A 113,837-nucleotide genomic window follows, 5' to 3' on the forward strand; every position below is an offset into this window, starting at 1 on the left:
CTGTTCGTCCAGCACCCGGGGAGACGGGTCGAGGACCGCCGGATAGGTCAAGCCTCGGTGCGCAACCACGCGCTCGGTGATCGCCGGGTCGGCCAGCGCGTAATCCAGCGGGTCGTCGCTGCCCATCTTTTCGATAAATGTCTCGATACGCTGATGGATGCCAAAGCGCATCAGGCTGTCGCTCAACAGGGCGGGCGGCGGTTGCAGGTCTACATGCAGTTGGCGCAGTTGATCGGTGCGAATGCCACTGGCCAGGCGTGCCTGTTCCAGTTGTGCGTCGCTCAAGCCCCGTGTGCGATAACCCAGGCGGCGCGCCAGCGCCGGGCCGTCCCAGGTCAGTGGCTCTTCACCTTCATGCAGCCAGGCGCCCGCGCCGTTATGCGCCACCTGCGGGGCATAAGCGTCGGCGCGTGTGGGGTGTTGTATGCGATAGGTGTCGCCGTCGGGCTCGGGTTTGAGGGCATACAGTTGATCGTCGAGGGGCAGCAGCGGCTGCTGGTCGTGGCTGTGCAAGCCGAGGTCATCAAACGTGGCGTCCTCGGGCAATACGACGGGGCTGCGATAAGGCGTAAGGTCCGGCTTCCACAGCCGCTGCTCGCCACCTGGCAAACGAACCGGCTTGAGCCCCTGTACCAACGCGGGTGTAGGCGGTGCAGCGAGTTTTTGCAGGCCTTTCCCCGCGCCGGCCAGCAGCGCCATGGCGGCCAGGTTTTGGGCGACGTCGAACCAGTGCGCCTTGGCCGTATCACGGTCGCCTTCGCCCCAGTCGATCACGCCTTCGAAGGTTTCGTAGAGCAATTGGCCCGCCATGGCGGCCAACATGATTTCGCCGAGCACCGGGACGAACGCCAGTCCCAGGCCGAGCACGGTAGCGCCGGCCTCCAGCCAACGGGCGATTTTTTGCCCGCGCACCCGGGCGTCGACATCGGCGGTGGGCACTGCCTGGTCGCGCGCATCGCCGAGGGCCTTGTCGCGGCCATGCTCAAACAGGTTGGTCCAGAGGTCGACGTTGTCAGCCCACAGGCCGTGTCTTGAGACCACCATCAGGTACAGGTCGGGAGCGTCCGTCTTCACAACCCTGCAGCCGGCTTTCGGGGGTGGAAGCGACTGGGGCATGACCGTCGTAGTCAATACCGGGAAGGCCAGTTGCAGCATCGTCTGGGTCACCGGTGAACGCGCTACGGCGTCGACGGCGGCGGTGGAGTCCGCAGCGGGTTCGGTGAACCGGTTGAAGAACGCCGGCTTGTCGTGTTCATTGAGAAACTGGCTGAAAAAATGCTGATAGCTCGTGGGCGTCGGGCGGCGGTTATTGCCGGGTTCGCTTGGCGCTTTGTCGCGCGCCATCCACTGGCGGTTCAGTTCGGTTTTCAGCGCATCAAGGCTGTTGTAGCGCTTGAGCGGATGCTCCGGATCGTGGGGCAGATAGACGATGAAGTCGGTGGCATAGCGATATTTTTCCACCGGTGTAAACACCACACTCCCCATGAGCGCGCGGTCTATCACGCTCAGGCAACTGAACCACACCGGCTTGCCGCCCAGCGTCGGGTTGCGTTCGCCGTCGACAACCTTGAGCACCATGGTGAAGTCATCCGGGAGAATGTCCTGCTTGAGCAGCGCCAGGTACGCCGCAGCCCTGAGGGCATCCTTCTGGCTGGTGATCACCGCGTCGCGCAACCGGGTGGCGGCAGTCTCGTCGGTGGGCAGTAATGTTTCCTTGAGGTGAGCCTGGTAGCGGGCACCCACGTCCAGCGTGCGGCACAGCCTGATAAAGGCGGGTACGGTCAGCGCCGGGCCGATTCTGGGAGAGATGCCTTCCCGGTCCGGGTATTGGGTAAACCCGGAGGCGGGATCGAATGCGTCATCTTCACCTTCACTGGCTTCAAAGTTATGCAGGGCAGCCTGTACCAGCGAGAGCTCGAGCACTTTGTATTGACCGGCCTTGATCCCCAGCGTGCCGAGCCTCAGCGGCTCATACAAACGAAGAGAGGTGCCTTCGACATCCACGGTGAGGTTGAATTGTTCTTTCAGCGCGCTGTTGAGCAGGCCTGTGGCGAAGGGTTTGAGTGCCTGGACATTGCCTAGGTGTTGATCCACCGCGTGTTGAGATTTGAAACTGGTTTCATTGAACGCTTTCAATGTTCTTCGTTGCAGCGGCGACAAGCTGTCCATCCACTGCGCCTGTTCGAGCCTGGCCTGTTTCAACGCTTCTATGCGGTGGGCCGGCGCCTGTACCAGCCAGTCCGGAATGGCCTGGCGAATGAACGCACTGTTGTCGTCGGAAGATGAAGCGCGAGTCACGGAGGGAGCATCCTGCATGGGGGCATTCCTTTGGATAAGCAAAGGAAAAAGGCTACTGAAAACCGCTGTGGATTAATAAGTCGAAAAGCCGCTGGATAGCCCGTAATAGTTAACGCATCAGCCGCGGATTACCTATGGATTGACGACTTAATTACCCCATGGAAATCCCCCCGTGTGCATCCAGCGCTGTCAGCGCTTTTTGAGTGCTTGCCCATGGGCAAATCCATTCAAATAGCTACCGCCGAGTGCCGGGGGCGACTGATTAAGGTCATTGCCTTAATTTCCCTATCGGTACTCGTATATGCCAGCACCTCAAGCTTCCGCCTCGCTCCTGCCGGGTGGCGAAGGGCGTCACTATGCACAGATCAAAGCCGCCATCCCCGAGAGCCTGATCAGCGCGTCTCCTGCCCTGCGTGCAGCCATCACGCAGGCCAAGCCAGAGATCCCCGCCTGGTATGCGGCCACCACCCCGGCGCAGAAAGCCGCACTGCAAAACCTCTTAGAGGCGAGCATCAAGTCCCACACCGCACTGGAGCAAGCGACCGGCAAGGTGCAAGAGGTCAACGCCTTTGCCCGGCCATTGCTTGAAGCCGCGTTGAAGAACGCCGGGTTTGAGCTGGACGTCAACCAGGTGCATCTGCGTCTCTATGTACCGGTCGAAGGACTGGCGACAGGCTACCGGACCAAGACCTTGTCCCTGTTGCAAGCGGCCTTGAACAATTTCGAAGCGCGCGAGACCCGCGCCGGGTTCTTCGACAGTGCTTCAGGCTTTATCACCGCCCCCGGCGCGGATGGCCGTTTCGAGCGCCATACCACGACCCTGACGATCGAGGCCTTCGCCCGGTTATGCCGCGACCTGGACCTGGGCAGGCTGTACCAGGAACACCTCACCACCTACCTGCTGCCCGTGCAAACCGTGTCCAGGAACCTGCTGCGTGAACGCTTTATCACCCGGCAAAAGGACGCCTTCAGAGCCGCCGCCTACGTGGCGTTGCTCAAAGGTGATATTCGCAGCGACGACTACGCGTTACTGCTGCGCATCGCCAATGGCGAGCGACGCATCAAGCACGAAGGCAAGCAGGTCTGGCACCGCTGGCCCAGTATCATGGAACTGCAAATGCACGGCTGCCTCATGATCGACCCGAGCGTGGAGCATGGGTATGGCACCTGGCTTATCGTCTACATCCCCGACCACCCCGAGCACCCCATCAAGCGCTACGAAACCTTTGCCGACTATGCGGAGGAAACGACCCGTGAGCTGACCGCTTACAGGCCAGAGGACTATTGGGACAGCAGGGGGGTTCAGGTCACGGCCCATCAACAGTTTTTCTCGCGGTTCATCGGGAAAAAATACCTGGCTTACTACTACGGGCGGTTCACCGAGAAACGCGTCGATGAACCGCAAAGGCGCGTGGCCCTTGGCCCTGATCCAGCGTGGCGACAGTACTACGCAAGAAAATCACTCACCGAACTCCAGGCGATCAACGCCGTCATAAAGTCCCCGCGACATATCAGCCGCACGCCGCAGGATCAGCCAAACCTGAACCTTAACGCCCACCCGATCAGGGGGCTGTGGATCGACGTCGACCTGTGGGAGGAGCTGTACGCCGACATGCGCAAGCGCGCCCTCGACGATGCGTTGAGCATGGCGATACCCACCGCTCACACCGACACGGCTGGCCACGACCGGCGGATGGCGCATCTGATGAACATCGGCCTGTTCACCTTGAACCTGGTGTCGATGTTCATTCCGCCCTTGGGTGCACTGATGGCGGTGGTCACGGCCGGGCAACTGCTGTACGAGGTGCTGGAGGGCGTGGTTGAACTCGGCCAGGGTGACCGCGAGGCCGGCTGGGCGCATATCGGTGACGTGCTGGACAATCTCGCGCAATTGGCGGTGGGCGGCGCTGCGTTGCATATCAGCGTGTCGCCGTTTATCGAAGGGCTCAAGGCGGTCAGGCTGCCGTCGGGCAAGGCCCGCTTGTGGAAGCCCGACCTCGCGCCCTATGTGCAGGACATCCGACTGCCGGCAGGCTCGGTTCCCGACCAGGCGGGACTACATACCGTCAATGGGCGCCAGGTGGTGTCGGTGGACGGCAATCGCTACGCCGTGACCGCGCAAGACGAACCGGGCGTGTACCGGGTCCAGCACCCCCGCAGGCCCGAGGCATATGAGCCTCAGATCGTCAACAACGGTTCTGGCGCCTGGACCCATGAGGCCGATGAGCCCCTGACGTGGCAAGGTGCTCCGCTGATGCGGCGACTGAGCCCTGTGATGGAAGGCCTGAGCGATACGCAGTTGGAGCAGGTGCGCAAGATCAGTGACACCGATGAAAGCGTGCTGCGCCGGCTGTACGTGGAAAGCGAGCCCACTCCGGCAATCACACTCGACACGGCGGTGCGCATACGGGCTTACGGGCGTGCCGAAAGCTTGAGCGGGCAGATCCTTGCGGGGTCGATGTCGATGGACCTGGGCAGCTACGCCGCGTCGTTGATGGTGGAAATGACCGGCTGGCCGCCTGGCAGGACCATCGAAGTATTTGACGGCCATGGCGCCAGCAGGACGGCTGCCCTGTATGGCCAACCTCATGCACCCGGGACGGAACTGATCAGCATCAGCCGCATCGACCTGTTCGGCGGCAAGCTGCCCGCGTTGATCGTCGAGAGTCTGCCCGAGGAGCAGCTTAAAAACCTGCTCGGCCAACACATGCCTTACGGAGCCGGGCTGCGTAGCCAGGCGTTGCAGGAACGGCTGGGGCTCCATGCAAAACAGTCCCTGCGGCGGGTGTTCGACAGCCTTTACCTCGGGCGGTCATCGCCTGGCAGCGCTGAACTGCAACTGTTCGCGCGCGACTTCAAAAGCCTGCCCGCGGTCATGGTCGAGGAACTGCTGGAAGGTGCCAGCCCCTCGCAGCGGGCGAGCCTGGTCAACAATCGCAAGATTCCCCTGGAGCTGGCGCAACAAGCGCGCCAGAAACTCGGGGAATTGCGCCTGGCCCGGGCGTATGAAGGGCTGTACCTGGATGCGTTGGCCAATGCTGACACTGAAGCCCTGGTGCTCAATACCCTTGAGCACCTTCCCGGTTGGCGGGACAGCCTGCGCATTGAAGTGCACGAAGGCTCGGTGAGCGGGCGCCTGCGTGCCAGCTATGGCCTGCCTGGGTCCAGCAACCTCAAACTGCTGGTGCGAGTGGGCGATGGTCAGTATCAGGTGTTTGACACCCAGGGCAACGAGTTACATGGGGTCGATAGCTTGTACGATTCCTTGCAGCACGCACTGCCGGAGGCCCATCGCCAGTCCGTGGGGTTGCCAGAGGTCGGTCAGGGGCCGCAACTTGGAAGGTTGATTCAACAGCACGCCCTGTCCCGTTCCGGCCTGCGCAAGGTGCTGGGGATGCAACCGTTGGTCTCACCCTTTTTCATTTCGCCGCAACGCTCTTCTCGCGGGCGGATCGGTTATGCCTGGAGTGGTCGTGGTGCGGGCTCCTGGGAGCACAACGTTCGCCAGCGTATCAAAGCCCTCTACCCCACTTTTGACGAAGTGCAGATTGCCCAACTGCGTGCACCTTACACGCCGGCCGACGACACCTGGCTCATCTCTCTGGAGCAGGAGTACGAAACGCTCCGTTCCACCTTGGAGACCTGGGAAGCATCACCGATCCAGGGCTTTGGTGAGGCCAATAGCGCTGAATACCGAGAGCAGCGTGCCATCCGTAAAGAACTGCGAAAGGTGTTGATTCGCGCCTGGAGGCGTAACGGTGAGGTTGATGTGGACAGTTCCGGCAATCCTCTGGGCCAGAGGATCGAAGTAAGCGAAATTGACATACAACCTCAGTTGGCGTCGCTTCCGGCGCTGAGCGCCAACTTTGATCATGTCACTTACCTGGAAATATCCAGTGCGGAACTGACCAATGCCGTCGAGCCTTTCCTGGCTCCCTTTCGCGGCTTGCGCACCCTCAACCTGGAAGATAACCAGCTCACTCGCCTGCCCCTGTTGCTTGAGCATCTGCCCAGGCTTGAGACGTTGATACTGGCGGATAACGAGATTGTGCTGGACGTCGCGGCCGTCAACCGATTGAAGAACCTCACCCGGCTCCAGACACTCGAGTTGGAGTCCAACCCGCTGGGCATGGCGCCGGACATCAGCCGGATGCGCCGGCTGTATCACGTTTCATTGGGCGATACCGGGCAGCGTGGTTGGCCCATTGGGATCTTCGCCAGGCCCCGGCCTCGCGAGTTCAACCTGGACCTGGAAGGTAATGCGCTCGAGGTGCCGATAGTCGAGCCAGGTTCAGCTCAGGCTGCGATTCTTGCGCGCACCCGTGTCACCCAGAGCCGGCTGACGCCCGAGGGCCTTCGCCAGCTCAAGCAGTACATTGCATCTGTAGGTATGGACCCGGAGCGGCAATTTCCACCCCGAGGGATGCAGGACAGCGTCCAATGGAAGTCCGGCCTCACTGACATGCAGTGGAGGGACTTGCAGCCCCTATGGAATGCCTTGGAAGAGGCCAGGGGCGCCGAACCGTTTTTTAACGAAATCCGCAAGTTGAGCGAGTCTGCCGATGCCATGTCGGAAGACTTCGCGGAAGACCTTACGGCCAAGGTCTGGCGAATGTTGCGCGCCATGTACGACGACACCCGGCTGCGTGAGAAGCTTTTCGACATGGCGAGGGCGCCTACCAGCTGCGTTGATGCGGGTGCCCAATTGTTCAATGCCATGGGGATCGAAGTGATGGTGTATGAGGCTTGGGCCAACCCTCACCCCGACGTGGTCGAGCAACTGATGCTGAAGGTGGCCAAAGGCAGGACTCGGCTCAACACGCTGGGAGAAATTGCTCGCGCCCGGGTGGCGGCATTGAGTGAGCAAGGCCGCAAGTTCCCCAATGATCGGGACCGGGGAACCGACTCTGCTGGAAATCCCGAACGAGCTATCGACGAAGTGGGGGTCCATCTGGCGTTTTCCACCGGGTTGGCCCAACGGCTTGAGCTGCCCTGGCAATCAGCGGATGTGATGTACCCGGAACCCGACGTCACCCCGCAGATGCTGGACGATGCTTTTGATCGGGTCATGGCATTGGAGGAGGGCGACCTGCTCAGGGATGCGCTCGTCGAGCTGGACTTCTGGGATGAGTACCTTGAGCGTTCGACGCCCGCGGCCTTTATCTGGCTGACGCGCAAAAGGGCGGCGCTGGAAGACTTGACGAGTGCCATGAATGATCTGGCGGCCAATGGTCGACTGCTTGAGTCGCAGAAGATGGCCCTGCGCAATACCCTGCGCAATTCGGCCCTGATGCTGGACAAGTCGGTTGAGGATTTCCCTCCCGGCACGCCCATGCACCAGGACGTCTATGATGCGCTTGCGGTGAAACTGCACGAGGAGCGCAAGGCGATTCTCCAGAGGCTCACTGACGAGGCTCTGGAAATCGTGCTTCAGAACAGAAAGTAACGCTGCGCCATCGGCAGTACATCCGCCGGCTCACACCACAGCAACACACCGTCGGCCTTGACCTGATAGGTCTGCGGGTCGACCTCGATATCCGGCAGGTAATCGTTGTGGATCAAGTCGGTTTTCTGCACCGCGCGGCAACCCTTGACCACGGCGATCTGCTTCTTCAGGCCCAATTGCTCGGGCAAGCCTGCCGCCAACGCCGCCTGGCTGATAAAGGTCAGGCTGGTGGCGTGCAGCGAGCTGCCGAAGCTGGCGAACATCGGGCGGTAGTGCACCGGTTGCGGTGTCGGGATCGAGGCATTGGCGTCGCCCATCAGGCTTGAGGCAATCGCGCCGCCCTTGAGAATCAGGGTTGGCTTGATCCCGAAAAACGCCGGGCGCCACAGCACCAGGTCGGCCCACTTGCCCACTTCAATCGAGCCCACTTCGTGGCTGATGCCATGGGTGATCGCCGGGTTGATGGTGTACTTGGCGATGTAGCGTTTGGCGCGGAAGTTGTCGTTGCCTTCGCCGTCACCCGGCAACGGGCCGCGCTGTTTTTTCATCTTGTCGGCGGTCTGCCAGGTACGCGTGATCACTTCGCCGACCCGGCCCATGGCCTGGCTGTCGGAGCTGATCATCGAGAACGCGCCGAGGTCATGAAGGATGTCTTCGGCGGCAATCGTCTCGCGGCGAATGCGGCTTTCGGCAAAGGCCACGTCTTCGGCAATGCTCGGGTCCAGGTGATGGCAGACCATCAACATGTCCAGGTGTTCGTCGATGGTGTTGCGGGTGAACGGCCGGGTCGGGTTGGTGGAGCTGGGCAGCACGTTGGGGAAACCGCAGGCCTTGATGATGTCGGGCGCGTGACCGCCACCGGCACCTTCGGTGTGATAGGTGTGGATGGTGCGGCCCTTGAAGGCGGCGAGGGTGGTTTCGACAAAGCCGGATTCGTTGAGGGTGTCGCTGTGGATCGCGACCTGCACGTCGTACTCGTCGGCGACGCTCAGGCAGTTGTCGATACTCGCGGGCGTGGTGCCCCAGTCTTCATGGAGCTTCAAGCCAATGGCGCCGGCCTTCACTTGTTCGATCAACGGCTCCGGCAGGCTGGCGTTGCCCTTGCCGGTGAAGCCGATGTTCATCGGGAACGAGTCGGAGGCCTGGAGCATGCGCGCCAAGTGCCATGGGCCGGAGGTGCAGGTGGTGGCGTTGGTGCCGGTAGCCGGGCCCGTGCCGCCGCCGATCATGGTGGTGACGCCGCTGGTCAGCGCCTCTTCGATTTGCTGTGGGCAGATGAAGTGGATGTGGGTGTCGATGCCGCCGGCGGTGAGGATCATGCCCTCACCGGCAATCACTTCGGTGCTGGCGCCGACGCTGATGGTTACGCCGGGCTGGATGTCCGGGTTGCCGGCTTTGCCGATGGCGGCGATGCGGCCGTTTTTCAGGCCGACGTCAGCCTTGACGATGCCCCAGTGGTCGATGATCAGCGCGTTGGTGATCAGGGTGTCGACCACCTCATGGGCGAGCAGTTGGCTCTGGCCCTGGCCATCACGGATCACCTTGCCGCCGCCGAATTTCACTTCTTCGCCGTAGACGGTGAAATCCTGTTCGACTTCGACGAACAGCTCGGTGTCGGCCAGGCGGACCTTGTCACCGACGGTGGGGCCGTACATGTCGGCGTAGGCTTGTCTGGAAATCTTCATGTGTTTAGTTCCTGATCGTTCCCACGCTCTGCGTGGGAATGTCGCCCTGGACGCTCTGCGTCCGCTCTTGAAGGTCGTGACGCGGAGCGTCACAGGATGCATGCCCACGCAGAGCGTGGGAACGATCATTAATCCAGGTCGCCCATGATGCGTCCGGCAAACCCAAACACCCGGCGCTTGCCACTCAGCTCAACCAGTTCCACTTCACGACTTTGCCCCGGCTCAAAGCGCACGGCGGTGCCGGCCGGAATGTTCAGGCGCATGCCACGGCTGGCGGCACGGTCGAACGTCAGCGCGTCGTTGGTCTCGAAAAAGTGATAGTGGGAGCCGACCTGGATCGGCCGGTCGCCGCTGTTGGCCACGCTCAAGGTGGCGGTGCGTCGGCCCACATTGAGTTCGATGTCGCCAGGCTGGATCTGAAATTCGCCAGGAATCATGCCGGTTGTCCCAGGGTCTTGAAGTAGATGGCGGTCGGGGTGTAGCGCCCGTCCGGGCTTTGGCAGTAGTCGGGCAATTCACCGATCTTGGTGTAGCGCAGCGACTGGTAGAACGCTTCGGCACCGGAGCCGGCTTCGGTGTCCAGGTACAGCAACCCGCGTTTGTACTGGCGGGCACTCAGTTCCAGGGCGCTCATCAGTTGCTGGCCGAGGCCGCGGCGCCGGGCTTCGCTGTGCACCAGCAGCTTCTGCACTTCGGCACGGTTCAAGCCGTTGGCTTTCATGCACAGCGCCAATTGCACGCTGGCGATGACCTGCTCATCGCGCACCACCACCCACAGCAGCAGGCTGCCGTCGGTGAGGCTGGCCTGCACACCGCTGAGGTAAGCGCTGGCCTGGGCTTCATCGAAGTCGGCCATGAAGCCCACCGAGGCGCCGTGCTTCACGGCGTCCAGCAACAGCTCAATCAAACCCGGGCGGTAATGGGCAAAACTTTCGGCATTGACTCGACGCAGTTGGGCGTTCATCGGTGTCACTCCTTGGGCGGCGTAGCGCCTGGGTTGAGCGTCAGTTGCATGAAGGTCAGGTCCAGCCAGCGGCCGAACTTGGTGCCGACCTGGGGCATCTGCCCGGTGGTGATGAAACCCAGGCGCTCATGCAGGCGGATCGAGGCCTGGTTGCCGCTTTCGATGGCGGCGACCATCACGTGTTTGTCGCAGGTTTTCGCCCGCTCGATCAGCGCCTGCATCAGCTGTGGGCCGAGGCCTTTGCCGCGCTGGTCGTTGCGCACGTACACCGAGTGTTCGACGGTGTGGCGAAAGCCCTCAAAGGGCCGCCAGTCGCCGAACGAGGCATAGCCGATGACCTGCTCGTCTTCGACGGCCACCAGGATCGGGTAAAACTGGGATTGGCGGGCACTGAACCAGGCCTGGCGGTTGCCCAGGTCTACCGGTTGTTCGTTCCAGATCGCCGTGGTGTTGAGCACCGCGTCGTTGTAGATATCGCGAATCCCTGGCAAATCGGCGTGCACCGCATCACGAATCAAAAAGGACATGGCCGGACCTCAGGCGATGGGTTGGTGGACGGTGACCAGCTTGGTGCCGTCGGGGAAGGTGGCTTCCACCTGGATGTCCGGGATCATTTCCGGAATGCCTTCCATCACCTGTTCGCGGGTGAGCAGGGTGGTGCCGAAGTGCATCAGCTCGGCGACGGTGCGGCCATCGCGGGCGCCTTCCATCAGGGCGGCGGAGATGTAGGCGATGGTCTCCGGGTAGTTGAGCTTCACACCGCGCGCCAACCGCCGCTCGGCCACCAGGCCGGCGGTGAAGATCAGCAGTTTGTCTTTTTCCCGTGGGGTCAGGTCCATCGTTCAAGGTCCACTATGAAATACATTCGTAAAAACACCGGAGATCCAATGTGGGAGCGGGCTTGCTCGCGAATGCGGTGTGTCAGTGAATGCATCTTTGCCTGACCCACTGCATTCGCGAGCAAGCCCGCTCCCACATTTTTAATCTTCATGTGCTCCAGATTCTCGGTGATACAGCCTCGCGACCCAGCACGGCCGGGCGCAGCAGGCGCCACAGTGCGATCAGCCAGGCTCGCGCCAGCAGCGCTTCACTGGCCAGGCAGCGGGCCACCAGCAGGCCGGGCAATTGGGTCAGGTCGCCGCGTACCGGGTGGGGCAGGGAGCGGCATTGTTCGAGCAGTTCAGGGTCGATTTCGCCGGTCACCAGCAAGGTGGCGAACACCGGTTGCCCGTCCAGCCCGATGGGTGAGTCGAGCAAACCGTCGGCGCCCACAATGCGCTGGCGTTCATGCCAAATCAACTGGCCGTCACGGCGGATATCCAGGTGTGACTGGAAGTGCCCGAGGTCGAAACGCTCGCCACTGGCGGGGCGCCCGAGGGCGACCACGTCCCAGTAAAACAGCCGGGCATCGCCTTGCAGGTCGATGCGGGTGGTGAGTTCGGCCTGGGCGGCGCTGAACACGATGGTCTCCTGGGGCAGCCATTCCAGCGTCGCGCCCGCCTCCACCGTCAGCTCCAGTTTCTGATAGGCCGGCCCGCCGGCGCGGTACCACTTGGCCGCGCCGGGGCTGGTCAATTGCGCCCAGGCGCCTTCGGCGACATGGGCGCTGATATCGAGGCGATCACCGCCGGCAATCCCGCCCGGCGGGTGCACGATGATGTGCTGGCACACCTCGGGGCCTTCGGCGTACAGGTGCTTTTGCACCCGCAGCGGGCCGAGGTGGCGGCGCATCACCGGGCGCGTGGTGTCGCCGAAACGCGCGTAGCCGAGTTCCAGCTCGGCGTGCCAGCTGGGGGTGAACAGCGCGGTGGGGGCAGGTAGGGTCATGGTCAGTGCTTATCGTTAGGACGCTACAGATTAGATCGTAACGAGTCCGCGCACACCCTCGCTTTCCATATTTTCTCCACGCCCCTGCTGGACGATTTCGCCCCGGGACATCACCAGGTACTGGTCGGCCAGTTCCGCGGCAAAATCATAGAACTGTTCCACCAGCAGAATCGCCATGTCGCCGCGCGCCGCGAGTTTCTTGATCACCGCGCCGATCTCCTTGATCACCGACGGCTGGATGCCTTCGGTGGGTTCGTCGAGGATCAACAGACGCGGGCGGCTGGCCAGGGCCCGGCCGATAGCCAGCTGCTGTTGCTGGCCGCCGGACAGGTCACCGCCCCGGCGTTGCTTCATTTGCAGCAGCACCGGGAACAGCTCGTAGATGAAGGCGGGCACTTCCTTGGCTTCGGAGCCGGGGAAGCGTGACAGGCCCATCAGCAGGTTTTCTTCCACTGTCAGGCGGCCAAAAATCTCCCGACCCTGGGGCACGTAGGCGATACCGGCGTGCACCCGCTGGTGCGGCTTGAAGCCGGTAATGGCCTTGCCTTCCCAGTTCACCGCGCCTTCCTTGGCCGGCAGCAAACCCATCAGGCACTTGAGCAAGGTGGTCTTGCCCACGCCATTGCGGCCCAGCAGGCAGGTGACTTCGCCGACTTTTACCTCAAAGGAAAGCCCGCGCAGGATGTGACTACCGCCGTAGTACTGGTGCAGCTTGTCGACTTGCAGCATGTTCAGTTCCCCTTAATGATCGTTCCCACGCTCTGCGTGGGAATGCCGCAATGGACGCTCCGCGTCCGCCGTGTGACGCAGAGCGTCAGCGGATGCATTCCCACGCGGAGCGTGGGAACGATCAGGTTCAGCGACCGAGGTAAACCTCGATCACCCGCTCATTTTCCTGCACCTGCTCCAGGGACCCTTCGGCCAGCACGCTGCCCTGGTGCAACACCGTCACGTGGTCGGCAATCGAGCCGACAAAGCCCATGTCGTGTTCCACCACCATCAGCGAGTGCTTGCCCGCCAGGCGCTTGAACAGTTCGGCGGTGAACTCGGTTTCGGCGTCGGTCATGCCCGCCACCGGTTCGTCCAGCAGCAACAGTTGCGGGTCCTGCATCAGCAGCATGCCGATTTCCAGGAATTGCTTTTGGCCGTGGGACAGCAAGCCGGCGGGGCGGTTGACCGAGGCGGTCAGGCGGATGGTGTCGAGGACTTCGCTGATGCGGTCTTTCTGCTCGCCACTCAAGCGCGCCCTCAAACTGGCCCACACCGACTTGTCGGTCTTCTGCGCCAGCTCGAGGTTTTCGAACACACTCAGGGCTTCGAATACCGTGGGCTTCTGGAACTTGCGACCGATGCCGGCCTGGGCGATCTGCACTTCGCTCATGCTGGTCAGGTCGAGGGTTTCGCCGAACCAGGCCTTGCCGTGGCTGGGCCGGGTCTTGCCGGTGATCACGTCCATCAGCGTGGTCTTGCCCGCGCCGTTGGGGCCGATGATGCAGCGCAATTCGCCGACGCCGATGTACAGGTTCAAGTCGTTCAATGCCTTGAAACCGTCGAAGCTGACGCTAATGTCTTCCAGGGTCAGGATCGTGCCGTGGCGGGTGTTCAGGCCTTTGCCCGCCGCCTGGCCGAGGCCGATGGCATCGCGGGCGCTGCCTTGGTCTTTGTTCGGTTCAAGAATGGGCTCGAGCATGAGTTCCGCCGTCGCTGTAATTCTCATTGGTCGCCCCTTTTCTTCAGCAGGCCAATCACACCCTTGGGCAAATACAGGGTGACGATAATGAACAGCGCACCGAGGAAGAACAGCCAATACTCGGGGAACGCCACGGTGAACCAGCTCTTCATACCATTGACCACACCGGCGCCCAGCAGCGGGCCGATCAAGGTTCCACGCCCGCCGAGGGCCACCCACACAGCGGCCTCGATGGAGTTGGTCGGCGACATCTCGCTGGGGTTGATGATGCCCACTTGCGGCACATACAACGCGCCCGCCAAACCACACAGCACCGCGCTCAACACCCACACGAACAGCTTGAAGCCACGTGGGTCGTAGCCGCAGAACATCAGGCGATTTTCCGCATCCCGCAGTGCCGTCAGCACCCGGCCAAACTTGCTCTGGGCCAGGCGCCAGCCGATGTACAGGCTCGCCACCAGCAACGCCACGGTGGCCACAAACAGCACCGCCCGCGTGCCCGGTTCGGTGATGCCAAACCCGAGGATGCTGCGGAAATTGGTAAAGCCGTTATTGCCGCCAAACCCGGTCTCGTTGCGGAAGAACAGCAGCATCCCGGCGAAGGTCAGGGCCTGGGTCATGATCGAGAAATACACGCCCTTGATCCGCGAGCGGAAGGCGAAGAACCCGAACACCAGCGCCAGCAAGCCCGGCGCCAACACCACCAGGCACATCGCCCAAAGGAAGTGGCTGGTGCCGGTCCAGTACCACGGCAACTCGGTCCACGACAAAAAGGTCATGAACGCCGGCAGCTCATCGCCGGACGCCTGGCGCATCAGGTACATGCCCATGGCATAACCGCCCAGCGCAAAAAACAGGCCGTGGCCGAGGGACAACATCCCGGCATAACCCCACACCAAATCCAGGGCCAGGGCGACAATGGCGTAGCACAGAATCTTGCCCACCAACGTCAACGTATAGGCGGAAACGTGCAGCGGGTTTTCCGGTGACAACAGCGAGAACAACGGCAGCGCCAGCAGCAGAATCAGTACCACTGCACCGACCGCGACGGTCACCTTGGGGCCGGCCTTTTGCGCGGCCGTGAGCATCAATGGCTGGTTCATCAGTCGATCACCCGTCCTTTCAGTGCGAAGAGTCCTTGCGGGCGTTTCTGGATGAACAGAATGATCAGCGCGAGGATCAGGATCTTGCCGAGTACGGCACCGATCTGCGGTTCGAGAATCTTGTTGGCTATCCCTAAGCCGAAGGCGGCCATGACGCTACCGGCCAACTGGCCGACGCCGCCGAGCACCACCACCAGGAACGAGTCGATGATGTAGCTCTGGCCGAGGTCCGGGCCGACGTTGCCGATCTGGCTCAGGGCCACGCCACCAAGGCCCGCGATGCCGGAGCCGAGGCCAAAGGCGAGCATGTCCACGCGCCCGGTGGGCACGCCGCAGCAGGCGGCCATGTTGCGGTTCTGGGTCACGGCCCGCACGTTGAGGCCCAGGCGCGTCTTGTTCAGCAGCAGCCAGGTCAGCACCACCACAAACAGCGCGAAAGCGATGATCACGATGCGGTTGTACGGCAGCACCAGGTTGGGCAGCACCTGGATCCCGCCGGACAGCCACTCCGGGTTGGCCACTTCTACGTTCTGCGCACCGAATACCAGGCGCACCAGTTGGATCAGCATCAGGCTGATGCCCCAGGTGGCGAGCAGGGTTTCCAATGGGCGGCCGTAGAGGTGACGAATCACCGTGCGTTCCAGGGCCATGCCGATGGCGGCGGTGACGAAAAACGCCACCGGCAGCGCGATCAGCGGGTAGAACTCGATGGCCTGCGGCACGTAGCGCTGCATCAGCAACTGCACCACATAGGTGGAGTAGGCGCCGAGCATCAGCATCTCGCCGTGAGCCATGTTGATCACCCCGAGCAAGCCGAAGGTGATCGCCAGGCCGAGCGCTGCCAGCAGCAGGATCGAACCCAGGGACATGCCGCTGAAAGCCTGGCCGAGAATCTCGCCCACCATCAGTTTGCGTTTGACCTGGGCCAGGCTGGTCTCGGCGGCGGTGTGCACCGTGGCGTCGGCTTCGACGCCGGGAGCGAGCAAGGCTTCCAGGCGAGTGCGGGCCAGCGGGTCGCCGGTGCCGCCGAGCAAACGCACGGCCGCCAGGCGCACGGCCGGGTCGGGGTCTACCAGTTGCAGGTTGGCCAGGGCGAGGCTGAGGGCGACGTGTACGTCATCATTGGTTTCGCCGGCGAGCTGCTGGTCGAGGAATTTCAGCTGCGCAGGTTGTGCACTTTTTTGCAGGGTTTGCGCGGCGGCAAGGCGCACCTTGGGATCGGCAGCGAGCAATTCCTGGCTGGCTTGCACGTTGTCGATCAGGCCGCGCAGGCGGTTGTTCAGGCGTACGGTTTTGGTTTCACCGTTGACGCTGACCTGGCCTTGTTGCAGGGCATTCACCAGCTCGATGCGCGCCGGGTCGGGCTGGGCGGCCCAGTCCTGGAGCAGCTTGGCTTGTTGCATCGGGTTGGCGTTGATGAAGTCTTCGGCGTCGCTGGCGTGTGCGGCGAGGGGCAGCAACAGCAGGGCGGCGAGGATGAAGCGGTATAGGGCAGTGGGCATGGCAGTTTCCTATAGATCGTTCCCACGCTCTGCGTGGGAATGCCGCCTTGGACGCTCTGCGTCCGCTGTGTGACGCAGAGCGCCACGGGATGCATTCCCACGCGGAGCGTGGGAACGATCAGTGCGGCGGTCTTAGTTGCTCTTGACGGCGTAATCCGGCTTCTTGTCATTCCCCGGAATGTACGGGCTCCACGGCTGCGCCCGAATCGGCTCCTGGGTCTGCCACACCACCGAGAACTGCCCGTCAGACTGGATCTCACCGATCATCACCGGCTTGTGCAGGTGGTGGTTGGTCTTGTCCATGGTCAGGGTGAAACCGGACGGCGCGGCAAAGGTCTGCCCGGCCATGGCTTCACGCACTTTGTCGACGTCGGTGGACTTGGCTTTCTCCACCGCCTGCGCCCACATATGGATGCCCACGTAAGTGGCTTCCATCGGGTCGTTGGTCACGGCTTTGTCCGCGCCCGGCAGGTTGTGGGCCTTGGCGTAGGCTTTCCAGTCGGCGACGAATTTCTTGTTGACCGGGTTCTCCACCGACTGGAAGTAGTTCCAGGCGGCGAGGTTGCCCACCAGCGGCTTGGTGTCGATGCCGCGCAGTTCTTCTTCACCCACGGAGAACGCGACGACCGGCACGTCGGTGGCCTTCAGGCCCTGGTTCGCCAGCTCTTTGTAGAACGGCACGTTGGAGTCGCCGTTCACGGTGGAGACCACCGCAGTCTTGCCGCCGGCCGAGAACTTTTTGATGTTGGCCACGATGGTCTGGTAATCGCTGTGGCCGAACGGGGTGTAGACCTCTTCGATGTCTTTATCCGCTACGCCTTTGGAGTGCAGGAACGAACGCAGGATCTTGTTGGTGGTGCGCGGGTACACGTAGTCGGTGCCCAGCAGGAAGAAGCGCTTGGCGCCGCCGCCTTCTTCGCTCATCAGGTATTCCACCGCCGGGATCGCCTGCTGATTCGGCGCCGCACCGGTATAGAACACGTTCGGCGACATCTCTTCGCCTTCGTATTGCACCGGGTAGAACAGCAGGCCGTTGAGTTCTTCGAATACCGGCAATACCGATTTGCGCGACACCGAGGTCCAGCAACCGAACACCACGGCGACCTTGTCCTGGGTCAGCAACTGGCGGCCCTTTTCAGCGAACAGCGGCCAGTTGGAAGCCGGGTCTACCACTACCGGTTCGAGCATCTTGCCGTTCACGCCGCCCTTGGCGTTGATCTCGTCGATGGTCATCAGCGCCATGTCTTTCAGCGAGGTCTCGGAGATCGCCATGGTCCCGGACAGCGAGTGCAGGATGCCGACCTTGATGGTCTCGGCGGCCTGTACCGTCCAGGTCATGCCCATCGCGGCGATGGATGCCGACAGTGTGAAAGCCTTGATCAAGCTGCGACGCTTCATTGTGCAATCTCCATGACTCAATGATGTGATGAGGGAGTGATTGCAAAGGCTGTGCCGGGGCGCGCAATCGTGGTGCGCGGGCGCTGTGATCGGGCTATGGGGCTGGATGGTGCACCAATGCGGCGCCAATCGCGGTGGCGTGTGCGCGCAGGCGCACCCTGATGGTGCCTGGCGCCCCGAGTCTTAACTATCTAATGCCTGCGTCCAGCCAAACCCTTGAAAGTGAAGCCTGCCTGGTGCCCCCGGCAACCCAGGGGCAGCGCCAGTTTTCTTAACTTCATTCAAGTGACGATGGACATGGACAGTACTCACATTCAAGACGATCAAGCGGCGAGCACGCGCAGGCCGGTTCCCCATCTGGGGCCGGCATTCGTCACCGACCACGATGCCGCCCATTGGGCGCATCAACAGATCGGCAACCGGCGCGAGACGGTATTTGGCGGGCTGGTTTTCAAGCGTGATGACGGGATGTACCTGCCAACCGTACCGGTGGCCGGGACCGCCACTGCGTTCGACTTTCAGAGCGACCTGCTCACGGTTGATGCCAACAGGAACTTCCTGGCGTACGAGGGCCACAGCGTTCACGCCCTGTACAGTTCACGCGCCGCGGATGGCACCCGGCGCGCCACGCAGATACAGCACTGGACAGACGCGCAGCGCCGCCTGGATCGCAGCTTTTTTCCCATCAATATCCTGCGCATCATCATCCAGGTGCGCATGCTGTGCACCCGTTACTACTTGTCCGGGTTCTATGGCTCGCTCATCCAGTATGAAAGCAGCGGCTCTGCGACTGAGGCCAGCTTCTTGAACAAGTTGATGGCGGCCAAGCCTGCGGCCGATTTCGACGACTACATCGCCTTTATCAATGAGACGGCCAGAGCCGGTTACCTGCGGGTCATCGTTGCCAACGCCGAGTTGGGTGGAAAGCCTGGCCAACTGCTGGCGCCGTGGACCCTCAATCAAACCCTGTCGCAAATCGGGCAGGACGCACTGGCGCCTCTCGCCAGCCCAGTCAGCCGCCGGTGGCAGGACGCGGTGCGAGCGGTCTTGCCGCCGCTGGGGTTCGCACGGCAGGAGAATCACTTTGGCTACCTGTACAAAAGCGCGTCGAACCAGTACGTGGCCGAATTTCCGTCGGATGAACTCAAGGCGGCGTTTGCGCTGACCAGTGGCAAGTTGTCACTGCCCAAAGTGCACAAAGCGGACAGTGACTTTTTGACCTTCGGTATTTACTGCTCCCTATCGCCGCAGGCGAAACCCACCGTGGCGAAGGAGTCGTGGCTGGCCGAAAATTTCTTTTCGGCTTCTGCGTTGGCTGCCGTGGCGATGATGGCGGGGACCGACGACCTGGGCTTGCACTTTTACTTGCGCGCCAACGACGGCGCGCTGCTGATGTACCACTGCACAGGCTCGCAGGCGCAGTCTCAGTTGTTCGCCAATCGCGGTGCGGATCTCGACAGGCGCCTGAAGGACGGTACCTTGAGCCCTTCCGAGTTTGTTCGGCACGTGGCCGCCGTGGGCACGCTGACGGTGGTTGAGGCCGGACGGATATGGGACTCAGCCGGGGTGGTGGGACCGCAATGGCGGGCCTTCGCGAAAGTCCATGCGTCGCTCAGCCCTGCCTTCGTCACTGTCGATGATGTCGCACGCTACCTGCATTACAAGGTGGGTTCACCCCACGGCTCCTTTCTCCAGGCTTACATCTTCAAGCGCAGCGATGGGCTGTTTGTGGCCTCCAGGCTGTCAGACCCTGACAGGTGGCTGTCGTTGTGGGGTGGGGCATTGCCCACCGACAACGCTCTGACGCGGGTCGAGCTTGAAGGGCACCAAATGGTTGGCGAGTTCAATCGACCTGTCTACGACCTGGCCGAGGTGCGTGCCAACTATCCTCAAAAAACCTCGCGACAGCTGGCGTTCCTGATCAGTACACCGTCGACTCAAGCGATCGACATGACGCTGGTTTTTTCCGATCAGATCAAGGCGCTTTACACCAGCGGAACGAACGGTACGTTGATCAAATACGCTGTCAGCGGCTCTCGGGCCGAGCGTGAATTCGGCGAGTACCTGGCGCGAGTTGAGCGCGATGGCCAAGGTGTGGCCCGCGTACAAGGTTTTGACGGCACTCGTGAAGGGCTGATCAAAGAGCTGGTAAAACTCGGTGAGTTGACGGTGCTGCTGGCGGATGAGACCTGGTTCAACGTCCAGGGCCGAGTCCCGGCCACCTGGGAACCCGAAACCCCTTTCGCCGCAGCAGCCCCCATTGATACGCCCCTGAGCTGGGTTTTCACTGACCTGGCAACTGCCGCCCGTTATGCCCATGACCGTATGCAGGCAGCGGAGGGTGGCCGGCGAGTCGGCTGTATCCTCAAACACTCGAGTGCAGAGCAGTATGTGGTCAGCGAACCTTGCGCACCGATACCCGCCGGCGAAGCCCTTTTCGTGTTGGCGAATGTTTTTGGCAATGCCGGCCTGCCGCCAGGCTTCGCCCTGCGTGGCTGGTACTGCCGCAGCGAACCGGACGCCATCGGCATCGCCGCCGAACCCTGGCTGTACGAGGCGTTTATCGACACCACGGATTTTGCCCAGGGGATTGCCGCGCTGCGCCTCCACCCCGAGAGCAATCTGGCCTTCTACCTCAGCACGGCGGACGGCGCTCAGCTGGCCTATGACGCTTCCGGCTCGGCCGAGGAAAGCCAGCTCTACCAGGTGCTGCCCGATGGCCGGGTAACGGACAACGGGCTGGGAGATGAACTGCGGGCCGCCGCCGTAACGCCCCACGAGATGATCCAAAAGGTCGCCGCCGCCGGGGCGCTGTCGGTGTTGCAACCGGGTACGTTGTGGGATGTGGCGGGGCTGGTCGCCGACACCTGGCGACCTTACGCCCTGGCACCCCGCCCGCAACTGAGCCGCGGTTTTCTCCAAATAGAGGACGCGGCACGCCACGCTCATGGGCAAATCGGCAGCTGGCGTGAGGGCGAATACTGCGGCTATATCCTGCAGCGTCCGGACGGCCTTTATGTGGCCACCGAGCCATTGCCGGCCAGTGACGCCGGGCGCTTTGCCCTGGGCGTTGTCTACCCCCAGGACGTCAAGGGCCGTTCACTGCTCCCGCCTCGTCACGTGCTGAAGGCCGTGTATGGTTCCAGCCGAGGGGTTTCGTTGCTGGAACCCGAGCGCCTGCAGCGCCCGGGCTGGTCGCGGGACGATGCCTGTCTGGAGGCGCAGATGTTCAGCGCCCTGGACGTGCACACGCTGATCCGCAATCGCCAGCGGGTGTCCGTGGCCTACCTGTCGGGCGCCGAAGATTGTTTGCTGGCGTATGACTTGGTCGACTCACCCGCCCAAGTGAGCCTGTTCAAGGCGCTCGACCCCTTGCCCCAACGCAGCCCGGCGGCCCTCAACTTGGCCAGCGGCACACTGACGGCGCAGGAATGGATCAGCCAGGTGGCGGCGGCCGGCAGCGTGCGGGTGGTGCTGGCCAACCCGTTGTGGGGCGCGCCGGGGCTGATCGCCGAACACTGGCGGCCACGCCTGCCGATACCCCGGCGCGAGCGGCCGGAGCAGATTGCCTATGGCCCGGTCTGCGCCAGTGCCGCCGACTCGGCTCGCGCACTGCACACGCGCCTGGACCATGAAGCACCGACGCAAACCGGTTTCGGTTTCATGCTCAAGCATCGCGATCAGGACGCTTTTGTCTGCTCCGAGCTTGTACCCGCCTGGGATAAGGCCGGGCTGTTCGCCTTGAACGCCGTGTTTGCCGTGGATGACGACGGCGAATTCATTTACCCGGCGGGTTATCAACTGCATGCCTTGGTTTACCGGCGCAACTGGATGCCACAGGGGCTGACCACCGCCGAACACTGGCTGGCACAGCATTTTATTTCGGCGGCGGATCTGGCCAGTGCCACCGTCGAGGCCAAGCGCCAACGGGAGACAGGCGCACTGACGGGCTTGCCGGTGTTTATCTCGACACTGGACCAGGCGCTGCTGCAGGTACAAACGCCGGTGTCATCGACGCTGTTCAACCCGGTGCGTCAGCCGTCGGGGGTCTTTGAAGACGTGCAGACCTTGATGACCAGCGGGCAGCTCTCGGCAGTCGGGTTTGTCAACGAAGTGGCGAAGTTGAGCTGGTTGAGCGTTTTGGTGCCGAGCGAATGCTGGGCGTTGGCGGGTAAGCTGGATGTCAGCCAAGCCCCATGGACCGCCTTCGCCAACTTTATGCGTCGCCCATTGAGCCCGCTGTTCAGTCATCAGGCCGATGCGGTGCGTTACGCCCACCAACAGCTGGGCACACAGCGCGACACGCTGCATGGCGGGCTGGTGTTGCAGCGCAACGGCAAGTTTGTCGCGACCCTGGCGGTGCCGGTGTTGAGTGAAGACTTCGACCCGAACGTCATCCTGCCGGGCCTGGACGTCAGCCAGGCGCTGCTGGCCCCCGGCTGGAAAATGGTTGCGCGCTACCGGTCACGTCCCGCCCGGGTGCTGGGGTTCTGGTTACCTTCCGAAGAAAACGCGGTGTATCAAAACCTGTTCTCGACCAAAGTCCTGGAGACCGCCCTGAAGTCGTGCCATCTGTGGACCCACGAATACCTGCTGACGCCCGACGGCTCACTCATCGGCTTCAGTACCCAGGATGCCGAGCGGAGCTTGCTGGACCCAGGCCAGCGCAACGAAACGACGCAGTTGCTCAGCCACCTGGAAACCTCCCTGGCCCCCAACAGCCTGGCGCTGCACGACCCTTACAGCAATGCCGTCGAGCAGCAGATGCGCAGCGGCCGCAAGACCCCCACCGAGCTGGTCAATCAGCTGGCGCGGGTGGGGACTTTGCAAGTACTGGAGGGCGGCCCGTTGTGGGGCACTGCCCAGCGTGTGCTGCCGGGCTGGATGCCCGGGCTGGCCTACGTTGCACCGCAGGCGGCGGTCCATGCCGTGGCGGATCGGCAGCTGGGCCCGGTATTCAAGCATGCCGACGACGCGGCACGCCATGGTCATCAATACGCCCATGCGCGCACTGAACTGAGCTTCGGGGTGATTCTCAAGTCCTCCGACAATGGGCATTTTGTCGCCTGTGCGCCGGTCAAGGGAGATGACCTGGGCTTTGCCCTCGACCGGGCGTTCCTGCGCGGCCAGTTGCCAATCGGGTACAGCCTGCAAGGCCTGTATCTGAGGCTCCCGCAGCGCGCAGCGCCCGAGTTGCCCCAGGCCGAAGGCTACGCGCAACTGATGGCTCCGGCCGTGGTGCTGGCGGCGCTGAGCTTTTTGCGAGTGGCACAGAGCGAGCGTTTCCTGGCGTTGTATGTGTCGTGCCCCGATGGCTCGCTGTTTCGGTATCAGGCGGTAAAGATCGATCCGGACTGGACTTCCAGCCGCCGGCAGGCGGCGTACCTGAAACACCTCAACAGTCGAGGCAGCATCGACAGCCATGTGTTGAAACTGGTGGAGTCCGGTGAGCTGCGGGTACTCGACAGCAGCCCGTTCTGGGACGCTTTATTCCCCCGGATAACGCGCCTGGCCACGACACTGGCAGTGCTCGATACCCGCCTGGCCCTGGGCCCGTTGTGCGCGCACCCGGACGATGCGGCGCGCCTGGTGTGGCAACAGGTTGTGCCGCTGGCGCACCAGCCGCGACTGGGAGCGCTGCTGGGCAATGGCGACAGCGACACCTTCATTGCCGTGCAACCGGTGGCAGACCCGGGCCCCTCGGTGGCCGTGGGGCTGCGGCCGGACACACCGGCCTACAAGGCATTGTTCGAGGGCATCATGAACCTCGGCTACCCCAGCACATCGACCCGCTACCCGGCGGGCTACAAGGTGATGGGCGTCCAGCAGTTGTTCAAACTCGACACCGAGCGCCAGCATCTGGCGGATCGCTACGAAGAAGGCCTGGCCCACAACTTCATTGCCCAGAAGGAAATCCGCGGGTTCATCGAGATGCTGCGCCAGGACAAGATCGCGGGGGCGCGTTACTACTTCACCCCGGTGCACGGCGCGTTGATTGTGTATGAGCCCAGCTATCACGCGGACGAAAGCCAGTTGCTGCGCGATGACTGGATTGACGAAAGCACGGGTGTGATGAAGGTCAAGCCCAGCGAGGTGATCCGCCGGTTGGCGACCTCGGGCAAGCTGACCATCCTGGAAACCGACCGCTTCTGGCAACCCCGCAGCCAGGTGGCGCGGCGCTTGTTGCATGCTTTCAAGCAGGCCGACCAGGGTGTTTAACGCCGCCGCATCAGCCCGATAAAAAACAGCCCGCCAATGGCCGCCGTGGCCACGCCGATGGGCAGGTCTTCGGGGGCAATCATCGTGCGGGCCGCCACATCCACCCACACCAGGAACACACTGCCCAACAGCACGCACACCGGCAGCAAACGCCGGTGTTCGGCACCCACAAGACGCCGGGCAATGTGCGGCACCATCAGCCCGACAAAGCCGATGGAGCCGCTGATGGACACCAGCACGCCGGTCATCAGCGAGGCGATCAGGAACACCTTGAGCCGCACATTGCGCGCATTCAGGCCCAGGGTCACGGCGGTCTGTTCGCCGGCCATCAGCGCATTCAACGGGCGAGCCATCCCCAGCAGCAACACCAGCCCCAGCAACACCGTGGCGAAGGGAATCGCCAGCAGTTCCCAGCGCGCCAACCCGAGGCCGCCGAGCATCCAGAACATCACCGCCGAGGCCGCGCGGTGGTCGCCCATGAACAGCAGCAAATTCGCCACCGCCATCATCACGAACGACACTGCCACCCCGCACAACAGCAGGCGGTCGCTCTCCAGGCGACCGTTGCGACTGGCCACCGCCAGCACCACGATCATGCTCAGCAACGCGCCGATGAATGCCGCGATGGGCAGGGTCAGCAGGCCGATCACTTCACCCACATGCAGTACTACGATCACCGCGCCGAGGGTGGCGCCGGAGGTCACGCCCAGCAGGTGCGGATCCGCCAGCGGGTTGCGTGTCACCGCCTGCAACACCGCACCGATCAACGCCAGCCCGGCGCCTACCAACGCGCCGAGCAGCATGCGCGGCACGCGGATCAGCCACACGATATGTTCCTGCCCCGCGCTCCAGTCCACCTCGCCAACGCCGAAGGCTTTATGCAGCAGGATCCGCCATACCACGTCCACCGGCACCCGCGCCGAGCCGAACCCCAGCGAGACCACGCATGAGATCAGCAACAACGCGCCAAGGGCACTCAGCAGCAGGGCGTAGCGACGGGTAATCATTCGCCGTGGAACCCCTTGGCCAGGGTTTCAACCGCCAGCACGTTGTCGATGCCCGGCGTGGCTTGCACGTAGGGGATCACGATAAAACGCTGGTTCTTGATCGCGTCCACCGATTGCAGCGCCGGGTTGTTCAGCAGGAACTGCTCTTTTTGATCAGCGGTGATTTCGCTGTAGTCGACGATCACGATGACTTGCGGATTGCGCTCCACCACGGTTTCCCAGTTGACCCGGGTCCAGCTGGCGTCCACGTCATCCAGAATGTTGCGCCCGCCGGCGGCATCGATCAGTGCCTGGGGCATGCCCAGGCGGCCGGAAGTCATGGCGCGGTCTTCGCCGCTGTCGTAAAGGAACACGCGGGGCTTGTCGGCCGGCAGGTTTTTCTGCACTTCGGCCACCTGTGCCTGCATCTGTGCGATCAAGGCATTCGCGCGGTCCTGCACGTCGAAGATCTTGCCCAGGTTGCGCAGGTCGTTGTAGGTGTCTTCCAGGGTGGCCGCCGGGCGCTTCATCACGAAGGCGCAGGACTCGGTCAGCTCATACACGTTGATGCCCAACGGTTGCAGGGTTTGCGGGGTGAGGTCGCCACCGACGCGCATGCCGTAGTCCCAGCCGGCGAAGAAGAAGTCGACGTTGGCATTGAGCAGGGTTTCCACCGACGGGTATTTGCTCGCCAGTTCCGGCAGGCCGTCAAGGATCTGCGCCATTTCCGGCGTCACGGACTTCCAGCCGGTGACGCCGCTGTAGCCGGCCATGTGCGACTTGAGGCCCAGGGCGAGCATCATCTGGGTCATGTTGATGTCGTGGCTGACCGCGTGTTTCGGCGCCTCGGCGAAGGTCACTTCGCGGTTGCAGCTCTTGATTTTCAGCGGGTAATGGGTCGCTTCGGCGAACGCTTGAGCAGTGCCGAGCAGCAACGCGAGAGACAGCAGGGAGCGCAGGATCATGGTTGGGTTATCCAGGTAATTCGGGGGTAGCCGGACAAGGGGTGAGTGTCGATCAATGCTTCAACGCCGAACACTTCGCGCAGTAATTCGACGGTCAGCACCTCGTGAGGTGTGCCGCTGGCGACGATGCGCCCGTGGTTGATCACGTACAGCCGATCACAGAACGCGGCGGCCAGGTTCAGGTCGTGAATGCTGGCGAGGGTGCCGATGTTCAGGCGCTTGACCCGTTGCAGCAACTGCAACTGATAGCGCGGGTCGAGGTGGTTGGTGGGTTCATCGAGGATCAGCAGTTGCGGTTGCTGGGCCAGGGCGCGGGCCAGGATCACCCGCTGTTTTTCACCGCCCGAAAGAGTAGCGAAGGCGTGGTCTTCAAAGCCCAGCAGGCCGACGGATTCGAGGGCCTGGCGGATCAGGTTGCGGTCTTCAAGGGTGTCGCTGTCGAACAGGCCCTTGTGAGGTGTGCGGCCCATGGCGACCACTTCATCCACCCGCAGGCCGAACGCATCGGGAAACTCCTGGAGCACCACGGCGATACGTTGTGCGCACCATTTCGAGGATTGCTTCCAGACGTTCTGGTGTTCCAGCAGCACCTCACCCGCAGCCGGTTTGCTGAACCGGTAGGCGCAGCGCAGCAGGCTGGTCTTGCCGCTGCCGTTGGGACCGATCAGTCCGACAAACTCACCGGCACCCACCCGCAGTCTGGCATCACGCAGTTGGAACTGGTGATGGCAGTGCTCGTGGCCGGGAGGGGCCCAGGCGAGGTCGGTGAGGTTGAGTGAGGTCATCTTTACTCTCAGGTCCAGCACAGGACAAATGTGGGAGCGGGCTTGCTCGCGAAAGCGGTGGATCAGTAACAGATACAGTGCCTGACACACCGCATTCGCGAGCCAGCCCGCTCCCACATTTGGACAGTGTTGCGTTCAGTTAGAAGGTGTAGTCCGCCGTCACGAAGAACGAGCGCGGCTCGCCCAGGATCCACTGCTGGCCGTCATTGTATTGGCTGACGGCGTAGGTGCGGTCAAACAGGTTATTCAATTGCAGGCCCAATGTCGTGTTGCGCATGGCTTTCCACGACACGCTGGCGTCGACCACGGTGTAGCTCGGCACTTCGCTGGTGTTGGCCGCGTTGGCGAAACGCGAGTCTACATAACGCACGCCGGCACCGGCGCGAACGTCGTCAGTGATGGCCTTGCTCAGCCACAGGTTGGCGGTGCGGCGCGGTACGTCGGTGGGGCGGTTGCCGTTGCGGGACACGGCCTGGCCGTTGACCACTTCAGAGAAGTCGTCGTACTGCGCACGTACGATGGCTGCGTTGGCTTGCAACTGCCAGGCGTTCGGCAGTTGCAGGTCGAGGCTGGCTTCCAGGCCGTTGGAGGATTGCTGGCCGACTTGTTCCTTGAGGGTGGTGCCTGGGATGCTCACCAACAGCTTCTTTTTGACGATGTGGTAGGCCGCCAGCGTCCATTCACCCCGCGAGTCCCAGAACGCCTGCTTGAGGCCGATCTCGGTTTGCTTGGCGGTGGACAGGCCGAACTGCTGCTGGCTCGGGCTCAGGGTAATCAGGCTGCCGACGCCGTCGGTGCTGGTGGCGTACTGGCCGTATACCGAGGTGTCCGGGGTGATCGCGTAGACCAGGCCGGCTTTCCAGTTGTTGCCGGTAAAGGTCTTGTTGGCGTCGCTGCCATCCACCAGGGAGTCACTGTCGATGTGCACGTAATCGCGGCGCACGCCGGTGATCAGTGACAGTTGATCAGTCAGTTGCAGGCGGTTTTCGGCGAACGCAGCCAGCTGTTTGGTGGTGCTGACGGACTGCGGGACGAAGGGGCTGGCGCTTTCAAACGGTTGCGGTACCGGGTGGTGGATGTCCACCGGTTGGCCGGCGTTCGTCAGGTCATCGAACGGCGAGTTGCTGGCCAGGCGAAAGCGAATGCGGTTGTACTCGACGCCCGTCACGGTCTGGCTGTCGAGGCCGAACAGGGTGTGTTTGAAGGTAAAGGTCTGGCGGTCGCCGACCTGTTCCTGGTTGTGCTTGATGCCCAGGTAGCTCTGGCGCACCAGCCCGCCGTCGACGTAGTTGTAGCTCTCGGCGTTCTGCCAGCGGCGCTGGTTTTTCAGGTAGGACAGTTCGTTGGTGGCGGTAACGTTGTCGTTGATCTGCCACTCGCTGGTCAGGCGTGTCCACTGGTCGTTGTAGTGCTGAATATCGTTGCTGACGTTGTAGTTCTTGTCCCGCAGGCCCTTGTGCAACTGGCCGTTGATCAGCGGTGTGCCGTAGTCGTTTTGCGGGGTCTGGTCGCCGTAGTCGGAGGCCAGGGTGAAGCTCAGGTTGTCCGCCGCCTGCCAGCGCAGGGCGCCGCTGACGAAGTCGCTGCCGGAGTCGCCACGGTCGATGAAGCCGTTGCTGCGCAGGCGGTTGATGTTCAGGCGATAGCTCAGGGTGTCGGTCAATGAGCCGCCGCTGTCGAGAGCTTGCTGCTGGCGGTCATAGGAGCCGTAGCCCAGGCGGATATGGTTTTCGATCTCGCCTTCGAAGGGTTTCTTCGGGAGGGTGTTGATCACCGCGCCGGTGGCGCCCTGGCCGTACATCACCGAGGCCGGGCCGCGCAGTACGTCCACCCGCTCCACGGACCAGGTGTCCACCGGAAAGGTGGACGTGCCCGCGCCATCGAACATGCGGGCGCCGTCGTACAGTTGCAGCACCGAACTCTGGCCAGTGAAACCGCGTGCCGACAACGAGGTGCCGCCGTCGCCCGGCGTGCCGGTGCGGCTGATGCCGGTGGCCCGGGAAATGGCGTCCTGCACCGTGGCATCGCCCCGGGCGCGAATCTGCTTGCCGGTCTGGCTTTCAACGCTGCCAGGGGTTTGCAAGGCAGTGAGGTTCAAGCGCGAACCTGCGGTGGTCGGGGTTTGCAGGTCGACACGCTCGTCGTCGACGGCGGGGGCGGAGACGGCACTGGCGGGAAGCGTCAGGGCCTGGGCAGTGTTTTGCAGGGCGAGCAGGCACAGGCCGGACGCAAGGTACTTGTTCATCGGACGATAAATCGCTTCTTCGAGGCGGTACTCGCCGCTGGGTGCGGCGAGTGGGGGAACGCGTTAAGTGTTACAACATAACACTTTGTGCGACGTGGGCGAAAGCCCGCGTAAGACTACATAACGCCTCTAGGTAGGGCATCTCGTCTGTTTCACGCTGAACCTGAAGCAGATTCACGTTGGCCAAACAGACGTGAAAGCACCAGGCGATCCAACGCCCAGACCACGATCAATGAGGCGCCCACCAGCGGAAAGACAATCGCCAGCCCAAGCATGATCGCCATCGCGGTTTTCCATTTCGGCAGGTCATGGCGCAGCGGTGGAACCCCCAGGCTGCCCTGTGGCCGACGCTTCCACCAGATCACCAGGCCGCTGACGGCGCTGAGCAGGATCATCAGGCAAATCAGCAGCACGATGATCTGATTGACCACGCCAAACATCTTGCCTTCGTGCAGCATCACGCCGGATTCGGTAACCCGCGCCACGCTGTTGTAGTGCTCCCAGCGCACATCGGCCAGGACCTTGCCGGAGTATTGGTCCACATGCAGGGTGGCGTCGTTACGCGGGTCGTTGGCGAACACCGCGATGGTGAATACGCCTTCGGCAGTGGTGGGGAAGGTGATGCTGTAGCCGGGCTCGACCTTGCGTGAGTTGGCGAGGTCGACCACCTGCTGCAGGCGGATACTCGGGGCTGCCGGGCCCTGGCTCATGCCGGCGTGCTTCATGTGCTCGGCATGCTCGCCGGACATCGGCATCGGGGTGTTTTCCATGGCCCACGGCACGGTCTGTTGGCTCGCCGTGTTGAGGCTGCGGGCCTGCTGGTCGGACTGCGGTACGTTGTTCCACATCGCCGCCGGGAATTTATTCCACAGTTCGGCGTATTGCTTGCCCCAGAAGCCGGTCCAGGTCATGCCGCTGAGCAGCATCACCAGCAGGAAGGCTGCGCCCCAGAAGCCGGCGACCGTATGTAAGTCCCGCCAGAACAGCCGGCCACGACTGCCCAGCCGTGGCCACAAAATGCCCGCTGCTGACTTGTTTCGCGGCCACCACAAGTACAGGCCCGAGATCACCAGCATCACACCCCAGCCGGCGGCCAGTTCCACCAGGCGATCGCCGACGGTGCCGATCATCAACTCACCATGCAGCGCACGGGCGATGGCTTGCAGGTTGTACTTGGCGTCCTGTTCGCCGAGCACGGTGCCGCGATACGGGTCGACGAATACCGTCACTTCGCGCCCGTCGTTGCGCATCACGAATTGCGCGCTGCTGGTGGCGTCGGCAGGTGGCAGGTATTTGCTGATTTTGCCTTGGGGATAGGCGGCCTGGGCGCGTTGCAGTTGTTCGTCGGCACTCAGTGCGTGTTCTGCGCTTTGCACCGTCAGCAGGTTGCCGTACATCAGGGGGTCGAGCTGGGGTTTGAACAGGTAGATGATGCCGGTCAGGGCCAGCAGCACCATGAATGGCGCGACAAACAGCCCGGCGTAGAAATGCCAACGCCAGGCCAGGTTGTAGAAGGAAATCTTGGGTGTACTCATCAGGGGCTGCTCCGCAAAGGCATCTTGTTTTTTCGTTGATGAACGCAATCCCGTAGGAGCGAGCGTGCTCGCGAAGAGCCTGAGGACGCCGCGGGCATTCATAAGCGTCGCGTTATCGTTGGCGATTTTCGCGAGCAAGCTCGCTCCTACAGAGGGCATTAGAAACTCATGTCCACCTTGGTCCAGAGCGTGCGCCCCGGTTCCTTGATGGCTTGCGGGTCATTGGCCGGGTAGCCGAACCCGGCGTTGCCGGCCAGGTTGAGGTGCTCGGCGTAAGCCTTGCCGAACAGGTTGTCGACGCCCGTGCTGACCTTGAAATTCTTGTTGATGCGATACGCCGCGTTCAGGGAGAACACGCCAAAGCCCGAGCTCTTGTCGAAGTCCTTGCCGACCACGTTGCCCTTGTTCTGGTCGATGCGGTTTTGCGCCGCGACCACCCGCCACAAAGCACCGGCACTCCAGTCGTCCTGGCTGTAGGTCAGTCCGAAGCGCGCATCCAGCGGCGGGATTTGCGGCAGCGGTTTGCCGTCGCTGCTGTTCTTGCCCCAGGCGTAGGCGAAGGTGGCATCGGCTTTCCAGTTGTCGGTCAGCTTGTATGCCGCGCCCAATTCACCGCCCATGATTCGTGCGTCGACATTGCGCGCCTGGGAAGTGGTGCCCATCATGCCCGGCCGGTAGTCGAACAGGATGAAGTCGCGCACCTGGCCGACGTAGCCCGACGCCCAGGCGTCCAGGTCTGCGGATTTGTATTGCAGGCCGAAATCCAGCTGGGTGGTTTTCTCGGGCTTCACGCCATCGAAGGCATTCACTGAACCGACCGCCCCGGTGTTGGGTGAAAACAGCTCCCAGTAATCCGGGAATCGCTCGGAGTGGCCGAGGCCTGCGTACAGGGTGGTCGGGCTGTCGGCCAGGTCGTGCTCGTAGCGCACGAAGCCCGACGGCAGGGTATCGGCGCGGGTGTTGCCGGCGGTGGGGTTGGGCCTGCTCATCATCCCGGAGCTAATGGTTTGCCGGAAATCCTTGGCAGAGGCGCGGTCGACACGGGCGCCAGTGATCAGGCGGTCGCGGTCGGCGGCGTACCAGGTCAGTTCGCCAAATACCCCGTAGTTGTGGAAGTTGGCGTCCTTGGTGCGGGGCAGGTCTTTGTAGGTGTCGACGCCCATGGCGCTGCGTTGGCGGTGCTCGTTGGTTTGCGCATCAAGGCCGCTGATCAACTGCACATCGGCCCAACGCCAGGTGGCCTTGATGCGTGCGCCGAGGGTGCGGCGGTCGACGTTGGACGCCATGGGGCCGGCCATCATCCCGGTGCCCGACGGGACGCGCAGGGTGTAGTTGTCCATCACATGATCGGCGTAGTTGTAGTAGACCTGCGCTTCGACCTTATCCAGCACTTCGCCGATATTCGACTTCTCGAATCGCAACCCGAGGCTCTCGCGCAAAAACTGCGAGCCGTCCATTCCACGTCCGGCGTAACGGGCTTCGCCGTCGCCACGGCCAGCGGTGAGTTCCAGCAGGGTGTCGGCGTCCGGGGTCCAGCCCACGGCCACGTCGCCGTTCCACTTGTCGTAGCGCGAGGCGACGGTGTTGTTGTTGCCGTCCTTGTAGTCATCGGCGTGGGCCTGGTTGCCGATCACCCGCACATACCCCAGCGGCCCGCCGGCTGCTGCGTCGATGACTTTGTCGAAGCGCCCGTTGGAGCCCGCCAGGATGCTGGCGTTGACCCGCGTGCCCAACTCGCCGAACTGCTCGGGCTCGCGTTCGAACAGGATCGTGCCCGCCGAAGCGCCGGGGCCCCAGAGCACGGTTTGCGGGCCCTTGATCACCGTCAGCTTGTCGTAGGTTTCCGGCGAGATGTAGGAGGTGGGCGCGTCCATGCGACCGGGGCAGGCGCCGAGCATCATGCTGCCATTGGTGAGGATGTTCAGGCGTGAGCCGAACATGCCCCGCAGCACCGGGTCGCCATTGGTGCCGCCGTTGCGCACCAGGGCGAAGCCGGGGATGGTCTTGAGGTAGTCGCCGCCATCGCTGGCGGGCACCGGTTGGCGCGGGTCTTTCGGGTTGGTGACGACGGTCAGCGGCGAGCTGGGGGCGATCGCGGTGATCACCGTCGGGCTCAGTTCATTGTGGTCGGCATGTTCGTCGGCGTGGGCCTGTGGAACCAGCAGCGCGCCACACAGAACGGCGAACACGGGAGTACGTCCCAAACGGGTGTCAGCAGAAAACCTGGACATGAAAAATTCCATCAATCATTCGTAAACAACACGGCCAGCAGCCTGCGGCTGTCTGTCTAAAGTCGGCCGGGGTGAAGTAACGGTGTGAAGTGCTTACGCGATGACGGGCGGGGCGCGGCTACGGGCGCCGGGGAAGACGGCTTGCCGGGCATGGCCCAGGCGTGGGGCGGGGGTGAGCGCATTGGCGGGTGGCGGGCTGCCAAGGGTGACAAACGACACACTGCCAGGCAGCGCCGGGCAACTGAAAAGCAGGCTGCAATAGCCGCACTTTTCCCAGAGCACGTGGTGTTCGTCGGGGGCCTTGTTGTGTTCGGCTGGGGGCTTTGCGTCGCTATGGCAACTCGGGCCGTCCATGGGCATTTCCATGGACATGCCGGCGTGATGATCCATCGGCATCGCTTGGGAAATCAGCGGACCGATAAAGATCATCAGCATGGCGAACAGGCTGATCCAGCTGCCGCGCATAAGGCCTACAGGCTTACGGCGGTGCGGGGACAACCTGGCGCGTGGGGCGCCCATCAAGGTTTATCTACTGGGCGTGCATGTGCTCGTGGCCGGCCATGGGCGGTTGCTTCTGCACCGACACTTCCACTTTTACAGGCCCGGCTTTCTCGAAATTCAGGGTCAGCGGGAAATGCTGGCCGTCGCGCAAAACGCTGCGGTCCTTCAGGTCCAGCAGCATCACGTGGTAGGCCATGGGGGCGAATGTGAGGTTACCTTTGGCCGGTACCGTGACGCTGGTCACCTGCTGCATCTTCATCAGGTCGCCTTGCATCACATGCTCATGCAACTCGGCCTTGGCGGCCACGGGCGTGTCGACGCTGAGCAGGCGATCCGCATGTTCGCCCTGGTTATGAATCACGAAATACGCGGCGACGGTCGGCGCGTTGGGCGGCAGTTCCTGGGACCAGGGTTCGCTGACCTCCAGTTCGCCGACCTTGAAGTCTTCGGCATTGGCGGCAGCACACACCGGCAGCAACAACGCAGCCAGAAGCAGGGAAGATTTGAGCATGGCAGTTCTCCAGAACGGTTCTAAACGCAGTTCACTTGCGAAGAAATCAGACCGTTGGAGAGGCGCGGGGGTTGAGGCTCGGCCATTGCTGGCGCGGGGTGGGGGATTGCAACGACGGCGGCGGCAGGTCTTGCACCGCGTCGAATCTTGCGAAATACAGTGTTGGTGAGTGCCCCGGCAACGCCACTAATGGCGCCGAGCCCGAGCAGCACCAGCAATGCTGCATGGTGGAGTGATCGTCCTGCTGCGGCGCCGGTATCTCCAGCTTGCCCAGGGCAATAGCTGTCAGTTTCGTGCCGTTGGAGGAGCAGAAACTGCCCCACAGCAATTGCTTGACCGGGTCATCCGCCTGCTGCATCGCGCTCGCCAGCGGCATGGCAAAGGCGTTGAACAGCACTGCAAGGCAGGCGATCCAGGCAATTGCAAAGCGTTGACGGGCCATGGCGGACAATCCGTAGGGTTAAACGATCAGGTGGGTATTTAGCCTGATCGGGGAGGATAAGTAAAAAGGGGCGGTGTGGTTTGGTGTCGCAGTGCTGGGTTTGAGGATAGACGGGAACTGAGGGATTGTATTCGGCTATTGCCTGGTATTCAGCCTGCGGGTTGCTCGGGCAATGGTCTCTCCCGCTGTGCTGACCAATGAGCCATCGCCTGGGTCTTCTTCGATGCAGGCTTCCAGATAAGCGTCGATCTCTTCTTGTGTGCGTAGATGGTTGGCAGCATCGAAGCGCGTGAACTGTGTCTTTGTGTCAGGCAGGCATTGGGCTTTTTCCAGCCATTGGTTTAATCGTGCTGCGACGTCGGGCTCATCTGATTTCAATGTGTCCGCTTCAAGGCCAAGCGCGTGCGCAAGCTCGGGATTCGCGATTATGTGTTTGATAATCGTATGTTCAGCAGGTCGAGTTAAGCGTCGGGGACGGGATTTTTCAGTCATGCGATGAACCTTATGTTTAACGTCGGTGGACGAAATGTTGAAGATCATCGCCAAGGGAATACTTATTCTGGTAGTCAGCGGGTTCTGGTGTCTGTGTAGGCAGCTTCTCATTGGGCCTCCATGCAACCCGGATACGGGAATGCTCCACAGAAATTTCCGACAGTGATTTGAGGTTGTCCCTAGGAAACTCAATCTCTAGTCTCCGAACACCACTGCAAACTCAGTGGTCGGGCGTCGCGGCCCGGATTTCTTCAGACGCAAAAGCGTCATCGTGTCCTTTCAGTTGGCGCTTTTTTATCGTCTACTGTGCGGCGCTATGGTGGCTGTGCGCGGGATACCTTCGGGTATGCCGGTGTTCTGGAGAGCCGGTCCGCGAACCCGCGTTCAGCTACCACCCCCATCGCATCGCGGCGATCAGTGGTAGCTCCTTTGTACTTCTCCGGAGCTTCACAATGATTAAACCTACCCCTAACCCCCCCTTTCGGCTGTTCACCGTAGCCGACGGAATCAGCACCGAAGACCTGTTGGTCAACCTCATTGAAACACTCGCTTCGGCCAACGCGCTGAGTTGCGACTTGGCGTTTAGCCTGGAAGGATCGAAGCGAGAGGAGTTGTTGGGCGTCGCTCAGTTGATCGAGCTGGCGGAGTTACTGGCTGATCGGGTGCACGAAGGTGGCGGAAAACGCATTTAACACTTCGATGATCGATCGTTCCTGCGCTGATGTGTGGGAATGATCCCGTGAGACGCCTTTAAACGTCCCAGCTTGCTTCCCGTATGTGATTGAAGTTCACGACATCTACGCTGTGCTGATGAGCAAATCCAGCGACTCTTAGGTCATCTGTCAAAACTAGATAATTATCTTTGGCTGCACAGATAATACCGACGTCGGTAAGTCCGTAGGGCGACAGCTCATAATCGCAACTTATATCAAGAGCAGGGCAGTGAATCTCAATGACTGTCGATAATGATTTTTTTAATGTTGCGTAGAAGTCGTGTAGCTTGCTCCCATAAAGCCCGTTTGTAAGGTTGCTGACTTCCGCAAGTATATGAGGAGTTGAAATAAGCTTTTCGAATTGATCAATCACGTTAAGCAGAAGTTTGTAATCTTTGGCGGTGTACCCGCTTGTTCTTTTGAAGCCTGCAATACTGGGTGTGCCTCCGATCAGTGCCAAGAGCAGCAGGTTAGTGTCGACTATGATTCCTTTTCTTCGATATTGCCGGATATATGTTTCGATCATACTTCGCGGATCTTCATGGAGCGGAACTCGCCAGTCTCCGAGTCAATGAAGAATGTTTTATATTTTCTTGCGTACATTTGTCCCGCTAAAGATGCGCCTAATCGTTCATATTTATCAGGGGCTGGAACATTGAAGCCAAGTGTTATTGCCCACGTTTTGTCGCCTGGGTTTAACTCGACTTCCTCAAGCATCAAGTCCTGAAGTACTGTTTCCTGGCCGAGAAAGTCATTGGCTGCTGCCTTGGCAACTTGCACGGCTTCTTTGACGTCTATCATGTCAGCTCCTGAATAGAATTGAGTCTGGCTTGAACTGTTTCTGGAGTGTAGCACTTCATGTTGTGGATTCATCGCCGTCCCTTTAGTCACAAATAGAGTTGATAGAGGTGGGCGATGATCCTGATCTATCGAATGAAATCTGCCAATAACTCGATTGTTTCTGCGGGCGACAAAAGCTCCTGATCCACCGCCACCAACACCGGCCGCCTCAACACCAACACCGGCACCCCCCGCTCCCGTGCCACTTCCAGCTTCGGCTCGGTAGCCGTGCTGCCGCTGTTCTTGCTGATCAGCACATCAATCTGCCGTCGCTCAAACAATGCCCGCTCATCCTCGATCAAAAACGGCCCACGGGCGCCGATCACTTCGCAGCGTTCATTGCCGGGGTACACATCCAGTGCGCGCAGCGTCCAGAACTGCTCGGCGGGGATTTCGTCGAGGTGTTGCAACGGTTCACGGCCCAGCGTGAACAGTGGTCGCTTGAAGGGTTTCAGGGCTTCAATCAACTCCGCCCAGTCACTGACTTCGCGCCAGTCATCACCGGGCTGTGGCTGCCACGCCGGGCGGCGCAGGGCCCAGCAGGGAATGCCACACACACACGCGGCACGGGCGGCGTTGGCGCTGATCTGTGCGGCATACGGATGGGTCGCGTCCAGCACCAGCTCGATACCTTCATCGCGAATGAACTGCGCCAAACCTTCCGCGCCGCCATAGCCACCGACGCGCACCTGGCACGTAAGGTCGGTGGGAACGCGGCCAACACCCGCCAGGCTGTAGATATGCTCGGGGCCCAGCGTGCGGGCAATGGCCAGGGCTTCCGTCACGCCGCCCAGCAGCAGAATGCGTTTCATAGCGGCTTGATCACTTCCAGCAGGGTGATCGGCAGCGCCTGGCGCCAGGTGTCAAAGTCCCCCAGCGGTTGGGCCTGGGCCACATGAATGCGGGTCAGCTCGCCGCCGTGTTGTTCGCGCCAGGCCATCAGGGTCATTTCGCTTTGCAGGGTCACGGCGTTGGCCACCAGCCGGCCGCCGGGGCGCAGGTGTTGCCAGCAGGTGTCGAGCACGCCGTCGCGGGTGACGCCGCCGCCGATGAAGATGGCGTCGGGCGCTTCCAGGCCTGCAAGTGCGTGGGGCGCGGTGCCGCGAATCAACTGCAGGCCTGGGACGCCGAGTGCGTCACGGTTGTGTTCGATCAACAGTTGCCGACCTTCGTCGGCTTCGATCGCCAGCGCTCGGCAACTGGGGTGGGCGCGCATCCATTCGATCCCGATGGAGCCACTGCCCGCGCCCACGTCCCACAGCAGTTCACCGGGCATCGGCGCGAGGCGGGCGAGGGTCATGGCGCGCACGTCGCGCTTGGTCAGTTGGCCGTCGTGCCTGAAGGCCGAGTCCGGCAGCCCTGCTAGGCGTGACAGGCGCGCTGTGTTGGCGTCGGCCACGCAGTCGATGGCCACCAGGTTCAAGGCCGCAATCGGTTCACCTGGCCAATCCCGGGCGATGCCGTCGATGCGCCGCTCATCCGGTCCGCCGAGGTGTTCAAACACACTCAGGCGACTTGCGCCAAACCCGCGCTCAGCCAACTGTTCAGCCATCGCCGCCGGGCTCTGGCCATCATTGCTCAACACCAGCAAACGCAGGCCGCTGGCCAGGTGCGCATTCAGCGCTGCCAACGGCCGGGCAACCACCGACAGCGTCACCACGTCCTGCAATGGCCAGCCCAAACGTGCCGCCGCCAATGACACGGAAGAGGGCGCCGGCAGGATCAGCAGCTCATCGGCCGGCACCTGCCGCGCCAGGCTCGCGCCTACGCCATAGAACATCGGGTCGCCGCTGGCCAGCACGCACACCGCTTCACCACGCCTGGCCAGCACCGGTTCCAGGGAAAACGGGCTTGGCCACAGCTGGCGTTCGCCACGGATACACACCGGCAACAAGTCCAGCTGGCGTTGGCCGCCAACAATGCGCGAGGCGCGCAACAAGGCGTGCCGGGCATTTCTGCCCAGGCCCTTGAAGCCGTCTTCACCGATGCCTACTACCGTCAGCCAGGGCGACATATGAATTCCTTGAACGACATCCGACGGGCAGGCTTTTCATGCCGCCGGACAAAGCAGGCATAATACCGCGCCTTTACCCGTGAACCGGTAGCCCTGTGAAACCAACATCACTGTCCAATACCTTGCGCCCCTCGGCCTGTCCGGGGTTGTTGCGTATTGTCCAGGCGTTGGACGGCGGGATTTGCCGGATCAAGCTGGCCGGTGGTTCGATCCGCGCCGAGCAGGCATTTGCCGTGGCTGATGCGGCCCAGGCCCATGCCTGCGGGGTGATCGAGGCAACCAACCGCGCCAACCTGCAAATTCGCGGGATAGGTGCCGAACAGGATGGATTGATCGCTGCCTTGCTGGCCGCCGACCTGGGCCCCAGGAGCGCCGCCGGTGACGATGTGCGCAACCTGATGCTCAGCCCCAGCGCGGGCATCGACCGCGAGATGCTGTTCGACACACGGCCGCTGGCTGACGAAATCCTCGCCACCCTGGAAACCCACCCGCGCTTCCATGAACTGTCGGCCAAGTTCGCCGTGCAACTGGACGGCGGTGAAGCGCTGGCGATGCTCGAGCATCATCACGACCTGTGGCTGTCGGCATTCGACGCCAACGGCGAGACGCTGTTGGCGTTCGGCCTGGCAGGTTGCCCGGCGCAGGACGCGCCATTGGCCGCCGTGCCTCTGGCGCAAGGGCATGCACTGGTGGTGGCGGTTCTGGAGCTATTCCTTGAACTGGCCCGGCCCGATCAAACCCGCATGCGCCACCTGCTGGTTGAAACGGCTGTGGATAACTTTCTCGTGCGGCTAAACCTGCCCTTGCAGCCGGTTGACGGCTTTTCACGCCATTCCAACCCCGCGCCGCTGCACCTGGGAAGTTATCCACAGCGCCAAAAAAACCAGGTCTATGTCGCCGCCGTCGCCCCCTTGGGCCGCCTGGATTCGGCGATGCTCAGGGGCGCCGCGCAACTGGCCGTCGACCATGGCGACGCCACCCTGCGTGTCACGCCATGGCAGGGCCTGCTGCTGCCCAATGTCCGTGACGCGGCGGCGGTCATTGAGCGCCTCGAACGGCTTGGCTTTTTGTGCTCGGTGGACCAGCCCCTGGCGCGCCTGATCGCCTGCACCGGCTCCAGCGGCTGCGCCAAAGGCCTGGCCGACACCAAGACCGACGCCCTGCAATTGGCAACGCTTGCGCCCGGCCACAGCGTGCACCTGTCCGGCTGCCCGCGTTCCTGCGCGGCCGCCCACACCGCGCCGGTCACCCTGCTGGCGGTAAGCCCCGGCCACTACGACCTCTATTTTCGCGACGCAGGCCAGCCCGGTTTCGGCCGCCTGCACGCGCGCACTCTTTCTATTGAAGCGGCGGGCGCCTTGTTGCGCGCCCACCCACGGAGCAACACCGATGATTGATTACATCCGCGACGGTCAGGAGATCTATCGCAACTCCTTCGCGATCATTCGCGCAGAAGCCAAGCTGGATCGCATTCCTGCCGACCTGGAAAAACTCGCAGTGCGGGTGATTCATGCCTGCGGCATGGTCGACGCCATCGACGGCCTGCAATTTTCTGAAGGTGCCGGCAAGGCCGGGCGCGAAGCGTTGGCCGCCGGTGCGCCGATCCTGTGTGATGCGCGGATGGTTTCCGAAGGTGTGACCCGCACCCGCTTGCCGGCCAATAACCAGGTGATCTGCACCCTGCGCGATGACAGCGTGCCGGCGTTGGCCCGCGAGCTGGGCAACACCCGTTCCGCCGCCGCCCTGGAGCTGTGGCGCCCGCACCTGGAAGGCAGTGTGGTGGTGATCGGCAATGCGCCGACTGCCTTGTTCTACCTGCTGGAAATGCTCGACGCCGGCGCGCCTAAACCCGCGCTGATTCTCGGTTTCCCGGTGGGCTTTGTCGGCGCCGCCGAATCCAAGGCGATGCTGGCGGCAGACAGCCGCGGCGTACCGTTCGTGATCATGCAGGGCCGCCTGGGCGGCAGTGCGATGGCCGCCGCCGCAGTCAACGCCTTGGCCACGGAGGTCGAATAATGCCGGCACGCGGACGTTTGATTGGCCTGGGCGTAGGCCCCGGTGACCCGGAACTGATCACCCTGAAAGCCCTGCGCCTGCTGCGCGAATCGCCGGTAGTGGCGTACTTCGTGGCCAAGGGCAAGAAGGGCAACGCCTTCGGCATCATCGAAGACCATTTGGTGCCCCAGCAAACCCTGATGCCGCTGGTGTACCCGGTGACCACTGAAGTGTTGCCGGCGCCGCTGTCCTACGAGCAAGTGATCAGCGATTTCTACGACACCGCCAGTGTCGACGTGGCCGCACACCTGGATGCCGGGCGCGATGTGGCGGTGATCTGCGAAGGTGATCCGTTCTTCTATGGCTCCTACATGTATTTGCACGACCGCCTGGCCGAGCACTACGACGCTCAGGTGATCCCGGGTGTGTGCTCGATGCTCGGCGGCGCGTCCGTGCTGGGCGCGCCGTTGGTGTATCGCAACCAGAGCCTGTCGGTGCTCTCTGGCGTATTGCCCCATGACGAACTCAAGCGTCGCCTGGCGGATGCCGATGCGGCGGTGATCATGAAGCTGGGCCGCAACTTCACCAAGGTGCGTCAGGTATTGGAAGAGTTGGGGCTGGCGAGCCGGGCGTTGTACGTCGAGCGCGCGACCATGGCCAATCAGAAAATCGTCGCCCTGGACCAGGTTGATCCAACGTCCTCGCCGTATTTCTCGCTGATCATCGTTCCCGGTGAAAGGTGGCAAGGCTGATGACGGCTCCCGCGATTGTTATTCTGGGGCAGGGCAGCCTCGCCACTGCCCGGGCTATCCAGCAGGTGTATCCCGATGCGCTGATCCACGGCTTGACCGGGCGGGTCGAGGGCGCAGATCAGGCCTATAACGAATTTGGCGCCACCGTGCGCCAGTTGTATCAACAGGGCACGCCGATCATCGCGTTGTGCGCCGCCGGCATTGTGATCCGCACCCTGGCGCCGCTGCTGCTGGAGAAGGGCGTCGAGCCGGCCGTGCTGGCAGTCGCCGAAGATGGCAGCGCTGTAGTGCCGTTGCTCGGTGGCCTGGGCGGTGTGAACATACTGGCGCGGGAAATCGCCGCTGCCTTGGGGGTTGCTGCTGCAATCACCACCAGTGGCGAACTGCGTTTCGGCACCTGCCTGCTCAACCCGCCCAGCGGTTATCAGCTCGGCGATCTGGAGCTGGGCAAGCGCTTTGTTTCCGACTTGCTGGCGGGTGAATCGGTGCGCATTGAAGGCGCGGCGCCGTGGCTGGATCAGGCCAACTTACCGCAGGATCAGCAGGCCCATCTGGCGATTCACGTCGGCAGTGCCGAGCGCACGCCTGCAACCAATGAGTTGCTGATTTATCCAAAAAACGTGTTGGTCACCTGTCGGCCTGCGCCGCAATTGGCCGCGCGCATTCGTGCGGCGTTGCAGGAGGCAGGGCTCGCCGTGCAGTCCCTGGCGTGTTTGCTGGCGGCTGAAACCGAGATGGCCGATTCGTCGCTGCAAGAGGCTTCAATCGAGTTGGGCGTGCCGTTGCGCTTCGCCGGTCTGCCGACCCAAACGGACATCGCCATCACTGTGGCCGACGCACCGCTGGACCTGTCCCTGGTTGGTCGACCCCGTGGTCGCCTGGCGGTCATCGGTTTGGGCCCCGGCGCTGCCGAGCTGATGGTGCCGGCGGTAAAGGCTGAACTGGCCCGCTGCACCGATGTGCTGGGTTACGAAACCTACGTACGCATGGCCGGGCCGTTCCGCCCGGATCAAATCCAGCACTGCACCGACAACCGCGAAGAGATGCAACGCGCCCGTCACGCCTTTGAGCTGGCGGCGCAGGGGCGTTCGGTGGTGGTGGTGTCCTCGGGTGACCCAGGCGTATTCGCCATGGCAGCTGCGGTGATTGAGGCCCTCCACGAATCCAGCGACCCGGCCTGGCATCAGGTCGACCTGGAAATCCTGCCGGGTGTGTCGGCATCCCTCGCCACGGCGGCACAGGCGGGTGCACCGCTGGGGCACGACTTCTGCGTGATGTCGCTGTCGGACAACCTCAAGCCCTGGTCGATCATCGAGAAGCGTCTGGACCTGGCTTCCCAGGCCGACCTGGCGCTGGCGTTCTACAACCCGATTTCCCGTGCAAGGCCCTGGCAGTTGGGGCGCGCCCTGGAGATCGTCGCGCAGCATCGCACGGCCGAAACGCCGGTGGTGTTGGGCCGTGATATCGGTCGCCCGGGCCAGACCTTGCGTGTCACAACGCTGGGGCAGCTGACGCCAGACCAGGTGGACATGCGCACCATGGTACTGATCGGTTCGTCCACCACCTGCGTATTTCCCCGAGCCGGTGGTGGCGAGTGGGTGTACACGCCACGTTGGTATGGCGAGAAGCCGGCCTCCTGAAAAAGGGTGGCCCCGCAATGGGGCTGCCTTGAAAAAGTCATCAGGTGATGGAAGAAAGGTCTGCTTGCCGAGTGCTTTTTGCTTCGGGTCGAGTCATACCTTTCTCTACTGATTGCAGAAAAGTACGACGCCTTTGCGCACCACCGATTCATCCCCAACGTTTACTCACTTGCGCCGCCTGCAGTGATTTTTCCTGCGTGTCACCGCGCGTTCTTTCGCCAATTTCCAGCAGCTCAAAATCCCCGGCAACTCGACTAGTGTTGGCGTTAAGCCCCATGTTGGGGGTTATGGAGAAATGGATATGGAGCGAAACAACAGACGGATCAACAGCGCAAAAAGGAGGAAGCTGATTGCCGCTTACCGGCTTCCGGGCGCGTCCAGCCAGCCGTCGGGTTTGAGTCCGGCGGAGCAGCCCGAGGGGGATGAAGAGATGAACGCAGCGGTGGTGAACAACAGCGTCATGTCGTTCGTGGAGGGCATGACGAGCCTCAACAAGGAGTACACCCGCAAAAGCTATTTGCTGGCGAGCAGCTACGTCAGCGATGTGTTGCGGATCGCCCGTGGCACGGAGGCTTGGTACAACGAGTTCATCAAAGTGATGAGCAGCCTTGGGTGGATACCGGTCAGGAGCAGTTTCGAGCGGGTCTACACCACTCGCAAGGGCTTGTCGGTGCAGTTGGCGGCGCTGAACCTGGTGGCGGCCACGGTAGCCTCGACGTTCCTGTCGGGGCCATTGATCAGTGCACTACCCAAGCGGGTGGGGGAGGCTATCGAAGCCTTGAAGCAACTCCCGGCTTCATTTGAATTATTCAAACGAAATACCACGACCCATGAGGGCGGTGATTTCGGCTTGGCGTCGTGTTCGGAAACGGCGGGGGAGGTCTCGATGGTGCTGGTGACTTACAGTTCCCACGGCGTCAGCAAGCAGTGGGGCATGCCGTTTCTGGAGTGGGACAGTGCGTCCGTTGAAGCCTTCAGTGGCCGCACCTGCCTGGTGCTGAACAGCTCGGTGGTCAACGAAGCCACGATTCAACTGCTGCGCGACAGCGCAGGGGACAAAGTCCGCCAGGCTATCGCCCAATACAGGATCTGACCTACGGCACCAGGTAGCCGCGTACACCGGTGAAGATGATTTGTGCGGCCAGGGCGCACACAAACAACCCCATCAAGCGGCTGACAATCTGCAAGCCCTGGTCGCCGAGGATGCGTTCGATACGGTTGGACAGGTACAACACCACGCCCACCGTAAGGCTGGCCAGGGCAATGCTGAGGATCGCGGTGATCTTGTCGTCCCAGTGCGGCTGGCTGACGCCCATCACCAGCAGCGCACCGATGGTGCCGGGGCCGACGGTCAGGGGGATGGTCAGCGGGACGATGGTCACGTCCTGCTGCACGTTGTCGGTCTGCACCGCCGACTTGCCTTGGGCCATGCCCAGCGCGGAGATAAACAGCACGCTGCCGGCGCCGATGCGGAAGGCGTCGACGGTGATGCCGAACACACTGAAAATCACCCGGCCGAACAGGTAGAGCAACACGCTCGATACCAGGGTGGCGAGGGCCACTTTCCAGGCCAGCCGCCGCCGCTCCTTGCTGGAGTAACCGCGAGTCAGGCTGATAAAGCAGGAAAGCACGAAGAAGGGGCTGTAGAGCACCAGCATCTTCAGGTAAACGCTGAATAGCACGTGGAGCATGGTGGGAGCTCGCAGCGAAGGAGGGCGAGCGGGAGTTTATCAGGCCTGTGACGAACGGGCTGCACTGATCCCCTGTAGGAGCGAGCTTGCTCGCGAAGGTCGTTAACGATAACGCGGGCTTTCTGGTTTAACGCGGCGCTCTCAGGTTCTTCGCGAGCAAGCTCGCTCCTACAGGTTGGGCGTGTCAGGAAGTCGGGGCGTGCTCGGGGCGTTGTGCCCGCTGTGCGACCCAGTACTCCACCAGCTCGCGCAATTGCGACAACTCCACCGGCTTGGCCATGTGCCCGTCCATCCCGGCCTGGCGCGCACGCTCTTTGTGTTCCGAAAGAATATGCGCCGTCAGCGCCACGATCGGCGTACGAATGCGCTGGTTGCTGACTTCCCACGCCCGCAGCTGCTGGGTGGCGGAGAAGCCGTCGAGGATCGGCATTTCACAGTCCATCAACACCAGGTCGTACCGCTGGGTTTTCATCGCTTGCAGGGCTTCTTCGCCATTGCTCGCGGTGTCCGGCTGCAGGTTGAGCTTGCCGAGCATGCCGCGAATCACCTTGGTGGAGATGCTGTTGTCTTCAGCCACCAGGATCCGGAAATCACTCGGCACCGTCACCGGCGCTGGCGCGCTGATCGCCGGCTGGCGCGGTTGCACGGTGCCTTTGCTGCGTTGGGTCAACTCGTCGGCAAGGGTGGTCTTGAGGGTGTAGCCGGCCACCGGTTTGGCGAGGATGCGTTTGATCCCGCAGTTGCGCGCGATGATCTTGCTCGGCGCATTGCTGATGCCGGTGAGCATGATCAGCAGGATGTCGTGGTTCAGGCTCGGGTCTTCCTTGATCTTCGCCGCCAATTGCATGCCGGTCATGCCGGGCATGTTCTGGTCCAGCAGGACCACGTCGAAATAGTCTCGCAGGTGCGCCTTGGTGCGCAGCAGCGCCAGGGCTTCCTTGCCTGAAGGCACGGCACTCACGTTCAGGCCCCAGGCCGTGCATTGCTGCACCAGCACTTTGCGGCAGGTGTCGTTGTCGTCCACCACCAGTACGCGCGCGCCTTTGAGCGGGCCGTCGAGGTCGGAGGTGGGATGTTCGAGGCGTTCCGGGTCCAGCGGCAAGGTCAGCCACAGGGTGCTGCCCTGTTGGCTGCCACTCTTGATGCCGAACTCGCCGTTCATCAACAGGATCAACTGGCGGGCGATGACCAGGCCCAGATGGCCGCTCAAACGTGTGGCAGACAGGAAGTTCTTGCTGTGCAATTCGCTGTGCAGCAGGGCGTCGCGCTCGGCGGGCTCCATCGGCAGGCCACTGTCTTGCACCGCAATGCGCAAACGCGGTTTGCTGCTGCGCTCATCCAGGGCCACGACGATCAGCACTTCGCCTTCATCGGTTTTTTGCAGGGCGTTTTCCAGCAGGCTCAACAGCGCCTGGCGCAGGCGCGTCGGGTCGCCGCTGATCACTCGCGGCACCTGGGGCTGGATAAAGCTGATCAGCTCGACGTTTTGCTGCTCGGCCTTGGCGCGGAAAATACTCAGGCAGTCTTCGATCAGCGCGTTGAGGTCGAACTGCACGTCGTCCAGTTCGATCTGCCCGGACTCCAGCTTGGAGATGTCGAGAATCTCGTTGATCAACGTGAGCAATTCGTTGCCGGCACTGTGGATGGTTTGCACGTAGTCCCGCTGCTTGACCGACAGCGGCGTGCCCAACAGCAGTTCGGTCATGCCCAGCACGCCGTTCATGGGGGTACGGATTTCGTGGCTGATCTTCGCCAGAAACTCAGCCTTGGCGGCGATCTCGGCATTACTCGCCGCCAGGTCGCGGCTGAGGCTGAAGTTGTCTTCGGTGATGGCGCGCTGGCGTTCGCCCAAGGCCAGGCTCATCAACAGGCCGCTGAGGCAGATAAAACCGAGCAGGGTGACGATCAAGCCTTGGGGCGCCACCAGTGTCAGCCCCAGCAAGGCCGGCAGGATAATCAGCGTGCCAATGTTGAAAATCACCATCGCCACCATGAACAGGCGCGCCGGGCGATAACCTTTTTGCCAGTGATAGGCCGAGACGAACAGCATGCTCAGGCCGGCCAGCGCCACCAGGGCGTAGGTGATGATGTTCAGCGGCAGCGTATTGACGAACAGCAGCAACAGCCCGCTGAGGACGATCAACAGGATGTCGGCCATCAGCAGCTTGTTCAGCGGATGCGGGCCCAGAGGCGCAAAGAAGCGGTAGGCAAACATCAGCCCGCACGGCGCCGTCAGCAGCAGGGCGAGGTACGCACCGGGGGTTTGTACCGCGTGCCAGTTCGGCAGCCACGGCCCGACCAGGTTGAGCAGCAGCGCCAGGCTGAGCAGCAACAACACTTCACAGGCGGCGAGCCACAGGCTGCTGCGGGAGCGATGGTAGGCGTAGCGGGTCAGGTTGTGCAGGATCAGCATCACCAGGCAACCGAACAGCAACCCGTAGATCAGCGTCTGGTTCTGGTTGGCCGCCGCGAGTACGGCAGGTTCCAGGGTGATGTACGGGCGCAGCTCGTGTTCCGAGACCATGCGCAGGTACACGTCCAGCGGCTTCTGGCTTTGGGGCATCGGCAGCATGAAGTCGCTGCTGGGCAGCGGGCGCTCGGCCTGGGGCTGGCGGGTGCCGGTGGCTTGCTGCTCCACCAGGGTGTCGCCGTCGAGTACATACAGGTTCAGGTGTGACAGGTCCGGGGCGAATACCCGCAGCACTTGCTCGTGTTTGCCGGGTTGCAGCCTGAAGCGTACCCACAACGCACCGTCCGGTTGCGCGGCGGTAATCCGGTCCAGTTCGATGGGGCTGAATTGATTGATGTAGCGGGGCGAGCGGATGTCGCTCAGTTGCAGATCGGCCTGTTCATCAAGCAATACCGCCCAGCCACTGCCTTGTGCCGCAGCCTGGGCCGGAAGCAAGCAGAGCAAGGTCAGAAGACTGACAGTGAAACCTATGGCGATCCTGAGCCAGCGCACGGCGAAATCCCTTCGTAGGTTGATGCATGGGTATAACTATGCGCGGGGCCACAAGCGTAGGGCAAGGGCCAGGGGCCCCTGCCTAACCGAACGGATAGCTGTTTACTGACTTTCGCCACGCTCACGGGCAATGGCGCGGTAGCCAATGTCGGTGCGGTAGAAGCAGCCTTTCCAGTCGATCTTCGCCGCCAGCTTGTAAGCCTGTTGCTGGGCGGCATCTACGCTGCTGCCCATGGCGGTTGCGCACAATACGCGGCCACCGGCGGTGACAACCTGGCCATCCTTGAGCGCGGTGCCCGCGTGGAACACCTTGCCTTCCAGCGTAGCAGCCGCCTCCAGACCTTCAATCACATCGCCCTTGGCGTAGTCGGCCGGGTAGCCGCCAGCGGCCAGCACGATGCCAACGCTTGGGCGCGGGTCCCACTGGGCTTCGACCTTGTCGAGGGCCTGGGCCAGCGCCGCTTCCACCAGCAGTACCAGGCTCGATTGCAGGCGCAGCATCACCGGTTGGGTTTCCGGATCGCCGAAGCGGCAGTTGAACTCGATGACTTTCGGGTTACCGGCCTTGTCGATCATCAAGCCGGCGTACAGGAAACCGGTGTACACGTTGCCTTCATCGGCCATGCCGCGCACGGTTGGCCAGATCACCAGGTCCATCACGCGCTTGTGCACTTCGGCAGTCACTACCGGAGCAGGGGAGTAAGCGCCCATGCCGCCGGTGTTCGGGCCGCTGTCGCCGTCGCCCACACGTTTGTGGTCCTGGCTGGTGGCCATCGGCAGTACGTTCTTGCCGTCGACCATCACGATGAAGCTGGCTTCTTCGCCGTCGAGGAACTCTTCGATCACCACGCGGGAACCGGCTTCACCGAAAGCATTGCCGGCGAGCATGTCGCGTACGGCGTCTTCGGCTTCAGCCAGGGTCATCGCGACGATCACGCCTTTACCGGCGGCCAGGCCGTCGGCCTTGATCACGATCGGTGCACCGACCTCACGCAGGTAAGCCAGGGCCGGCTCGATCTCGGTGAAGTTCTGGTAGTCGGCGGTCGGGATCTTGTGGCGCGCCAGGAAGTCCTTGGTGAAGGCTTTCGAACCTTCCAGCTGGGCAGCGCCGGCGGTTGGGCCGAAGCAGTCCAGGCCACGGCTGCGGAACAGGTCCACAACGCCGGCTACCAAGGGCACTTCCGGACCGACGATGGTCAGGGAAACGTTTTTCTCGGCAAAGTCGGCCAACTGCTCAAGGGCCAGCACGTCGAGGGCGACGTTTTCGCACTTGGCTTCAATGGCGGTGCCGGCGTTGCCGGGTGCAACGAAAACTTTCTGGACGCGCGGGTCCTGGGCAACTTTCCAGGCCAGGGCGTGTTCGCGGCCACCGCTGCCAATGATCAAAACATTCATTTCAAAAACCTCGGATGACGCTGAATTCTGATCGTTCCCACGCTCTGCGTGGGAATGCCTCTTGTGACGCTCCGCGCCACGCTTTGGGACGCGGAGCGTCCCGGGCTGCATTCCCACGCAGAGCGTGGGAACGAGCAATCAGTGACGGAAGTGGCGCATGCCGGTAAACACCATGGCGATGCCGGCTTCATCAGCCGCTGCAATCACTTCTGCGTCACGCATCGAGCCCCCTGGCTGAATCACCGCTGTCACGCCGGCCTTGGCCGCATTGTCCAGGCCGTCGCGGAACGGGAAGAATGCGTCGGACGCCATCACCGAACCCTGTACCTGCAAGCCGGCATGCTCAGCCTTGATTGCAGCGATACGTGCCGAGTTCACGCGGCTCATCTGGCCGGCGCCGACACCGATGGTCTGGCGATTCTTGGCGTAGACGATGGCGTTGGATTTAACGTACTTGGCGACTTTCCAGGCGAAGATCAGGTCGTTGATTTCCTGTTCGGTCGGGGCGCGCTTGGTCACCACTTTCAAATCGGCGCTGCCGATCATGCCGATGTCGCGGCTCTGTACCAGCAAGCCGCCGTTGACGCGCTTGTAGTCCCAGGCAGCGGCACGCTCGGCCGACCACTCGCCGCAGGCCAGCAGGCGCACATTGGCCTTGGCAGCAACGATGGCGCGGGCCTCGATACTCACGGATGGGGCAATGATCACTTCCACGAACTGACGCTCAACGATCGCCTTGGCGGTCTCGGCGTCCAGTTCACGGTTGAAGGCGATGATGCCGCCGAAGGCCGACTCGGTGTCGGTGGCGTAGGCCAGTTCGTACGCCTGGCGGATACCGCCTTCAGCGTCCGGGCTCACGGCCACGCCGCACGGGTTGGCGTGCTTGACGATCACGCAGGCTGGCTTGACGAAGCTCTTCACACATTCCAGCGCGGCGTCGGTGTCGGCCACGTTGTTGTAGGACAGCTCTTTGCCTTGCAGTTGGGTCGCGGTGGCGATGCCGACTTCAGCAGGCTTGGCCTCAACGTAGAACGCCGCGCTCTGGTGCGGGTTCTCGCCGTAGCGCATTTCCTGGGCCTTGATGAACTGGCTGTTGAAGGTGCGCGGGAACTGGCTGCGACCTTCAGTGCTCAGGGTTTCAGCCGCCTGGTTCACGGTGCCCATGTAGTTGGCGATCATGCCGTCGTAGGCGGCGGTGTGTTCGAAGGCCTTGAGCATCAGGTCGAAGCGCTGGGCGTAGGTCAGGCCGCCGGCTTTCAGGCTTTCCAGTACGCTAGCGTAGTCGCTGGCGTTCACCACGATGGCCACGTCTTTATGGTTTTTGGCTGCCGAGCGAACCATGGTCGGGCCGCCGATATCGATGTTCTCGATGGCGGTCGGCAGGTCGCAGCCTGGCTTGTTGATGGTGGCTTCGAACGGGTACAGGTTAACGGCCACCAGGTCGATCGGCTTGATGCCGTGCTCGCTCATGATGGCGTCGTCGATACCGCGACGACCGAGGATCCCGCCGTGGATTTTCGGGTGCAGGGTCTTGACCCGACCGTCCATCATTTCTGCGAAACCGGTGTAGTCCGCCACTTCCACTGCGGCCACGCCGTTGTCCTGCAGCAGTTTGAAGGTCCCGCCGGTGGAGAGAATCTCCACGCCCAGGGCTTCCAGCTCCCGGGCAAATTCGAGGATCCCGGTCTTGTCGGAGACACTGATCAAGGCACGGCGGATCGGCAGGCGGGTAGTCTGGTCGGTCATTTCAATTTCCATCAAAAGCAAAGGAGTCAGCAAAAAAGGCGTCCGTTTTTACGCGGGCGCCTTTCTGGTTTGATTGAATGCTTACAGCAAATCGTACTGCTTGAGTTTCTTGCGCAGCGTGCCACGGTTCAGACCGAGCAGCTCACTGGCCTTGGTCTGGTTGCCCTTGACGTAGTTCATTACGCTTTCGAGCAACGGCGCTTCGACTTCGGAGAGCACCAGGTTGTACACGTCCGTGACGGCAGCGCCCTCAAGGTGGGCGAAATAATTGTGCAGCGCCTTCTCGACACTCCCGCGAAGGGTCTGGCCTTCTTCGCTCGGCGTGTTGAGGTGCTGTTTCAAATTGACGTTGTCGCTCACGGGTGTTGTTCCACTCACTAAAGTCTCGGTCATCATCGTCATGCGGCCACCCCTTCTCCGTCCCCTGTCACCAGGCTCTTGTAACGCTCGGTGAAGAACTCACGAACGTTGGCGCACTGTGCTTCCGTATCATCCAAACGATTGAAGTGGGCGCGAAACTCCTTGGCGCCCGGCAAGGTTGCGAGATACCAGCCCACATGCTTGCGAGCAATGCGTACGCCCATCACGTCTCCATAGAAGGCGTGCAGGGCGGCCAGATGCTCTAGCAGAATACGTTCCACCTCGATCAGCTCCGGTGCCGGCAAGGTTTCGCCGGTACGCAGAAAATGCTCGATCTCACGAAAAATCCACGGCCGCCCCTGGGCAGCCCGGCCAATCAACAGGCCATCGGCGCCGGTCGCGTGCAGCACGCGCCGGGCTTTCTCGGCTGAATCGATGTCGCCGTTGGCAAAGACGGGAATCGACACCGCCTGCTTGATCGCGGCAATGGTGTCGTACTCGGCTTCACCGGTGTAAAGATCGGCGCGGGTGCGGCCATGCACCGCCAGCGCTGTAATGCCCGCCTGCTCGGCGATCTTCGCCACCGTCAGGCCATTCTTGTTGTCCCGGTCCCAGCCGGTACGGATCTTCAGGGTGACCGGCACATCCACTGCAGCGACAACGGCATGCAGGATCTCGCTCACCAACTGCTCATCCTTCAACAGGGCGGAACCGGCGGCCTTGTTGCAGACCTTCTTGGCCGGGCAACCCATGTTGATATCAATAATCTGCGCCCCCAACTCCACGTTGGCCCGGGCCGCATCCGCCAGCATTTGCGCATCACCGCCGGCGATCTGTACCGAGCGGGGCTCGGGATCACCTTCGTGGATCATGCGCATCCGCGATTTGCGGGTGTTCCACAAACTCATGTCGCTGGTGACCATTTCCGAGACTACAAGCCCTGCGCCCAACCGCTTGCAAAGCTGACGAAAGGGCTGGTCGGTGACGCCCGCCATCGGGGCGAGGATCAAGCCGTTGTGCAATGTGTATGGGCCGATGCGTACCGCCGACATAGGACTTCCCTGTTGTGGGGCCGGATCATTAGAGTTCGAAAAAGGGTTGGCATGATACCCGCTCTCGATGACTGGATAAAGGCTGAATTGGATAAAATCTGAACAGTTATTTTCTTATCGCCGCTGGTTTGGTCAAGGGCGGAGCAGTCAAGAATCCGCCGTCAAACCTTGCCCCTTGGGCCGGATCACTCGGGAGAGTGGAAGCTCAGGCTGTAATTCACCGCTTTGTTGCCCGGGTCGAGGATGTCCAGGGCAATGTGGATCGGCGTCTGGGAGGGCATCTCGGTGACGCCGGCCAACTCGCCGCTGAGGTATTCGGCGGGTTTGAAGCGACGACTGGCGATCATATTCCCGTTCATGTCGGCAAAGCGTAGCTCCAACAATGGGAACGGTTGGGAGAAAGTCGCGCGGTTATAGATGATCGCGTCCACCACCAGGGCGCCGGCGAACTCCGGGTGGCTGCGCACTACCAGGTTGCTGCTCTTGATGTGGGCGATATCGACCCGTGATGGCACGGTGCAGCCCAGTTTCGGGCACAGCTCCTGGAACCACGGGCGGTAGGCGTCCTGGCGTGCCAGGTCGTCGAATTGGTAGGCGACGTATTGTCCCGCCAGGCCGGCGGCGGCCAGCAACACCAGCAAGCCCCAGAACAGGCGGCGACCCCAGCCGGAGGCGCGCTTCTGGGAATACAGGTGCAGCGGGTCGTCTTCCAGGTCCGAAAGCAGGTCGTCGTGGACGCCGGCCTCGGGGCGAGGGCGCTTGCGTTTTGGCTGCGGGCGTTCCGCTTGTTCGGCTTCTGGCTCGTCTGCTACGGCGGTTACCGGTGGGTCGAGTTCGTCATCGGTGGTGTTGGCGTGCAGCGCTGGTTCTTCGTCGGGCTCGACCGCTTCAAACGACATCGAAGGTTCGGTGCGCTTGGGTTTGGCGAGGCTTGCCTTGGCCGGTTGCGGCTCTTCGTCGGCCGGTTGCGGGGCTTGCGCCCGTTCATCCCGAGGCTCGCTGAACAGGCTGGCGGCCCATTGCTCTTCCTCGGCCTTGGCCGTGTCGCGGCTGGCGCTGAGGGCGTCTTCCTTTTGCCGACGGTCGGCGCCGGGTTGGCGACGATCTGCACCCACGGGCTGGGTGTGCTGAATCTCGCGACGTTCCAGCTTGGCCAGTTCTTCGTCGAGGTCCAGGTTATCCAGGTCAAGCTCTTCGGCGTTCCATTGCTTCTGGCTGATGGCCCGCGGTGCTTCGGGTGGCGGTTCTGCTGCAGGCGCAGGCTCTGCCGCTGCTGGTGCCTCGGGCACGGGCGCACTGGCGCGCTGCTCCAGCAGTTGGCGGGCGGCATTGAACACTTGCAGGCATGAGCCACAGCGCACCACGCCACGGGCCACACTCAATTGAGCGTGGTTGACGCGAAAGCGTGCTTGGCAATGTGGGCACTGGGTGACGAAACTGTCGGTCATGCGGCCATCCGATTCATGCAGGCGCTCATTCTAGCGCCGACGACCACTGATGCGTACCCAGCCGTCGCGGTTGGCGATCGGATCCAGCTCGAAATCCTGGGCGTAGGCAGCGGCAACGTCTTCGCCTTGTTCGGCGAGGATGCCCGACAGCGCCAGGCGGCCGCCCGGCTTGACCAGGCTCGACAGCTGCTGCGCCAGTGCGACCAGCGGCCCGGCGAGGATGTTGGCCACCAGTACGTCGGCTTGCACCTGGGGCAATTGCTCCGGCAGGTACAGCGGGAATTTCTCTTCAGCGATGTTATTGCGCCCGGCGTTATCGCGGGAGGCTTCCAGGGCTTGCACGTCGATATCGGTACCGACGGCTTCCCTGGCGCCCAGCAGCAGGGCGGCGATGGCCAGAATCCCCGAACCGCAGCCGAAGTCCAGCACGTTGCAGTCTTTCAGGTCCTGGCCGTCGAGCCATTCCAGGCACAGGGCGGTGGTGGGGTGAGTGCCGGTGCCAAACGCCAGGCCCGGGTCCAGCAGCAGGTTGACGGCGTCAGGCTCGGGGGCGGCGTGCCAGCTCGGCACGATCCACAGGCGCTGGCCAAAGCGCATCGGCTGGAAGTTGTCCATCCAGCTGCGTTCCCAGTCCTGGTCTTCGATGATTTCGCTGTGGTGTTCCGGCAGTGGGCCGCCGGTGAGCAGTTCCATATGGGCCAGTACGCTGGCGGCATCGGTGCCGTCTTCGAACAGGGCCAGCAGATGGGTGTGGGACCACAGCGGGGTGGTATTGAGCTCGGGCTCGAAGATCGGCTGGTCTTCGGCGTCCATGAAGGTCACCGACACGGCGCCCACTTCGAGGAACGCGTCTTCGTAGGTTTCGGCTTGTTCTGGGCTGATGGCGAGACGGACTTGCAGCCAAGGCATGGCGGGCACCTTTGAAAAATGAGTGTGCAGCGGGGTAGGGCTGCGAAAGACGCGCAAGTTTACGCGAGCGAACAGCAGAAGACGACTGTACTGCTGGTGTACACAGAACAAAAATGTGGGAGCGGGCTTGCTCGCGAATGCGGTGTGTCAGTCATGGATGTGTTGACTGGCACACCGCATTCGCGAGCAAGCCCGCTCCCACAAGAGGAATGTATCCATCCAGGAAAGTCGGGTGGGCACAAACAACAAAGCCGCCCGAAGGCGGCTTTGTTGGGTGGATCACTTCGCTTACTGATTAGCCAGCTTGTGTTCCAGGTAGTGAATGTTCACACCACCTTCGCAGAAGCCTTCATCGCGAACCAGATCCCGATGCAACGGGATGTTGGTCTTGATGCCGTCTACCACGATTTCGTCCAGGGCATTACGCATACGGGCCATGGCCTCGTCGCGGGTGGCGCCCCAGGTGATCAGCTTGCCGATCAGCGAGTCGTAGTTGGACGGAACCTTGTAGCCGCTGTACAGGTGCGAATCCACACGGACGCCGTTGCCGCCGGGCGCGTGGAAATGCTTGACCAGGCCAGGGCTTGGGATAAAGGTTTTCGGGTCTTCGGCGTTGATCCGGCACTCCAGGGAGTGGCCGTGGATCTTCACATCATCCTGGGTAAACGACAGCTTGTTGCCAGCGGCGATGCTCAGCATCTCCTTGACGATGTCGATACCGGTGACCATTTCCGAAACCGGATGCTCTACCTGCACACGAGTGTTCATCTCGATGAAGTAGAAACGGCCGTTCTCGTACAGGAACTCGAAAGTGCCCGCGCCACGGTAGTTGATGTCGATGCACGCCTTGACGCAGCGAGCCAGTACTTCCTGGCGAGCAGTTTCATCCAGGCCCGGTGCCGGCGCTTCTTCCAGTACCTTCTGGTGACGGCGTTGCAGCGAGCAATCGCGGTCGCCCAGGTGGATGGCGTGGCCCTGGCCGTCGGACAGTACCTGCACTTCCACGTGACGTGGGTTGGTCAGGTACTTTTCCAGGTAGACCATCGGGTTGCCGAACCAGGCGCCCGCTTCGGAGCGAGTCTGCTTGGCGGCTTCGATGAGGTCTTCTTCCTTGTGTACCACGCGCATGCCGCGACCACCGCCGCCGCCGGCGGCCTTGATGATCACCGGGTAACCGACTTCGCGACCAATGCGCAGGGCGGTTGCCTCGTCTTCAGGCAGCGGGCCGTCGGAACCAGGAACGGTTGGCACGCCGGCCGCGATCATGGCGTCCTTGGCCGATACCTTGTCGCCCATCAGGCGAATGGTTTCGGCTTTCGGGCCGATGAAGGCAAACCCGGATTTCTCCACCTGTTCGGCGAAATCGGCGTTTTCCGCGAGGAAGCCGTAGCCGGGGTGGATGCCATCAGCGCCGGTCACTTCAGCGGCGGCGATGATGTTCGAGACTTTCAGGTACGAGTTCGTGGCCAGTGGCGGGCCGATGCAGATGCTTTCGTCCGCCAGTTTCACGTGCATCAGTTCGGTATCGGCCGTCGAGTAAACAGCGACGGTCTTGATGCCCTCTTCCTTACAGGCGCGCAGGATACGCAGCGCGATCTCGCCGCGGTTGGCGATCAGGACTTTTTGCAGTTTCTTCGCAGGTTTCAACATCGAAGGCGCTCCGCGGTTCAAACGATGGTGAACAGCGGCTGGTCGTACTCAACCGGCTGACCGTTTTCTACCAGGATGGATTCGATGACGCCGGCTTTTTCAGCCGTGATGTGGTTCATCATCTTCATCGCTTCAACGATGCAGATGGTGTCGCCCACTTTCACGGTTGCGCCGACTTCAACGAAGGCTGGCGAGGTCGGTGCCGGGGTGCGGTAGAACGTACCGACCATTGGCGACTTGACCACGAAACCGTTCAGTTTTGGAGCAGCCGGAGCTTCGGCAGCAGCCGCAACCGGAGCAGCAGCCACTGGCGCAGCGGCCGGAGCCGGCGCTTGCATCTGAGGTGCGTAGAACTGTTGGGCCGGGGTCTTGCTGTGACGGCTGATCCGTACGGATTCTTCGCCTTCCTTGATCTCCAGCTCGTCGATACCGGATTCTTCCAGCAGTTCGATCAGTTTCTTAACTTTACGGATATCCATGAATCATCAACTCCCAAAGGGTCGGTCAGGGGCGCTTGGCCGTGTCTTCAAGCTGTTCCAGGGCGGCCTCCAGGGCCAGTCGGTAACCGCTGGCGCCAAGGCCGCAGATCACTCCTACCGCAACGTCGGAGAAGTAAGAGTGATGGCGGAAAGGTTCGCGTTTGTGCACGTTCGATAAATGCACTTCGATGAATGGGATGCTCACCGCCAGCAGCGCGTCACGTAATGCAACGCTTGTGTGCGTAAAAGCGGCGGGATTGATCAGAATAAAGTCCACGCCTTCGCTGCGCGCGGCATGGATACGATCAATCAGTTCGTACTCGGCATTGCTTTGCAGGTAGAGCAGATGGTGGCCGGCATCACGTGCCCGTCGTTCCAGATCGAGGTTGATCTGTTCGAGGGTCACTGACCCGTAGACGCCCGGTTCGCGGGTGCCGAGCAGGTTCAGGTTGGGTCCGTGAAGAACCAGTAAGGTCGCCATCGGCTGTTCCTTGTTATTGATGTGGGCACGGTAGAACCCGGCGACTATGCCGCAAAGCCTTTGTGACTGTCCAGTTCTATGCAGTAGGCAGCACGATTAGCGAGGATTGCGCAAAATATGTGACCGCAAGGCTGAATCCGGTCAGTGTGGGGGCGGGCTTGCTCGCGAAGGCGGTGGTTCAGCCGCCACATGCGTTGACTGCTGCGCCGCCTTCGCGAGCAAGCCCGCTCCCACATGTTGATCTTCACAAGACGGGGGAGCCGGTCAGACGCGGAATGCCTGCACGGCGGTATTGAGTTGCCCGCCAAGTACCAGCAAGTGCTCTCCCTGGCGGCGTCCCTGGCCAATTCGCAGCAAGTTGTCCTCACCTAATTGGTGAATCCGCTCACTGTTATCGCGGATTTCGCTCACAGCGCCACTTTGCTGGGCGGTGACATCGGCAATTCGCACCGCAGTGTCGGAAATGGTCTGGATCGCCCCGACGATTTCATCCAGCGCGCCGTCAGCCGCCTGGGCTTGTTCGGCAGTGGCCTCGGCGTGCTCGACCTGGGCGCGCATGCCTTCCACCGATTGCCGGGCGGCGGTTTGCAGGCCGGCGATCAGGTGCTGGATCTCGGCGGTGGCGCCGGCGGTGCGTTGGGCCAGGGAGCGCACTTCATCGGCTACCACGGCGAACCCGCGCCCGGCCTCACCGGCCCGGGCGGCTTCGATGGCGGCGTTCAGCGCCAGCAGGTTGGTCTGCTCGGCAATTGAGCGAATCACCGTGAGTACGCCGCCGATGGTTGCGGACTCTTCGGCGAGTTTCTCGATCATCTGCGCATTTATCTGCACTTCGCCGACCAGTGCGTGCAACCCGGTCAAGCTCAGGCCGATCACCCGTTGACCCTGTTCCACGGCTTGGCCTGCACTGCGGCTGGCTTCGGCGGCCTGGCTGGCGTCGCCGGCAACCTGCTGGATCGTGGCTTCCAGTTCGCCCAGGGAATCGCGAATCTGCGCGGTGTCACCGGCCTGGCGCTCGGCACCGTCGTGCATGCCGCTGCTTAATTCCGCCAGGGCGCTGCTGCTGCCGGCCACCTGCTCGGCGTTGCCGCGGATGGTGCCCACCAGGTCCACCAGATAGGCGCGCAGGCGATTCAGGGACTCTTCGATATCGTGCAGTTCGCGGTTGGTCTTGCCCAAGGCAATGGGCTGGCTGAAGTCGCCTTCGGCCCAGGTGGACAAGGCCGGCGCCAGGTTGGTCAGCACCCGCGCCAGGCGTCGCTGCAAGGTATCGATCAACAGCGCGATCAGCAAAATCAGGCCGATCATGATGCCTTGTATCAGCCGCACTTCGCCCTGGATCTGCGCATGCTGGGCCCGCACTACCGGCTCCAGGCTGGCGATGGCTTGCTGCACGGCGTTGATTTTCAGGTGGGTGCTGCTGGCCAGTTCGGTGCGTTGCTGGATTTGCTCACGGGTGCGTTTCAGCTCGGCGGGGTAGCGGGTCAGCAGGCTGTTGAGTTCGCGCTTGAGGTCGACGCCGGTGTCCTGGGCCACGGTTTTTTCAGCGTTTTCCAGGCCCATCATGGCCGAGAAGTCGTCGGTATTGGACTCGCTGCTGGCGGTCACCCCCAGCAATGGCAGTTGCCCCAGCAGGTCAGCCTGGCTGCGGATATTGCTGACTTCGCGCTCCACATCGTCGGCCAGTTCGCTGCGCCCGCTGCTTACCAGCTTGTCCCGGGCCAGGGAGAGTTTGGCCAGGTGCTGGGACGCGGCGAGCAACGGCGGCAGATAACGCGCGGCGTCGGGGGAGGTGACGCCGCTGGCGTACTGATTCAATTGCTCCAGATTGGCGCCGAGCTCGCGTTCGGCTTGCAGCAGCAAGGCCTGCGGGTCGCCCGCCAGCTTGCCGGCGGCCAGCAGGTCAGTCTTGCTGAAGGTATCCAGGTCTACCAGGCTGGGGCGCAGGTTTTGCGCCAGCTCTGCCGGCAGTTCATCCAGATGCTGCAACAGGTTTTCCAGGCTCTGGCTGGCGCTGCTCAGGCGCAGGGCGTCGCCGCTGGCGAGGTAATCGTCGATATTGCGCGCGGCCTGGTTCTGGAAGGTCTGCGACAGGCCCAGGTAGCGCTCCATCAACAGATAAGGCCGCTCCAGGGCGCGTTGCGACCACCAGAGCGTCGCGCCCAGGGCCAGGCAAACGGCGACCAGAAGGAGGGTGTTCAGATTCGTCAGCAGCTTCAGGCGCATGCGTGGTTTCAACCGACAGCAGAAGTAAGTGCCTGAAGTTATTGCGTTTCCATTACAGAGTTATGACGGATTCGGTGGATTCCGGTGAAAAGGTGGCACTTTGCTTTGATGCGCGTGCCGAGATCACCCGGTTACGCCCTGCATCTTTGGCACGGTACAGCGCCTCGTCAGCCTGGGCCGCCATCATCAGGCTGTCGGAACCATCACACAGCTCCACCACGCCGGCGCTGAAGGTGCACCACAAATCCTGGGGCTGGGCGGGGTAGTGAATCTCGGCAAAGCGCCCACGGATTTCGTCGAGCACTTTGCAGGCCGAGTCAAGATCGGTGTCGGGCATCACGATGGCAAATTCTTCACCGCCGTAACGGCCTATATAGTCGGTCTTGCGCAGGCGCTGCTTGAGAAACAGCGCGAGGCTCTTGATCACCCGGTCGCCCATGGGGTGGCCGTGGCTGTCGTTGACCCGCTTGAAGTGGTCGATGTCGAGCATCGCAAAGCTCAGCGGCTTGCCCTCGCGGCGCGCGCGGAAGCTGCAGTCTTCGAGCAATTGCAGGATGTGGGTGTGGTTGTACAGCCCGGTGAGGCTGTCGCGCACCATCCGCGCCTTGAGGTTGCGCGCCCGCGCCGCACGGTTGCGCACGGTGGTGATCAGGTGTCGGGGTTTGATCGGCTTGGTGAGGAAGTCGTCGCCGCCTTCGCTCATGGCGTCCAGTTGCTTGTCCAGGTCGTCTTCGGCCGAGAGGTAGATGATCGGCACGCTGACGTAGCGGTCATTGTGGCGGATCACCTTGGCCAGTTCGGTACCGGTGCAGGCCGGCATATACATGTCGAGGATGATCAGGTCGGGCTGGAAATCCGCCAGCTCGGCCATGGCCTGGATCGGTTCGATCAGCGTGCGGGTGACGATGCCGGCGCTGTTGAGCAGGCGCTCGGTGTGCATCGCCTGGGCCCGCGAATCGTCGATGATCAGCACTTTATAAGGTTCGTACTGGGCGACGCAGGTCAGCACTTCGATCTTTTCCAGCAGGCTCGACGCCTCCAGGGTCCCGGTGAGGAACTCCTGGCCGCCGGCGCGCACGGCGGCCAGGCGAGTGGGCGTATCGGTTTCGTGCAGGCTGAAAAACAGCAGCGGCAGCTTTTGCTCCAGGCCTTCCTGGGCTTCGGCGGCAAGCTTCAGGCCAAGGCCGGTGCCGCAGAAATCCACATCCATCACGATGGCCGCCGGCAAGCGCTCGGCCATCGATGCGCGAAATGCTGCCACGCTGTCGAGGGACTGTGCGCTCAAACCGAAAAACTCCAGCTGCTTGGCCAGGCGCTCGGCGCGGTCGTGGTCGGCCAGCATCACGTAGATCGGCTTGCGCATCGGCGGCAGGAGGGTTTGTTCCAAGTGGTCGCCCTGGCGCAGGCCGGTGCGGGACAGGCGCTGCATCAGGCGATTGAGTTCGGTGATCAGGTGGCTGCTCAGGCGGCCGCGGTTATCGTCCACCCCCTTGAGTGAAGCGTTGATCTGGTGCGCCAGTTGGCCGTGCTCCGGCTGCTCGAAGCGTTCGGCGAAGCGCAGCAGGCGCAGGTTGGCCTCGCCGAGTTCGGTCAAGTCGGCGGTCGACCATTCGCTGCGTTGCAGGCGCTGCCAGATCTCAAGAATTTGACGTGCCTGATGAATTACCCGCTGGGCAAAATGGTGCTTGAGACGCTCACGGCTGGGGTCTTCTGGCTCGGTCATATCCTGACTACTAGTTAGGCTGCATGCTGAGGTCGAACTGATGGCTCTATGCTAGCACCTCTTTTCTGTTGCACGAGTGTCATACGTCAATTAACTGCGAGGTCCTGGAGATTCATTTACCGACCAGGCAGTCGCGCGGGCGTAAACAGCGTGCATCCTTTATAGTCGAGCCGCGCACTTGCGCCACCCCGACTAAAAGCGCCGCAATGCTCGGCACGATGGGGTAGGGTTGTGGTCGTAGCTATTGAACTCAAGTGATTGAAAGGATATCGCCATGCTGGACTGGAAAAACCGCGCAGGCAGTGCAAAGGGCCCGGCCCCTGAAACCAAGTCGGCCCCTCGCAGCTATTTCCGTAACCTGCTGATGAGCCGTGCGTTGCTCTCGCTGGTTGCGTTGTATCTGTTGGTCACCGGTGCCCTGGGTTGGTACTGGAGCGAAGAGCCTGCATTGTTCCCGGTTCAGCAGAACGCACAGATTGCCGCCGAGAAGGATGGCAAGCAGATGGTGGTGGGCTTCACTACCGTCGAAACCCTCAAGACCGTGGTGGGCACCTTGCTGAACAAGCCGGGTGGCTACATTTCCAACGACCGTTTCCCGCCGGGCCTGTGGATGGACAACATGCCGAGCTGGGAATACGGCGTGTTGGTGCAGGTACGTGACCTGACCCGTGCCTTGCGCAAAGACTTCGCCCGTTCCCAGTCGCAGTCGGCGGAAGACGCGGACCTGGCCAAGGCCGAACCGCGCTTCAACTTCGACAACAAGAGCTGGGTGCTGCCGTCCAGCGAGTCGGAATACCAGGAAGGCATCAATTCCCTGAGCCGCTACGAAGCGCGTTTGTCCGACCCGAATCAGCGCGGCGCGCTGTTCTATGCCCGTGCCGACAACCTGAACAACTGGCTGGGTGATGTGGCGACCCGTTTGGGTTCGCTGTCGCAACGGCTGTCGGCCAGCGTGGGTCGGGTCAAGCTCAACACCGCGCTGAAAACCGAAGCGCTGGCGCCGGGTGAAGTGCCGCAGGTCGACGAAGAAGTGGTGGAAACCCCATGGATGCAGATCGACAACGTGTTCTACGAAGCCCGCGGCCAGGCCTGGGCCTTGTCCCACCTGCTGCGCGCCATCGAAGTCGACTTCGCCGACGTGCTGGCCAAGAAGAACGCCACCGTCAGCGTGCGCCAGATCATTCGTGAGCTGGAAGCCTCGCAGGAACCGGTATGGAGCCCGATGATTCTTAACGGCAGTGGTTTTGGCGTCCTCGCCAACCATTCGCTGGTCATGGCCAACTACATTTCCCGGGCCAACGCTGCAGTGATCGACTTGCGTCAGCTGCTTAACCAAGGTTGATGATGGACGCTTCCACCAGGGAGGCTGCGCACCGCGCGGCCTCCGACGCCGAACTGATTGCCTGGGTCGACGAGCAGGACAACCTGCTCGGCAGCCTGGTGCGCTCCGACCTGCGCCAGCGCGGGCTGATCGGGCGCTGCACCTTTATCTTCCTGTTCAATTCGGCCGGTGAGCTGTGTGTGCATAGGCGCACCCTGAGCAAAGCCATGTACCCGGGGTTCTGGGACACGGCGGCGGGCGGGATGGTGGCGGCTCATGAGTCTTACGCCGAGTCGGCGGCCCGGGAGCTGGAAGAGGAGTTGGGAGTAAGCGGCGTCGAATTGACCCCGCACGACCACTTCTACTTCGAAGACGGCGACAGCCGGCTCTGGTGCACCTCGTTCTCTGCCGTATGGGACGGGCCCCTGCGGATCCAGCCGGAAGAAGTCATGGAAGCGCGCTTTCTGCCACTGGCGACGGTGTTGCAAGAGGCCGAACAAAAGCCCTATTGCCCGGATGCACAGGAAGGGCTGCGTCGTTATTTGGCCCTGCGTCGCTAAAGTTGCATAAATTGGCGCCATTTGGCTCTTAGCAAGGGGCCTTTTTGCCGTTACACTGCGCGACTTTTCAAGCTGAACCGCTGTTGTTCCACCCTGTAGGAGCGAGCTTGCTCGCGAAAAACGTAAGCACGACGCGTGCTGTCTGAAGGCCCGCGTTATCGTTGACGACCTTCGCGAGCAAGCTCGCTCCTACAGTGGTTTGAACATCGGCGGCTCAGTAGCGCTGCCCCTGCCTGAGTGGGGCTTCGCGGTCGATGATCCCATCGATCAGTCTTTGTCCTCCCAAGAGGATTGCCGGTGGCCAAAAAAGCCGCATCCTTCGCCGCCCTTGGTGGCCTGGTATTTTCCACCGACGCAGGTCGACACTGCCCGGACTGTCGCCAGCCCGTGGACGCGTGTACCTGCAAAACAACCCTGATTCCCGAAGGCGATGGTATTGCCCGCGTACGTCGCGAGAGCAAGGGCCGTGGCGGCAAGACGGTGACCACCATCACCGGCGTGCCCCTGGCCGAAGACGACCTGAAGGCGTTGGCCACGACGCTGAAAAAGCGCTGTGGCACCGGGGGTGCCTTGAAAGACGGCATCATCGAGATTCAGGGCGACCACGTCGAGTTGCTGTTGGCCGAGCTGATCAAGCTGGGTTACAAGGCGAAGAAATCCGGCGGCTAGCAGCCTCTGTGAAAACCACCCCGATGACCCGCTTGCTGAACGCGAACTGTCGTCTCCATGGTTTTCACAGAGCCTGTTCCTGACCGGTGTCTAAACTCTGTCCTGCAAGTGGGGTCTACCCCTCTCACAGGCAAATCGTCATTTTCATTCTTTAGACTGCGCCAGCCTCTGATCAGGCCGGTGCACTTCGACTTCATTTATAGGGGACTTCGATGTCCGTACGACGCACACGCAAAGACGATGGCAGCCAATGGACAGTTGCGGACAGCCGCAGTGTTTACGGGATTCGCCATTGGGGGGCCGGGTATTTCGCGATCAATGATGCCGGTCGCGTTGAAGTCCGTCCGAACGGCCCGAACAGCACGCCTGTCGACCTGTACGAGCAAGTAGACGAGCTGCGCAAAAGCGGCCTGTCCCTGCCGTTGCTGGTGCGCTTCCCCGACATCCTGCAAGATCGCGTGCGCCAGCTGACCGGCGCGTTCGACTCCAATATCGAGCGCCTGGAATACCAGAGCAAATACACCGCGCTGTACCCGATCAAGGTGAACCAGCAGGAAGCGGTGATCGAGAACATCATCGCCACCCAGGACGTGTCCATCGGCCTGGAAGCCGGCTCCAAGCCTGAGCTGCTGGCCGTGCTGGCCCTGGCCCCGAAAGGCGGCACCATCGTCTGCAACGGTTACAAAGACCGTGAGTTCATCCGCCTCGCGCTGATGGGCCAGAAGCTCGGCCACAACGTGTTCATCGTGATCGAGAAAGAATCCGAAGTCGGCCTGGTGATCGAAGAAGCCGCCAACCTCAAGGTCAAGCCACAGGTGGGCCTGCGGGTGCGGCTGTCGTCCCTGGCGTCGAGCAAGTGGGCAGACACCGGTGGCGAGAAATCCAAATTCGGTCTGTCGGCGGCGCAACTGCTGTCGGTGGTCGAGCGCTTCCGCGCGGCGGGCCTGGACCAGGGCATCCGCCTGCTGCACTTCCACATGGGTTCGCAGATCGCCAACCTGGCCGACTACCAGCACGGGTTCAAGGAAGCCATTCGTTACTACGGCGAACTGCGCAACCTCGGCCTGCCGGTGGACCACATCGACGTGGGCGGCGGCCTGGGTGTGGACTACGACGGTACCCACTCGCGTAACGCCAGCTCCATCAACTACGACATGGACGACTACGCCGGCGTGGTCGTGGGCATGCTCAAGGAATTCTGCGACGCGCAGAGCCTGCCGCACCCGAACATCTTCTCCGAGAGCGGCCGTTCCCTGACTGCCCACCACGCCATGCTGGTGGTGCAAGTTACCGACGTCGAGAAGCACAACGACGACGTGCCGCTGATCGAGAACAAGGAAAGCCTGCCGGAAACCGTGCAATGGCTGGTGGACCTGCTGGGCCCGACCGACATTGAAATGGTCACCGAAACCTACTGGCGCGCCACACACTACATGAGCGATGTGGCCACCCAGTACGCTGACGGCAAAATGACCCTCGCCGAAAAGGCCCTGGCCGAGCAATGCTACTTCGCCGTGTGCCGCCGCCTGCACAACTCGTTGAAGGCGCGCCAGCGCTCCCATCGCCAAGTGCTGGACGAACTCAACGACAAGCTGGCCGACAAATACATCTGCAACTTCTCGGTATTCCAGAGCCTGCCGGACACCTGGGCCATCGGCCAGGTACTGCCGATCCTGCCGCTGCATCGCCTCGACGAAGAGCCGCTGCGCCGCGCCGTGCTGCAAGACCTGACCTGCGACTCCGACGGCAAGATCAAGCAGTACGTGGATGAGCAAAGCATCGAGACCAGCCTGCCGGTGCACGCTGTGAACGAGGGTGAAGATTACCTGCTGGGCATCTTCCTGGTGGGTGCCTACCAGGAAATCCTCGGTGACATGCACAACCTGTTCGGTGACACCGACTCGGTGAACATCTACCAGCGTGATGACGGTTCGGTGTACAGCGCCGGGATCGAGACCCACGACACCATCGAAGACATGCTGCGCTACGTGCACTTGTCGCCGGAGGAGTTGATGACTCACTACCGTGACAAGTGCGCCAGCGCGAAGATCACGGCGGCGGAGCGGACTCAGTTCCTGGATGCGCTGCGTCTTGGTTTGACGCGTTCGTCGTACCTGTCCTCGTAAGTACACCGCTCCCAGGCTGACAAAGATCTCAACGTGACAGAGATCCAGTGTGGGAGCGGGCTTGCTCGCGAAGGCGGTGTGTCAGTCAATACATGTGCAGACTGATACACCGCCTTCGCGAGCAAGCCCGCTCCCACATTTGGATCGCCGCAAGTCCTGCAGTTTTTATAGGGCCTGAATAATGTCGAAAAAGCTCCTGCAAGTGTTCACCTTGGCCATCGCGACGCTGCTCGCAGCCTGCTCCCCGATCAAAGTGCTCAACGCACTCACCCCCACCAACACCTTCACCAAAACCTCCTCCATTGCCTACGGCGATGACCCCCGCCAGAAACTCGATATCTACCGTCCCGTCACCGCCTTGCCCGACGCGCCCGTCGTGGTGTTTTTCTATGGCGGCAGCTGGAACAGCGGTTCCAAGGATGACTACGGGTTTGTCGGCGAAGCGTTGGCCTCCCGTGGAATCGTGGTGGTGATCGCCGACTACCGGCTTTACCCGCAAGTGCGTTACCCACTGTTTTTGCAGGACGGCGCCCAAGCGGTCGCCTGGGCGCATCAGCACAGTGCCGAGTACGGCGGCGATCCCCGCAAGCTTTATGTGATGGGCCACAGCTCCGGTGCCTATAACGCGGCAATGCTGGCGCTGGACCCGCAGTGGCTGGCCGGGGTCGGCCTGTCGCCGTCAATCTTCAAAGGCTGGATCGGCCTCGCCGGGCCGTATGATTTCCTGCCGATTGAAAACCGTGATGTGCGCCCGGTGTTCTTCTACCCGGACTCGCCGCCCGATTCCCAACCCATCAACCACGTGAGCCAAAGCGCACCCCCCAGCCTGTTGATTGCTTCGGTGGACGACAACCTGGTCAACCCCAAGCGCAACACCGGCGGGTTGGCGAAAAAGCTGCGAGCGGCGGGTGTGCCGGTGGAGGAGTTCTACTTCACCAAGACCAGCCACGCCACATTGGTGGCGTCGATGTCCCGGCCGCTGCGCTGGCTGGCGCCCGTGCTGGACCGGGTCACGGCGTTTATCACGTTCACGCCGGGCCAGTAAGCCAGCGGTCCTGCTTGTTCAGGCGCCAGGCAATTGCCCACAGCGTCAGGCTGCGCAGGGCCATGAACAACAGGAAGGTTATCCACAAGCCGTGGTTGCCCAGGCCCTGCAAGGCCCAGGCGAAGGGCAGCACAATCACCACCGTCAGCAGCATGCCGTTGCGCATTTCCCGGGCGCGGGTGGCGCCTATGAACAGGCCGTCCAGCAGGTAGCTCCACACGGCGATCAACGGCAGCACGGCGAGGTAGGGCAGGTAGATGTCGGCGGTTTCGCGCACGCTCGGGATGTCGGTTTGCATGGCGATAAACAGGTGGCCGAACACGGCGAACAGGATCGCGAAACCGACGCTGGCCAGCAGCGACCAACCACAGGCCACCACCAGCGAACGGCGCAGGGCCTGGCGGTCGTGGGCGCCAATGGCGTGGCCGCATAACGCCTCCACCGCGTGGGCCAATCCGTCCAGGGCGTGAGCCGTCAGCAACAAACCGTTAAGCAGCAGCGCGTTCGCCGCCACCGTCGCATCACCCAGTCTGGCGCCTTGCACGGTGATCATGAAAAACACTGATTGCAGGGCCAGGCTGCGGATGAAGATATCGCGGTTCACCGCCAGCAGCGGGCGCCAGCTTTGCCAGAGCTTGAGCGCGGCCCAGGCGATATGGCCGGGGTAGGCCCGCAGGGCTTTTTGGGTGAGGGCCAGGCCAAGGAGGGCGCCGGTCCATTCGGCGATCACCGAGGCCCGGGCCGAGCCGACCACACCCCAATCCAGGCCCAGCACGAACCACAGGTTGAGGGCGATGTTGACGAGGTTTGTGGTCAGCAGAATCGCCAGCGGTGCGCGGGCGTTTTGGGTGCCGAGGAACCAGCCCACCAGCGCGTAGCTGGCCAGGGCGGCGGGCAGGCCGAAGAGGCGGGTGTGGAAGAATTCGCGGGTCAGCTGGTTCAGCTCGGGCGAGGGCTGCATCCAGTCCAGCACCAGGCCGCTTAACGGGATGCCGATGCTGCCGAGCAACATCGCCAGGCCCAGCGCCAACAGCAGTCCCTGCAACAGAATCTGCCGCAGCGCGGCCCCATCACCGCGCCCGGCAGCCTGGGCGGCAAACCCGGTGGAGCCCATACGCAGGAAGCCCATGGCCCAGGCGAGGAAGGTGTACAGGCTGGCCCCGACGGCCACGGCACCGAGTTGATGGGCGTGGGGCAGGTGGCCGATGACCATGCTGTCTACCAGCGCTACCAGCGGCACGGAAATGTTCGACAGGATCATCGGCGCGGCGAGGGCCCACACGCGGCGGTGGGTGGGGCGGTCGCGCCAGTCGGTTAGCAGGGAAGTCATGCGGGCTCCTTTGGGGAGCGGTAGTGTAACTGTCCATTAGCTGCGCCGCAGATCCAATGTGGGAGCGAGCTTGCTCGCGAAAGCGGTGTGTCAGTCGCCGGATGTATTGGCTGATCCACCGCCTTCGCGAGCAAGCCCGCTCCCACAGTTTTGACCGCGTAGTGTCAGGTTTTGCGCGGGTGCAGGCATTCGATGGAGCGGTCGACAGTGGTCTTGGCAATTTCCAGCAGATGCCAAACCGCCAGGATCTTCGCCCGCTGCGGGCTTTCCAGCAGTTCGCCGCAATCAAGCGCGGTAGCCGAGGCGCTGCTCAGCAGGCTGGCGGTGTAGAGCAGGGAATCTTCGAAGCTCAGGTCTTCGTTGATGGTGTGGAAGCCTTGGGATGGCAGGTAATGTTCGAGGGCGCGATTGAAGGCGGCGCGGTCGTTGAGGAGGTCGCTGGGTGGGTCGGGAACAAGCTTGTGCATGGTGTAACTCCACTAGTAGGTAAGGAGCTGACACCCGCGCGACTAAACGAGGGTGGCGGCTGTACGCAGGTTAGTCGACCGGCTAGTGGAACCCGGCGCACCCGAAGGTGCCCTGCGCACAGCCGCCATGAAGCATGGCGACAACTTGCGCTCACTAATTCCGGGCGACTAAACCCGATCACTGATAGGCAGTGAAGGAGCGAAGACTAGCCACCGGTCCTGGCAGGCACAAGGCTGAAAGATTGTCTCGGAAACGTCCCTCAAATTAAAGGGATTTGCCTTGCTGGCCCTTTATTAATGCACCACCCAACTGAGCACCCAGAGCCCGAGCATCAACCAGATAATCCCCATGATGATCGAAGCCCGCATAAACGCGCGCACCGCCGAGTACAACAGCATCAGGCCGATAATCAGCATGAGGATGCTGATGATCGAGGTGTCCATCCCCAAGGATCTGGACAGCCCGTCGACAAAGTCGCCGCCCGCGTGGGACAAGGTATTGAACAGCCCGCTGAACAACTCGACGATAAAGTGGATGATCTGGCCGATCTTGAGACCCAGCCATCCGAAAAAGTCTGTTTGCATGTGTGTGTCCTGATAAGACGGTGGGCGTAGCTGCCGAACCTGAGCCTTTGTTCGTTATTGGCCCAAGCTAGTTCCCTTCTAGCATAGAGGTTTACGGGCCGCAGGGATTCACTTGCCTTCGCGCGGCTTGCGCCCGAAGCTATACACCTTCAGGAGCGCCCCATGAATCTCGACCACCTCACCGAACGCCTGCACCGCATCCGCGATACCAACGACTGGAAGCAGTTCCACAGCCCCAAGAACCTGGCGATGGCCGCCAGCGTCGAAATGGCCGAGCTGGTGGAGATTTTCCAATGGTTGAGCGAAGACCAGTCGCGCGAGTTACCCGCCGACAAACTCGCCCATGCCGGCCAGGAAGTGGGTGACATTGTGCTGTATCTGCTGCTGTTGTGCAGCGAATTGGGGTTGGACATGGATCAGGTGGTACAGGCCAAGCTGGCTGACAGCGAACGGCGGTTTGCCAAATGAGCGACCGTCATTTCGACCAGTTGGCCACCCGTTTCGCCGAGAAGATCTACGGCGGTGCCAAGGGCGCGATTCGCCTGGCGGTGCTGCAAGCCGATCTGATTGAAGCGTTGCCGGATCGTCCGCTGCGGGTACTGGATATCGGCGCAGGGCTGGGGCATATGTCGCTGTGGCTGGCCGAGCGTGGCCACGATGTAACCCTGGCCGAACCCGCCGAGCTGATGCTCGAAGGCGCCCGCCAGCGTTTTGCCGAAGCCGGGCAGACCGCCACCTTCATTCAGGCGCCCTGGCAGGACCTGCTGGGTCAGCTCACCGAGCCCTACGACCTGGTGCTGTGCCATGCCGTGCTGGAATGGCTGGCCGAACCCCACGCGATTCTGCCGGTGCTGCACCAGTTGACCGCGCCCGGTGGCTGGCTGTCGCTGGCCTTCTATAACCGCGATGCCTTGATTTACCGCAACCTGCTCAAAGGCCACTTCCGCAAAATGCGCAAGAACGACATGGCCGGCGAAAAGCAGAGCCTCACGCCGCAACAACCCCTGGACCCACGGGAATTGGCGACGCAACTAGAGGGCCTGTGGCAGGTCGAAACCCAGAGTGGCGTGCGGGTGTTCCACGACTATATGCCGGTGGAATTCCAGGCCCGGGCCGAGTTGCAGGATTTGTTGGAGATGGAGCTCGCACACCGTCGTCACCCAAGCTTTGCCGGACTTGGGCGTTATTTGCACTGGATCTGCCGTCCGGTTTAAGCGGCCCAGTCTGCGGAGGTCGAAATGAAGCGCTGTCTTGGACTGATTCTGCTGGGCCTGGGCCTGGCGGGTTGCCAGAGCAACAACCCGTATGTGGCGGCATCCGCCCCGATGCCGCCGGCGCCTGCCCAGGCGGCCAACACCTTTGATGCCAGCGCCTACCCGGCGCCGGTGCGCGACTATGGCGCCTACCGCAGTTGGGCCTGGCTCAACAACCAACTGCCGGCGGGCTCGGCCTGGGCCGATTCGGCGCAGATTGCCGAGGCCGTCAGCGGCGCCCTCGATCAGCGCGGCCTGCGCCCCTTGCATGACAATCGCACCCCCGACCTGCTGGTAAGCGCCGACGTGCGCCTGGAAAAACGCCTGCGCCAGGTCCAGGACGACTACGGCTACGGTTACGGCGGCTATAACCGCTACGGCAACGGCTACGGCATGTACAACAGTGTGCCGGTGGTGCGCACTTATGAAGTGACGGTGGCCGTGGCGCGCATCAGCCTGTTCGACGCGCGCACCCGCCAGCCGGTATGGAGCACCAGCGCCGAAACCACGAGCCAGGGCAGCCTCAGCGAACGGGCCGACTCCCTGCGTGAGGCGATGCAAAAGGCAATGACTGCCTACCCACCCAGTTAGCAGCTATTCTCATCTCAGGCCCGGATCGTCTTTTGGAGAACAACCATGCTTCGTCGTATTGCTGCACTTGCTGTTGTTGTGTTGCTGGGCGGTTGCCAGACCAGCCAGGTCAACCATGATTTCGACGCCAGCCGGGACTTTGGCGCGTACCGCAGCTGGAGCTGGAAAGAGCCGGCGTTGCAATACCGCCCGGATGACCCGCGGATCAAGAGTGACCTCACCGAGCAGCGCATCCGCCAGGCCGTGGGCGAGCAACTCGACCAGCGTGGCCTGCGCCCTGCGGCGCCGGGTACCAAGGCTGACCTGAATGTGCAGACTTACCTGATCGTCGAAGACCGCCAGCAACAAGTCACCACCAACTACGGCGGCGCCTGGGGCGGCCCGTGGAATGGTTACTGGGGCGCGCCGATGTACAACGAAACCCGCAGCATCACCTACAAGGTGGCCACCATCCAGATTGATTTGCTGGACGGCAAGGACGGCAAACTCGTGTGGCGCGGCAGCGATGAGCAAATCCTCGCCAGTTCCCCCGAGCCACAGGACCGCAGCGCAGCTATTCGTGCGACGGTGACGAAGGTGCTGTCCAACTACCCGCCGCATTGATTCGTTAATCTGCCCTCCGCCAGTCGCCTGCCCATGGCGACTGGCCTGCAGCCCCCGCCGCTGTTGTCTACACTCCCAAGCAACACAGGAGAGTAAGCGCTCGGCAGTGTGCCGGCAAAGGAGTGCTCGATGTCTCCCCGACTTCGTTCCGGCCGCCTGGCCGGGCATGCAAGGCAGCGTGGTGCGATTGGGTTGATGGCGGCCCTGACCCTGGGCATGGCGCTGGTGTTTCTGTTGGTGGTCATCGACAGCAGCCGGCTGTATCTGGAAAAGCGCAAGTTGCAGTCCATCGCGGATACGGCGGCGCTGGAGTCGGCCAATCGCGGCGGGCAATGTGCGACGGGGACCACCGCCAACGATTACGCCACTCAGAACGCGACACGTAATGGCTTCACGGTTGTCGCGAACACCCGTGCACTCACCGTCACCTGCGGCACCCTGGTGACCAATGCGAGCAATCTTCGGGTATTCAGCGCCGACGCCACGAAAAACGAGGCGATCCAGGTGGTGGCTTCCGAGACCGTGACGACCAGCGTCGCCGGCGGCCTATGGAACCTGCTCAACGGCGTACCCATGGCGACACAGACGACCGTCAGCGCGACGGCCGTTGCGGCATTGGGGCCACCACTGGCGGCATTGACCATTCGCAGCACGGCCCTGGTCGTGGATTCGACCAACGCGCCAATGCTTAACGGCCTGACCGGCGGCTTGTTGGGCGGTGCGTTGAACATTTCGGTAGCGGGCTGGAACGGCCTGATCAACACCAATATCTCGCTGCTGAGTTACCTGGACCAGTTGAAACTTGACCTGGGACTGACCGCCGGCGGCTATACCGAAGTGTTGGGTAACACGATCTCGGTTGGCCAGTTGATTCAATCGGCAATCAATGTGCTGGACCCCACCCATACGTTGACGGGCACCGCGACCATCGTCAGCCTGCAAGCCCTGAAAATAGCGGCGGGGGCGACCCAAGTGGTGCTGGGCAATGTCCTGTCGATCGAGAGTGGCAGCAATGTCGCCGCCCTGGCGGTCAACATGCGGGTGTTTGACCTGATTCAAGGTTTCGTACAACTGGCCAACAAGAAAAACGGCCTGGTGGCCAGTTTTCCCATCAACCTGCCCGGGGTTGCGCAAATCACTGCCAGTGTTCAGGTGTTACAGCCGCCGCAAATGTCGGCCATCGGTAACCCGGCCCGCGCTACGGCAGCGGGGCAAGACACTCGCTTCGGCCCGAACCGGATTTACGTACAAACCGGCCAGTTACGCACGAAGCTGTCGGTTAATTTGCCGGTACTCAATACGGTCTCTGCCCTCACAAACGCAGTCACCGGGCTGGTTTCGCCGTTGCTGGGCACCCTCACGGCGTTACTCAATCTCAACTTGGTTGGCGTCATCAACTCGTTGACTTGCGCGGTCTCGTGCACGTCCCCGTTTATTCAAGTGTTGCCGCCACCGGTGGGTATCGATATCGAGCTGGATGCCGCCAGTGCCAGCAGTTGGGTCACGGGCTACACGTGCCCCAGCCCTACCAATAAAAGCCTGACCACTGCCACTAATACCTCCTTGGTGAACCTGAGGATGGGCAAGATTGACTCCAGCAGCGTTTTTGGCCCCGGCCCCACGCCCCCCACGGTGGTGGTGGCGCCCTTGAAGGTCGTGGATATTGGCACTCGCACCTGCACGTTGATCGTGTTTTGTTCAAACACGCCCTCGGTCGGTGGCGGTTTGGGGTTGTCGGCCAATATTCAGGTAGGCGGTGCCTCCGGCGTTCCTCACACCTACACGTCGCCCAATTTGCCGGAGATCTCGCAGCCGCCGTATTACTACAGCTACAGCACCACCAATATTGTCAGTGGCTTGACGGACCCGGTAAATGGACTGGTGCCGGGGCTTAACCTGAACATGTACGGGCCGACTCCCGGTAACGAGAATCTGTTGGGCAACGTGATCGGGGGGCTTGGGTCAATTTTGAGTGGTGTTACCACCGCGCTGCTCAATGTGCTGAATGCAACGTTGATACCCCTGCTTAACTCGGTGGTAAACACACTGTTGTTGGGGCTGGGAATCGACCTCAACCAGGTCGGGGTGGGCGCCAACCTCAGTTGCCACTCAGGCCAGGCTTACCTCGTGATCTAGGCCTAGCTCACCAGCGGCAACTCCACACAAAACTTCGCCCCATGTTCACTGTTGGCGACGCTCAACCGGCCGCCCATGTTTTCGACAATGCCGTAGCTCACCGACAATCCCAGGCCGGTGCCCACGCCAATCGGCTTGGTGGTGAAAAACGGTTCGAAAATCCGCTCCAGCAAGCGCGGGTCGATCCCGCCGCCGTTGTCTTCCACCCAGATGCGTACGTGGCGGCTGTCGTGCTCGATCTGCACCGAGATCCACGGCTGCAGGTCGTGGTGGTGTTCGCGTTTGCTCAGCAGGGCATCGCGGGCGTTGACCATCAGGTTGATCAGCACCTGTTCCAACTGGTCGACATAGCCTTTGACTTGCACCGTAACGTCCAGCGGCGCAATACGCAGGTCCACGCCTTTGCCGCGCATGCCCTCACTGAGCAACGACAAGGTGCCTTCCACGGCCTGCGTCGGGTTGAAGGGCTGCTGTTCGACTTCCGAACGGCGGCCGAAGACGCGCATATGGTCCACCACGCGGGCCGCCCGCTGGACCTGGGAGTCGATGCGCTGGAGTTTTTCCGTCAGGTAGTCGATCTGTGCATCACCGTTGCTCAAGCGCTTGAGCACGTTGACGATGGCCATGCGCATCACATTCAACGGCTGGTTGATCTCGTGAGCCAGGCCGGTGGCCATTTCGCCGAGGGTGGCCATTTTGGCGCTTTGGGTCAGTTGCTGCTGGGAGCGGCGCACTTCGGTGTTGTCCCGGCCTACGGCTTGCACTTCCTGTAACCGGCCCTGTTCGTCGAACACGCCCCGGTCCGACCACACCCACCAGGCATGGGTACGCCCCGGCAGTTGCAGGCTGATTTCGGCAGTGCTCACGGGGAACTCCGGGGTCAATTGCTGGATGCGCTGCACAAATGCCTCGCGCTGTTCTTCGGACAACCACTGGCTGAGGTTCATGCCCGGCAGGTGTTCAGGCCGGCATTCCATGTAGTGGGCCAGGGGCGTATTGCCGAAGGTCAGGGTCAGGTCCGGACGGTAGCGACAGATCATGGCCGGGGAGTCCTCCACCAGGATCCGGTAGCGTTCCTCGCTGTCCTTGACCCGTTGCGCCGCCAGCGTCGACTCAGTGACGTCGAGCCACAGGCCCACGGCTTCCACGGGCAACCCCAGGTCGTCGCGCAGCAGCCGGGCTTCATCCAGCAGCCAGTGGTAGTTGCCTTGTCTGTCGAGCACCCGGTAACGGCAGCTCACGTGGCCTTCGCGCAGCAGGTGGCGGGTACGGTCGAAGTAGAGGTCGCGGTCTTCGGGGTGGATCCATTGGTTGAGCGACGCGGGGGTGAAGTCGGCCAGGGTACGGCCGAGCAACGGCAGCAGGCTGTCGCTGAAGAACACGGGTTGCAGGGTGCCCTCGACGTAACGCTGCACATAGATCACGGCGGGGGAACTGGCGATCAGGTTGTCCAGTCGTGCGTGGGCGGCGGCGGCCTGTTGTTCCTGGTTTTTTATGTCGCTGATGTCGAGCATGAAGCCCACCAGTCGACGCTGCTCCCCCGAGCCCAGCGCTTGCCCCTGTACGCGGTACCAGATGGGGTTTTGCGCCGGGTCGGCACGTTGCAGGCGAACGCTGCTCGAGAGCGGCTTGCCCAGGGTCTTGAGGTCTTGCAGGCGGCTGGCGAGTTCTTCCCGGTCGGCGGGGTGAATCAGCTTGAGCCACATCGGCAGCGATAGCCGTGTGGTGGCCTCGCCTTGGCTCAGGGTATGCAGCAGTTGAGGGGCTAGCTCAATCTCTTCACTGTGTGGAGGCAGCTCCCACCAGCCGGTGCCGAGCAGTCCTTGCAGTGCTTCAAGGCGATCCAGTTGCTGCTGATGACGCTGTTCGCGCAGGCGGCCCAGCAGCGGCGCGGCGAGGGCGGCGGTCAGTTGTAACCAGTCACGCTCGCTGTTGGGTTCCTGGCGGCTATAAAAGCCGCACAGCAGCCAGGCTCCTACGCCATGGCCGTCCCGGTAAGGCACCAGAAAACCGTCCGCATTGCCAAACAGCCCTTGCAGCCTTGGATGATCGCTATGGCCCCGGTTTACGTTGAGACTCACCGGGGCCGTGCCGCCCAGGCTGTCGAGGCTGGTGCCCAGAGCCTGGCCTTGGCTCCAGAGCGCCGGTGCGTCGTGTGACGCGTAGTGGCCTTGAATCCACCAGCCCTGGTCCTGCTCATCCAGCACCGCGATTGCGACACAGGGGACGTGCCAGGACTGAGCGATGGTTTGCAGCGCGTCACCGAGCACCTCAGGCAGGCGCGTCAGGCTGCATACCCGCAGTTGCTCGCTGATCTGATCGCTTATCCGCTGATGATGTTCGCGCGCGAGTGTGAGGTGGCGCTGGTCAACCAGGTCACCGATGTCCAGCAATTGCAGAAGCCAGCCTTTGCCCTCGGGTTGAATCCAGCCACGGGTATGCAAGACCTGGCCGGCGAGCCCCTTGAAGTCCAGGTCCAGGCTATGCCCCTGCCAGTCGCCGGGGGCGCCTTCGATCGCCAGGGCGCTCTTTGCACACAGGTAGTCAAGCAGGGGTGGCGGCTGTTGCTGTAGCGCTGGCGGGTGTTGCAGGCGATGTCGAAGGGCGCCGTGCACCTCCAGAACATGGCCTTGGGCATCCAGGTACATCAGCAACGCGGCGTTCGTGGGCATCGTTGCCGGTGCGTCCGTCGCCAGATGATTGCTGCGCCCTAGCAGCCGCCCCAAGAGGTTGTCCCCGGATGTCAAAATTGCAGGCTCGATTGGGCAGAAAGCGTGGTGGGCAGGCTGGGCACCGTACCAATGCCGGGTAACACCAGAAACGGTAGCACGTTTTTGAGGTTCGCCGAGGGGTAGTTGATTTTCACCGTCAGCAAGCCGAGCGGGGTGTAGGTGGCCGTCACGTAGGAGGGCAGAAAATTGAACGCGGGGGGGATCCAGCCCAGTTGGGCCTGGGCCGCCGCGGTGGCACGGGCGGTAATCGCATCGGCGTAGTTGGCGGTGGAAGGGTCCAGCGCGACACTGCGCCTGACGCCCTCAGCGGCGGCCTGCGTGAAAGACTGCATCAGCAGCAACGGCAGGCTGTAGCTGACGAGGCCATAAAACACGCCAAAAAAAATCATGAAGACCATCGCGAACTCAAGCGCGGCGGCACCTTTTTGTTTTCCGGGGAGGCCATATTTCATGACTGCGTCTACCCTGACTGCTACTACCTGATATCAGCATAGAATCATTCCGCAAAAAGGGATTTTTTTTACGTGATTCAAAGCCTCGTCCTATTCATTTGGTTGGCGCTGTGCGCTGTGCAAGATATTCGTGTACGTCAGATCTCCAATCGCTTGACCCTCGGAGCTGGCCTGCTGGCGCTGGTTTATCTGCTCTGGAGTGGCACCACCTGGCTCGGCGCGCCGGCTGCCGAAGGCGGCTGGGCGTTTGCCCTGGCGCTGCTCTTTACCTTGCCAGGTTATGCACTGGGCCGCCTGGGTGCCGGTGACGTGAAGTTGATCGCGGCATTGGCGCTGGCGTCCAACCACCTCTACGTATTGGGCACCTTTATCGGCGCAGGCCTCGCCAGCGCGGCTTGGCTGCTGCTGGCCCCCAGGCTATGGCCGCTGATGAATCAGGGGCTTAGGAACACCTTGCAGTACCTGCATCCGACGCGCTCGGCCAAGCAGCCGTTCGTGCCGTTTTTATTGATCGGTTTCTGCCTGACCTGGATTTGGATCCCATTAGTCGCCAGGTAGGCTATCGCTATGTACATAGTAGGAAAGTACGTCTACGTTTATGGATAGGCTGTATAGGAAAGTCGTCGGAATGGATCGGTCGGTCTTTGGCTTGCCCAGGCATGGAGTAGCGCGTGAACAAGCTTATATCTGAAGTGAAAGTGCTCGTTGTCGATGATCAGCCCCTGATCGTGGAAGAGCTTTGCGAATTTCTTGAAAGCAGCGGTTACCGCTGTGTCCCTTGCAACTCCAGCCAGCAGGCTATCGAGCGTTTTCGTGACGATACCGAGATCGGCCTGGTGCTGTGCGATCTGCACATGCCGGAGATGGATGGCATCGAACTGGTCCAGGCTCTGCAACGCCTGGCCGGCAAGCAGCGGGTGTTTGAAGCCATCATGTTGACCGGGCGTGCCGACAAGCAGGACGTCATCAAGGCCCTGCGCGCCGGGATTGCCGATTACTACCAGAAGCCGATCAATTTGAGCGAGCTGCTTGAAGGGTTGCAACGCCAGGTCGTGGCGCTGCAAGACCGCCAGAAAAACCTCGACCTGGGGCATCTGAACCAGAAGCTGCAGTTTCTCTCGGCGTCCATCGACGATCTTTATCATGACCTCGACAAGGTGCGCAGCAGCCCGCAATCGACCCTGTCGAATGAAGCCGAGGGCGAAGTCAGCGAGACTGACAGCATTGAAATACCGGCGATCTTCAATCAGTTGTCCCCGCGCCAACTGGACGTCGCAAGGTTGGTGGGCAAGGGCCAGACCAATTATCAGATTGCCTGTGAGCTGGGCATCACTGAGAACACGGTGAAACTCTACGTGTCTCAGGTGCTGCGCCTGACCCATATGCACAACCGCACCCAATTGGCGCTGGCGTTATCGCCGAGTAATTCGACGGCCCGCCAGCGCGTCACTGCCCACTAGTTGCTGTTGCCACCGGGGGTATTGCCGCCCTGTTTCTGTTCGAAATACTCGGGGATAGGATGCTTGTAACTTTCCAGTAAACGTTGCATGGCCTGCTCGCGTTCAGCGGGTGCGGCCTTTTGCGGGTGGGCGGATGCCCGTTCACCGCTGACTTGCATCTGCAGCCAGCCCTCGGTCTGTTGTTGATAGGGCGAAGAAGGCCCCGGTTCGATGGCCAGCGCGCTCAGTGGCAGGCCGGCTAACAGCAGGTTGGCGAGCAGTTTGAGTTTCATCTGGTTTACTCCCTGAAAGGCCTATTTGACCGGCGTCTGCGGAACGTCGCTGACAGCCGCGACCTGATCTTTTGCCGGTTTGGCCATTGATACGGGTGCCTTGAGTTGCTGTGCCCGCGCTTGGGCGTCAGTCACCTGTTCCGGGCTCAGGCCCATGCGGCTGACCAGTTGCGCCGCTTGCCCCCAGTTGTCCTGGTAGATCAGCAACGTCACCAGGTTGACCGCCGCCAGTTGATCACTTTGCTTGAGTTCTATAGCCGTGAGGAATTCAAAGCGCGCGTCTTCCAGGCGCAGTTGATTGAGGTACACAACGCCCAGGTCGTTGCGGATCTTTTCATCGGTGGGCGACAGCGTGGCCGCGCGTTGCAAGTGCGCCATGGCTTGACCGTTGTCACCTTTGGCCGCCGCCAGTTGGCCGAGGCCATGTTCACCTTCGGCAGCCATGCAGGTGCCGAGCAGGCTGCGGTACAGCGGTTCGGCTTCGCTGCGTCCCAGCAAGCGGTAAACCTTGGCTTTGCGCTGGCGTACCTGAGGCAGGGTTTCCGGCAGGTTTTGCAGGTTGGCCAGGCTGGCGTGGAGTTTGCCGTCGTTGGCCATTTCGTCGGCCAGGTTCAGTGACAGTTCCTGGTCGGCGCCGGGTTTGGCACAACTGCCGGGCGTACCCAGGCCCGCCCACGGCATCTGCCCGTTAGTGGCGCAGCCGCCCAACAGCAACAGGCTGCACGCGATCATCAGTGTCTTCATGGCATGTCCTCTCAAGGCCCCATGGCCTTCGATATCGCGATAAAGCCGGGGCCGGCCAAAACGATCAGCAATGCCGGAAACAGGAAGACCATCATCACGACGGACATCTTGGCCGACATCTTGGAAATGTATTCCTGCATCCGGGTCAGGCGTCGGTCATCGAGCAACAGCTTGAGGGCCAGCAATGACTTCATTGCCCCGCCGCCCTGGTGCAGCAGTTGCTGGAGAATCGAACAGGTGTCGGTGAACTCGTCGACGCTCAACAGTTGGCTGGCTTTGCTCAGCTCCTCTCCCAACTCCAGGCCGGAGTCGACTCGAACCAGCACCAGGCGTAATTCTGCGGTGAGCACCGGCAGCAGCTTCTGCGCTTCATTGGTCATGACTCGCAGCGTCTGCTCCACCGCCATGCCCGACTCAAACAAAATGCGCAGCAGCGGAATAAAGGTCGACACTTCGCGCGCGATTTGTTCCTGCCGGCGTTTGGACAGGGATGCCAGAACCCGCTTGGGTATCAGGTAGCCGATGGCCAGGCCCAGGAACGGCGCGAGCCATTTCGGCTCGGCCTCGGGAAATAACAGGCTTTGCACCAGCAGGGTCAGGCCCAGCAACAGCAAGGGCGCGCCAACCTGGCAAGCAGCGAACATGGAGCGCTGGCTGGCCTTTCTCCAGCCGATGCGGTTGAGCAGGGTCTGGGTTTCGTTATCGAGGCTGATGGTGCGCTGGCCGAGTCGCGTGCTGCCCAGCTGACGCAACCACTCACCCAGGCGGTCCTCACGGCCGGTTTGGCCCTGTAGCCGCTGGGTGACCAGGCGGTCCTGGCGGCGCTGGCCCAACACGTTGGCGAGCACCAGCAACAGCGCAGCCAGAAACAGTAATGCACTGATCAGCAGGACCATGTCAGACGCTCCTCAGCATGCGCCACAGCGCCACGCAACCGATGATCTGCATGGCAAACGCGCCCAGCAGCATGTGCCGGCCACTGGTGTCTGCCCACATGCCTACCAGGTAGGTGGGGTTCGTCAGCAGGAAGTAACCGGCCACGCTGACCGGTAATAGCGCCAGCACCACAGCTGTGACGCGGGTTTCCCCGGTCATTGCCCGGAGTTGGCGGGCGCCTTGGTCCCGCTCGCGAATCATTTTGATCAGGTTTTCCAGCAACTCGCTCGCGTTGCCGCCATAGCGATGGTTGACCTTCAGGCCGATGGCAAACAGACGTAACTCATCCTGTTCGTAAAACTCGGCAAAATCCTCAGCGGCTTCGGGCAGGCTGACGCCCAGTTGAACGTTACGCTTGATCCGGCCCATGGACTTCTTCAGCGGGTCTTCGCTGGCATCGATACCGCCCAGCACCGCATCCGCCAGGGTGCGCCCTGACTTGAGGCTACGCACCGCGTGATCGAGCAGTTGCGGCAATTGCTCGATCATCCGGCGCAATCGCCGTTGATAGCGCAAAGCGATGTAAAGCCGCAGGGCCAGCGGCGGCACCACGAGCATCGCCAGCAAGCCGAGCCATTCGCCCGCAAGCACGCCCAGCAATACACCCACCGCCCATAGCGTCAGCCACAAACCGAGGCGTTCCGTCGGCCTGCCCAGGCCCGCGCGGATGAACGTACGCTCCAGTCGGGTGACCGCGCTTCTTTCGGCCGGGGCATGTGGCTGCCCTTCGGCCAGGCGCTCCAGCACCCGATCGGTCTGCGCCTTGCGCAAACCGCTGCGCATCAGGTGCAGCGCCAGCAGCAGCAGGCTCAGGGAAACGACCGCGAGCACAATCGGGAGGATCATCGCATTGGCCTCCTACAACGGCAGGTGGCTTTCACGGCGCAGCTTATCGCCGGCCGGGTTGAGCGCTTCGCGCAGGAAGCTGTTGCGCTTGTCGTGTCGAAACAGGGTGTTGGTGACATACACGTCATCGCGCACGCCCACCACTTCCACCACTTCGCTGACACAGCGACGGCCATCAGGCAGGCGCGTCAGTTGAATCACCACATCCAGGGCGGCGCAGATCATTTGGCGCAGGGTTTTTTCTGCCACCACTCGCCCGGTCAGGCCCACCAGGGTTTCCAGGCGCAGTAATGCGTCCTGGGCGTTGTTGGCGTGCACCGTACTCATCGAACCATCGTGGCCGGTGTTCATGGCGGTCAACACGTCGAGTACTTCGACGCCGCGAATCTCGCCAAGGATGATCCGGTCGGGACGCATCCGCAGGGCGTTGCGAATCAGGTCGCTGGCTTTCACCTCACCATGGCCTTCGGCGTTGGGCGGGCGGGTTTCCAAGCGCACAACGTGGGGATGGCCCAGTTGCAGTTCTGCCACATCTTCGATGGTGACCAGCCGTTCATGGGGGTTGATCAACTGGCTGAGGATATTGAGCAGTGTGGTTTTACCGGTGCCGGTACCGCCGCTGATGAGGATGTTGCAGCGCTTGCCGACGGCCTCCTGGAAGAATTCGAAGATCGATTGGTCGATGGTCTGCATCGCCACCAGGTCGCTGCTCTTGAGCATGTCCTTGCGAAACTTTCGAATCGACAGGCAAGGCCCGTCCAGCGCAATCGGTGGAATGATCGCATTGACCCGGCTGCCGTCGGGCAGGCGCGCATCGACCATTGGCGACGACTCGTCCAGGCGCCGACCCAATGGGGCGAGGATGCGTTGCATGACTCGCTCCACATGGTGGTCATCGATGAAACGCAAATCGCTCTGGTGCAGCAGGCCGTCGCGCTCGACAAATACCCGGTGCGGGCCGTTGACCAGAATCTCGGTAACGGAGGGGTCGCGCAGCAGCACTTCCAGTGGGCCAAAACCGGTCAGCTCATCGACGATTTCTTCGGCCAGGCGCTCCATTTCGTAGCGGGAAATCGCCAGGTGCATGCGCGTGATGTATTCGGCGACCTTGTCGATCACAAACTGCGCCAGGGATTGCCGGGTGCCTTCCAGCAGGTTTTTCCCCGACTCTTCGATGGCATCGATGATGTAACGGTGCAGCACCAGTTTCAGGCCATCGTGATCGGTATTGCCGACGCCGCCACGCCCGGGAACGCCGAACAGTTTTTCGCTGCTCATTTGGTCCCCAGTAGGCGGTTGAGCCAGTTGGTGGAGGGTTTTTCCAGGCCTTCGGAGCGCTTCGCCAGGCGCTCGCCCAGGGTGCGCAACGCTTGGGTCAGGGGCTCGCGCGGGGCCAGTGCAAACAGGGTCTGTGCCTGGTTCTTTGCACTCAGGCGAATCTCCGGGCTCAGGGCCAGCACGGCGATGACCTCCAGCCCGAAGCTTTTGCTCAAAGCGTCGGCGTCGGGGGCGGCCCCTTTCAGGTATCGGTCCACCAGCAAGCGGGCGTGCTCCAGCTTCATGCCTTTTTCCCGCCACAGGTTCAGTACCGCCAGATTGCGACGGCAGTCGGGCACGCTCTGATCGGTACACCACAGCAGTTTGTCGCAATGGCTGACAAAGGTGCGTAACGCTTCACTGTCCGGCTGGCCGGTGAGGTTGACCACGATGTGCTGGAAATGCTGACGCAGGGCGCTGAGCAGCATGTACAGCTCTGCGGCACTGGTACGCTCCAGCGGCTCGTCGTTGTCGTGGTAAGCGAGGATGCGCAGGCCGGCTTCGGCTGCGGTGAAGGCGCTGTTGATCAGCGTTGCGTCCAGGCGCCGCAAGTGGCGCAGGGCGTCGCCGAAATGAAAAGAACTTTCCAGCCCCAGCAGGGCCAGGCTGTCGGCGCGAGGCAGGCCCAGGTCGAGCAATAATGTGTGTTGTCCGCTTTTTTGCACCACGAGCGCCAGGTGGCTGGCGATCAGCGCCCCGTCGGCGTTGCCCTGGGTACCGTAAAGCACGGTGAGGCCGCCCAGGTGGGCATTGGGGGCGACGGCCGGCAAGCGTTTACTCAAGCGGCGAACCAGGCCGGCGACCTCGCTGGAGCGTGAGCCATAAGCGACGAAATCCCGCGCACCGGCCCGCATCGCATTGAGTACCAGTTGATTGTCCATGCCGTCGCCCAAGGCAACGATCGCCAGCATCGGCTTGGCTTCCAGAGCGCCTTCGATCAAGGCACATTGGGTGGTCACGTGCTCGCGGTCGAGGCCGATAAACACCAGGTTGGCAAAGGTGACATCCACCAGCGCCAACAGCTCGTCGAGGCTGCCACCGCCGGCGCCGACTACTTGCCCAAGGGGCGCGAGTGCACCCTGAAGCCATTCCAGATCCGTGGTGTTGCGGGTGATTGCCAAAAAAGTCTGGCTCAGGCTTTCACTCATTGGGACAGTCCTGTGCGGCGGTCGAAATTACCGTTTTCCAGGAAGAACAGGCGGTACCAGTTCGGGTCGTAGCTACGCAGTTTCTCTCCGGGCAAGGACGGCAGTTGGGCGTTCGCTGTCAGTGGCTGCACCAGGTGCGGGGTGACGATCATCAGCAGCTCTTTTTCTTCGCGGCTGATATTGGAATCCCGGAAGAACGCGCCGAGCACCGGGATGTCGCCAAGGCCGGGAAACTTGCTGATGGTGGAGCGGTTATTGGTGCTGATCAGGCCACTGATGACGAAGCTTTCCCCATCGGCCAGGGACACGCTGGTGTCTGTGCGGCGCACGGTCAGTGCCGGCACGGAGATCCCTTCGATTTGCACGGCGTTGGAGTAGTCCAGTTCGCTGACTTCCGGCGCGACCTTGAGGGAGATGCGATTACGGTCGATGACAGTGGGGGTCAGCGTCAGGCGAATGCCAAACTCCTTGTACTCGATGGAGATGGTGTCGCTGCCGGTGCTGGGCACTGGGATGGGCACTTCACCACCGGCCAGGAATGTCGCGCTTTGCCCGCTCATGGCGACCAGGCTGGGGCGGGCCAGGGTATAGGCAAAGCCACTGCGTTCCAGAGCGTTGATCAGCGCCCCGAACCGGCCGCTGCCGAAGCCGATATTGAAGCTGCCGTTATCCAGCGGCAGGGTGCCTGCGCCCGTGCCGGGGCTGCCGAACAGGAAATTGCGCGTGCCGCCAAAGATCGAGGTGCTGGCCTCTTTGAGTTTGGTGCGGCTGACCTCGACAAAGCGGATATCGGTTTGCACCTGGCTGGGCAGTGCAGGGTCGTCGGAGGGCGACAGGGCCAGGCTGGTCAGTGCCGAGGTGGCCTTGCCTTGAACAAACACCATGCTCTGGCGCGGGCTTGTGGAACAACCGGTCCAGACCATCAGGCTGGTCGCGCCGGGAGCCATGCCCGTGAGCAGGAACGATTGACTGCCGTTGACATGCACATCGGCAATCTTGGGGTCGCCAATGGCCAGGCGCGTGATCGGCACCGGAGACTGGATGGCCTGCTGGACGCCTTCACCGACCTCCAGCACCGCCGGCAATTGACCCAGGCTGGCACAGTTGCCCGGGGCTGCGAAGGCCAGCTCGAGGGGCAGGCTCAGGGTGAAAATGGCCCAGAGCACGCGTGGAAAAAACGGCACGGAACGACTGCTCATTCAAGGCATCCTTAGCTCTGTCAGGGCGTTTGTTGAGTAACCTGATTGCCGCGTATGACTTCGACCCCCGAGCGCCGTATCGCGCCACTCCCTGCCGATGGGTTGAAGCCGTTGATGGGGGCAGTACTTAACGCCAGTTGATTGAACTGATAGAGATCGCGCTTGGCGTTGTCGAGGTTCGCCGCGGAATCACGTTCTCCGCTCCAGTAATGGCTCAGCAGTTGCTCGTCGGCACTGCGTACCGCCAGGCGCAGCACGCCGGATTGTGCGGCGAGCATCAGCCGACTCAGCAGTTGCTCCGGCACCGCCAGGGTCACGATGCGTGCGCTGGCGCGACTCTGTTGCTGCCTGAGCTTTTCTTCGTCATTGGCCGGCGGTGGCGAGCCGGGCTTGCCGTCGTTGGTCAGCCCCAGTTGGTCACCGATGCCCAGCAGGCGCAATGCGGGTATGACGACTTGGGCTGACGGTTGCGGGTTGCTGGATTCCTGGCGCAGAAACAGCAGGACGTCGACATAATCCCCTGGGCTCAGTTGACCGCCGGCACCGCTCACTTCATCCACGGCCACCGCGAGTGCGCGCTCGTCAGGACGAATCATCCGCGACAGGTTGCTGCCTGAGTTGAAGCTTTCCTCGGTCAACCAGGTGCCGGCCGTGAGTGGCCGCCACGGTTTTCTGCCCACGGCCTGATCGAATGAGGTCAGGCTGCCGGCGGGAGGCGTGCGCAGTTTTTCCAGCACCAGATCGGCGTCTGTGAGTGCGACAAAGGCGGGTACATCGTGGGCCAGAACGACCACCGTCTGGCGCGTCTGGTCTTCAGCGGCAGCCATGGTTTGCACGACGGTCGAGGGTGGTTGGGCCACGGTGGGTGCGACAGGCGCGGGACGGCTCAGCACCAGGCCCCAATAGCCAGCAATGAGCGCACCTACTAATAGCAACCCGGCCAGGATCAAGCTGATGCGACTGTTCATGATGGCTCTCCCTATCCCGCTGCACCCACTGCTACTTCCTTCGAGTTCCTACGCAAACAGGTCGCTTTTAATCTCAACTATTTCGCTATTTGAAGGTAGTTCAACTAGGACAAAATGCCATTACTGCGCCGGAAAATATCTCCGATATCAGGTAAAACAGGCGGATTTCTGGCGTCAGGAGATGGCTAATACTTTGTGATTAATCCGTTCTTACAGTTGTTGGTATGGCGTTTGTTGACAATGCTCTAGTGGCACACCGGAATCATGTTGCAGCACTGCTACACCAGCGCCTTGAGCGCAAAGGAGAAGTCACTATGTTCCTTGATGCCATTCGCCGAGTTTTTGTCAAAATTCAGATTTTGTCCTACGGAAAAGAGGGAGCCTCCGGTATTGAATATGCGATTGTCGCGGCGATGTGCGCGGCAGTGATCGGGATTTTCATGTCGCCGATCAGCACGAAGGTCACGTCCATCTTTACCAGCATCAAGAATGGTATTGGTACTTGATTCGAGCGTCCCCTGTAGAACGATTGCCCTTCCCGGGAGACCTTGAATGTTTGCCAATAGCGTCCTGAACATTGTCGTGAAAATGCAGTCGTTCGTTTCTGCAAGGGAAGGTGCATCAGGGATTGAATACGCCATAGTGGCGGCCATGTGTGCGGCGGTGATCGGGATCTTCATGAGCCCGATCAGCGAGCGCGCCAAGGCGTTGTTTAACGTGCTCTCCGCGAGCATCACCTCCACCTGAGCAGACTGTCAGCGGCAAATGTTCCAAGGGCTACACTGAGTGAATCCTTAATTTCAGGCATTTCCCCATGAACTCCTCTTTGTCTCCCCGGCAACAAATCCTTTTGGTGGATGACGAAGAGGACGCCCTCATTGAACTGGCGGAATCGCTGGAGAACGAGGGTTTTGTCTGTTTCACCGCCACCTCGGTCACCTTCGCTTTGCAAGAGCTGACCCTGCACCCCGATATCGCCCTCGTAATCACCGACCTGCGCATGCCCGAGGAGAGTGGTATTTCCTTGATCAAGCGCCTGCGCGAACACACCGCTCGCCAGCACCTGCCGGTGATCGTCATGTCCGGCCATGCCGAGATGGATGATGTCAGCGATATGCTGCGTTTGCAGGTACTGGACCTGTTCCGTAAGCCGATCTATCTGGTGCGCTTGATCGACACCCTCAACAACCTTTTCCCCATCCCCAAGATCAGATTGATGTAGGAACGCGCTTGTGTGGGAGCGGGCTTGTGTGTGGGTGCGGGCTTTTGTGGGAGCGGGCTTGCTCGCGAAAAACGTCAACGATAACGCGGGCAGTCTGGTTCCCCGCGTTGTCTGGACGCTCTTCGCGAGCAAGCTCGCTCCTACAGTAAATAGGGGTCAGAGTTGGTAGCTGAAACTCAGCGTATACCGTGGGCGCCGATTAAAACTGTCCAGGGCAATGTCCGACATTGGCTTGGCCGCTTCCAGCGCAATGTTGTAGTACTTGTTGTCCCCGAAACGCAGGCCCACCGCCGCCGAAGACATGTTGTTGGCCTTGACCGGCAGCTCGTTGAACCAGGTCTTGGCCTTGTCGAGCACCACATACGGCTGCAGGATTTTTACCCATTCGCCGCTGCGGTTGAAGCTGTAGTTGACCTCATACGCCACGCCCCAACCCTTGTCGCCCGAGCCCTGGTCGTCGGGGTAGCCCCGCCCGAAATTCTGCCCGCCGAACGTCGCGCGTTCGCTGTCGGGCAGGGTGTCGTTGCTCCAGTAAACAGCCGCCGAGGCGACGCCTTGCCAGTTGTCGAAGAACTTGTCGCTCTGTACGCCCGAGAGGCGCAGGCGGAAGAAGTCGATGTCCGGTTTTATGCCTTCGAAGTCGCTGCGGGTCTTGGCGCCCAGGCCGTCGATGCCCTGGTACAGGCCGGCGCTGAGGATGCGCAGTTGGCGCGTGTCGGACTTGCGCCAGTCGCCCTCAAAAGCCAGGGCGCGCAGGTTGGTTTCCAGGTCGAAGCGTAGGGGGAAACCCACCAGTTGATAACGCGTGGTTTGGTCTACGGCATAGAGCCGCGTGCCCAGGGTCAGCGACTCGGTGGGAGAGGCGATCAGTGGATGGCTCAGGCCAACGGAGTAGCGGTCGATTTCCTGATGTGGCTTGAGTTCAAAACCGCCGTCCAGTTGCACGTTGCTGCGCGGGTCGGCGCGGTAGCGTTCGGCGTTCACCACCAGTTGGGTGCCCTCGGCGTTGACGAACTGGCTGTAGCCCAGGCGGTAGTAGTGCTCCTTGTCTTCGCCAGGCGGGAACAGGCCGCTGAGGCTCAGTTGCTCACCCATGGAGGTCTGGGAGTTGCTGGTGCCGGTGATCAGGGCTTGCAGGCCACCACGGCTGTCGTCGGTCATGCTCATGCTGCTGGTGAAGGGTTTGCGCGAGGCCTGGATCTGCATGTGCGTGCCGCCATCGGTAGTACCCGGCGGCGGTACTTGCGCCTGCAGCGTCACACCCGGAATACGCCCCATCAGCGTGGTGTAGCGCTCGAAGGTCTTGCGGGTCAGCGGGCGTTCACCCAGCAGCTTGGCCGCCAGTTTGTCGACGTAGGCCGAGACTGAGCCGATGTCGCCCTGCACGTTGTAATCCTTGATGTAGCCTTCCACCAGTACCACGTGCACCAGGCCGTTTTCGAAGCGCTGATCAGGCAGGTAGGCGTAGGACAGCAGATAGCCGTCCTGCTGATAGCGGCGGGTGATGCCGCGGGTGGCTTCGATCAGGTGGGCGAGGGTCGTTTCGTGGCCAATCAGCGGCTCGAAAACCTGGGCCACATCCTTGAGTGGGTAGATCGTGCCGCCATCGATTTGCAGCTTGCGGATGGTCACTTTGGTGTCCATCAACAGCGGCTTATTCTGGGTAGCGGCCGGCTCGGGCAGCTGGGTCTGCGGCGTGACCGGACGATAGGCGTCGGCGGGTAGATTGGGCACCGGCAGGTTGCGAATGGTGTCGTTGCTGTTGAGGAAGCTGGGCAGGGTCTCGGCGTGGACACTGGCAGCAATCAGGGTGAGTAGAAACAAAGGCGTCAAGGCGCGCATAGGACACTCCATGGTCAAACTGCAGCAGCGTTTCGCGGGTCCCCGCCGGGCTCTGGGGCGCGGTCCGGGAGGGCCTTCACTGGCCAATAAAAAAGACGAGAGACTCATTGGAATCTCTCGTCTCAACCAAGCGTAGGCGCTGGAGGGGAGGCCGTCTAATGGCCAGGTGCAATTCTATTTTTTGCCGGTCAGCCCGCCGAGCAAGCCGCCCAGGCCACCACCGGTGTTGGTGTTTGCAGTGCCCCCTGCGGTGCCTCCTGCAGAAGCGCTGGCACCTACGTTCAAGCCGCCGAGCAGACCACCACCGCTACCGCTGGTGCCGCCGGTGACCAAGCCTCCCACCGAGCCGACCGTGTTACCGACTGCATTCAGCGTACCGCCTACGGCGTTGGTGATCGGGTTGGCATTGGCTGCCGTCAGGTTGGTGCCCAGGCCGCTGACTGCGCCGCCGACTTGGGTCACCAGGCCGTTCACCGGTGCACCGACACCGGTGGTGGTGCCGATGTTTTGGGTCAGCCCGGCAACGCTCGTCGTCACTGGGTTCAGTGCGGCGCCGACAGTGGTCGCCAGACCCGCGACCGGAGCCGTGGCGCCGGTGTTGGCTACGCCGTTGCCGCCAATCAGCGTGCCGACGGACGCGACGGTGTTGCCCACGGCACCACCGGTTACGCCCGCAGCACTGACAGTGCCATTGGTGTTGCCGATATTCAGGCCGTTGCCGACGTTGGCGACAAGGCCACCGACCAGTTCAGGCAGACCCGATTGCGGAGTCGTGGTTGCCGGATTGACGTAGCCACTCGACTTATCAACGGTGGTGCCGACGCCAGTCAACACGCCACCGACGAGTGTCCCGACAGGGTTGCCCGCACCGCCGGCGCTGGCCACCTGGCCACCCAGGCCGGTGACAGTGGCGCCCACTTTATCGATCAAACCACCCACCGGGTTGCCCAGGCCTGTCTTGTTGCCCAGGTTACCTGTGGTGTTTTCCACCAGAGAGACGACGGGCACCAGTACGCTTTTGCCGAGCGTATTGGTCAAACCGCCCAGTGGTCCGGTGGTGCTGGCCGTGCTCAAGGTGTCGCCGAGCATGGTCACGGTTTGGCCGACGTTATCGACCAGGCCACCAGCCGCACCGCCTACGCCGCCGGTCAAGCCACCGACCACGGGAATGCCGCCCAACGTAGTGCCCAGGGATTTGCCGGTGTTGGAAACGCCGGTGCCCAGGTCGGCCACGCCGTTGGCGACACCGGCAACAGTGGTGCCCAAGGCATTGCTATTGGTACCCAGTGTGCCCAGGCCGTCGGTCAGGCCGGTGCCGATGCTGTTGACGGCAGTGCCTGTCGCGGTGACGAGCCCGCCAGCAGTGGTGCCGACAATGGGGACAGTGGTGAGGGTTGAACCCAGGTCGCCCACTGCAGTGCCGACGTTGCCGACGACACCGCCGACAGCGCCAACTACCTGGCCGGTGACCAGCGGAGTGGTCGAACCTGTACCGCCGCCGGTACCGCCACCTGTGCCACCGCCTGTACCGCCGCCAGTGCCGCCACCTGTGCCACCGCCGGTACCTCCGCCAGTGCCGCCACCTGTGCCACCGCCTGTACCGCCGCCAGTGCCACCACCTGTGCCGCCGCCAGTGCCACCACCTGTGCCGCCGCCGGTACCACCTCCAGTACCGCCATCAGTACCGCCGCCGGTACCACCTCCAGTACCGCCATCAGTGCCTCCGCCGGTACCGCCGCCAGTGCCGCCATCTGTACCACCGCCAGTGCCACCACCTGATCCGGCGCCGGCATCCGGAGAGGACGCGGCGACGCTGCTGTGATGACCACCACCACCGCTGCTGCAGCCTCCGAGGCTTACTGCCAGAACCAGGGCCAGCGCGGTACTTGCTTTCCACAACACGACTTGAGTTTTCATGATTGATTTCCTTGCACCAGGTACAGCCTTTGCTGTTATCGAAGTTCGCTGTTTCTAGGGGCAGCGATACATTCGTCCGTTGTGGCTATAACAGACCCGGGTGCGTTATCTCGCAACGCTCAACTTGGTATTAACGATTTATATACAGATAGAGTTAGTCTGCTTAGCGACTAATACCAAGGGTGTAGTGGGGGAGGATGTAGGAGTTGCGAAGTGTTTAAAATCATAGGGTTAATAAAGATAGCGGGCTATCGATAGCCCGCTATAACTTAGGATGTATATATACAATTTATCAGGAGATTGGCCGCCAACGCCCGGCCATGTGTTCAATATCCCCAGCACCCTTTAGTTGAAACTCACCACTTGAGCCCGCAGCACTTGTCAATAAAGTTACCTCGCTGGGCAAACGCACCGGTTTTTTAAACTCGACGTCTATTTCGATATTGGCCGCAGGCAAATGCTCGCTCAGCGCGGCCAGTGCGCGTGCCTTGTTCCACAACCCATGGGCGATGGCCTGAGGGAAGCCAAATAACTTGGCAGTGAGGGCGCTCAAGTGAATCGGGTTGTAGTCGCCGGACACCCGGGCGTAACGGCGCCCGATGTCGGCAGGGGCTTTCCAGCGGGTCAGCTCGCTCACGTTGGTGGGCGCTTGCAGGGTGTTGTCCGCCGCAGCGCCATCGAGTTTCACGCCGCGACAGAGCATTCGGCTTTCGGCTTCCCACAGCAGCCCCAATGAGTCCTCGACTGTGGTCACGATATCGAAGGTCGCGCCCTTGGCATGGGGTTGCAAATTCTGCGCGTAGACACCAACCGTCAGGTCGCTCACACCACCCAATGGGCGCAGGATGCGGATCCGGTTGCTCAGGTGGATCAACCCCAGCAGCGGGAATGGAAACGCCTTGTCGGCGAGCAATTGCATCTGCAGGCCGAACGCCAGGATATGGGGATAAGTGGCCGGCAGCACCGGGCTCTGGGCAAACCCGCAGACCTTGCGATAAGCGTCCGCATCCTTGGGGTTAACGCTGACCCGGCAGCGCAACCCTTGCTCGGGCAGCGTGGTGCCGGTGATCTTGCGCTTGAGCGCCGCACGCCAATACAGCGGCGGCAGAAACGGGGTGCTGCCTAATGTGTGCCACTGCATGCTTACGCTCCCAATAGACTTTGCCCACACACCCGCAACGCTTGCCCGCTGACTGCGCCCGAGCCCGGTTGACCGAGCCAGGCCACCGCTTCGGCGACGTCCTGGGGCAGCCCGCCCTGGCCCAGCGAACTCATACGCCGCCCGGCCTCGCGCAAGGCGAAGGGAATATGTGCGGTCATCTGAGTTTCGATGAAGCCTGGGGCCACGGCATTGATGCTGATCCCGCGTTCCCCCAGCAACGGCGCCCACGCCTGTGCCAGGCCGATCAGCCCGGCCTTGCTCGCGGCGTAGTTGGTCTGCCCGCGATTACCGGCGATACCGCTGATGGACGCCAGCAGCACCACGCGGCCGTTGTCGTGCAGGGTGCCGTTGTCCAGCAGCGCCTTGGTCAGCACTTGCGGCGCGTTGAGGTTGACTGCCAATACTGCGTCCCAGTATTCCGGGGTCATGTTGGCCAGGGTTTTATCGCGGGTGATGCCGGCGTTGTGCACCACGATGTCGAGGCCGTCCGGCAGGTGCTCGATCAACTGCGTGGCGGCGTCTTCGGCGCAGATATCCAGGGCGATGCTGCGGGCACCCAGGCGCGCGGCCAGGGCATCGAGGTCGGCCTTGGCTTGGGGCACGTCCAGCACAATCACCTCGGCACCGTCACGGGCCAGGGTTTCGGCAATCGAGGCGCCAATGCCGCGGGCCGCACCGGTCACCAATGCCTTGCGCCCGGCCAGTGGTCGGGTCCAATCCTCGACCTGGGTCGGGCAGGCATTCAAACGAATCACTTGGCCTGAGATATACGCGCTTTTGGGTGATAGGAAGAACCGCAACGCACCTTCCAGCTGGTCTTCGGCGCCGTCGCCCACGTACAGCAACTGCAGGACGCCGCCGCTGCGCAGCTCTTTCGCCAACGAGCGGCTGAAGCCTTCAAGGGCGCGCTGGGCGCTGGCGGCAAATGGGTCGTTGAGGCTTTCCGGGGCGCGGCCAAGGATCACCAGGTGCGCGCTGTGGTCGAGGTTCTTCATCAACGGCTGAAAGAATTCCCGCAACTGCTTGAGTTGATCGGTGTGCTGCAACTGGCTGGCGTCGAACACCACGGCCTTGAGCTTGGGCCCGTGGCCGGGAATCCAGGTGGTTGCCGTCGACGGTTCGGTGCCGTAGCTATAGATAGCGTCGGTCAGCTTATTGGCGAATGGCAGGATTTTTGTTGCCAACGGGCCGCCGCCGATCAGCAGTGCACCCTCCACCGGGCGCAGGCGTCCGGCCTGCCAGCGTTCCAGGCGCACCGGTGACGGCAGGCCAATGGCGGCGACCAGGCGATGGCCGAGGCTGGAGTTGGCGAAGTCGATATAACGGTCAGACATGGAACGCTCTCCGAGTGCTGGGGTTCAAACGGTGGACCATCAATAGGTGAAAGTCGTTCGATTGAGCCTAGGCTAGGCTCAGAGATTCACCCCATAACCTCAAGGGAGCTTTCCATGACTCAATTGCGCCGTGTAGCGATCATTGGCGGTAACCGCATCCCCTTCGCCCGCTCCAACGGCCCTTACGCCACGGCGAGCAACCAGGCGATGCTGACCGCCGCCCTGGAAGGCCTGATCGAACGCTACAACCTGCACGGCCTGCGCATTGGCGAGGTGGCCGCCGGGGCGGTGCTCAAGCATTCCCGGGACTTCAACCTGACCCGCGAGTGTGTGCTGGGCTCGCGCCTGTCGCCGCAGACGCCGGCCTACGATATCCAGCAGGCCTGTGGCACAGGGCTGGAAGCCGCGTTGCTGGTGGCGAACAAGATTGCTCTGGGGCAGATCGAGTGCGGGATTGCTGGCGGCGTTGACACTACGTCCGACGCGCCGATTGGGGTGAATGAGGGACTGCGCAAAATCCTGCTGCAAGCCAATCGCAGCAAATCCATGGCGGATAAATTAAAAGTCCTGTTACAACTTCGTCCCCATCACCTCAAGCCGGAACTGCCGCGCAACGGCGAACCGCGCACCGGGTTGTCCATGGGCCAGCATTGCGAATTGATGGCGCAGACCTGGCAGATCCCCCGCGCCGAGCAGGATCAACTGGCATTGGAAAGCCACCAGAAAATGGCCGCGTCCTACGCCGAGGGCTGGCACAACGATCTGCTCACGCCCTTTCTCGGCCTGACCCGCGACAACAACCTGCGCCCCGACCTGACCCTGGAAAAGCTCGCCAGCCTCAAGCCGGCCTTCGAGCGCAGCGAAAAGGGCACCCTCACCGCTGGCAATTCGACGCCGCTGACCGACGGCGCCTCGTTGGTGCTGCTGGGCAGTGAAGCCTGGGCCAAGGAGCGCGGCTTGCCGATTCTTGCCTACCTGCGTGATGGCGAAGCGGCGGCGGTGGATTTCGTCAACGGCGCCGAAGGCCTGCTGATGGCGCCGGTGTATGCCGTACCGCGCTTGCTGGCCAGGAATGGCCTGACGCTGCAGGACTTCGATTACTACGAGATCCATGAAGCCTTCGCTGCCCAAGTGTTGTGCACGCTGAAGGCCTGGGAAGATCCGGAATACTGCAAGACCCGCCTGGGGCTGGACGCACCGCTGGGCTCCATCGACCGCAGCCGCTTGAACGTCAAAGGCAGCTCATTGGCCGCCGGTCATCCGTTTGCCGCCACTGGCGGGCGGATCGTCGCCAACCTGGCCAAGTTGTTGGACGCAGCCGGCAAGGGCCGGGGCCTGATCTCGATCTGCGCCGCCGGGGGCCAGGGCGTCACCGCGATTATTGAGCGCTGAATTACACTATGGATGAACAACAACCCCTGTAGGCGCGAGCTTGCTCGCGAAGGTCGTTAACGATGACGCGGGCATCCTGAATCGACGCGGCGTCCTCGGGTTTTTCGCGAGCACGCTCGCTCCTACAGGGGATTGCAGATTAATCTGGCATATTGGATGCATTCTTAAGCGGTCAAAGGTCGGTACCCTCTCCCCGAGGCGAGAGGATTGCCGTATAACGAGTGCCATACGCGTGTTTGGTAATAAAGGACCCACAATAAAAGCTGATGAAGACTCCTAAACGCATTGAACCCCTGATCGAGGACGGTCTGGTCGACGAGGTGCTGCGCCCACTCATGAGTGGTAAAGAAGCAGCTGTTTACGTGGTGCGCTGCGGCAACGAGTTACGTTGCGCCAAGGTCTACAAGGAGGCGAATAAACGAAGTTTTCGTCAGGCGTCCGAATACCAGGAAGGCCGCAAGGTCCGCAACAGCCGCCAGGCCCGGGCCATGGCCAAGGGCTCCAAGTTCGGCAAGAAAGAAACCGAAGACGCCTGGCAGAACGCCGAAGTAGCAGCGCTGTTTCGTCTGGCCGGTGCGGGCGTTCGCGTGCCCAAGCCGTACGACTTCCTTGAAGGCGTGCTGCTGATGGAGCTGGTGGCCGATGAATACGGCGACGCGGCGCCACGTCTGAACGACGTGACGCTGGAGCCGGACCAGGCCCGCGAATACCACGCCTTCCTGATTACCCAGATCGTGCTGATGTTGTGTACCGGCCTGGTGCACGGTGACCTTTCCGAGTTCAACGTGCTGCTGACGCCGACGGGCCCGGTGATCATCGACCTGCCCCAGGCGGTGGATGCGGCGGGCAACAACCACGCGTTTACCATGCTGGAACGGGATGTGGGCAACATGGCTTCCTACTTCGGGCGCTTTGCCCCGGAGTTGAAGAAGACCAAGTACGCCAAGGAGATGTGGGCGCTGTACGAAGCCGGCACTCTGCACCCGGCCAGCGTCTTGACCGGCGAGTTCGACGAGCCGGAAGAGTTGGCTGACGTGGGCGGTGTTATCCGCGAGATCGAAGCGGCGCGGCTCGATGAAGAGCGTCGCCAGGCGATCCGTGCGGCAGACGATGCGCCACCGAGCAAGGCATCGGAAGAGCCTCCACCGCCGCCCTGGATGCAGTGATCCAACGGCGAGTGGATATCCAAATGTGGGAGCGGGCTTGCTCGCGAAAGCGCTGGTTCAGTCAACTGATGTATTGACTGACACTCCGCATTCGCGAGCAAGCCCGCTCCCACATTAGGTTCCGTGCATGTCTGGTTAAACTTGCTCAGGTGCAACAACTGCCCGACGCCAATTCCTTGAGAATCGGGCAATCCGGCCGATGATCGCCCTGGCAGTGTTCTACCAGGTCCTGCAACGTATCGCGCAACTGCCCCAACTCGCGGATCTTCTGGTTCAGCTCATCGATATGCTGGCGGGCCAGTGCCTTGACGTCGGCACTCGCACGGTCCCGGTCCTGCCAGAGGGTCAGCAACTTGCCAACCTCCTCAAGGGAAAACCCCAGATCCCGCGAACGCTTGATAAACGCCAGGGTGTGCAAATCATCGGCGCTATAAATGCGGTAGCCGCTGTCGGTGCGATGGGCGGCTTTCAACAAGCCGATGGACTCGTAGTAACGAATCATCTTGGCGCTCAGGCCACTTTGGCGTGCTGCTTGGCCGATGTTCATGGACGTTCGTCCTCCAGATCCTTGGGTTTCCAGGTTTTCAACAGCAGCGCATTACTCACCACGCTGACGCTGGACAGCGCCATGGCCGCGCCGGCCATTACCGGGTTGAGCAGGCCGAACGCGGCCAGCGGAATGCCGATCAAGTTATACACAAAGGCCCAGAACAGATTCTGTCGAATTTTCGCATAGGTCTTGCGGCTGATTTCCAGCGCGGCGGGCACCAGCCGTGGGTCGCCGCGCATCAGGGTGATCCCGGCGGCGTGCATGGCCACGTCGGTGCCGCCACCCATGGCGATGCCGATGTCGGCCGCGGCCAGGGCCGGTGCGTCGTTGATGCCGTCGCCGACCATCGCGACCACGCCGGTCTTCTTCAGCTCGGCGACGGTAGCCGCCTTGTCCGCAGGCAACACCTCGGCGTGCACGTCGTCGATGCCCAAGGCTTCGGCGACCACGCGGGCGCTGCCACGGTTGTCGCCGGTCAGCAGGTGGCTGCTGATGTGCCGCGCCTTGAGTGCCTGTATCGCTTGCAGGGCGCCCGGTTTAAGCGTGTCACCGAAGGCGAACAAACCCAGCACGCGGGGCTGCGGGCCTTGCTCGATCAGCCAGGACAAGGTGCGGCCTTCCGCCTCCCAGGCGCTGGCCGAGTCGGCGAGATCACCGGTGCTCAAGCCCGTTTCCTCCAGCAGGCGACGGTTGCCCAGCGCCAGTTGCCGACCCTCGAGAGTGCCTGCGATACCGCGCCCGGTGAGGGACTGGCTGGCGCTGACATCGGCCACGTTCAGGCCCTTTTCGGCACAGGCGTCCAGCACCGCCTTGGCCAGCGGATGTTCACTGCCGCGTTGCAGCGCGCCGGCCTGTTGCAGCAGGGCCGCTTCGTTGCCATCGACGGCGGCCAAGTGCGCAATTTTCGGTGCGCCGGAGGTCAGGGTGCCGGTCTTGTCGAATACCACGGCGCTGACTTCATGGGCTCGCTCCAGGGCTTCGGCGTCCTTGATCAGGATGCCGTGGCGGGCGGCGACGCCGGTGCCGGCCATGATGGCGGTGGGTGTGGCGAGGCCAAGGGCGCAAGGGCAAGCGATCACCAACACGGTCACGGCATTGATCAGCGCAACTTCCAACGGTGCGCCATACAGCCACCAGCCGATCAGCGTGGCCAAGGCCAGCACCAGCACCACCGGCACGAACACCTGGCTGACTTTATCCACCAGCTTCTGGATCGGAGCCTTGGCGGCCTGGGCGTCTTCCACCAGGCGGATAATCCTTGCCAGTACGCTCTCTGCGCCAAGGGCCAGGGTGCGCACCAGCAGCCGGCCTTCGCCGTTGATGGCGCCGCCGGTGACTGCATCGCCCGGCTGCTTCGGCACCGGCAGGCTTTCACCGCTGATCAGCGCCTCGTCGGCATGGCTTTGGCCTTCAACCACTTCGCCGTCCACCGGGAAGCGCTCGCCGGGTTTGACCAGCACCAGGTCATTCAGCTTGAGGGCGGTGATGGCAACGTCCTGCTCGCGGCCGTCGATCACCTGGATCGCCCGCTCCGGACGCAAGGCTTCCAGGGCGCGGATGGCACTGGCGGTCTGGCGCTTGGCGCGGCTTTCCAGGTATTTGCCCAGCAGCACCAGGGCGATCACCACGGCCGAAGCTTCGAAATACAGATGGGGCATCGTGCCGGCGGATGCCGTGAGCCATTCATAGATACTCAGGCCGTAACCGGCGCTGGTGCCGATGGCTACCAACAGGTCCATATTGCCGGCTCCGGCGCGTACGGCTTTCCAGGCGGCGATATAGAAGCGTGCGCCGAAAATGAACTGCACCGGGGTGGCCAGGGCAAATTGAACCCAGGCCGGAAGCATCCAGTGCAGCCCGAACGGTTGCACCAGCATCGGCAGCACCAACGGCGCGGCGAGCAGGATCGCCAGCAGCAGCGACCAACGCTCATGGCTCAGGCGTTGTTTCTGGCTGGCCTGGGTGGCGGTTTCGCTTTGGGGCAGGCTGGCGGTGTAGCCGGCCTTGTCGACGGCGGCGATCAGGACGCTGGGGTCCATTTGGCCGAGCACTTCGATGTGGGCGCGTTCGTTGGCCAGGTTGACGCTGACGCTTTGCACCCCGGGCACTTTGCCCAGTGCCCGTTCAACCCGCCCGGCGCAGCTGGCGCAGGTCATGCCGCTGATCGGCAGGTCGAAGGTGGTGGATCCGTTCATGGGCAGTACTCCAGGAGAGATTGCCCATAGGATCAACCTTGACCTGCGGGGAAGGTCAAGGCGCTTTTTACTGTAGGAGCGAGCTTGCTCGCGAAAAGCTTGAGGGCGCCGCGTTTATCCAGGATGAACGCGTCATCGTTAACGTTTTTCGCGAGCAAGCTCGCTCCTACAGGTTTTCGGGGCTTAGTATTCCAGTGCGGCCGGCTTCAGGTACATGCCGTCCGGACCTTGCGCGATACGCAGCTTGCGCACGTCACCGGCCTTCAACGTAATGTTTTGCGCCGGTGGCGCGAGCATGCCCGGCAAGCAACCCTGGGATTGACCCGGCAACAACTTCAGGCGCAACGACACATTCCCGGCCGGCAAGTTGAAGGAGGTGGCCTGCTCCTGGAACAGCCGCCCGGCCAACTGGTCCTGGATGTACAAGCCAATCTCGCAGTTGGTGGGCACTTCCAGGCGCTCCCGGGAAATAATCAGCACCGCATAATCTTCATCTGCGCTGGCCGGTGGCACAGCAGCAAACAAGCCCATCAGGCTGACAAGGCCAAAAAATGACCAGCGCATGGCGAATTCTCCGAGGTTCACATCGTGGATAGGTGCAGCTTGGCCGAGGGCGCGAATGAATGCCAGCCCGGCCGATGTTTTCAGAACTTGACCTTGCCATCGTGGCAAGGTCGAAACTGCGGGCAACCTCATCAAAGGAGTCATGTCATGCAAGTATTCAGCGTTGAAGGAATGACCTGCGGCCACTGCGTTCGCTCGGTTACCCAGGCGGTGCAGGATAAGGACCCGGCCGCCAGCGTGCGCGTCGACCTCGCGGCGAAAGAAGTCGGCGTGGAAAGCAGCCTGCTGTCGCCGGCCGAAGTGATCAACCTGATCAGCGAGGAAGGCTACAGCGTCAAGCTCGCCTGATTTTCTGATAGTTAGCGAGCTAACTTAATGTTCAAGGCACCCGCGCCCGGCTAGACTGTCGGGCTGCCGACTCACCTGGGTGCCTGATGAACCTTCGTATAATCCTGATTCTGGGGGCCTTGAGCGCGTTCGCGCCGCTGGCCATCGACTTCTACCTGCCGGGTTTCCCGGCCATGGCCGTGGCATTCGGCACCGACGAAAAACATATTCAACTGACCTTGGCCGTGTACTTCACGGGCCTGGCGATCGGCCAGTTGATCTATGGACCGCTGGCGGACCGTTTTGGCCGACGCGGGCCGCTGCTGAGCGGTGTCACCCTGTTTACCCTGGCTTCCTTTGCCTGTGCATACGCGCCTTCCCTGGAATGGCTGATCGGCGCGCGTTTCGTCCAGGCCTTGGGTGGTTGTGCGGGCATGGTGATCTCCCGGGCGGTGGTCAGCGATAAATGTGACGCGGTGGGCTCGGCCAAGGTGTTTTCGCAACTGATGCTGGTTACCGGGCTGGCGCCGATCCTCGCGCCGCTGGCGGGCGGGGTAATGGTCGGTATCTGGGGCTGGCAGTCGATCTTCCTGGCGCTGACGGCATTCAGCGTGATGGCAGCCATCGCGGTAGCCGTCGGGCTGCCGGAAAGTTTCCCCGCCCACCAACCGCGCCAGCCGCTGTCGGGCGCGTTGCGTCAGTACGGCCGGTTGCTGTCGGACCGGGTGTACCTGGGCTATGCCTTGACCGGCGGTATCTCGATTGCCGGCATGTTTGCCTACATCGCGGGCTCGCCTTTCGTCTTTATCAAACTCTATGGCGTGCCCGCCGAGCACTATGGCTGGGTCTTCGGCTCCAACGCCGCCGGCTTTATCCTGGTGGCACAGGTCAATGCGCGCCTGCTGGCCTCGCGCGGCCCCGCGTTTCTGCTGTCGCGCACGGTGTGGGTCTACTTGGCGGCGGGCCTGTCGTTGCTGGCCATTACTGCTTTGCGCACTGACGCCTTGTGGCCACTGTTGGTACCGCTGTTTATCTGCATCGCCAGCCTGGGCTGCATTCTGCCGAATACGTCGGCCTGCGCCATGAGCGGGCAGGGCGCGCGGGCGGGCAGCGCGTCGGCGTTGCTCGGTTGTATTCAGTTTGGTGTGGCGGCCGGCGCTGCATCGTTGGTCGGCGTGTTGCACGACGGCACGGCGATGCCGATGGCAATGGTCATCAGCTTGTGTGGCGTGCTTGCGGTGACGTTCGCGATGCTGACCCGGCGCCTGCAGCGCCAACGGGCACTGCAAGCGGCGGACTGAGCGGGTCAGCCAGCAGAACGCTGCTGGCTTTCGGGGAATCGGTGAGGGGCCTGGATACGGGTTTGCAGGGTGTCGGCAAACGCGCGGGCTTCGGCCTCACTGCGGAAGGTAAAGGCGTTCTGGTCGAGACGGACCTGCCATTTGTTGCCTTCGGATCTTGCTAGCGCTTTTATCAGGATCTTCATTGCTGACTTCCTCACGTAAATTGCGTGGCAAAGGCGGCCAATATAAACCCGAATACGCTCACAAATATGACAAGGATCAAGTCTCTGACTAGCGGTGTCGTCCATTACTCACATGAATAACAGACGACACTGACAGAACCTTTCGTTAGAACCCTTCCAGCACGATCTTGCCCTTGGCCTTACCGCTTTCCAGCAGTTCGTGGGCGCGGCGCAGGTTGGCCGCGTTGATCACGCCAAAGTGCTCGCCCACCGTGGTTTTCAGGGTACCGGCGTCGATCAGTTCGGCGACGCGATTGAGCAGGTTGTGCTGCTCGATCATGTCACTGGTCTCGAACATCGAGCGGGTGTACATGAACTCCCAATGCAGCGACAGGCTCTTGCGCTTGAGCTTGCTGATATCCAGCGCTTTGGGGTCGTCGATCAGCGCCAGTTTGCCTTGTGGAATCAGCGCTTCTACCAGTTGGTCCAGGTGCTGGTCGGTCTGCGTCAGGCTGGCGACGTAGTTCACCTGCGGATGGCCAGCCTTTTTCAGCTCTTCACTCAGCGGTTTGCTGTGGTCGATCACCAGGTCGGCACCCAGGTCCTTGGCCCAGGCTTGGGTTTCAGGCCGGGAGGCGGTGCCGATGACTTTCACGCCGGTAAGCTGTTTCGCCAGTTGGGTCAGGATCGATCCCACACCACCCGATGCGCCGACAATCAGCAGGCTCTGGCCTTCATCGGGCTTGCCTTCACGCACTTGCAGGCGTTCGAACAGCAACTCCCAGGCGGTGATGGCGGTCAGCGGCAGGGCGGCCGCGTCGGCGAAACCCAGGGTTTTCGGCATGTGGCCGACGATGCGCTCATCCACGGTGTGCAGTTCGCTGTTGCCACCGGGACGTACCAGGGAGCCGGCGTAGAACACCTTGTCACCGACCTTGAACAGGCTCACTTCACTGCCCACGGCCTTGACCACACCGGCCACGTCCCAGCCCAGCACTTTGGCGGCACCGTTTTCCGGGGCGACGTTCTGGCGCACCTTGGTGTCCACCGGGTTCACCGAGATGGCTTTGACTTCCACCAGCAGGTCGCGAGGACCGGCGACCGGTTCGGGCAGTTCGATGTCTTGCAGGGATTTTGGATCGTTGATGGGCAATGCAGCGTAGTAGGCAATGGCTTTCATGAGGGTTTCCAAAAAGGGGGCGGTTGATCAGGCAAGAAACTTCAGGCGCTTGAGTTCGAAATGCTCGAGCACGTCGGCAGCCTTGGCGCGGAAATTCTGGATATGCGCGCTCTGGTCGTGATCGGCCAGTGCGGCGTCGTCGCTCCAGCGTTCGAGCATGTAGAAGGTCTCGGGGTGTTGCAGGTCCTGGTGCAGGTCGTACTGCTGGCAGCCGGCTTCGATGCGGGTGGGTTCCAGCAGTTCGCGCAGCAAGGTTTCCAGGGTGGCTTGTTGGCCGGGTTTGGCGATCAGCGTGGCGATGACGTTAAAGGCAGCGGACATATTCGACTCCAGACACGTGATGAACGGGATGGACAGATGATTGGCTATTTCTCTGGAAGATAAAACCCGCTAAAAGAGCAGTCTCTTTCAATGTTTTTTTGATAATGGGCGGTCGGCGTGCTGCGTTTTGATGACTTGCAGTTGTTTGTGCGTGCGGCAGACCTGGGCAGCCTTTCGGCTGCAGCACGGGTGATGGACATGTCGGCGGCGGTGGCCAGCGCGGCGTTGAAGCGTATCGAGCAGCAACTGGGCGCACGTTTGCTGGCGCGCTCCACCCGCAGCCTGCGCCTGACCGCCGAGGGTGAAGGCTTTCTGGAATACGCTCGAGCTGCCCTGAGCAGCCTGGATGAAGGCCGGCGCTTATTGGCCAGTGGCCAGGACCAGGTCAGCGGGGTGCTGCAGCTGTCGGCGCCGTCGGACTTTGGGCGTAATCAACTGTTGCCTTGGCTGGATGAGTTCCAGCGTGAATACCCCGACCTGAGCGTACGCCTGCTGTTGGGCGACCGGATTGCCGACCTGTTCCGCCAGCCGGTGGACATCGCCCTGCGCTACGGCGAACCCGAAGACTCCAGCCTGATCGCGCTGCCCATCGCCCCGGACAACTACCGTGTGCTCTGCGCCGCCCCCAGCTACCTGGCGCGGCATGGCGAACCGCGCCATCTGGAACAGCTCACCCAACACAATTGCCTGCTGTATATGCTCGGCAGCCGGGTGCATGACCATTGGGGTTTCAACGATGGCAAGCGCGACGTCAGCCTGACCGTGACCGGCGACCGCTTCAGTGATGATGCCGATGTGGTGCGGCGTTGGGCGGTGGCCGGGGTGGGTATCGCCTACAAATCCTGGCTGGATGTGAGCTCTGATGTGTTGGCGGGGCGCCTGCGCCTGATCCTGCCGGAGCTGCGGGGCGAGCGCACGCCGCTCAACCTGTTGTGCGCCCATCGCGCGCAACTGAGCAAGCCGATCAATCTTCTGCGGGAAATGCTCGTTGCGCGTTGTGCGACATTGACTGCGCAGTTGCCGGAGCGGTCGGCCTCTACACCCTAACTCCGGGAATATCGGGAAATTTCCTTCAGCCTCTGTCCTTGGTTGCGCTGTAAGACGGCACGGAACCGGGCGTTTTCACGCTTATACTTTTCTGCGAACCGCAGCAGACGAATGATTCAACAGGGAGTGAATGAGCACATGGAACAGGCACCTTGCATCAGTCAGATCGCCACTTTGCTGGCCGACCCGAAACGTACCGCGATGGTCTGGGCGTTGATGGATGGCTCGGCCAAACCCTCCGATGAATTGGCTCTACTGGCGGGGCTGTCGCCGGCCTCGGCCAATGCTCACCTGACGCGATTGACGGCCGGCGGCCTGCTGCGCGTCGAAGCCCGTAGCGGTAAACGCTTTTTCCGTGTGGCCGCTGCCGACGTAGGGGCCGCCGTGGATGCCCTGGCCTGTACCACCATGGCCAGAATCGCCCGCAGCACGCCCGCTCATTCCCAGTCCTTGATTGCGCCTGCGGCTTTACGGCGGGCAAGGCTTTGCCAAGGGCACCTCGGTGGTGAGTTGGCGGCGGGGTTGTATCAACGGATGATGGCGGCAGGGTGGATCGAGCGTGCAGAGCAGCGCACGGAAGTGACGCCCCTTGGCGCCCGCAAACTCGCAGCGCTGGGGATTTTTACCCAGGCACTGGCTCAGCCGATCGTGTGCGATTGTTTTGATTGGAGCGAACAGCAGCCGCACCTGGGCGGTGCGTTGGGGGTCGCGCTGTTGCAGCTGTGTTTGCAGTCGAACTGGGTCAGTGTGATCAATGAGTCCCAGGCGCTGCAGGTCAGTGAAGCCGGGCAACTGGAAATTGCCCGGCTCGCCAGGCCGGTCGGTGATTAAGGCTTGACCAACCGTGCATCCAGGCTGTTTTGCGCCAGGCGTTTGGCCTGGTCCTGGGTCATGCCCAGGGAGGTGTACAGCGCATGGAAGTTCTCGGTGACATAACCGCCGAAGTACGCCGGGTCATCCGAGTTCACCGTGACCTTCACCCCACGCTCGAGCATGTCGAGGATGTTGTGCTGGGACATGTCGTCGAACACGCACAGCTTGGTGTTGGACAGCGGGCACACCGTCAGCGGGATCTGCTCGTCGATGATCCGCTGCATCAGGCGTTCGTCTTCAATGGCGCGTACACCATGGTCGATACGCTGGATTTTCAGCAGGTCGATGGCCTCCCAGATGTACTCCGGCGGGCCTTCTTCGCCGGCGTGGGCGACGGTCAGGAAACCTTCGTGACGGGCACGATCAAACACGCGTTGGAACTTGCTCGGCGGGTGACCCATTTCCGAACTGTCCAGACCCACGGCAACAAACGCATCACGGAACGGCAGCGCCTGGTCGAGGGTTTTTTCGGCTTCTTCTTCGCTCAGGTGGCGCAGGAAGCTCAAGATCAAACCGCTGGTGATGCCCAGTTGTTGCTCGCCGTCTTTCAACGCGGCAGCGATGCCATTGAGCACCACTTCGAAGGGGACGCCACGGTCGGTGTGGGTCTGCGGGTCGAAGAACGGTTCGGTATGGATCACGTTCTGCGCCTTGCAGCGCAGCAGGTAGGCCCAGGTCAGGTCGTAGAAGTCCTGGGAGGTGCGCAGTACATCCGCACCCTTGTAGTACAGGTCGAGAAACTCTTGCAGGTTGTTGAAGGCGTAGGCCTTGCGCAGGGTTTCGACGTCGTTCCACGGCAGTGCGATTTTGTTGCGTTCGGCCAGTGCGAACAGCAGCTCAGGCTCCAGGGAGCCTTCCAGGTGCAGGTGCAATTCAGCCTTGGGCAGGGCGTTGAGCCAATCGTACATTTATAAATTCTCATCAGGTGCAATGGCGGCATTCTACAGGCGCACGCCGAAATAATCGGCAAAACCTGACCAAGCGGTGAGCATCCGCGATCGTCGTGCAAGCGATGAGTGAACTAAGGTGTAACGAAACGTTAGCGGCGCGGTGCAGTCTGTACCCCATCAATAACGGATTCGCCGCGTTCAAAAGGCCTGCAATGCTCACATCTATCAAGCAAGAAAAATTCATGCTGCTGGCGCTGATTGCCGCCATCGCCGCTTACCCGCTGGAGCACTGGATGCTGGGCAGCGGGCAGATGGTGGCGCTGCTCAGCGGCATCGCGCTGATCGGCTTTATCGTCGTGGCCTCGATGCGCGTGGCCCATCACGCCGAGCAACTGGCGGAAAAGGTTGGCGATCCCTACGGCACCATGATCCTGACCCTCGCCGCCGTGTTGGTGGAAGTGGTGATCCTGGCGATCATGATGAGTAACGAGCCGTCGCCGACCCTGGTGCGCGACACTATTTATTCGGCGGTGATGCTCGATATCAACGGCATCCTCGGCCTGGCTGCACTGATGGGCGGGATCAAGCATGGCGAACAGTCCTACAACGACGATTCGGCACGCACCTACAGCGTGATGATTCTTACCGCCATGGGCGTGTCGATGGTGGTGCCGGAATTTATCCCCGAGGCCGATTGGAAAATTTACTCGGCCTTCACCATTGGCGCGATGGTGGTGCTGTACACGTTGTTCCTGCGGATGCAGGTGGGGCCTCACAGTTATTTCTTCAGCTACAGCTACCCGGAAAAACGTCGTAAGAAACAGCCGGAAGAAGAGTCGCCGCCGATCAGCCTGGCGTTTTCCATCGGGACTTTGGTGTTTGGCGTGATCGTGATTGGCGCGTTGGCTGAGGTGATGTCCAAGACCCTCGACCTGGGCCTGGAAGGAACGGGGGCTCCGCCGGTGATCACGGCGATCATCGTGGCGGCGATTTCCGCTGCGCCGGAGATTTTGACCGCGTTGCGCGCGGCGCTGGCCAACCGCATGCAGTCGGTGGTGAATATTGCGCTGGGTGCGTCGCTGTCGACGGTGATCCTGACAGTGCCGGTGATGGAAGCCATGGCCTTGTACACCGGCCAACCGTTTCAGATGGCAATGACGCCGGTGCAGACGGTGATGGTGTTTATCACGCTGATTGTCAGTGCGATCAACCTCAACGATGGCGAAACCAATGCCATCGAAGGGATGACCCATTTTGTGTTGTTTGCGACGTTTATCATGCTGTCGCTGTTGGGGTTGTAACCGATCCTGAACACACCGCAGAAATAATTGTGGAAACCGGGCTTGTGTGGGAGCGGGCTTGCTCGCGAATACGGAGTGTCAGTCGCCAGATATGTTGACTGACCCAACGCTTTCGCGAGCAAGCCCGCTCCCACATTTCTATGGTTTTTCTTCAGTTAAGCCCGGTTGATCAGTTCCCGCGCCGCCTGGCTGTGATCGGCAATCAAACCTTTCAAATCAAGGCCCTCAACCTGCCCGTCGATCACCCGCCATTTGCCGCCGACCATCACCCGGTCCGCGCGGTCGGCGCCGCACAGTAGCAGGGCCGAGATCGGGTCGTGGCTGCCGGAAAAGCGCAGCTCATCCAGTTTGAACAACGCAAGGTCGGCCTGTTTGCCTACGGCCAGTTCGCCGATATCGCTGCGGCCGAGTAACTGTGCTGAGCCTTTCGTCGCCCAACCCAGCACCAGCTCCGGGGTGATCTTCTCCGCCCCGTAACGCAGGCGCTGGATGTACAGGGCCTGGCGCGTTTCCAGGATCATGTTCGACGCATCATTGGACGCCGAACCGTCCACGCCCAGGCCAATGGGGGCGCCGGCGGCAAGCAGGTCGAGGGTCGGGCAAATTCCCGAAGCCAGGCGCATGTTGGAACTCGGGCAATGGCAGATCCCCGTTCCGGCCGCACCGAGGCGCGCGATTTCTTCCGGGTTGAAGTGAATCCCATGGGCCAGCCACGTGCGCGGGCCGAGCCAACCGACGCTGTCGAGGTAATCCACAGTGCGCAGGCCGAAACGCTGCAGACAGAAGTCTTCTTCGTCGAGGGTTTCTGCCAGGTGGGTGTGCAGGCGCACGTCGAGGTTGTTGGCCAGTTCGGCGCTGGCTTCCATGATTTCCGGGGTGACGGAAAACGGTGAGCAGGGCGCCAGGGCGATCTGGATTTGCGCGCCGTCGCCGCGCTCGTGGTACTGGCGGATCAGACGGCGGCTGTCTTCCAGAATCACTTCGCCCTGTTGCACGGTTTGCTGCGGTGGCAGCCCGCCGTCCGCTTCACCCAGGCTCATGGAACCGCGAGTCAGCATGGCGCGCATGCCCAGTTCGCGCACGCTGTCGACTTGTACGTCGATTGCGTTTTCCAGGCCATCCGGGAACAGGTAGTGATGGTCTGCCGCTGTGGTGCAGCCTGAGAGCAGCAATTCAGCCAGGGCCACTTTGCTCGCCAGGGCGAGTTTTTCCGGGGTGAGTCGGGCCCAGACCGGGTACAGGGTTTTCAACCAGGGAAAGAGCGGCTGGTTAACCACCGGCGCCCAGGCGCGGGTCAGGGTTTGATAAAAGTGATGATGGGTGTTGATGAGTCCAGGAAGGACAACATGCTCGCGGGCATCGAATACTTGTCCACAGGGCACGGCGGGTTCTTGGCCCCAGCCCAGCACTTCGGTGATCACACCGTCTTGCAGCACCAGGCCACCACGGGCGTCGAGGCCATTGGCAGTGAAAATCGCGAGGGGGTTTTTTAACCAGATACGGGTCGCAGGCATTGGCCGGCTCCTCTGAATGATGGGTTCAGGTTTGCCAGCTCAGTGTTGCCCTGTCTGCTGATCCAGGGTCGCCGGGAAGGGCGAGGTGCGCAGTTTACGTGTGGATCGTTATCGACGGCAATCGGCCGATAACGATCCCGGGTTGTTTACCAGGCGATGGTGTCGCCTTTGTAGTCCACAAAGTGATGGCCGCCCTTGCCGCTGTAGGCATTCACCTGATCGATCAGGCCGCGCACGCTGGTAGGCACATCGATGTGTGCGTTTTCGCCGCCCATGTCGGTTTTCACCCAGCCCGGGTGCAACGACAGCACGGTCAATTTCTGATCACCCAACTGGGTAACGAAACTATTGGTCATGGAGTTGAGGGCGGCCTTGCTGGCTTTGTAGAGCGCCAGGTCCGAGCCGTCGGGGATGGTCACGCTGCCGAGGATCGAACTCATGAAGGCCAGCACGCCGGTATCCGGGCGGATCTGCCCGACAAAACGCTGGGCCAGGTTGATCGGTGCCACGGCGTTGGTGAAGAACAGTTGGCCGACTTCAGCCAGGGTGGCGTGGCCCGGTTCCTGATTGGCCGGGCCTTTGACGCCGGCGTTGACGAACAGCAGATCGAAGGTTTTTGCCTTGAGGCGCTGGCTCAGGGCGATCACGGCCTGTTGGTCATCCATGTCGAGCTTTTCGATCTGCACCGGGCCCAGGGCTTTCAAGGCATCGGCCTTTTGCGGATCGCGCACGGTGGCGGTCACGTCCCAGCCGTCCGCCAGCAGTTGCTTGGCCAGGCCAAGGCCCAGGCCCCGGGAGGCGCCGATAATCAGTGCGGTTTTTGAAGTGGACATGAATGGCTTCCTTTGACGATGGAGGTTCACGGGTTCAGTGGACAACGCTGGCCGAGCCTTTGCTGCAACTCCTGGCGCAGTTGGTCGAGTTCGGCGATGCGGGTTTCGATCAGGCTGAGCTTGTCTTGCAGCAGTTGGGTCACGGCGCTGTCGGGGTCTGGAGCTTGCCATAGTGCGCCGACGCTGTTGCCGATTTCACCCAGGCTGAAGCCCAGGCGCTGGGCGGTCTTGATGTACAGCACCAACTGCACCATGTCGGCGGGATAGTCACGGTAACCGTTGGCACTGCGTTGCGCGGCAATCAACCCGCGTTGTTCGTAGAAGCGCAGGGTGTCGCGGCTGACCTGGCTGGCCTGGGCTAATTCGCCTATACGCATGCAGAGGGCTCGAAGGGGCTTGACCCTGGAGCATACTCCAGGCTTTAGCGTGCTGGCTTCTTGAATTGAAGGAGCTTGCTGCTATGTGGACTGCACATCAATACCGTCAACTGGTTCGGGCCAGCGGCTGGTACGACTTGATCGTCACCGCGGCGCTGGTCACCCCCTGGACCTTTTTTCTGCTGCACAACGCCCTGGTGGCGTTGAATCTGCCCGGCGAACTGCCGCCGTTCGCGCCTGTGCATATGTTGATGGCCAACCTGATGGGCTCGATCGTGTGCGTGTGGTCGGTACTGCGAATCCGCGACCCGCAAGCGATATTTGGCCGTTATGACGCGGCCGGCCGGGTGTTATTTGCCACTTGGCAAATTTACGCGCTGGCCCACGGCGCAAGTCTAGTGCTGGTGATTGTCGTGGTGTTTGAAGTGCTGTGGGCGGTGGCGCAGTTGATGCCGGTGCGCCGGGCGGCAAGTTGATCAAAAAATGCTCAGTTACGCCCGGGCGTTGCGGGCTCTGCTGCCGGCTCACTCTTGCACGGGTTATCCACAGGTTGCTCCACAGTAATTGTGCGCAAGCGTGATCGGTGGATATAAGCGCTGCGGCCCTTTGTTCTAAAGGACATAACCCGCCTAACTGACTGTTTTTGAGCCGGATTAATACTTTAGTGTGGCGGGCTGAGCAAAAACTGAACAACTGCCTGAAACCCTTGTGACAGAAGGGTTACAGGCGAGTGTGCTCAGGTTATCCACAGGCAGGTGCACAGCAGATGTGGGCAGTTTCAGCGCTCTAGCAGGATGCGCCCGCGGCTCAGGTCGGCGAGCTGGGTTTGCAAGGTGTCGATATGCGCTTCGCCGAGGGCCAGTTGCAGGTCGACGCCATTGGCGGTGAAGGTTTCTTCCATCACCAGCCCGCCCAGTTCGGCCACTCGCAGTTTCACCAACTGCAGCTCGGCAAAACCACAGGAGCAACTCAGTGGCACACGTTTGATCAGCTCGACGCGTTCGGCCGCTTGCAGGCACTTGTTGGCGCCGCCGCCATAGGCCCGGGCCAGGCCGCCGGTGCCCAGCTGGATGCCGCCGTACCAGCGGATCACCAGCACCACGACTTGGTCGCAGTCCTGCGCTTCAATCGCGGCCAGGATCGGGCGCCCGGCCGTGCCGCCGGGCTCGCCGTCATCGTTACTGCGGTATTGATCGCCGAGTTTCCAGGCCCAGCAGTTGTGCGTGGCGTTCAGGTCGCTGTGCTGGTCGATGAAGGCCTGGGCGTCCTGGGGGCTGCTGATGGGGGCGGCGAGGGTAATGAAGCGGCTTTTGCGAATTTCTTCGCGAAACTCGCAAAAGCCGGTAAGCGTGAAAGGCATGGGTAACTTCGTTTAGAGGGCCGGCTTGATGCCACAGCCTTTGAGAATGATGTGGATAAGGTTGGTGCCAGCTTCTTCCATGTCCTGCTTGGTCAGCTTGGTACGCCCAGTCACGCGGCAGATTTGCGTGGCAAAGTCGGCGTAGTGCTGGGTGCTGCCCCACAGCAGGAAGATCAAGTGCACGGGGTCGATGGGGTCCATCTTGCCGGCGTCGATCCAGGCCTGGAATACCGCCGCACGGCCGCTGAACCAGGCGCGGTAGTCCTGGCTGAAATATTCGGTCAGGCATTCGCCGCCACTGATGATCTCCATCGCAAAGATCCGCGAGGCTTGTGGCTGGCGCCGGGAGAATTCCATCTTGGTGCGGATGTAGCGGGTCAGGGCCGCAGCCGGGTCATCCTCGGCGGTCAGGGTGTTGAAGGTGCTGTCCCAGAGTTCGAGGATGTTACTGAGCACGGCAATGTACAGGCCCAGCTTGTTGGTGAAGTAGTAGTGCAAGTTGGCTTTCGGCAACCCGGCACTCGCCGCGATGGTGTTCATGCTGGTGCCTTTGTAGCCATGACGGGCGAACTCGTCTTCGGCAGCCTGCAGAATCGCTTGTTCGTTCTTTTGCCGAATGCGGCTTGCAGGTTTTCCGGCGTGGTTGCTGTGGGCAGGAACTTCGAGGCTCATGGAGGTTTCCGTGCAGATCGATGAATACGACGTGTGCACAGATAACCCACCCTCAAGCCCCAGACAAGTCCCGATACGATAAAACCGTCAAAGCGGCTCCAGAGTGTCGCTTTCCAGGGCCCGGTTTGCGGCATCCGGGGTGGCCTTGGGTTCGGGCAGTAACAGGCACAACACAATGGCGGTCAGACCGCCGCTGGTGATGGCGGAGTCGAACAGGTTCTGCACCAGCGTTGGCATCAGGTGCAGCAGGTTCGGCTGGGCCGCGATTCCGAGGCCGACGCCGAACGAGGTGGCGATGATCAGCATGCTGCGCCGGTCCAGCGGGGCCTGGGCGAGGATGCGCACGCCGGCGGCGGCCACGCTGCCGAACATCACCAGGGTTGCACCGCCCAGCACCGGTTTGGGGATTTGTTGCAGCACCGCGCCAATCAGCGGAAACAGCCCGAGGCAAAACAGCACCACGCCGATGTACAGGCCAACGTAACGGCTGGCGACGCCCGTCAGTTGGATCACCCCGTTGTTTTGGGCGAAGGTCGTGTTGGGAAAGGCGCTGAAGGTGGCGGCGATCATGCAACTGATGCCGTCCCCCAGCACGCCGCCCTTGAGCCGGCTTATATAGGAAGGGCCGCTGATGGGTTGGCGGGCGATCATGCAATTGGCGGTGAGGTCGCCGACGGTTTCGATGGTGCTGATCAGATAAATCAGCGCCACCGGTAGGAAAGCGCTCCAGTCGAAGTTGAAACCGAAATGGAACGGTGTGGGCAGACTGATCAACGGCAAGTCAGGCAGGGCTTGGGGCACCAGTTTGCCGCTGAACCAGGCGGCGAGGCTGCCCAATGCCAGGCCGATGATGATGGCGCTGAGGCGAACCCATGGGATGTTCGAGCGGTTGAGCAGGATGATGGTCATTACCACGAACACACCAAGTGCCAGGTTGGTCGGGGCGCCGAAGTCCGGGGCGTTGAAGCCGCCGCCCAGGTCGGTGATGCCTACCTTGATCAGGCTGATGCCAATCAGGGTGATGACGATGCCGGTGACCAAAGGCGTGATCACTCTTCTCAGTTGGCCGATAAAGCGGCTCAACACCACCTGCACTGCCGCGCCGAAGAAGCACACGCCAAAGATCATCGCCAGGATGTCTTCCGGGCTGCCGCCGCGTTGCTTGACCAGGAAACCTGCCGACAACACCGCACCGAGAAACGCGAAGCTGGTGCCCTGCAGGCAAATCATCCCGGCGCCAATACCAAAAGGCCTACGCGCCTGGATGAAGGTACCTACACCTGAAACCATCAATGCCATGCTGATCAGGTAAGGCAGGTGGGCGGTCAGGCCCAGGGTAGAGCCGATGATCAGCGGCGGGGTGATGATGCCGACAAACGCGGCCAGTACATGCTGCAACGCAGCAAGCAAGGCGGGCAAAGGTTTGGGCCGATCATTGAGGCCGTAGATCAGGTCGCTGGGGTTTTCGGATTCTGGCGGCATGGTGGGGAGCTCATGGCTGATGGTTCGAGATCCCCTTGCCTTGCAAAAAGCTGTCCAGTTGCTCAGGTTTTTCTGTAAGGCCCGTGTTAGCGCGTTGCGGCCAGACTTTCGAGAAAACTTTCCAGCACCAAATGAGGGCGGCGGCCCTTGCGCGTGACCGAAGCGAGGCTCAAATCGTAAAAACGTGTAGCCGGTTTCAGCGCACGCAGTCGGCCTTGTTGTACCCACAGGCTGGCGTAGTGGTCGGGCAGGTAGCCGATGTAGCGGCCGGTCAGGATCAGGAAGGCCATGCCCTCGCGGTCCGAGGCGCTGGCGGTGCAGTTGAGTGCCTGGTAGTGCGCCTGGATATCGGCGGGCAGGCGGAAGGTCGGGGCGATGGCGTCCTGGCTGTTGATGCGGTCGTCGTCCAGTTGCTTGTCGTCGGCGTAAAACAGCGGGTGGCCGACTGCGCAGTAGAGCAGCGAGCGTTCGCTGTACAGCGGCTGGTATTCAAGCCCCGACAGGGCGCTGGCCTGGGGGACTACGCCGACGTGCAGGCGGCCGTCGAGCACACCTTGTTCGACTTCATTGGGGGCGATCATGCGGATCTGGATCTGTACGTCCGGGCCGCGCTCCTTCAACTGTGCCAACGCGTGGGTGATGCGCATGTGGGGCAGGGTGACCAGATTGTCGGTCAGGCCGATGATCAGTTCGCCACGCAAGTGTTGGTGCAGGCCGTTTACCTCGGTGCGGAAACTTTCCAGGGCGCTGAGCAACTGCAACGCCGACTGGTACACCTCGCGCCCTTCCTCGGTCAGGGAAAAACCTGCGCGCCCGCGTTGGCACAGGCGCAGGCCGAGGCGTTGCTCAAGATCACTCATTTGCTGGCTGATGGCCGAGCGACCAATCCCCAGAACGGTTTCCGCCGCCGAGAAGCCACCGCACTCCACCACGCTGCGAAAGATGCGCAACAGGCGGATATCGAAGTCGCTGACTTGGGCCAGAGGGTCGGGTCGACGGCTGCTCATAGTTTAGTGAAGGCCTGACTGAAGGTTAGAAGAGTTGGATTTCACCGACTTTATCCCCGTGGCAATTTAGCTGCAACAACGCTTTTCAAATCCCTACGCTGCCTTTCGCCTTGCGAGGTTTTGCTCATGAACATGCCCGAAAACGCTCCGTCCACCCTGGCCAGCCAACTGAAGCTGGACGCG

At 61.9% G+C, this 113,837-nt stretch carries 102 protein-coding genes (2 of these 102 cut by a window edge); 32 read left to right on the forward strand and 70 right to left on the reverse strand.

Translation table 11 applies throughout. The features are described 5' to 3' along the window. Positions 1-2,316 carry the 5' portion of an NEL-type E3 ubiquitin ligase domain-containing protein gene (locus NVB75_RS23015; protein WP_258343458.1) on the reverse strand. It extends 3,600 nt beyond the left edge of the window, so only the first 2,316 of its 5,916 coding nucleotides appear in the window; it begins with the start codon at positions 2,314-2,316; the stop codon falls past the left edge of the window. 283 nt (positions 2,317-2,599) lie between these two features. Here NVB75_RS23015 and NVB75_RS23020 point away from each other — a divergent pair, with 283 nt between their 5' ends. Next, positions 2,600-7,744 carry a dermonecrotic toxin domain-containing protein gene (locus NVB75_RS23020; RefSeq protein WP_258343460.1) on the forward strand — a complete coding sequence of 1,715 codons (5,145 nt, stop codon included), beginning with the start codon at positions 2,600-2,602 and terminating at the stop codon, positions 7,742-7,744. Here the strand turns inward: NVB75_RS23020 and ureC are convergent. From ureC to urtA, 11 genes are all read right to left on the reverse strand, one after another. After that, entirely contained in the window at positions 7,729-9,429 is a 1,701-nt protein-coding gene (ureC, locus tag NVB75_RS23025; RefSeq protein ID WP_258343462.1) for an urease subunit alpha, read from the reverse strand. The genes NVB75_RS23020 and ureC overlap by 16 nt on opposite strands. A gap of 128 nt (positions 9,430-9,557) precedes the next feature. Beyond that, positions 9,558-9,866, reverse strand: a complete 309-nt coding sequence (locus NVB75_RS23030) for an urease subunit beta (protein WP_003217389.1) — start codon at positions 9,864-9,866, stop codon at positions 9,558-9,560. Continuing rightward, complete coding sequence (locus tag NVB75_RS23035; RefSeq protein ID WP_258343464.1) at positions 9,863-10,393, reverse strand: GNAT family N-acetyltransferase; 531 nt, start codon at positions 10,391-10,393, stop codon at positions 9,863-9,865. The genes NVB75_RS23030 and NVB75_RS23035 overlap by 4 nt, the downstream gene beginning before the upstream one ends. Before the next feature lie 5 nt (positions 10,394-10,398). Next, complete coding sequence (locus tag NVB75_RS23040; protein WP_258343466.1) at positions 10,399-10,920, reverse strand: GNAT family N-acetyltransferase; 522 nt, start codon at positions 10,918-10,920, stop codon at positions 10,399-10,401. A gap of 9 nt (positions 10,921-10,929) precedes the next feature. Further along, entirely contained in the window at positions 10,930-11,232 is a 303-nt protein-coding gene (gene ureA / locus NVB75_RS23045) for an urease subunit gamma (RefSeq protein WP_003217383.1), read from the reverse strand. 148 nt (positions 11,233-11,380) lie between these two features. Then, positions 11,381-12,220, reverse strand: coding sequence for an urease accessory protein UreD (locus NVB75_RS23050; protein ID WP_003217381.1), 840 nt, complete (start codon positions 12,218-12,220; stop codon positions 11,381-11,383). A 30-nt stretch (positions 12,221-12,250) separates the two neighbouring features. Continuing rightward, positions 12,251-12,949 carry an urea ABC transporter ATP-binding subunit UrtE gene (gene urtE / locus NVB75_RS23055; RefSeq protein WP_017478391.1) on the reverse strand — a complete coding sequence of 233 codons (699 nt, stop codon included), beginning with the start codon at positions 12,947-12,949 and terminating at the stop codon, positions 12,251-12,253. A gap of 127 nt (positions 12,950-13,076) precedes the next feature. After that, positions 13,077-13,937 carry an urea ABC transporter ATP-binding protein UrtD gene (urtD, locus tag NVB75_RS23060; protein ID WP_258343469.1) on the reverse strand — a complete coding sequence of 287 codons (861 nt, stop codon included), beginning with the start codon at positions 13,935-13,937 and terminating at the stop codon, positions 13,077-13,079. Further along, positions 13,934-15,013 (reverse strand): urea ABC transporter permease subunit UrtC, encoded by a 1,080-nt coding sequence (urtC, locus tag NVB75_RS23065; protein WP_093202273.1) that lies wholly within the window; start codon positions 15,011-15,013, stop codon positions 13,934-13,936. The genes urtD and urtC overlap by 4 nt, the downstream gene beginning before the upstream one ends. Beyond that, positions 15,013-16,515, reverse strand: a complete 1,503-nt coding sequence (urtB, locus tag NVB75_RS23070; RefSeq protein WP_258343472.1) for an urea ABC transporter permease subunit UrtB — start codon at positions 16,513-16,515, stop codon at positions 15,013-15,015. Before urtB ends, urtC begins: the two co-directional genes overlap by 1 nt. 132 nt (positions 16,516-16,647) lie before the next feature. Then, positions 16,648-17,913, reverse strand: a complete 1,266-nt coding sequence (gene urtA, locus NVB75_RS23075; protein WP_258343474.1) for an urea ABC transporter substrate-binding protein — start codon at positions 17,911-17,913, stop codon at positions 16,648-16,650. Between the two features lie 297 nt (positions 17,914-18,210). Between urtA and NVB75_RS23080 the strand changes: the two genes are divergently transcribed. Further along, positions 18,211-24,132, forward strand: coding sequence for a DUF4329 domain-containing protein (locus tag NVB75_RS23080; RefSeq protein WP_258343476.1), 5,922 nt, complete (start codon positions 18,211-18,213; stop codon positions 24,130-24,132). On the opposite strand, the gene NVB75_RS23085 is transcribed toward NVB75_RS23080, so the two are convergent. The 10 genes from NVB75_RS23085 to NVB75_RS23130 all read right to left on the reverse strand — a co-directional run bounded on the left by NVB75_RS23085 (position 24,129) and on the right by NVB75_RS23130 (position 34,825). Next, positions 24,129-25,139 carry an iron ABC transporter permease gene (locus NVB75_RS23085; RefSeq protein WP_003217368.1) on the reverse strand — a complete coding sequence of 337 codons (1,011 nt, stop codon included), beginning with the start codon at positions 25,137-25,139 and terminating at the stop codon, positions 24,129-24,131. The two genes, NVB75_RS23080 and NVB75_RS23085, sit on opposite strands and share 4 nt — an antisense overlap. Then, positions 25,136-26,083: an ABC transporter substrate-binding protein gene (locus NVB75_RS23090; RefSeq protein WP_167664851.1), complete on the reverse strand. Its 948-nt coding sequence runs from the start codon at positions 26,081-26,083 to the stop codon at positions 25,136-25,138. The genes NVB75_RS23085 and NVB75_RS23090 overlap by 4 nt, the downstream gene beginning before the upstream one ends. Continuing rightward, on the reverse strand, positions 26,080-26,868 hold the full coding sequence (locus NVB75_RS23095) for an ABC transporter ATP-binding protein (protein ID WP_258343480.1): 789 nt from the start codon (positions 26,866-26,868) through the stop codon (positions 26,080-26,082). Before NVB75_RS23095 ends, NVB75_RS23090 begins: the two co-directional genes overlap by 4 nt. A gap of 139 nt (positions 26,869-27,007) precedes the next feature. Beyond that, a complete protein-coding gene (locus NVB75_RS23100; protein ID WP_258343482.1) occupies positions 27,008-29,113 on the reverse strand; it encodes a TonB-dependent siderophore receptor in 2,106 nt (701 codons plus the stop codon). A 152-nt stretch (positions 29,114-29,265) separates the two neighbouring features. After that, complete coding sequence (locus tag NVB75_RS23105; RefSeq protein WP_258343484.1) at positions 29,266-30,648, reverse strand: PepSY domain-containing protein; 1,383 nt, start codon at positions 30,646-30,648, stop codon at positions 29,266-29,268. Between the two features lie 158 nt (positions 30,649-30,806). Further along, positions 30,807-32,879: a TonB-dependent copper receptor gene (locus NVB75_RS23110; protein WP_258343486.1), complete on the reverse strand. Its 2,073-nt coding sequence runs from the start codon at positions 32,877-32,879 to the stop codon at positions 30,807-30,809. Between the two features lie 93 nt (positions 32,880-32,972). After that, complete coding sequence (locus NVB75_RS23115) at positions 32,973-33,344, reverse strand: DUF2946 domain-containing protein (protein ID WP_258343488.1); 372 nt, start codon at positions 33,342-33,344, stop codon at positions 32,973-32,975. Positions 33,345-33,408: 64 nt separating this feature from the next. Further along, positions 33,409-33,891, reverse strand: coding sequence for a copper chaperone PCu(A)C (locus tag NVB75_RS23120; RefSeq protein WP_258343490.1), 483 nt, complete (start codon positions 33,889-33,891; stop codon positions 33,409-33,411). A 46-nt stretch (positions 33,892-33,937) separates the two neighbouring features. Further along, positions 33,938-34,333, reverse strand: a complete 396-nt coding sequence (locus NVB75_RS23125) for a DUF2946 domain-containing protein (RefSeq protein ID WP_076017992.1) — start codon at positions 34,331-34,333, stop codon at positions 33,938-33,940. A 135-nt stretch (positions 34,334-34,468) separates the two neighbouring features. Then, positions 34,469-34,825, reverse strand: coding sequence for a DNA-binding protein (locus NVB75_RS23130; RefSeq protein WP_258343491.1), 357 nt, complete (start codon positions 34,823-34,825; stop codon positions 34,469-34,471). Between the two features lie 452 nt (positions 34,826-35,277). Between NVB75_RS23130 and NVB75_RS23135 the strand changes: the two genes are divergently transcribed. After that, on the forward strand, positions 35,278-35,517 hold the full coding sequence (locus NVB75_RS23135) for a DUF6124 family protein (RefSeq protein ID WP_003217349.1): 240 nt from the start codon (positions 35,278-35,280) through the stop codon (positions 35,515-35,517). 58 nt (positions 35,518-35,575) lie between these two features. Here NVB75_RS23135 and NVB75_RS23140 read toward each other — a convergent pair whose 3' ends face one another. The 4 genes from NVB75_RS23140 to cbiE form a co-directional block, all read right to left on the reverse strand. Further along, a complete protein-coding gene (locus tag NVB75_RS23140; protein WP_003217347.1) occupies positions 35,576-36,064 on the reverse strand; it encodes a PIN domain-containing protein in 489 nt (162 codons plus the stop codon). Continuing rightward, entirely contained in the window at positions 36,061-36,339 is a 279-nt protein-coding gene (locus NVB75_RS23145) for a hypothetical protein (RefSeq protein WP_076017990.1), read from the reverse strand. The genes NVB75_RS23140 and NVB75_RS23145 overlap by 4 nt, the downstream gene beginning before the upstream one ends. A gap of 125 nt (positions 36,340-36,464) precedes the next feature. Beyond that, positions 36,465-37,190: a cobalt-precorrin-6A reductase gene (locus NVB75_RS23150; protein WP_258343492.1), complete on the reverse strand. Its 726-nt coding sequence runs from the start codon at positions 37,188-37,190 to the stop codon at positions 36,465-36,467. Beyond that, positions 37,187-38,392: a precorrin-6y C5,15-methyltransferase (decarboxylating) subunit CbiE gene (cbiE, locus tag NVB75_RS23155; RefSeq protein ID WP_258343493.1), complete on the reverse strand. Its 1,206-nt coding sequence runs from the start codon at positions 38,390-38,392 to the stop codon at positions 37,187-37,189. Before cbiE ends, NVB75_RS23150 begins: the two co-directional genes overlap by 4 nt. Before the next feature lie 110 nt (positions 38,393-38,502). Here cbiE and cobG point away from each other — a divergent pair, with 110 nt between their 5' ends. The 5 genes from cobG to NVB75_RS23180 all read left to right on the forward strand — a co-directional run bounded on the left by cobG (position 38,503) and on the right by NVB75_RS23180 (position 43,872). Next, complete coding sequence (gene cobG, locus NVB75_RS23160; protein ID WP_309149021.1) at positions 38,503-39,789, forward strand: precorrin-3B synthase; 1,287 nt, start codon at positions 38,503-38,505, stop codon at positions 39,787-39,789. Next, positions 39,782-40,408 carry a precorrin-8X methylmutase gene (locus NVB75_RS23165; protein WP_063033330.1) on the forward strand — a complete coding sequence of 209 codons (627 nt, stop codon included), beginning with the start codon at positions 39,782-39,784 and terminating at the stop codon, positions 40,406-40,408. The genes cobG and NVB75_RS23165 overlap by 8 nt, the downstream gene beginning before the upstream one ends. Beyond that, positions 40,408-41,139: a precorrin-2 C(20)-methyltransferase gene (locus NVB75_RS23170; RefSeq protein ID WP_258343494.1), complete on the forward strand. Its 732-nt coding sequence runs from the start codon at positions 40,408-40,410 to the stop codon at positions 41,137-41,139. The genes NVB75_RS23165 and NVB75_RS23170 overlap by 1 nt, the downstream gene beginning before the upstream one ends. Next, positions 41,139-42,779 (forward strand): precorrin-3B C(17)-methyltransferase, encoded by a 1,641-nt coding sequence (cobJ, locus tag NVB75_RS23175; RefSeq protein ID WP_258343496.1) that lies wholly within the window; start codon positions 41,139-41,141, stop codon positions 42,777-42,779. Before NVB75_RS23170 ends, cobJ begins: the two co-directional genes overlap by 1 nt. 301 nt (positions 42,780-43,080) lie before the next feature. Next, the gene (locus NVB75_RS23180; protein WP_258343498.1) at positions 43,081-43,872 is read left to right on the forward strand and encodes a hypothetical protein; all 792 of its coding nucleotides are present in this window, start codon (positions 43,081-43,083) and stop codon (positions 43,870-43,872) included. 1 nt (position 43,873) lies between these two features. Here the strand turns inward: NVB75_RS23180 and NVB75_RS23185 are convergent, their stop codons facing one another. The 13 genes from NVB75_RS23185 to NVB75_RS23245 all read right to left on the reverse strand — a co-directional run bounded on the left by NVB75_RS23185 (position 43,874) and on the right by NVB75_RS23245 (position 60,901). Then, on the reverse strand, positions 43,874-44,470 hold the full coding sequence (locus tag NVB75_RS23185; RefSeq protein WP_003217330.1) for a MarC family protein: 597 nt from the start codon (positions 44,468-44,470) through the stop codon (positions 43,874-43,876). Between the two features lie 184 nt (positions 44,471-44,654). Then, a complete protein-coding gene (locus tag NVB75_RS23190; protein WP_258343500.1) occupies positions 44,655-47,432 on the reverse strand; it encodes a hybrid sensor histidine kinase/response regulator in 2,778 nt (925 codons plus the stop codon). A gap of 102 nt (positions 47,433-47,534) precedes the next feature. Continuing rightward, complete coding sequence (gene purD, locus NVB75_RS23195) at positions 47,535-48,827, reverse strand: phosphoribosylamine--glycine ligase (protein WP_258343502.1); 1,293 nt, start codon at positions 48,825-48,827, stop codon at positions 47,535-47,537. A gap of 138 nt (positions 48,828-48,965) precedes the next feature. Next, entirely contained in the window at positions 48,966-50,573 is a 1,608-nt protein-coding gene (gene purH / locus NVB75_RS23200; RefSeq protein WP_258343503.1) for a bifunctional phosphoribosylaminoimidazolecarboxamide formyltransferase/IMP cyclohydrolase, read from the reverse strand. Between the two features lie 81 nt (positions 50,574-50,654). Next, positions 50,655-50,975 (reverse strand): DNA-binding transcriptional regulator Fis, encoded by a 321-nt coding sequence (gene fis / locus NVB75_RS23205; RefSeq protein WP_003186237.1) that lies wholly within the window; start codon positions 50,973-50,975, stop codon positions 50,655-50,657. After that, entirely contained in the window at positions 50,972-51,985 is a 1,014-nt protein-coding gene (gene dusB, locus NVB75_RS23210) for a tRNA dihydrouridine synthase DusB (RefSeq protein ID WP_017478423.1), read from the reverse strand. The genes fis and dusB overlap by 4 nt, the downstream gene beginning before the upstream one ends. Positions 51,986-52,170: 185 nt before the next feature. After that, complete coding sequence (locus NVB75_RS23215) at positions 52,171-53,433, reverse strand: DUF3426 domain-containing protein (protein WP_258343510.1); 1,263 nt, start codon at positions 53,431-53,433, stop codon at positions 52,171-52,173. Positions 53,434-53,463: 30 nt separating this feature from the next. Then, positions 53,464-54,342: a 50S ribosomal protein L11 methyltransferase gene (prmA, locus tag NVB75_RS23220; RefSeq protein WP_258343511.1), complete on the reverse strand. Its 879-nt coding sequence runs from the start codon at positions 54,340-54,342 to the stop codon at positions 53,464-53,466. Between the two features lie 288 nt (positions 54,343-54,630). After that, a complete protein-coding gene (accC, locus tag NVB75_RS23225) occupies positions 54,631-55,992 on the reverse strand; it encodes an acetyl-CoA carboxylase biotin carboxylase subunit (RefSeq protein WP_010174033.1) in 1,362 nt (453 codons plus the stop codon). A 17-nt stretch (positions 55,993-56,009) separates the two neighbouring features. Further along, positions 56,010-56,471 carry an acetyl-CoA carboxylase biotin carboxyl carrier protein gene (accB, locus tag NVB75_RS23230; RefSeq protein ID WP_003217309.1) on the reverse strand — a complete coding sequence of 154 codons (462 nt, stop codon included), beginning with the start codon at positions 56,469-56,471 and terminating at the stop codon, positions 56,010-56,012. 25 nt (positions 56,472-56,496) lie between these two features. Beyond that, complete coding sequence (gene aroQ / locus NVB75_RS23235) at positions 56,497-56,952, reverse strand: type II 3-dehydroquinate dehydratase (RefSeq protein ID WP_017478426.1); 456 nt, start codon at positions 56,950-56,952, stop codon at positions 56,497-56,499. A gap of 264 nt (positions 56,953-57,216) precedes the next feature. Next, positions 57,217-59,178, reverse strand: coding sequence for a methyl-accepting chemotaxis protein (locus NVB75_RS23240; protein ID WP_258343515.1), 1,962 nt, complete (start codon positions 59,176-59,178; stop codon positions 57,217-57,219). Positions 59,179-59,230: 52 nt separating this feature from the next. Next, positions 59,231-60,901 carry a PleD family two-component system response regulator gene (locus NVB75_RS23245; protein WP_258343517.1) on the reverse strand — a complete coding sequence of 557 codons (1,671 nt, stop codon included), beginning with the start codon at positions 60,899-60,901 and terminating at the stop codon, positions 59,231-59,233. A 274-nt stretch (positions 60,902-61,175) separates the two neighbouring features. Here NVB75_RS23245 and NVB75_RS23250 point away from each other — a divergent pair, with 274 nt between their 5' ends. The 5 genes from NVB75_RS23250 to NVB75_RS23270 all read left to right on the forward strand — a co-directional run bounded on the left by NVB75_RS23250 (position 61,176) and on the right by NVB75_RS23270 (position 66,622). Beyond that, positions 61,176-62,243, forward strand: a complete 1,068-nt coding sequence (locus NVB75_RS23250) for a DUF2333 family protein (RefSeq protein WP_177025945.1) — start codon at positions 61,176-61,178, stop codon at positions 62,241-62,243. A gap of 2 nt (positions 62,244-62,245) precedes the next feature. Further along, entirely contained in the window at positions 62,246-62,782 is a 537-nt protein-coding gene (locus NVB75_RS23255; protein ID WP_076017974.1) for an NUDIX hydrolase, read from the forward strand. Between the two features lie 297 nt (positions 62,783-63,079). Continuing rightward, positions 63,080-63,451: a translation initiation factor Sui1 gene (locus NVB75_RS23260; RefSeq protein ID WP_258343520.1), complete on the forward strand. Its 372-nt coding sequence runs from the start codon at positions 63,080-63,082 to the stop codon at positions 63,449-63,451. A gap of 212 nt (positions 63,452-63,663) precedes the next feature. Next, on the forward strand, positions 63,664-65,577 hold the full coding sequence (gene speA / locus NVB75_RS23265; protein ID WP_258343522.1) for an arginine decarboxylase: 1,914 nt from the start codon (positions 63,664-63,666) through the stop codon (positions 65,575-65,577). 181 nt (positions 65,578-65,758) lie between these two features. Then, the gene (locus NVB75_RS23270) at positions 65,759-66,622 is read left to right on the forward strand and encodes an alpha/beta hydrolase (protein WP_258343523.1); all 864 of its coding nucleotides are present in this window, start codon (positions 65,759-65,761) and stop codon (positions 66,620-66,622) included. Here the strand turns inward: NVB75_RS23270 and NVB75_RS23275 are convergent. From NVB75_RS23275 to NVB75_RS23285, 3 genes are all read right to left on the reverse strand, one after another. Next, on the reverse strand, positions 66,606-67,952 hold the full coding sequence (locus tag NVB75_RS23275) for an MATE family efflux transporter (RefSeq protein WP_177041421.1): 1,347 nt from the start codon (positions 67,950-67,952) through the stop codon (positions 66,606-66,608). The genes NVB75_RS23270 and NVB75_RS23275 overlap by 17 nt on opposite strands. Before the next feature lie 164 nt (positions 67,953-68,116). Next, positions 68,117-68,419, reverse strand: coding sequence for a DUF6124 family protein (locus tag NVB75_RS23280; protein ID WP_023659366.1), 303 nt, complete (start codon positions 68,417-68,419; stop codon positions 68,117-68,119). Between the two features lie 294 nt (positions 68,420-68,713). Further along, positions 68,714-69,004 (reverse strand): hypothetical protein, encoded by a 291-nt coding sequence (locus tag NVB75_RS23285; protein WP_003212934.1) that lies wholly within the window; start codon positions 69,002-69,004, stop codon positions 68,714-68,716. 162 nt (positions 69,005-69,166) lie between these two features. Between NVB75_RS23285 and NVB75_RS23290 the strand changes: the two genes are divergently transcribed. The 5 genes from NVB75_RS23290 (at position 69,167) to NVB75_RS23310 (ending at position 73,587) form a co-directional block, all read left to right on the forward strand. Continuing rightward, entirely contained in the window at positions 69,167-69,472 is a 306-nt protein-coding gene (locus NVB75_RS23290; protein WP_008439012.1) for a MazG-like family protein, read from the forward strand. Further along, positions 69,469-70,218, forward strand: coding sequence for a methyltransferase domain-containing protein (locus NVB75_RS23295; RefSeq protein WP_258343524.1), 750 nt, complete (start codon positions 69,469-69,471; stop codon positions 70,216-70,218). Before NVB75_RS23290 ends, NVB75_RS23295 begins: the two co-directional genes overlap by 4 nt. 24 nt (positions 70,219-70,242) lie before the next feature. Continuing rightward, positions 70,243-70,848: a DUF4136 domain-containing protein gene (locus tag NVB75_RS23300; protein ID WP_258343525.1), complete on the forward strand. Its 606-nt coding sequence runs from the start codon at positions 70,243-70,245 to the stop codon at positions 70,846-70,848. Positions 70,849-70,893: 45 nt separating this feature from the next. Then, a complete protein-coding gene (locus tag NVB75_RS23305) occupies positions 70,894-71,451 on the forward strand; it encodes a DUF4136 domain-containing protein (RefSeq protein WP_258343526.1) in 558 nt (185 codons plus the stop codon). Positions 71,452-71,580: 129 nt separating this feature from the next. Continuing rightward, complete coding sequence (locus tag NVB75_RS23310; RefSeq protein ID WP_258343527.1) at positions 71,581-73,587, forward strand: pilus assembly protein TadG-related protein; 2,007 nt, start codon at positions 71,581-71,583, stop codon at positions 73,585-73,587. Between the two features lie 2 nt (positions 73,588-73,589). Here the strand turns inward: NVB75_RS23310 and NVB75_RS23315 are convergent, their stop codons facing one another. After that, positions 73,590-76,334: a PAS domain-containing sensor histidine kinase gene (locus tag NVB75_RS23315; RefSeq protein WP_258343528.1), complete on the reverse strand. Its 2,745-nt coding sequence runs from the start codon at positions 76,332-76,334 to the stop codon at positions 73,590-73,592. After that, positions 76,331-76,771, reverse strand: a complete 441-nt coding sequence (locus NVB75_RS23320; RefSeq protein ID WP_258343529.1) for a TadE/TadG family type IV pilus assembly protein — start codon at positions 76,769-76,771, stop codon at positions 76,331-76,333. Before NVB75_RS23320 ends, NVB75_RS23315 begins: the two co-directional genes overlap by 4 nt. A 72-nt stretch (positions 76,772-76,843) precedes the next feature. Here NVB75_RS23320 and NVB75_RS23325 point away from each other — a divergent pair, with 72 nt between their 5' ends. Next, entirely contained in the window at positions 76,844-77,329 is a 486-nt protein-coding gene (locus tag NVB75_RS23325) for a prepilin peptidase (RefSeq protein WP_258343530.1), read from the forward strand. Positions 77,330-77,442: 113 nt separating this feature from the next. Further along, positions 77,443-78,231, forward strand: coding sequence for a response regulator transcription factor (locus NVB75_RS23330; protein WP_258343531.1), 789 nt, complete (start codon positions 77,443-77,445; stop codon positions 78,229-78,231). Here NVB75_RS23330 and NVB75_RS23335 read toward each other — a convergent pair. Genes NVB75_RS23335 through cpaB form a run of 8 tightly spaced genes read right to left on the reverse strand, consistent with a single transcriptional unit; the run spans position 78,228 to position 85,661 of the window. Continuing rightward, positions 78,228-78,503 (reverse strand): DUF3613 domain-containing protein, encoded by a 276-nt coding sequence (locus NVB75_RS23335; protein ID WP_258343532.1) that lies wholly within the window; start codon positions 78,501-78,503, stop codon positions 78,228-78,230. The two genes, NVB75_RS23330 and NVB75_RS23335, sit on opposite strands and share 4 nt — an antisense overlap. Positions 78,504-78,524: 21 nt before the next feature. After that, on the reverse strand, positions 78,525-79,247 hold the full coding sequence (locus tag NVB75_RS23340) for a lipopolysaccharide assembly protein LapB (RefSeq protein ID WP_258343534.1): 723 nt from the start codon (positions 79,245-79,247) through the stop codon (positions 78,525-78,527). An 11-nt stretch (positions 79,248-79,258) separates the two neighbouring features. Next, positions 79,259-80,143 carry a type II secretion system F family protein gene (locus tag NVB75_RS23345; RefSeq protein ID WP_258343535.1) on the reverse strand — a complete coding sequence of 295 codons (885 nt, stop codon included), beginning with the start codon at positions 80,141-80,143 and terminating at the stop codon, positions 79,259-79,261. 1 nt (position 80,144) lies between these two features. After that, positions 80,145-81,029: a type II secretion system F family protein gene (locus NVB75_RS23350; RefSeq protein WP_258343537.1), complete on the reverse strand. Its 885-nt coding sequence runs from the start codon at positions 81,027-81,029 to the stop codon at positions 80,145-80,147. 12 nt (positions 81,030-81,041) lie between these two features. Continuing rightward, a complete protein-coding gene (locus NVB75_RS23355; protein WP_258343539.1) occupies positions 81,042-82,307 on the reverse strand; it encodes a CpaF family protein in 1,266 nt (421 codons plus the stop codon). Further along, positions 82,304-83,494, reverse strand: a complete 1,191-nt coding sequence (locus tag NVB75_RS23360) for a pilus assembly protein (protein ID WP_258343540.1) — start codon at positions 83,492-83,494, stop codon at positions 82,304-82,306. Before NVB75_RS23360 ends, NVB75_RS23355 begins: the two co-directional genes overlap by 4 nt. Further along, positions 83,491-84,693, reverse strand: coding sequence for a type II and III secretion system protein family protein (locus NVB75_RS23365; RefSeq protein ID WP_258343542.1), 1,203 nt, complete (start codon positions 84,691-84,693; stop codon positions 83,491-83,493). The genes NVB75_RS23360 and NVB75_RS23365 overlap by 4 nt, the downstream gene beginning before the upstream one ends. A 20-nt stretch (positions 84,694-84,713) precedes the next feature. Continuing rightward, complete coding sequence (gene cpaB, locus NVB75_RS23370) at positions 84,714-85,661, reverse strand: Flp pilus assembly protein CpaB (RefSeq protein WP_258343543.1); 948 nt, start codon at positions 85,659-85,661, stop codon at positions 84,714-84,716. A gap of 314 nt (positions 85,662-85,975) precedes the next feature. Here cpaB and NVB75_RS23375 point away from each other — a divergent pair, with 314 nt between their 5' ends. The 3 genes from NVB75_RS23375 (at position 85,976) to NVB75_RS23385 (ending at position 86,883) form a co-directional block, all read left to right on the forward strand. Further along, positions 85,976-86,167, forward strand: coding sequence for a Flp family type IVb pilin (locus tag NVB75_RS23375; RefSeq protein WP_258343544.1), 192 nt, complete (start codon positions 85,976-85,978; stop codon positions 86,165-86,167). Between the two features lie 46 nt (positions 86,168-86,213). Then, positions 86,214-86,408: a Flp family type IVb pilin gene (locus NVB75_RS23380; RefSeq protein WP_258343545.1), complete on the forward strand. Its 195-nt coding sequence runs from the start codon at positions 86,214-86,216 to the stop codon at positions 86,406-86,408. A gap of 67 nt (positions 86,409-86,475) precedes the next feature. Then, positions 86,476-86,883: a response regulator gene (locus NVB75_RS23385; RefSeq protein WP_167664888.1), complete on the forward strand. Its 408-nt coding sequence runs from the start codon at positions 86,476-86,478 to the stop codon at positions 86,881-86,883. Positions 86,884-87,039: 156 nt separating this feature from the next. Here the strand turns inward: NVB75_RS23385 and NVB75_RS23390 are convergent, their stop codons facing one another. From NVB75_RS23390 to NVB75_RS23405, 4 genes are all read right to left on the reverse strand, one after another. Further along, positions 87,040-88,725: a ShlB/FhaC/HecB family hemolysin secretion/activation protein gene (locus NVB75_RS23390; protein ID WP_258343546.1), complete on the reverse strand. Its 1,686-nt coding sequence runs from the start codon at positions 88,723-88,725 to the stop codon at positions 87,040-87,042. A 174-nt stretch (positions 88,726-88,899) separates the two neighbouring features. Continuing rightward, entirely contained in the window at positions 88,900-90,642 is a 1,743-nt protein-coding gene (locus NVB75_RS23395; RefSeq protein ID WP_258343547.1) for a collagen-like triple helix repeat-containing protein, read from the reverse strand. Between the two features lie 292 nt (positions 90,643-90,934). Continuing rightward, positions 90,935-91,783 (reverse strand): MaoC/PaaZ C-terminal domain-containing protein, encoded by an 849-nt coding sequence (locus NVB75_RS23400; protein WP_258343548.1) that lies wholly within the window; start codon positions 91,781-91,783, stop codon positions 90,935-90,937. Positions 91,784-91,785: 2 nt separating this feature from the next. After that, complete coding sequence (locus NVB75_RS23405; RefSeq protein ID WP_258343549.1) at positions 91,786-93,138, reverse strand: 3-oxoacyl-ACP reductase; 1,353 nt, start codon at positions 93,136-93,138, stop codon at positions 91,786-91,788. Positions 93,139-93,252: 114 nt separating this feature from the next. On the opposite strand from NVB75_RS23405, the gene NVB75_RS23410 reads away from it, so the two are divergent. Next, positions 93,253-94,530 (forward strand): acetyl-CoA C-acetyltransferase, encoded by a 1,278-nt coding sequence (locus NVB75_RS23410; protein WP_076017946.1) that lies wholly within the window; start codon positions 93,253-93,255, stop codon positions 94,528-94,530. A gap of 266 nt (positions 94,531-94,796) precedes the next feature. Further along, positions 94,797-95,696: a PA4780 family RIO1-like protein kinase gene (locus tag NVB75_RS23415; RefSeq protein ID WP_017478460.1), complete on the forward strand. Its 900-nt coding sequence runs from the start codon at positions 94,797-94,799 to the stop codon at positions 95,694-95,696. Positions 95,697-95,841: 145 nt separating this feature from the next. On the opposite strand, the gene cueR is transcribed toward NVB75_RS23415, so the two are convergent. From cueR to NVB75_RS23430, 3 genes are all read right to left on the reverse strand, one after another. Then, positions 95,842-96,243 (reverse strand): Cu(I)-responsive transcriptional regulator, encoded by a 402-nt coding sequence (gene cueR / locus NVB75_RS23420; protein WP_258343551.1) that lies wholly within the window; start codon positions 96,241-96,243, stop codon positions 95,842-95,844. After that, complete coding sequence (locus NVB75_RS23425) at positions 96,240-98,441, reverse strand: cation-translocating P-type ATPase (protein ID WP_258343553.1); 2,202 nt, start codon at positions 98,439-98,441, stop codon at positions 96,240-96,242. Before NVB75_RS23425 ends, cueR begins: the two co-directional genes overlap by 4 nt. A gap of 183 nt (positions 98,442-98,624) precedes the next feature. After that, on the reverse strand, positions 98,625-99,005 hold the full coding sequence (locus tag NVB75_RS23430) for a hypothetical protein (protein WP_003211148.1): 381 nt from the start codon (positions 99,003-99,005) through the stop codon (positions 98,625-98,627). Between the two features lie 147 nt (positions 99,006-99,152). Here NVB75_RS23430 and NVB75_RS23435 point away from each other — a divergent pair, with 147 nt between their 5' ends. Both NVB75_RS23435 and NVB75_RS23440 read left to right on the forward strand, forming a co-directional pair. Next, positions 99,153-99,353: a heavy-metal-associated domain-containing protein gene (locus NVB75_RS23435; RefSeq protein WP_063033291.1), complete on the forward strand. Its 201-nt coding sequence runs from the start codon at positions 99,153-99,155 to the stop codon at positions 99,351-99,353. An 86-nt stretch (positions 99,354-99,439) separates the two neighbouring features. Then, a complete protein-coding gene (locus NVB75_RS23440; protein WP_063033290.1) occupies positions 99,440-100,633 on the forward strand; it encodes a multidrug effflux MFS transporter in 1,194 nt (397 codons plus the stop codon). 5 nt (positions 100,634-100,638) lie between these two features. Here the strand turns inward: NVB75_RS23440 and NVB75_RS23445 are convergent, their stop codons facing one another. From NVB75_RS23445 to NVB75_RS23455, 3 genes are all read right to left on the reverse strand, one after another. Continuing rightward, entirely contained in the window at positions 100,639-100,818 is a 180-nt protein-coding gene (locus NVB75_RS23445) for a hypothetical protein (RefSeq protein WP_003211153.1), read from the reverse strand. A 145-nt stretch (positions 100,819-100,963) separates the two neighbouring features. Beyond that, complete coding sequence (locus NVB75_RS23450) at positions 100,964-101,977, reverse strand: zinc-binding alcohol dehydrogenase family protein (protein ID WP_258343555.1); 1,014 nt, start codon at positions 101,975-101,977, stop codon at positions 100,964-100,966. Between the two features lie 27 nt (positions 101,978-102,004). Further along, positions 102,005-102,298, reverse strand: coding sequence for a putative quinol monooxygenase (locus NVB75_RS23455; protein WP_177025961.1), 294 nt, complete (start codon positions 102,296-102,298; stop codon positions 102,005-102,007). A 117-nt stretch (positions 102,299-102,415) separates the two neighbouring features. Here NVB75_RS23455 and NVB75_RS23460 point away from each other — a divergent pair, with 117 nt between their 5' ends. Beyond that, positions 102,416-103,345, forward strand: a complete 930-nt coding sequence (locus NVB75_RS23460; protein ID WP_063033286.1) for a LysR family transcriptional regulator — start codon at positions 102,416-102,418, stop codon at positions 103,343-103,345. Positions 103,346-103,483: 138 nt separating this feature from the next. Then, the gene (locus NVB75_RS23465) at positions 103,484-104,176 is read left to right on the forward strand and encodes a helix-turn-helix transcriptional regulator (protein ID WP_258343556.1); all 693 of its coding nucleotides are present in this window, start codon (positions 103,484-103,486) and stop codon (positions 104,174-104,176) included. Here NVB75_RS23465 and NVB75_RS23470 read toward each other — a convergent pair. Beyond that, entirely contained in the window at positions 104,173-105,126 is a 954-nt protein-coding gene (locus NVB75_RS23470; protein ID WP_008430770.1) for an adenosine deaminase, read from the reverse strand. The genes NVB75_RS23465 and NVB75_RS23470 overlap by 4 nt on opposite strands. Positions 105,127-105,320: 194 nt before the next feature. Between NVB75_RS23470 and NVB75_RS23475 the strand changes: the two genes are divergently transcribed. Then, positions 105,321-106,409, forward strand: coding sequence for a calcium:proton antiporter (locus tag NVB75_RS23475; protein ID WP_258343558.1), 1,089 nt, complete (start codon positions 105,321-105,323; stop codon positions 106,407-106,409). 155 nt (positions 106,410-106,564) lie between these two features. Here the strand turns inward: NVB75_RS23475 and NVB75_RS23480 are convergent, their stop codons facing one another. The 3 genes from NVB75_RS23480 to NVB75_RS23490 form a co-directional block, all read right to left on the reverse strand. Further along, complete coding sequence (locus NVB75_RS23480) at positions 106,565-107,923, reverse strand: 8-oxoguanine deaminase (protein WP_258343560.1); 1,359 nt, start codon at positions 107,921-107,923, stop codon at positions 106,565-106,567. Positions 107,924-108,069: 146 nt separating this feature from the next. Next, positions 108,070-108,756 carry an SDR family oxidoreductase gene (locus NVB75_RS23485; RefSeq protein ID WP_063033282.1) on the reverse strand — a complete coding sequence of 229 codons (687 nt, stop codon included), beginning with the start codon at positions 108,754-108,756 and terminating at the stop codon, positions 108,070-108,072. A gap of 26 nt (positions 108,757-108,782) precedes the next feature. After that, entirely contained in the window at positions 108,783-109,133 is a 351-nt protein-coding gene (locus NVB75_RS23490; RefSeq protein WP_258343562.1) for a MerR family transcriptional regulator, read from the reverse strand. Positions 109,134-109,216: 83 nt separating this feature from the next. On the opposite strand from NVB75_RS23490, the gene NVB75_RS23495 reads away from it, so the two are divergent. Continuing rightward, the gene (locus NVB75_RS23495) at positions 109,217-109,609 is read left to right on the forward strand and encodes a hypothetical protein (RefSeq protein ID WP_258343563.1); all 393 of its coding nucleotides are present in this window, start codon (positions 109,217-109,219) and stop codon (positions 109,607-109,609) included. A gap of 302 nt (positions 109,610-109,911) precedes the next feature. On the opposite strand, the gene NVB75_RS23500 is transcribed toward NVB75_RS23495, so the two are convergent. The 4 genes from NVB75_RS23500 to NVB75_RS23515 form a co-directional block, all read right to left on the reverse strand. Next, positions 109,912-110,493: a YigZ family protein gene (locus tag NVB75_RS23500; protein ID WP_017478475.1), complete on the reverse strand. Its 582-nt coding sequence runs from the start codon at positions 110,491-110,493 to the stop codon at positions 109,912-109,914. Between the two features lie 12 nt (positions 110,494-110,505). Then, on the reverse strand, positions 110,506-111,165 hold the full coding sequence (locus NVB75_RS23505) for a TetR/AcrR family transcriptional regulator (RefSeq protein WP_258343565.1): 660 nt from the start codon (positions 111,163-111,165) through the stop codon (positions 110,506-110,508). Between the two features lie 87 nt (positions 111,166-111,252). Beyond that, positions 111,253-112,647, reverse strand: a complete 1,395-nt coding sequence (locus NVB75_RS23510) for a uracil-xanthine permease family protein (protein WP_258343566.1) — start codon at positions 112,645-112,647, stop codon at positions 111,253-111,255. Between the two features lie 86 nt (positions 112,648-112,733). Next, entirely contained in the window at positions 112,734-113,654 is a 921-nt protein-coding gene (locus NVB75_RS23515; protein WP_258343567.1) for a LysR family transcriptional regulator, read from the reverse strand. 126 nt (positions 113,655-113,780) lie between these two features. Here NVB75_RS23515 and NVB75_RS23520 point away from each other — a divergent pair, with 126 nt between their 5' ends. Beyond that, positions 113,781-113,837, forward strand: the start of a protein-coding gene (locus NVB75_RS23520; protein ID WP_063033278.1) for an aspartate aminotransferase family protein. It continues 1,293 nt past the right edge of the window; the window shows 57 of its 1,350 coding nt (coding positions 1-57); it begins with the start codon at positions 113,781-113,783; its stop codon lies off the right edge, out of view.

Origin of the sequence: Pseudomonas sp. CBS (genome assembly GCF_024734645.1) — a bacterium.
GTDB lineage: Bacteria > Pseudomonadota > Gammaproteobacteria > Pseudomonadales > Pseudomonadaceae > Aquipseudomonas.

Excerpts from the sequence above, each read along its gene's own strand:
- NVB75_RS23365 (WP_258343542.1), bottom strand. The coding sequence starts at position 84,693 with ATGAGCAGTCGTTCCGTGCCGTTTTTTCCACGCGTGCTCTGGGCCATT.
- NVB75_RS23105 (WP_258343484.1), bottom strand. The coding sequence starts at position 30,648 with ATGAGTACACCCAAGATTTCCTTCTACAACCTGGCCTGGCGTTGGCAT.
- NVB75_RS23340 (WP_258343534.1), bottom strand. The coding sequence starts at position 79,247 with ATGAAGACACTGATGATCGCGTGCAGCCTGTTGCTGTTGGGCGGCTGC.
- NVB75_RS23410 (WP_076017946.1), top strand. The coding sequence starts at position 93,253 with ATGACTCAATTGCGCCGTGTAGCGATCATTGGCGGTAACCGCATCCCC.
- purH (WP_258343503.1), bottom strand. The coding sequence starts at position 50,573 with ATGACCGACCAGACTACCCGCCTGCCGATCCGCCGTGCCTTGATCAGT.
- NVB75_RS23405 (WP_258343549.1), bottom strand. The coding sequence starts at position 93,138 with ATGTCTGACCGTTATATCGACTTCGCCAACTCCAGCCTCGGCCATCGC.
- NVB75_RS23135 (WP_003217349.1), top strand. The coding sequence starts at position 35,278 with ATGATTAAACCTACCCCTAACCCCCCCTTTCGGCTGTTCACCGTAGCC.
- NVB75_RS23300 (WP_258343525.1), top strand. The coding sequence starts at position 70,243 with ATGAAGCGCTGTCTTGGACTGATTCTGCTGGGCCTGGGCCTGGCGGGT.
- NVB75_RS23395 (WP_258343547.1), bottom strand. The coding sequence starts at position 90,642 with ATGAAAACTCAAGTCGTGTTGTGGAAAGCAAGTACCGCGCTGGCCCTG.
- speA (WP_258343522.1), top strand. The coding sequence starts at position 63,664 with ATGTCCGTACGACGCACACGCAAAGACGATGGCAGCCAATGGACAGTT.
- NVB75_RS23145 (WP_076017990.1), bottom strand. The coding sequence starts at position 36,339 with ATGATAGACGTCAAAGAAGCCGTGCAAGTTGCCAAGGCAGCAGCCAAT.
- NVB75_RS23085 (WP_003217368.1), bottom strand. The coding sequence starts at position 25,139 with ATGATTACCCGTCGCTACGCCCTGCTGCTGAGTGCCCTTGGCGCGTTG.
- NVB75_RS23115 (WP_258343488.1), bottom strand. The coding sequence starts at position 33,344 with ATGCGCGGCAGCTGGATCAGCCTGTTCGCCATGCTGATGATCTTTATC.
- NVB75_RS23400 (WP_258343548.1), bottom strand. The coding sequence starts at position 91,783 with ATGCAGTGGCACACATTAGGCAGCACCCCGTTTCTGCCGCCGCTGTAT.
- NVB75_RS23275 (WP_177041421.1), bottom strand. The coding sequence starts at position 67,952 with ATGACTTCCCTGCTAACCGACTGGCGCGACCGCCCCACCCACCGCCGC.
- NVB75_RS23250 (WP_177025945.1), top strand. The coding sequence starts at position 61,176 with ATGCTGGACTGGAAAAACCGCGCAGGCAGTGCAAAGGGCCCGGCCCCT.
- cbiE (WP_258343493.1), bottom strand. The coding sequence starts at position 38,392 with ATGTCGCCCTGGCTGACGGTAGTAGGCATCGGTGAAGACGGCTTCAAG.
- NVB75_RS23505 (WP_258343565.1), bottom strand. The coding sequence starts at position 111,165 with ATGAGCCTCGAAGTTCCTGCCCACAGCAACCACGCCGGAAAACCTGCA.
- ureC (WP_258343462.1), bottom strand. The coding sequence starts at position 9,429 with ATGAAGATTTCCAGACAAGCCTACGCCGACATGTACGGCCCCACCGTC.
- NVB75_RS23285 (WP_003212934.1), bottom strand. The coding sequence starts at position 69,004 with ATGCAAACAGACTTTTTCGGATGGCTGGGTCTCAAGATCGGCCAGATC.
- NVB75_RS23445 (WP_003211153.1), bottom strand. The coding sequence starts at position 100,818 with ATGAAGATCCTGATAAAAGCGCTAGCAAGATCCGAAGGCAACAAATGG.
- NVB75_RS23385 (WP_167664888.1), top strand. The coding sequence starts at position 86,476 with ATGAACTCCTCTTTGTCTCCCCGGCAACAAATCCTTTTGGTGGATGAC.
- NVB75_RS23475 (WP_258343558.1), top strand. The coding sequence starts at position 105,321 with ATGCTCACATCTATCAAGCAAGAAAAATTCATGCTGCTGGCGCTGATT.
- NVB75_RS23280 (WP_023659366.1), bottom strand. The coding sequence starts at position 68,419 with ATGCACAAGCTTGTTCCCGACCCACCCAGCGACCTCCTCAACGACCGC.
- NVB75_RS23335 (WP_258343532.1), bottom strand. The coding sequence starts at position 78,503 with ATGAAACTCAAACTGCTCGCCAACCTGCTGTTAGCCGGCCTGCCACTG.
- NVB75_RS23030 (WP_003217389.1), bottom strand. The coding sequence starts at position 9,866 with ATGATTCCTGGCGAATTTCAGATCCAGCCTGGCGACATCGAACTCAAT.
- NVB75_RS23100 (WP_258343482.1), bottom strand. The coding sequence starts at position 29,113 with ATGAACAAGTACCTTGCGTCCGGCCTGTGCCTGCTCGCCCTGCAAAAC.
- NVB75_RS23165 (WP_063033330.1), top strand. The coding sequence starts at position 39,782 with ATGATTGATTACATCCGCGACGGTCAGGAGATCTATCGCAACTCCTTC.
- NVB75_RS23295 (WP_258343524.1), top strand. The coding sequence starts at position 69,469 with ATGAGCGACCGTCATTTCGACCAGTTGGCCACCCGTTTCGCCGAGAAG.
- NVB75_RS23495 (WP_258343563.1), top strand. The coding sequence starts at position 109,217 with ATGTGGACTGCACATCAATACCGTCAACTGGTTCGGGCCAGCGGCTGG.
- NVB75_RS23150 (WP_258343492.1), bottom strand. The coding sequence starts at position 37,190 with ATGAAACGCATTCTGCTGCTGGGCGGCGTGACGGAAGCCCTGGCCATT.
- NVB75_RS23425 (WP_258343553.1), bottom strand. The coding sequence starts at position 98,441 with ATGAACGGATCCACCACCTTCGACCTGCCGATCAGCGGCATGACCTGC.
- cobJ (WP_258343496.1), top strand. The coding sequence starts at position 41,139 with ATGACGGCTCCCGCGATTGTTATTCTGGGGCAGGGCAGCCTCGCCACT.
- NVB75_RS23485 (WP_063033282.1), bottom strand. The coding sequence starts at position 108,756 with ATGTCCACTTCAAAAACCGCACTGATTATCGGCGCCTCCCGGGGCCTG.
- NVB75_RS23450 (WP_258343555.1), bottom strand. The coding sequence starts at position 101,977 with ATGAAAGCCATTGCCTACTACGCTGCATTGCCCATCAACGATCCAAAA.
- NVB75_RS23310 (WP_258343527.1), top strand. The coding sequence starts at position 71,581 with ATGTCTCCCCGACTTCGTTCCGGCCGCCTGGCCGGGCATGCAAGGCAG.
- NVB75_RS23375 (WP_258343544.1), top strand. The coding sequence starts at position 85,976 with ATGTTCCTTGATGCCATTCGCCGAGTTTTTGTCAAAATTCAGATTTTG.
- NVB75_RS23120 (WP_258343490.1), bottom strand. The coding sequence starts at position 33,891 with ATGCTCAAATCTTCCCTGCTTCTGGCTGCGTTGTTGCTGCCGGTGTGT.
- NVB75_RS23125 (WP_076017992.1), bottom strand. The coding sequence starts at position 34,333 with ATGGCCCGTCAACGCTTTGCAATTGCCTGGATCGCCTGCCTTGCAGTG.
- cpaB (WP_258343543.1), bottom strand. The coding sequence starts at position 85,661 with ATGAACAGTCGCATCAGCTTGATCCTGGCCGGGTTGCTATTAGTAGGT.
- NVB75_RS23515 (WP_258343567.1), bottom strand. The coding sequence starts at position 113,654 with ATGAGCAGCCGTCGACCCGACCCTCTGGCCCAAGTCAGCGACTTCGAT.
- NVB75_RS23455 (WP_177025961.1), bottom strand. The coding sequence starts at position 102,298 with ATGTCCGCTGCCTTTAACGTCATCGCCACGCTGATCGCCAAACCCGGC.
- NVB75_RS23180 (WP_258343498.1), top strand. The coding sequence starts at position 43,081 with ATGGAGCGAAACAACAGACGGATCAACAGCGCAAAAAGGAGGAAGCTG.
- NVB75_RS23040 (WP_258343466.1), bottom strand. The coding sequence starts at position 10,920 with ATGTCCTTTTTGATTCGTGATGCGGTGCACGCCGATTTGCCAGGGATT.
- NVB75_RS23360 (WP_258343540.1), bottom strand. The coding sequence starts at position 83,494 with ATGAGTGAAAGCCTGAGCCAGACTTTTTTGGCAATCACCCGCAACACC.
- NVB75_RS23320 (WP_258343529.1), bottom strand. The coding sequence starts at position 76,771 with ATGAAATATGGCCTCCCCGGAAAACAAAAAGGTGCCGCCGCGCTTGAG.
- NVB75_RS23185 (WP_003217330.1), bottom strand. The coding sequence starts at position 44,470 with ATGCTCCACGTGCTATTCAGCGTTTACCTGAAGATGCTGGTGCTCTAC.
- NVB75_RS23465 (WP_258343556.1), top strand. The coding sequence starts at position 103,484 with ATGGAACAGGCACCTTGCATCAGTCAGATCGCCACTTTGCTGGCCGAC.
- NVB75_RS23355 (WP_258343539.1), bottom strand. The coding sequence starts at position 82,307 with ATGAGCAGCGAAAAACTGTTCGGCGTTCCCGGGCGTGGCGGCGTCGGC.
- NVB75_RS23035 (WP_258343464.1), bottom strand. The coding sequence starts at position 10,393 with ATGAACGCCCAACTGCGTCGAGTCAATGCCGAAAGTTTTGCCCATTAC.
- NVB75_RS23090 (WP_167664851.1), bottom strand. The coding sequence starts at position 26,083 with ATGATCCTGCGCTCCCTGCTGTCTCTCGCGTTGCTGCTCGGCACTGCT.
- NVB75_RS23345 (WP_258343535.1), bottom strand. The coding sequence starts at position 80,143 with ATGGTCCTGCTGATCAGTGCATTACTGTTTCTGGCTGCGCTGTTGCTG.
- accC (WP_010174033.1), bottom strand. The coding sequence starts at position 55,992 with ATGTTGAAACCTGCGAAGAAACTGCAAAAAGTCCTGATCGCCAACCGC.
- cueR (WP_258343551.1), bottom strand. The coding sequence starts at position 96,243 with ATGAACATCGGCCAAGCAGCACGCCAAAGTGGCCTGAGCGCCAAGATG.
- prmA (WP_258343511.1), bottom strand. The coding sequence starts at position 54,342 with ATGCCTTGGCTGCAAGTCCGTCTCGCCATCAGCCCAGAACAAGCCGAA.
- NVB75_RS23350 (WP_258343537.1), bottom strand. The coding sequence starts at position 81,029 with ATGATCCTCCCGATTGTGCTCGCGGTCGTTTCCCTGAGCCTGCTGCTG.
- NVB75_RS23510 (WP_258343566.1), bottom strand. The coding sequence starts at position 112,647 with ATGCCGCCAGAATCCGAAAACCCCAGCGACCTGATCTACGGCCTCAAT.
- NVB75_RS23110 (WP_258343486.1), bottom strand. The coding sequence starts at position 32,879 with ATGTCCAGGTTTTCTGCTGACACCCGTTTGGGACGTACTCCCGTGTTC.
- NVB75_RS23255 (WP_076017974.1), top strand. The coding sequence starts at position 62,246 with ATGGACGCTTCCACCAGGGAGGCTGCGCACCGCGCGGCCTCCGACGCC.
- purD (WP_258343502.1), bottom strand. The coding sequence starts at position 48,827 with ATGAATGTTTTGATCATTGGCAGCGGTGGCCGCGAACACGCCCTGGCC.
- urtA (WP_258343474.1), bottom strand. The coding sequence starts at position 17,913 with ATGAAGCGTCGCAGCTTGATCAAGGCTTTCACACTGTCGGCATCCATC.
- NVB75_RS23435 (WP_063033291.1), top strand. The coding sequence starts at position 99,153 with ATGCAAGTATTCAGCGTTGAAGGAATGACCTGCGGCCACTGCGTTCGC.
- NVB75_RS23415 (WP_017478460.1), top strand. The coding sequence starts at position 94,797 with ATGAAGACTCCTAAACGCATTGAACCCCTGATCGAGGACGGTCTGGTC.
- urtB (WP_258343472.1), bottom strand. The coding sequence starts at position 16,515 with ATGCCCACTGCCCTATACCGCTTCATCCTCGCCGCCCTGCTGTTGCTG.
- NVB75_RS23440 (WP_063033290.1), top strand. The coding sequence starts at position 99,440 with ATGAACCTTCGTATAATCCTGATTCTGGGGGCCTTGAGCGCGTTCGCG.
- NVB75_RS23305 (WP_258343526.1), top strand. The coding sequence starts at position 70,894 with ATGCTTCGTCGTATTGCTGCACTTGCTGTTGTTGTGTTGCTGGGCGGT.
- NVB75_RS23500 (WP_017478475.1), bottom strand. The coding sequence starts at position 110,493 with ATGCCTTTCACGCTTACCGGCTTTTGCGAGTTTCGCGAAGAAATTCGC.
- NVB75_RS23270 (WP_258343523.1), top strand. The coding sequence starts at position 65,759 with ATGTCGAAAAAGCTCCTGCAAGTGTTCACCTTGGCCATCGCGACGCTG.
- NVB75_RS23430 (WP_003211148.1), bottom strand. The coding sequence starts at position 99,005 with ATGCGCTGGTCATTTTTTGGCCTTGTCAGCCTGATGGGCTTGTTTGCT.
- NVB75_RS23130 (WP_258343491.1), bottom strand. The coding sequence starts at position 34,825 with ATGACTGAAAAATCCCGTCCCCGACGCTTAACTCGACCTGCTGAACAT.
- NVB75_RS23020 (WP_258343460.1), top strand. The coding sequence starts at position 2,600 with ATGCCAGCACCTCAAGCTTCCGCCTCGCTCCTGCCGGGTGGCGAAGGG.
- NVB75_RS23140 (WP_003217347.1), bottom strand. The coding sequence starts at position 36,064 with ATGATCGAAACATATATCCGGCAATATCGAAGAAAAGGAATCATAGTC.
- urtD (WP_258343469.1), bottom strand. The coding sequence starts at position 13,937 with ATGAGAATTACAGCGACGGCGGAACTCATGCTCGAGCCCATTCTTGAA.
- NVB75_RS23390 (WP_258343546.1), bottom strand. The coding sequence starts at position 88,725 with ATGCGCGCCTTGACGCCTTTGTTTCTACTCACCCTGATTGCTGCCAGT.
- fis (WP_003186237.1), bottom strand. The coding sequence starts at position 50,975 with ATGACGATGATGACCGAGACTTTAGTGAGTGGAACAACACCCGTGAGC.
- dusB (WP_017478423.1), bottom strand. The coding sequence starts at position 51,985 with ATGTCGGCGGTACGCATCGGCCCATACACATTGCACAACGGCTTGATC.
- NVB75_RS23240 (WP_258343515.1), bottom strand. The coding sequence starts at position 59,178 with ATGCGCCTGAAGCTGCTGACGAATCTGAACACCCTCCTTCTGGTCGCC.
- NVB75_RS23050 (WP_003217381.1), bottom strand. The coding sequence starts at position 12,220 with ATGACCCTACCTGCCCCCACCGCGCTGTTCACCCCCAGCTGGCACGCC.
- NVB75_RS23380 (WP_258343545.1), top strand. The coding sequence starts at position 86,214 with ATGTTTGCCAATAGCGTCCTGAACATTGTCGTGAAAATGCAGTCGTTC.
- NVB75_RS23095 (WP_258343480.1), bottom strand. The coding sequence starts at position 26,868 with ATGACCTCACTCAACCTCACCGACCTCGCCTGGGCCCCTCCCGGCCAC.
- NVB75_RS23470 (WP_008430770.1), bottom strand. The coding sequence starts at position 105,126 with ATGTACGATTGGCTCAACGCCCTGCCCAAGGCTGAATTGCACCTGCAC.
- NVB75_RS23170 (WP_258343494.1), top strand. The coding sequence starts at position 40,408 with ATGCCGGCACGCGGACGTTTGATTGGCCTGGGCGTAGGCCCCGGTGAC.
- NVB75_RS23080 (WP_258343476.1), top strand. The coding sequence starts at position 18,211 with ATGGACAGTACTCACATTCAAGACGATCAAGCGGCGAGCACGCGCAGG.
- NVB75_RS23490 (WP_258343562.1), bottom strand. The coding sequence starts at position 109,133 with ATGCGTATAGGCGAATTAGCCCAGGCCAGCCAGGTCAGCCGCGACACC.
- accB (WP_003217309.1), bottom strand. The coding sequence starts at position 56,471 with ATGGATATCCGTAAAGTTAAGAAACTGATCGAACTGCTGGAAGAATCC.
- ureA (WP_003217383.1), bottom strand. The coding sequence starts at position 11,232 with ATGGACCTGACCCCACGGGAAAAAGACAAACTGCTGATCTTCACCGCC.
- aroQ (WP_017478426.1), bottom strand. The coding sequence starts at position 56,952 with ATGGCGACCTTACTGGTTCTTCACGGACCCAACCTGAACCTGCTCGGC.
- NVB75_RS23480 (WP_258343560.1), bottom strand. The coding sequence starts at position 107,923 with ATGCCTGCGACCCGTATCTGGTTAAAAAACCCCCTCGCGATTTTCACT.
- urtE (WP_017478391.1), bottom strand. The coding sequence starts at position 12,949 with ATGCTGCAAGTCGACAAGCTGCACCAGTACTACGGCGGTAGTCACATC.
- NVB75_RS23215 (WP_258343510.1), bottom strand. The coding sequence starts at position 53,433 with ATGACCGACAGTTTCGTCACCCAGTGCCCACATTGCCAAGCACGCTTT.
- urtC (WP_093202273.1), bottom strand. The coding sequence starts at position 15,013 with ATGAACCAGCCATTGATGCTCACGGCCGCGCAAAAGGCCGGCCCCAAG.
- NVB75_RS23245 (WP_258343517.1), bottom strand. The coding sequence starts at position 60,901 with ATGACCGAGCCAGAAGACCCCAGCCGTGAGCGTCTCAAGCACCATTTT.
- NVB75_RS23290 (WP_008439012.1), top strand. The coding sequence starts at position 69,167 with ATGAATCTCGACCACCTCACCGAACGCCTGCACCGCATCCGCGATACC.